Below are 85,244 nucleotides of genomic sequence, written 5' to 3'. Positions count from 1 at the left end.
ATATGGCGCCAGATTACTTACGTATACTGGAACGCCATATTTTTAATTTTTAAAAATCAATAAAATAAGCGTTTTTTTACTATCGCTAATGTTTTAAAACTTAAAAAAGGATATAATTTATATATTAATATTTTTTTAAAATTTACACATTATAAAGGAGAAAAAATGAAAACAAAAATTGCAATAAACGGGTTTGGAAGAATTGGACGTTTAATTTTTAGACAAATATGAAATGATAATGAATTAGAAGTAGTTGGTATTAATGATTTAACCGATGCTAAAACATTAGCTCATTTACTAAAATATGATACAGCCCATGGAACTTTTAATCATGAAGTCAAAAGTACCGATAAATCAATCATTGTTGATGGAAAAGAATTTTTAATCTTTGGTGAAAAAGATCCTGCTCAATTACCTTGAAAAAATTTAAATGTAGACATCGTCATCGAAGGTACTGGAAGATTTTTAACAACTGAAGCAGCACAATTACATATTGATACAGGGGCTAAAAAAGTTTTAATTACTGCTCCTTCAAAAAGCTCAGAAGTTAAAACAATCGTATACTCAGTTAATGAAGACATTTTAACAAAAGATGACGTGATTGTTTCGGGTGCGTCATGTACAACCAACTGTTTAGCACCAGTTTTAAATGTTTTAGAAAATGAATTTGGTGTTGAAAAAGGATTCATGACAACTGTTCACTCATTTACAGCAGACCAAAGATTACAAGATGCTCCACATAGTGATTTAAGAAGAGCAAGAGCAGCTTCTTCAAATATGATTCCTACAACAACAGGTGCAGCTAAATCTATTGGTAAAGTTATTCCTACTTTAAGGGGGAAAATGAACGGGATTGCTTTAAGAGTTCCAACAATTACTGGTTCAATTGTTGATTTAACAGTAGAACTTAAAAAAGATACTAATGTAGAAGAAATTAATGCAGCTATGAAAAAAGCAGCATCAGAATCTTTATTCTACACAGAAGATCCTATTGTATCAAGTGATATTATTGGTTCAACCGCAGGTTCAATTTTTGATGCACAATTAACTCAAGTATTAGAAGTTGATGGCAAAAAACTATACAAAGTTTATGCTTGATATGATAACGAATCATCATTTGTAAATCAATATATTAGAACTTTAAAACACTTAGCAAAATTAGGATAATAAGGTCTTAATATGATTACAGCAATTTTAATTATTATGGGCTTTGTAGTTTTTATGTCATTGATACTTAATGCAAAATATTTTTCACATAAAGGAAAAGCGTTTTATTTATTTTCTAAATTTAATGCTATTGGACAATTTAAAAGATATAGGATTCACGCTAGTGACAAAGTAATGAATTACTTAAGAAATTTATTGAATAAAGAAGAAATGGGAAATGCTGGTTATATTGTGGCTTTTGCGTTTTTTATCCTTATTACACTTGTGTCATTAGTTCTTATTCTTGTTAATTTTAAGGATAATGCAGTGGGTATAACTCTAATATTTGTTGAATTCTTTACATTTGGACCTTTATTTTCTATGGGTAAAATTAGTGAAGCAAGAGATGCGGCTTACCAAAAATTTACCGATTTTGAAAAGAAAAATAAAGAATATACAAAGACTTGACTAAGAATAAATGATCAAGAAGATTATCAAAAATTTAAAAAGTTATTTTTTCAAGATAAAGCAAATTTTAAATTTGTATATTTTGCAAAAGAAAGAGATAAGTATTACGAATCTTTTAATTTTGAAGAAAACATAAGACCATTTGTTTCAAATAAAGTAATTGACAAAAAGAAAATTCTTGACTTTTTAATTTGCGACTATAGATTTTCTGAAATTAATAACCAAAGTTTTCCTTTTGCATATTATCTTGGCATTATGAAAGAACTTAATATTTAAAATTAAAAACACGCGACATTAAAGGGCGTGTTTTTTTAATTATTTTTTATTTGCTTTCCTTTATTTGAAAAATTTCATCATAAATTTCATCATAGTATTTAACAGGAATAAATTCAACTTCTTTCTTTACTTCTTCAGGAACATCAATTAAGTTTTTCTTATTATCATAAGAGATAAATATTTTCTTAATTCCAAATTGCGAAGCTGCTAATGATTTTTCCTTTAATCCGCCAATTGGTAAAACTTTTCCTCTTAAGGTTATTTCACCAGTCATTCCAATATTTGCTGGGACCGGTTTTTTAGATAATGCACTAATAATTGAAGTTGTGAATGTTACACCAGCTGATGGGCCATCTTTAGGTATAGCTCCAGCAGGTACGTGAATATGAATTGATTTATTTTCAAAATCAAAATCAATCCCAAATTTTTCAGCATTTGCTCTAACATATGCTAATGCAATTTGTGCCGATTCTTTCATAACGTCTTTTAAATGACCTGTTAATCTTAATCCTTCTTTACCAGGGAAAGTAGTTACTTCAATTGCTAAGGTAGAACCACCAAAACTTGTATAAGCTAAACCATTTACAACACCAACTTGATCTTTATTTTCATTTTCATCTTCGTCAAATCTTATTGGACCTAAAAAGTCAACAACAACTTCTTTTGTTACTACAAATTCATCTTTAACTTCTTTGTCTAAGATTTTAACAACAATTTTACGTGCAATGCTATCTAATAAACGTTTTAGTTCACGAACTCCGCTTTCTCGTGTGTATGAGCGAATTATAAATTCTAACACTTCATCTGAAATTTGAATTTGTGAAGCTAATAAAGCATTTTGAGATAACACTTTTGGAATTAAATGGCTTTTGGCAATTTCCATTTTTTCGATTGTTGTATAAGTTGACAATTCCAATAATTCCACACGGTCGATTAAGGCAGCAGGGATAGAATCATAGTAGTTAGCAGTAGCAATGAATAATACTTTTGATAAATCATATTCTAGATCTAAATAATGATCTTGGAAGTTAGCATTTTGTTCTGGGTCTAAAACTTCCAGCATAGCACTTGTCGGATCACCTCTAAAGTCAGAAGACATTTTATCAATTTCATCTAATAAAATAACTGGGTTAGAAACTCCGGCTTTCTTAATTGCTGAAATAATTTTTCCCGGCATAGCTCCAACATAGGTTTTTCTATGTCCTCTAATTTCACTTTCATCTTTAACCCCACCTAATGAAACTTTAATAAATTTTCTTTGTAAAGCTTCAGCAATAGATTTAGCTAGTGTGGTTTTACCAGTTCCTGGAGGTCCAATTAAAGTTAAAATAGGAATATTGTTAACTGGGTTGTTTAATGTGTCTCCTGTTTGATGAACAAATAGATTTGAATCAATAAAATGATCAGGATCATTTTTTATTGGAGTATATTCTTTTTCGCTCTTATTGCTTTTTGTATGTGTTAAAACTGATATAAATTCTAAAATTCTTTCCTTAGGTTTTTTTAGACCAAAATGATGTTTGTCAAGTACTTCTCTAACATGATTAATATCAATTAATTCTTTACTTACTTTTCTTCATGGTAAAGCTAAAATTAAATCGATATATGTTTTTGAAATATTTGCTTCCGGACTTGATGCCATCATTGATGCTAATCTTGCTTGTTCTGCTTTAAGTACATTTAAAACATAGGTTGGATATTTTTTACTTGCTTCAGGATCTTTTTCAATGTTTTCAGCATTATCGGTTGATCCCTCATTTAACATTTGTCTCAATTGCTTCATTTTTTCACGAAGCAAGAAATCTCTTTGTGAGTTTTCCATTTCCTCGTTCATTTTAGCAGTTAATTCCATTTCGACATTACTTGACTCTATTTTTCAAATAAATCTGTCTGTTAATGCTTTAATTAACGAGTCATTAGATAATGGTAATAAATTTAATAACTCATCTCTACTAAAACTTTTTTTAATAGAAGAAACACCATTTCAAATACTTTTATTTAATTTGTTTTCTTCTATATCTTTTTTATCTACAAATAGAATATTAATTCTACTAATAAAGTTTTTTAATGCTGTTTGATCTACAAAATCTTTATTAAATATTTTAGGAATTCGAGGTGAAACATCTAATTTAGAAGCAAAGGAATTTAAATAATCGATTGCTGGCGAAATCTTTTCGAATTTTACTTTTGAAGATTTTGCCTTTTTTTCTTCTTCAAATGAAGCAAAAACATAAGGGCTTTCTTGATTGTTTTCTTCTTGATTATAAATGTTTTCTATTTTTACTGCTTTGCCACATTCTAAAAGTAATTTATAAACTCCTGAATTTTCAATTATGTCTTTAATTGTAACAACAACACCATACTCTTCTAGCATCGAAGCGCTTGCGATACTTTCAGCTGCTACATATTGTTCTTTAATAAAAGCAATTAAAATTTTATTCTTATTTTCTACGCTATCTAGTGAAAGATTCATTGCTAAAATTGAATTAGCTTTTCCAACTCTAATTTCGTCATTATCGTAAGGTAAAAGAATTTGTTTTTTAACTGGTATAAATGGTAATTTCATTTTTTCCTCTTTTCTTTTGTTATTTTATTCTAGTTATTTTGTTTATTAATTAATTTGCGAAAAAATAGCGAATTATTTAGCAACAACAACTAATGCTGGTTTTATTGTACGATCATGTAATTTATAACCAATGTTCTTTACTTCTAAAATTGTGTCTTTTTCTAGATCTGAACTTGCTAATTCATATACTTGATGAATATTTGGATCAAATACTTCTCCCACCTTAGGAATAATTTTTGTTAATCCAAAATCTAATAAAACGTTTTCCACTTGTTTATATAGCATATTAAAACCGATAATAAAGTTCTTTAATACATCATTATCAATTTTTTCAGCTACAATAATTGCTTTTTCAAAATTATTTAAAGGCTGAATTAAATTTTCAATAAATGATTGAAGGGCATATTTTCTTGCTTCAGCAATTTGAATCTCTTGATGATCATTATTTTTTTGTTTATGTTCATTTATTGCATCTTGTGCTTTCTTTTGAATTGCAATTACTTCTTCCTTAAATTTATTAGTTTCAATAAGAGATTTGACTTTAAAATCTTCTAGTTCGTTTTGATATTTTTTTATCAATTCATTTTGTTCTTGATTTTTTAAGTTAGTTTTTTCTAATTCTGATTTTAAAAACTCATTTTTTTCAATTAACTCCTTTGTTTTATTATCTATTTTTTTAACAGATAAAAGTTTCAATGTGTAAAGAGTTTTTTTAACTTTCAAAGTCTTTTCATTATCATTCAGGTCTTTACCGTCTTTTAAAATTTCTAAAACTTTTTGATCCACTTCATCATAATCTCAAATGTAGTGATATTTAGTTTTCTTTACATCATGATTGTTTTTTTCAACAACCTCAAATGATACTTTGTCAAATTTATTAAAATCAATCATTATTTATCTCCTTTTTGAACAATTTTTTCAAGCATTTCTAAAGCTTCTAATGTTTCATCTATGTCAATATTTTTAGGGCCCATTATTGAAATTTCTTTAATATTTTTATCATTTTCAAAGTCTATTTTTTTACTAATAATATTTAAATTTTCACGTGAAAAATCCAATTTTATTTTATTATCTTCATCTAAATTGTTTTCAATTGTAGACCATACTGAATGTTTTTCAATTAAATCTAATAAGTCAACTAATTCTTCCCGAGAAATATTTTTAGAAAGAATCATAGCGTTTTTATTATATGTTTTGTTTTGAATTTTTTCTTCAAACACAAATACTGTTTTAATAAATTTTTCTAATACTTTTTCATAGTTTCCAATTTTTTCTTTAAAAAGTGGAAGCAAAGCAGAAGCCTTAGCTGATAATTCAATTAATGGTGTGTCAATTAGTCTTTCCTTAAATAATCTAACAGCTATTCTTAAATCGTTTAACAAAATTCCTTCATCAAAATCAAAAAGTTTGTTTTGTACATTACCACTACTTGTTACGATAACTATAACTGCTGAAGTTGAATCTAAAGGGGTTAGTTGAATACTCTTTAATTTTTCATCCTTATTATTAGAGGTTGCAACAACAGTAAAATGAGCCATTTTACTAATTAAGCTTGCTGCCTCATCTAATGTAGAATCAATGCTTAATCTTTTTTTAATTAAAATGTCATTTAAATTTTTATTAAAAAACTTCTTAGGATTATAAGCGATATTTTTTGTATAGTATTCAAGACCTGCTGTTGAGGGAATTCTTCCTCCAGAAACGTGAGGTTTTTCTAAATAACCAATTTTTTCCAAATCAGACATTATATTTCTTATTGTTGCTGAAGAAAATGATAAATGTTTAGCTTCGACTAATTTTTTTGATCCTACTGGTTCACCGGTGTCAAAGAAAATTTCAACTATCATCTTAAAAATTTCAATGTGACGGTTTTTTAATTCCATAAATAAAAAACATCTCCTTAATAAATTTAATAATATAATTTTAGCACTAATTTAGCACTTTGAGATGTTAATTGCTAATTTTATTATTTAATGTAGTTTTTAAAATTTATCTTTTTTTCTTCTTTGTTTGCTAATCTTACGTAATTTGGTATATGTTTTAATAAGATTAAAATAGAACCAAACACTAAAATATAACTATGTGATCATAAGGGAATATTTGCATTAATAAAAGATAAAATTCAAGTTGAATAATAAAGAGGTATAAATGATATAAAAGCAAAAATAATTGCTGTAATTACTGAAGATATAGAAATATATTTAATTGTTAAAACAAAGATTATATATAATAAGGCTAATAAAATAAATGTTGTAAAATCAAAAGCTAAAATAAGACCAAAGAATGAAGCAACCCCTTTTCCGCCTTTAAACTTAAAGAAACATGGAAAAATGTGACCAATTAAAGCCCCTAATACTGCAAATAAAGGTATTATAAATTGATTATTTAAAAATGATTTAATAATAAATGTTATTAATGTTGGGATGCAAGCCTTTAGTAAATCAAAGGTAAAAACCATTGCGGCAAATTTAAAACCGAAAACTCTAAGAGCGTTTGTAGCTCCCGCATTATTTGAACCTTGTGTTCTAATATCTTTGTTTCTTTTTTTAGAAATAATAATACTAATATTAATTGATCCAATTAAATAACCAATTAATAAGACAATTAAATTTATTCATACATATTCTCAGTTAAACATAATAGATAAATAATACATTATTTTTCTATTAATGTATTTTTTTAATAAAGTATTTAAAATCAAAACAAAAACATTGTGATTATTATTTTCACAATGTTTTTGTTTAAACATAAAAATTAATTTGTTTTGTTAAATTGTTGGTATGTTATTGTGTTTTCTGTTTTTGTGTACATTTTTTCTAAGAATCTTGTTAGTGTATTGAATACTGTTTCTAATTGTTTATAGAATCTTCTTCCAATGTTTTCATTGATTCATTGTAATGTATCTAAATCACTATGTCAGATATCTCCTAAAACAGCGAAGTCATCGGCTGTCATACCCTCTGGTCAGTCGTAAACAACTTGACCATTTTTCAATGTTCTTTTTAGTAAGGTTTTGCCTTGATCTGCTAAAGTTGTTTTACCATCTTTTAAAACTCATGCTTTAGGATTTGTTGTTTGAGCATATCCGTCGTAGATTTCGAATTTAGATTTAACACCAAAGTTTGTTGATTCTACATAAGCTACTGGTAAATTAGCAATTTGATAGAATGGAGCGTGATCAGATCAGTCCCCGGTTTCACCTGGTCTAAATTCATCTTCAACAAATTGTGGATGAATTTTTAGTTCTTGTGAATCATCTTTTAATTCATTAACTCTTTCTTTTGAAATTTTATTAATAAAATCTCTTAATAAAGGTGATGTGTTGTATGTTTCTTTAGCCTTACGTGTATCAGGTGAGTGGATGTACATGTAATCCCCACCAGCTACAGTATCCATATTAATCATACCTAAAGAGTTTTTTAGAAGTTCATTTGCTTCACCAGTTAAGAATTGTTTAACAAATGCAATAGAACCTAATTTTCCAACTTCTTCAGCATCAACAAAAATTAAATGTAATCTTACTCCTAGTTTTTCTCTATTTTTTGGATCTGAGAAATGTTTTAGTAATGATAGGTTAACGGTAACACCTGAACCATTATCTGTTCCACCTCATGAAGTACCATTTGGACCAACATTATTTGTTGAATCATAGTGAGAAACAATGTAGAAGTCTTTAACTTTGATTGCGCCATTATCTGTAACTGTATTACTTGGGTTAATTGTTACAACAATGTTATTTCCAATATTGTTTGCTGAGTTTTTTAATGAGTATAAAAATCCTTGTGTAAAGAAACCATCTTTTTCTAAATTTTCTTTCATTTTATCAACAATGTCTTTATCTGTTGTTTCATTATATACTTCAACAGTTCTAGGTTGTGGATCTTCTGAATATTTAGGATATGCAATTTCTCCGGCAGTATTATATGTATAACCCATATCTTGAATTTGTTTTTTTAAATATTGGTATGCATAATAACTTCCATAGATTGAGTGTTCAGGATTTACATGGTCACCAAATTTATTTATTAGGCTATTTTCAACAAGTGTAGTTGTTGCTTTTTTTGTGTCGCCAACATTTTTTAAACCATTTGAAATTTTTCCAGTTTCATCAAAGTTTAATGCTTCTTTCTTAAAATTATTTTGATCCCCTGCTTTTCTTCCGTGTGTAGAATTTAATAATTCTGAGAATGTTTTAGTTACATAAAATTCTGTTTCGGTTACTGGTTTCTCAGGTATTGGTTGAGGTTCGGGTTTTTCATCATTACATGCAATAGCTGTAATTGGTAATATTCCTGTACTTAAACCACCTAAAGTAAATAATATTTTGTTTAAACGTGTCATAAATAATTCCTTTTTTGTGTATATATCTTTTTTAATATATACCGCTAATATTATAATAAATTTTAGCCATTAAATAAATAACTTTCAATCAATAGCCCCTAATTTTAAGGTCTTTTTTATTCATTTAATTTTAAAAATAATTGTAAATTTATTGATTTTTTTAAATTTTATTGTTAACAATAATATAAAAATAATTATAATTTGTATATATAACAATGAAAAGAGGGGACAAATGAAAAACATCAACAAAAAAAGAAGAATTAATAAATTTTTGTTTTCATTAATGCCTTTAGCAGCTGGCAGTATTTTATTAAGTGCTAGTTGTCAACAACAAAAATCCACTAATGAAGAAACTAAAGCGGATGAGTTTATTGACCCATCAGTTAATCGTGACAATTCATTAATAGGCGAAGAATTAGCAAGAAGAGTTTCTGAAGTTCTTCAAAATGTTTCTTTTACATTTACAGATTTTGCAAAAAATGAATATAATCAAAAAGCTAATGATATTGAAAAAGATAACTATATTCGTGACTTATGAGAAAAAATGACTGAATGATTTAGTGAACACGAAGAAATAGATAACCGTTATAATTTCTTCCCAGAAGATTTAAAAAATGAAGAATTTAATAAATATCTTAATGTATATATTCCTAACTTGGAATATTTTGCTGGTAATCATGAAGTACATTGTTATTTTGCCTATGATAGCGAAACAAGAAATATTTATTACTACTTTAAGATTAAGTGTTTAGATGGTAAACAAACTGAAGGGTCTGGTACAGTTTATTTAGCTTTACCAAATAAATAATATGAAAAAAAATAAATTACTATTTTTAAGTATGGTTGGAAGTTTTGGTCTTCCAATTATTTCTATTTCTTGTCAAAATGAAAACACTTTAAAAATTGATGACTCTAAAATAAATACTAAATACTTATCTAAACTTAATTTGCAACAACTAGCTACCTTGCATAATTTTGAACCTATTTTTTTAAATCCAGAAAACAATAAAGATCAAAAGTATTTAGGTAAAATAACTAATATCTCAGTAGATAATGAATTAGTTTTTGAATCATCATTAAAATACAAAACTAATTTAAAGCTTCAACCTTTTTGAAAACAAGTTGAAACAAAATATGACAATTATAAAATTGAGAAAACTGAACACTCAAATAATAATGTGTTAAATAATTTGTTTAAAGAATATGACTTTGAAAATATAAAAAGCGCTGGCGGATATTCAAATCAATGGTTTTACTTTTTAGCTAAAAATAATAAAAAAACTGATTATTACCGTGTTTTAGATCCTTATTTCTTTGATTTTCAAACGATTATATTTCGTTTAGTGCATGACATTAAAACCAATAATGGTTTAATGAATGTTAATTCACTTTTGAATAAAAGTGGTCTTGCATATATAACAAGAAATATATTTAATAATAATTTTATTCAAGCTAGTTCTTGACTAAATAATGAAAGTAAAAAATTTAGAGAAAGTTTTTTAAATTTCTTAGTTTTATATCTAAATAAATTTGATTTAAAAATTAAAGATATTATTGTTGATTGAAGTAAGTCTAAAATCAAAGAAAATGATTTTTCAAACCAAAGTTTTATTAGTTTTAAAATAAAAGATATTATTGGTTTTGACAATAAGAGTATTATAAATGATGAAATAAGAGAAAAAACTTTTTACATAAATGGTTTTAGAAACTACGCAACTGAAGATAAGTTTGGTGTTGGCGAAAACGGTTTAGATGAAAAATTACCACTATTTAATGATTATGTTCAAAATCCTTACTTAAAAATTAAGAAAGATAAAAATTTAGATATTGGATTTGATATTAATTCATTCATTAAAGGATACAATAGCATCGACTATTGGAATTCACGCGGTCTAGTTTACTTATTTTCAAAATTTAAAAATAGATTAGAACTAGAAGTTCCACATTTTTATAAGGAAGTTGATGAAAATTATCAAATAATTGATGTTCAATTTACCAATTACTATCAAACTAGCCAAATTATTAAATTGATTATTAAAGTGTATAAAAAAAATGGCGAAACCAAAGATTATGTTTTATTAAGTTCAAACTTTGATGATCATGGACACTTTTTAAAAGCCTTAGCTACAAAACTAAAACCTGTTGAAAGTCTTGAAAGCATTGATTACGCAATTTATCGAAAAGATTCTCCATTAGACTTTGCAAAAATAAGTTTAAATGATTTTTCTAATACTGATTTATTTAGCTCATTAATTCAAAAGGCCATAGATAAAACCAAAAGTTATATTAAAAGCAACGAAATTAATGAGGAATATAAAGTTGCATTACTAGATATTTTAAGCGCTCACTTAAATAACTATCTTTTAGCGTATGCTTTAGAAACCAAAGAATCAAATTTAAATTCTGGTATTAAGAAAATTGAATTGAATAGTTACATTCCAAATGGTAATAGTGCTGAGTTTAATTTTGGTTTTTATAAATTTATTTCACCAAATGATTTTAACTTTATTAATGAAGAAGAAAAGCCTTATTTTGAATTAAAAATTAATATTGATAATTTATTCTCTGATCAAGAATCTACATTTCAAATATTATCAAAGGGGGTAAAAAATGAGTAAGTTAAAACTGCTTCCTTCAATTTTAGTTCCTATTATTCCCTTAACTATAATTTCTTGTCAAGATCATTCTAAAAATCAAAGTATAATTAAAGAAAAAGAAACAATTTTTAATAACAAAATAGTGAAAGAAGCTCTTAATCTTAAAAAAATGTTAAGAGAGTTCAATTACGCTTATTATATTTTTCATGAAAATTATAATTTTATTAGAATTGCAATTAAAGACCTTATTGAAGAACAAAGTCTACAAGAGAATAAGACTAATTTAACTAATTATTATCAAAGTTTTTGAAATAGTAAGACCTCACAAGATTTAAATAGTTTTGCTAAATTGATTTTAGAATTTAATAATTTGTTTAAAGCAACTATTGATGCTTTATCAAATTTAAACTTTTATTTAGAACAGTTTAAATTTGACGACAAAAACATCATTAATATGACAAATGAAGAATTTTCATTGAAATTAGATCAAGATTTTCAAACGTATATTTTTAAAGAAGATTTAACACTAGATTTAAATAAAATAAAAAGAACTCCAATTAAAAATTTAATGGTCGCATTAAAAACAAAACTAAGTGAAATATCTGAGAGTATTGATCAAAATACTCTTGTCCAATTTAAGAATGAATATCAAAAAGCCAAAGTTTTTATTTATGATAATATTAATCATATAAATTTAGATAAATATATTAATGAAATTATTGAAACATTAAAAAATAATAATAAAAAAGATTTCTTTAGTTTTTAGCTAGAGAAATCTTTTTTTTAATCAAGTTCAATTGGTATTCTTACATTAACTCTTTCATTAACGTTAAGATCAAAGCAAATAACATCATAAAATAAGACTACTTGTTTTGTAACATTATCACCTTTAAAACGAATATCTATTCGGTGAGATTTACTTACTTTAGTTATATCTGGTTTGTTTAGAAAGAAATACTTTTTAAACTCAGGGTCATTTGCTATTTTATCCCCATCATCATAATGGTTAGTATTATATTTTGAGTTTAACTTATCAATTAATTGAATAAAAAAGTTAAGAGATGATTCCCCTTCGTTAATAAATTTTTCTTTTCCTTGTTCTGATAATTGAAATACAAAGTCATTATGAATCGTTGATAATTGTGAATCATTTAGCAATTGTGGTTTAGGTTTTTGAGTTTCATCCTTATCGTTGCAAGAAACAAAAACAGGTGCTAATAACACTGGTGTTGAAATCAAACTATATAAGAAAGTTTTATTCAATAAACTTTTTTTGTTTTTTCTTTTCATAAACAATATTTTAATTTAAATAACCAATTTTTTTATTTTATTTTTTTAGAAAATAAAAAATCCCAAAGTTTTTTTGGGATTTAATCATTCTTAAATAATAATGTTGCTGTGTTTCTAACAATAATGTTTTTATTTTGTAATAAATCATATGTGAAAGAAATTTTATCTTTATTGATAATAACTTTTATTAAATATGTATCAAGTGAAATAAAATCAGTTTCTGATATTTTTAATTTATTTTCAATGAACTCATTTTTTTTCATATGCAAAAACTGGTTTGCATATGTTATTTTAACTTCATCATTGCAAATATCAATGATACAATTCATTACTTTTTCATCTGTAAATTCAATATGTGTAAATTTATCATTATTCGTTTCTAAAAAATCAATATATTCTGTTTCAACTACTTTGTCTTCTTGATTGTCTAAAGTTGTTGTTAAAACATATTTTAATTTCATTTTGTTAATCTTTCAAATACAATTTTTTCTCCAAATAAATAAATTGCTTTAGCTAGTTCTGGACCGTGCTCTTCATATGTTGTAGCAATTCTAATTGGCATAAATAAATCTTTACCTTTAACACCTAATTCCCTTTTAGTTAATTCAATAGCATTTTGAATATTTTCGATTGTAAAAGTGTTGTTTTTTAATGCTTTTTCAAATGTTTTAACTACTTCTAAATTAGAAATTGTTAAATCTGTGTGTTGTTTAGGGCTAGTATATATTTCCAGATTTTGTTTAATTTCGTTAATTGTAGCTGCTGATTGTTTATAAGTTTCAACAAATAAATTGTTTCATTCTTCTGAAAAAGGTGAGTTAATTTTCTGAATAATTACATTATTATCAACTTTTTTCATATATTGTTTTGAGAATCATTCCATTTTTACAATATCAAATTTTGATGGTGATTTTGATAATCTTTCGGGATCAAATTTCTCAATCAATTCTTCATGACTCATAATTTCTTGACTATCTTTTGATGTTCAACCTAATAAAGATAAAAAGTTAAAAATTGCGTGCGGATGATAGCCTTCATTTTTATAATCTTCAATAAATTGTTTTAAGGTTTTATCTCTTTTTGAAAGTTTTTTTCCTTCCATGTTGGTAATAATTGTTAAATGACCAAAGGCAGGTGGCGTTCAATTTAAAGCTTCGTATATTGCTAATTGCTTTGGAGTATTAGTAATATGTTCTTCGCCTCTTAAAACATGAGTAATTTCCATTTGGTGATCATCAACTACAACAGCGAAGTTATAAGTTGGATATCCATCACTTTTTACAATAACAAAATCTCCAATATCATCACTATTGACTTCAATTCTTCCTCTAACTAAATCTTCTCAACCATAAATTGTATTTTTCTTTAGTTTTAATCTGATTGAATATTCTTTATTTTGATCTCTTCTTTGTTTTTCTTCATCACTAATTTTCAATCAATTTGGATCATATCTAAATGATACTACTTTTGCTTCTTCTTGTTCTTTATGTTGTAATTCTAACTCTTCCGAATTATCATAAGCCTTATAAGCAAAACCTTTGCTAATTAATTTATCTGCTATTTCTTGGTAAATCTTTAATTTTTCTGATTGACGGTAATTACCATACTTTTTATTCGGTTTAAGCGGACTTTCATCAGGAATAATTCCTAATCAAGCTAAATTATTTAGTTGACTTTCTTCACCACCAACAACATTTCTAGCAACGTCGGTATCTTCAAGTCTAAAGATAAAAGTTCCATTGAAATGTTTAGCAAATAAATAATTAAATAAAGCCGTTCTAGCTCCCCCAATATGTAAATAACCAGTTGGGCTTGGGGCATATCTTGTTCTTATTGTTTTCATAATTATTCCTTATCAAAAATTAAAACTAGTGGTTCGATAACATCTTGTCAAAAACCTTTTAAACTATTTGAAATATTTCTCACAAATGGTCATGGTGCCTCTTCAATTGAAGGTCCTGCATAAGGAAATCTTGATCTTGAAGGAGAAATAATATCATTTTCAAAGTTAGGGGCTGCCTCTGCTGTTTTTTTAATTCAATAAAGCATTACAAAAACTGCTTTTGGATTATATTGGTATTGTGAATATTTAGCTCTCTTTGCTACACCTGGTAGGTTTGTAACTAACTCATCATATCTAAAAGAAAATAAACGATAATCGTGGGGGCCAGTTAAGTTTTTAAATACTAAAAAGTCAAAGTTAGGTTTGATTTTATATACATGTTCAGGATCGTGGGCGTTATTTAATTTTCCGTCTGGTGTATAAAGTTTGTATTTAGAATCATGAATACTAATTGGATTAAAAACATTTTGAGAATTTAGTTTATAAAAAGCTTTTGCGCTTCCTTTGATAATTCTTTCACCATCTTCATTGACATAAGTTAATTTTGGATCTTCTGAAATTGAAAGTTCTGGTAGTTCATGAGAACATGAAGCAGCAACCAACATTGGCGCCACTATTCCAGTCATTGCTCCAATCGAAGATAAAAATAATATTGATTTTTTACTTTTTTTGTTTTTCATAATTATTAATTTTACTAAAAATTAAATTTTAAAACTCTATTTTATGTTTATAAAGTTTTCGCTATTTTTTCCTTATTTTAAAAAATTAATTTCAAAAACTTCAAAAATATAATTATGCAAATAAAAATACAAGACGACATTAAAGATTGCGGACTATACGTTTTGCAATCATTACATAAATTATTTTGAAAAAAATGAATAGATATAAACCAATTAAAGTATCGGGCAATTTATTCAAAAAATGGAATTAGTATTTCTAACTTAACTTTGTTAGCAAAAGATATAAATTTAGAACTTGAAGCCTATAAAATAGATTGAGAAGAGTTTTTAAATCTAAAAAGTAAAGCTCCTGTAATTTCAATAATAAAGATTGATACTTTTTTTCACTATATCATAATTAAGAAAATAAAAAATGGTTTAGTGGAAATATTGGATTCTGTAAATGGAAAAAGAAAAATAGAACTTCAAAACTTTCAAAAACTTTTTACCGGTTTTATTTTAATTGTTAATAAATCTGCAACTCAAAATAAGATAGAAATGTATTCTAAGAATTCTTTTTTTAGAACAGAAATTAGTTTTAAACTTTTATTTGCAACTGTCTATTTAAGTGTCCTCCTTGTTTTATTTAATTATTTTCTTTCTTTTGTGAGTAAATATATTTTTTCTTATATTCAACAACAAGACAAAGACTTTGCACTCAAAAATATTTTGCTTTTTGCTTGAGTTTCTTTTCTTTCAATACTTGTTTCATTTTTAATAACTTTAATTCAAAATTTAATCAAAAACAAAATATCAAAAGTAATTAAACTAAATTATGTAGACAAAGTAAAAAGAGCTAATTATAATCAAATAAATAAAATTAGTAAAATGAAATTATTCTAAGGTACCTTGCAATAGATTCAATCGCTTATTACTATTCATCTATAACAACTTTTTTACCGACAATAATCATGTCTTTGTTTTTGTTTTTTCCTTTATTAATATTTGTACAAGTAAAATTTTTAATTTTAATTATATTTTTGAATATATTAAAAATATTTGTTGGCTTTTTAATTAATACTAAAATCTACAATTTGTCAAAACAAAACACAATAAAAACAGTAGAAGAAATTAACGAAATTAGTTTTCTAATTAATCGAGATAATTCATATTACAACCTAATCTGAAATAATGTTGAGAAATTTAATTATTTAGATAATATGCAAATAATTCAAATTAATGATAATAGGCTTAATAAATTAAATAATTTAAAAAATTTAATTTTTGGCTTTTTAAATTTAATTTCTAATTTAATAATTTACATTGTCTTTGTTCTAAATAGTTCAAATAATGTTTCCAATCTTTTATTTATACTACAAATACAAACAATAATTAATAACCCAGCTAATGATTTTCAAAACTTTTTAATTGCAAATAAGATATTTAAACTTAACTACCATAGAATCGCTTTTATTTTAGATATACCTGCCTTCTCAAATATCTCTTTATTTAAAGTTGAAAATCCTATTAGGTCAATCTACTTAAACAATTTATCTTTTAAATATGATAAAAAACTTATCTTTAATAATTTAAATTTAACTATAAATAAAGGTCTTATCATAACTGGACAAAATGGCAGTGGAAAATCAACCTTAATAAAAATTATCTCTGGATTGATAAAAGAATATCAAGGGAGTGTTGTTTTCAATAACACAGATATCTCTGAATTTAGTCAAAACTGGTTTGATGATCATGTATTTTTTTCCGATAAAGAAAAAGATTTGCCTAATTTAGATTTATACACATATATATTTTGAAATATAAACGAAAATGAAAGAGACAAAATATTAAATAATAAGGATTTTCAGTTTGTTTTAAAAATATTAAATTTAGATATTTTTTCAAATATTTTAATTAATAAAAATAAGTTATCCCTAGGACAGTTACAATTAATAAAGTTATTGCCATTATTAATAAAAAAATATCAAATTATTTTACTGGATGAGTGCTTTGATTATCTTTCTAAAAAAACATTTAAAATAGTTAAAAAAATTATCAAAGAAAAACAAGAGAATTCGTTGATCATTGAAACCTCACATAACAACAGGTTTTTAAATGAAAAAACGCAGTTTTTGAATATAAAAAAATAATAATAAATTTTTGCATTTTTTTACAGTTAATTTATAATTATTTTTATGAATAAATTAACCATTAAAAATAAGAGCCTTTTTTGCTTTAAATTTGAACAAGATTTTTTAAATATTTTAAAAGAAGCAAAAGAAGAATTTGGAAGCAAAAAAAACTTATCAGTTGACCTTCTTTTTGTTAACAAATTTAAAATGAAAAAACTAAATAATTTGTATAGAAATAAAAACTACACTACAGATATTTTAAGTTTTCCTTTAGAGGCAGCTAATGAATTAGATTTTTTAGATTTTTTAGAACTTGGACAAATTATTATTTCTCCTTGAAAAATTAAAAAACAAGCTAGAGAATTTAATCACAGTTTAAGAAGGGAATTTTGTTATATTTTTGCTCATGGTGTTGCACACCTTTTTGGTTTTGATCATCAATCTGAGGAAGAAGCAAAAATTATGAATGGCCATGTTGATAATATTATGGCAAAACTAGGAATTAACAGATATTAATACTTATTTTTGAGAGGTTTATGAATGAAAAAAATTTGCTATGTAGGTTTAATTGGTAGACCAAACGTTGGAAAAAGCACATTAATTAATAATATTTTAGATTTTGATTTAGCAATAGTGTCTAACTTAGCGCAAACTACTCGAGATAATATCAAAGGAATTTATAATGATAAAGAAAGTCAAATAATTTTTATTGACACTCCCGGCATTCATAAGGCTGAATTTTTATTGTCAGAAAAATTAAATGAAAAAAGTTATGAAACAATACAAAGCATTGATGTTGTTTTATTTATAACTCCAGCAAACGAAAAATTAGGAACAGGAGATAAATTTATAATAAACAAAATAAAAGAAACAACCGATGCTGACTTAATTGCTGTAATTACTAAAGTTGACTTAGTTGAAGATAAAAATTCTTTAGATAATAAAGCTCAAGAATTAAAATCGTTAGGATTTAAAACGGTTTTAGGCGTTGGAAAAGGATTTAAAAACACTTATAATGATTTAATTGACGAAATTAAAAAATACTCATATGAATCAGAAGTTCCATATGAAGAAGATCAATTAAGCGATGTCTCTTTAAGATTTATAGCCAAAGAAATCATTAGAGAATCCGCAATAAATAATTTATATCAAGAGGTTCCTCACTCAATAGCAGTTCAAATAGACGAATTTAAAGAAAGCGAAGATGAAACCTTACATTATACTATTTTTGCTACAATATTTGTTAAAAGCGAATCACAAAAAGGAATAGTTATTGGTCAAGGCGGAAACAAAATTAAGAGCATTTCAATGTCAGCAAGAACAAAAATGTCAAAAGTTTTTGAACACCCAGTAAATTTATTTTTAAAAGTAAAAGTAGATAATAATTGGGTAGACAAGGAAGACAGAATCAAAAAGGCGGGCTACTAATGAAAATTCGTAGAATGACTCATAGGCTCAAGCTTATTTTGCTATCTATATTCACAAGTTTATTATTTTTATTTTTTGTAATTATTCTATTTTTAAAGTTATCAAATCCTTACAAAGTAAGTATTTATAACTATGAATCTTATTTAAATAAAGATATTATAAACAAAGTAAAAAAAGATTATTCATATCATGTTTTTACTAACCTTGATGAATTTACAAGAGCAATTAAAAATAAAAAAGCCGTTGCTGGGGTTAGTTCTGATTATCAAATAGCACAATTAATTTTAGAAAACAAATTGAAGAAAATAAATTTTCAAAAAGCTTTTAACGCTACATATAATGAAAATAATAAAAAAGAAATTATTATGAATTTATACACAAAAGACGTTAAAAAACAGTTTGATTTTTACAATAATTGAATAATTGAAAAGATAAAAAAAATAAATCCTGAAAACATAATTTATAAAAATAAATTTAAACCTTATATTTATTATAATGACAAAAACGAAATATTAGGCTTTGAAGTAGATGGAGAGAAAGGGATTGATAGTTTTTATGAGTTCTTAATACCATATTTCACACTTGATAAAATGGTAGTTTACAATACTGAAAACTTTGAGATTTTCAAGAACAAAAGAAATAATGTTGTTTCAAGTGCTAATTTTGATGAAATTAAGAATGGAATGGAATGATATGACATTATGAAATCACTTGTTCAAAAATATAAAAATCCAAGAATTTATTGAACTAATTGATTTTTAGACAACGCAATGATTGGCCAGTTTTATAAATACTATTTAAATGACAACACCCAAAGAGATTTAAAAGGAAATTGAAAACTTTTAGATAAAACAAATTATGAAGATATATTTGATCATTTTAATAAATTTGTTTTAGATACAACAGGTGCTTCAATAAAGGACATAAACAGAAATAAATTAGTTACTGATGGTCAAGAATTAGTTTCAAGTATTATTGAACCAATTAGTGGAAAAGCAGATATCGCAATTATGTATAATGGAGATGCATTAGATGCTTATTATGGCCAAGATAATTTTGCTTCACTTGAAGAAAGTAATAACATTTCGTTTGTAAGACCTAAATATAGTTACACAAATATTGATGCATGAATAATTTCTAAAGATATTAATGATTTTAAGTCTGATAAATTACTTTCCCGGTTAAATGAATATATTTTCTCTGATGTTATAAAAAGTGGAAATGACTTAACTAGAGAATATATTCAAAATGTTTACCAAGAAATAAAAGAAAATTCAGACCTTAATCAAAATACTATTAAACACAATTTGTTTAGAAACGAGAATGAAGCTAAAAGTTTAAACGAAATTGATGCTAATTTTTATAAAGAAAATTATGACTTTTTCAAAAATGCTTTTGCTTACGAAAATTTACCTAACATTAATAACTTTGACGTAATTAATTACACCCCAAGTTATAAAAATATTAAAAACTTTTTAAAAGATTGATACTTTTTAGATAAAAATAAAAACCCTGACTTAAAAGCAATATCAATCTTTGACTTAGAAACGGTGTCTAATGTAGAATTTAGACCCTATCAACCACTTGATTTAGAATTAAAAACTAAAATGATTGATTATTACTACCAAAAGACTAAATCGTAATAAAGAAAGGAAATATATGGAAAAAAAGAAAATTAAAAAAGAATCTTCTTCAATTATTGAACTTGTTGATGTTGTTAAAGAGTTTGAAGATAAAACTGTTCTAGATAACGTTAACCTTAATATTGAAAAAGGTGAATTTATTACCCTTTTAGGACCCTCTGGTTCTGGTAAGACTACCATTTTAAGAATTATTGGTGGCTTTGAATGAGTTACTCGTGGTGAAGTTAAACTTCATGGTAAAGATATTAAAGATTTATCGCCTCACAAAAGAGATGTTTCTACAATTTTTCAAGACTATGCTTTATTTCCACATTTAAATGTTGAAAACAATATTAAATATGGTTTAAGACTAAAACGTATTTGAAAGGAAAATGTTCCTAAATCATTCGAAAGCAAATTAACAGTTCAAAAAAGAAAATGAAAAAAATACGCTGAGCAAAAAATGAAAAGCTTAGATAAAGAATTTGAACTTTACGAAAAAGAATTAAACACAAACAACTCTCTTTCACAAAGAAAAAGAAATAAATATCAACAATGAATCGATGATATGGATTTCAAATATTCATATTGAGAAAATTATGTTGATTTAAAAACCGAAGCATACGAAAAAAGATACTTGACAAGAAAAATTACTAACGAAGAAATGGATAAAGAAGTTAAACAGATGATGGAACTTGTTGGTTTAACGGGAAATGAGAAAAAGAACGTTAACTTCTTATCTGGTGGTATGAAACAGAGAGTGGCTTTAGCTAGATCTCTAGTTATTGAACCAGAAATTCTTTTATTAGATGAACCCCTAAGTGCTCTTGATGCTAAAATTCGTGAAAAAATGCAAAGTTTATTGAGAGATATTCAACAAAAATTGAAATTAACATTTATTTTTGTTACTCACGATCGTAATGAGGCATTACAATTAAGCGATAGAATTGCCGTAATTCGTGATGGCAAGGTAGAACAATTTACAACACCTAAAGAACTATATGACTACCCTGTAAATAAATGAGTAGCAAACTTTATTGGTGATTCAAACTTTTTTGATGCAACATTTGTAAAAGCAAATAAAGTCAAATTTATGTCGAAAACTTTTGACACAATTCATGAAGAATTTGAACCTGGTGAAAAATTAGATGCCTTAATTAGACCAGAAGATATATTAATTACTAGAGTAAAATCTAAGGCAAAACTTATTGGTGAAATTGTAAAATCAACATACGGTGGAAGCTACTACAATTATGACATTGATTGCAAGGGCAAAATTGTTCATGTTGAAACATCTTCAAAACATGCTGTTGGAAAAGAAGTATTTTTAGACTGGGACGTTGATTCAATTCATTTAATGAAAAAAGACAAAAAGCTTGAAGCATTAGAAAAAGAATTGGAACAAACAAATGAAATTTAAAGATTTAAAAAAGAAAAAAACAAAACACTTTTCTTCGCCAATGTCTAAACTACAATTCTCCTTTTTAATCCCTTATATTATTTTTGCTATTTTATTCATTATTTTACCTATGGTTTTTGTATGCATTTATGCATTCAAACCTTTAGAAGGACAAACAAAATTAGAAAACTGAGAAATTGCCATAAAACCTTCTACATGAATAATTATTGGAAGATCTTTACTAACTGGTATTTTAGCTGCTTTTGTAGCCTTAATTATAGGCTTCCCTTATGCTTATATTGTTTCAAGATCAAAATATAAAATAATTAAAATTTTAGGTTTAACTTTAATCTTAAGTCCTTTAGCTATATTTACAATTTCAAAGGCTTTAGCTGTTAGAGGTTTATTTTCAGCAATTTTTGATGAAAATCAACTTAACAATAACTTCTTTATTATTTTTGGAATGGTTTATTTATATTTACCATTTATGGTTTTACCTTTATACCAAGTTTTAAAAGATATGCCAAACAATATCTTAGAAGCTTCTGAAGATTTGGGATACTCAAAATTTCAAACCGTATTTAAGGTCATTATTCCTTACTCAACTAAGGCAATACTAAGTGGTTTTGGTATTGTCTTAATGATGTCAGCAACATCAATTATTATTTCGGACAAATTATTACCAAATGGTAGTCAAAAGCAGTTAATTGGTAACTTAATTAATCAATTTGCAAATACAGCTAATCCATTTGACTTAGCAAACGCTTCCACTTTGGTTATTATTACCTTATCTGTATTGTTATCTATCTACGCAATTATTTATGGAATTCCATACTTAATTAGAAAAAGAAGACAAGGAGGAAACTATGAGTAAGATTAAAAACTTTTTAAAATATTCTTATGTTTTTATTATTTTAGGTTTTTTATATGTTCCTATTATTTTTGGAACCATTTATAGTTTTAACTCCCCATCAGACAAAGGTATATTTTCTGTAACAACATGAAATAGAACATCTTTTGAAGCGTACAGTGAACTATTTTCAAAATCACATACTCTAGCCTTTGTTAACTCATTTCTTTTAGGTATTGCAACTTCAGTTTTAGTTATAACAATTTCTTTACTAACTGTTTTTGCACTTTGAAGAAACAAAAATAAAGGTGCAAGATCATATGTACAAACAACATCTAACGTCCCAATGATTAACCCTGATGTTATTACGGGTTTAACTTTAGCTATTGTTTTAAACTTTTTATTTTTTGGAACACTAAAAGCAACTAGCGAAGGTTTTTTTAGATCAATCATTGGCCACACAGTTATGTGTTTACCATATGGAATCTTAATAATGCTTCCTAAAAGTGATAAGTTTTCAAAGAATATTTTTGAAGCAAGCCAAGATTTGGGATATTCTAAATTTAAAACATGATTTAAAACATATTTTGTTTACATGTTAGGTTCAATTGGCTTTACTTTTGTGATGACAATGACGCTTTCATTTGATGACTTTATTATTACAAGAATAGTTTCTAATACCGAAACTCTTGGCACACAATTATATGAAGGTCAATTCCAAGCATGATCCTTAGCAATTGGGGCAATATCATTATTAGTGGTTATTTTTGGAAATACCTTATATATAGTATTCAAAGGTACTCAAAACTCAAAAGCAAAAAAAGCGATTTTATTATCAAAAAAACAAGCACAAAAAGACTTCTATAAGGAGGCTTTATAAATTGCAAAAAAAGATTTTTAAGGTTATACTTTTTTATTTATCGCTTTTTATAATATTTAGTTTATTTTTAGGCGGACTAATATTTAAATTAACTAACCATTATCGCCCAAGCGTTTATAATTACGAATCATATTTACATCCTCAGATTGTAAATAATCTTAAAAAGAATTACAATTACAAAGAATTTAAAGAAATTAATGAATTTACCCAAGCATTAACACAAGATAAAGCTATCGCTGGTGTTGGAAGCGATTTTCAAACAGCACAACTTATATTAGACAAAAAAATCAAAAAAATCAATTTTGAAAGAATTTTTGGATCGGAAACTAACAAGTGAAATATCCGAAAAAACTTTTTTACAGAAAATGTTCAAAATCATTTAGAAAACTTTGACAAGCTTATTTATAATAAACTAAGTTTAATGAACCAAGATGAATTAAATAAAATAGGTTTTGAGATTGATACAATCAATCAAAAATGAAGATCTTTTGAAACTAAGAACGAAGGCTTAGACAATTGAGATCATTTTTCAGATTTTATTATTCCTTATTACATTCAAGACAAAGGTGTTGCTTACAATATAAATGAAAATTCAAGACCCAATCTCGAAATAGAAAAGGCATTAAATGTCCTAGAAAACATTGAAAACCCTATCAATTGAAACGAAATTTTTTCGATTTTAAAAGATAGTAAATATCAAAGAGTTGCATGAACTAATGCTTTCATTGATAATCTAATGATAGGAGCACTTAATTACAAAGGTAAAAATCCTGATGAATGAAAAACTCTTTTTACTCATAATGGAGAGGGAAAACTATTTAACTTTAATGATTCTAATTACAAAATTGCAATAGATTCGTTTATTAAGTTTGTTGAAGATTCGTCTGGTTTTTCAATTAAAAACACAGGATATAACTATTTAAGTGGTGATGGACTTGAATTGTTAAACCATTTAATTGAACCTAAAGAAGGAAGATCTGATTCAGCAGTTATTTATAATGGCGATGCTTTAGATGCCTATTATTCACAAGATAACTTTGCAAGTGTTGAAGATGGATTAATTCGTTTTATAAGACCAAAATATAATTATTTATTAATGGATGGATGAATTATTTCACACAAGCTTAGTGAAGAAGATACTAATAACTTTTTGGATATTTTAAAAGAGAATATTTATCACAATAATTTTCTTTTAAAAGACAATATAAAAAATAGTTCTGATTCAAATCTTTTAGATAGTCTTCTTTTGGAAAAAGTTAAGGATTTAATAGATGATGAAATGAAAGAAAACGCTTCTAAAATTTTAAAACAAATTTTTGATGAAGAAAAAGATGCTGTAAAAGAGGCTTTATTAGCAAGTAAAGAATTTAGCAGTATTGAATCATCACATTGAGATGACTTTACTAACTGAGAAAAAGAATTAAATAGTTTTGTAGATAATAATGAAGGCCAATATTGAAACTGATTGTTAATCGTTAGAAATAATTCTGACAATGGTTATAGTTTATTTGAAGATGCATTTACTGAAGCGTTCGGTGATGAAGAATTATCAGAAATAGCTAATTTTGATTATATTTCATACACCCCCGCTGATAAATTAAGCTATGAATTTATTGAAAAATGATATTTTGGAAATGATGAAATTGCAAAAGATATTTTCGCACAACCAAGTTCAAATGAAAATTATTTCCTATTTACATACCCAATTATTGACAACAGTTTAAGAACAAAAATTGCTTCTTATTATTTCGAAACAACAAAATCGTAGAAATAGGCTTTGCCTATTTTTCTTTTTATTTTAAGTTTTATTTTCAAAATTTTCTCATTAATATAATTTAAAATAAACATTCAAAAATAATTTAAGTATAATTTTAATTATAATTAAATTACACTTTATAACTAGGAGTCAATTATGACATTAAAAAAATTATTACAAAAAGTTGAAAACATCAAAGAAAACCAAGAGTTTGAAATTAAAGGTTGGTTAGTTTCAAATAGAGGAAATGAAAAAATAAGATTCTTAACAATTAACGATGGAAGTACTGTATCTAATTTACAAGTTGTTGCTAAAGGTGAGATCATTCAAAACGAAAACTTATCACAACTTTCATTAGGAACATCAGTAATCGCTAAAGGTTTAATTCACTTAACACCTCAAGCACAACAACCACTCGAATTAGCCTTGGATTCAATAACAATTTTAAATGGTGTAGATGAAGACTTCCCAATTCAAAAGAAAGAAACTTCTTTAGAATTTTTAAGAGAAATTCCGCACTTAAGAAACAGAACAAATCTATTCAAAAGTGTTATGTTAATTAGAAATTCACTAGCTTATGAAATTCATAAATATTTCCAAGAACATGACTTTTTATATATGGCTTCACCAATTATTACTTCTAATGACGGAGAAGGAGCAGGAGAAACATTGTTGGTAGATGATGAATCAAAAGATTTCTTTTTTAAACAAAAAGCTTTTTTAGGTGTTACCGGACAATTACATGCCGAATCATACGCTGCCGGATTTAAACAAGTCTACACATTTGGGCCAACATTTAGAGCAGAAAATTCTCACACATCAAGACACCTTGCTGAGTTTTGAATGGTAGAACCAGAAGTTGCTTTTTATGAATTAAAAGATATTATTTTATTAGCAGATGATCTACTAAAAACTGTTATCAAAAATACTATTAAAAATTATCCAGATGAAATGGTTTATTTAAATTCAATCAATCCTAATTTAATTGAAACTTTAAATAAGTTTTTAGATAATAAATTGACAGTTATTGAATATAGAGATGTTGTTAAACAATTAGCTAACTATAAAGATTCCTTTGAAGAACAAAATATCTTCTTTGGAATGGATTTAGCTTCTGAACATGAAAAATTCCTGTCAGAGAAAATTGTTCAAGGGCCTGTTGCTGTAATTAATTACCCTAAGGATATTAAAGCGTTTTATATGCACCAAAACGATGATAAAGAAACAGTTGGGGCGTTTGATTTATTGGTTCCTGGCATTGGTGAATTAATCGGTGGAAGCCAAAGGGAAGCAAGATACGAAAAATTACTTGAAAGAATGAATGATTTAAAAATATCAACCGAACCTTTACGGTGATACTTAGATTTAAGACGTTTTGGCTACGCTCCATCTAGTGGTTTTGGAATTGGTTTTGAAAGACTAGTTATGTATGTAACTGGTGTTGCTAATATTAGAGATGTTATTCCTTTCCCTCGTGTAGCAGGACAAATTAAAATGTAGGTATTTATGAGTAGCAAAAATTTAACTATTATTGTTCCAATATATAACCCCGCTATTTCTATTGAAGACATTTTTAATAACCTATACAAACAAAAAAGCCAAAATTTTGACGTTATAGTTACAATTGATCGACCAAAAGAAGAACACTTTATTGCTATTGATGAATTACACAATAAGTTAAAAGATCGTTTGAAGGTTGTTTTCAATACAACACACCAACATATTGATATTGTTATTAATGATGCTTTAAAAAACGTGGAAACACCTTATGTATTTATTCTTTATTCATACTGTAAATTAAAAAATGAGTTTATTAAAAGAATTGATAAATTTTTAGAAGGCTTTCAAGATAAACCTGATTTTGTGGAAATGCCTGGATTTAGCAAATCTATTTCACATTCTCTAATTAAATCGGAATTGCTCCCTGGTTTAGGTTTAGTGGACTTAGAAAAAAATGTGTTGCCTTTTGCCTTAGTTACTCCTTTTGTTTTTAATACTTTTGTAAAAACAGAAATAGCTAAGAAGGTTATGGACACACCTAAAACTAGAGACTTAAATTTGGAATATTCACCCAACTTAGTTTTCCGTGCGCTTTTAAATTCTAAAACTTTTGCTTACTTTCCTGATACATGAATTGAAAATTGAAATTATAGTTTTTTAATGTTCAACCCAAAATCATTAACACGTAGTTGAAATAATATTTTTAAGGAAGTTTCTTTAGACAACGATTCTGTAAGAAAAGCTTTATCGTTTGCAAAATGTATTAACTATTGTTATTATGTTGCTGGTATTTTAGGTACATTTAAAACAAGAAAAAATAGTTTAGAATCTAAATCACTAGATAATATTAAAAAAGCTTTAATTCAAGAAATAGAAAATTTAAAACCTGCTTGATTAGAAGAAATGAAGAATAATAATTTTTTCTTAACTTTTGATGTAAAAAAATTATTTGAACTTACTGACGGTTTTGTGAAAAAGTGAGATTTAATTTTTAAAAAATTTATATGATAAAAAAACAGAACATAAAAGCAAATTTTTGAATAAGGTTGCTTAGTACATTCATTGATTTATTTATTTTTGTAATTTTTTCTGTTGGTACTTCTTTCTTAATATTCAATTACAAAAAAGCTGATTTTCTCTTAAATAATATTGTATATAAAGAAGTTGTTTATAGAATATGATTATTAGGTTTAATTGTTTTTAATATTTTTGAATTTATTGTGATTCCAATAATTACAGGCGGGCAAACGGTTGGAATGCTTATCTGTAAGATTAAAATTATAGCTAATGATAATGGTAGAAAATTATCAAGATTTATTTTTGATAGACAAAGATTATTTTCGTTTTTATGAGTTTTTGTCTTTTTAAGTTTTATGTTAATGTCAACAGATGCTTTTTTAAAGGCAGCAAGAGGACAAAAAATGAATACTGTGGAAAAACTTGTTGTAAGTTTACCAACAGTTTTAGCAACAATAGCAATTAATTTACAAATTTTTATGATTTTAACAGGCGTTGTAGCTACAAGATTAAATTGAAATGATAAATTTTCTCGAACAAAGACTGTTTGAAAAAATAAATTTGAAGAAATGTTTGAAGATGAGGATTATAAATTAAAAATTTATCCAAAGAAAAGAGAATTACCAAAAATAGAAATCTTAAATTAATAAAACAAAAAGACAGGTTTTTTTATTCTCCTGTCTTTTTGTTATAACTAAATATTTTATCTCTGTTTTGATAAATGTAAGAATAATCTTCAATCTTGAAAATTGTGTTATCTATAGCCACGTCTTCATAATTGAATATTAAAAAATAATAAAATTCCTCATCTCGTTTAGTTTCATTATATTTATAAAAATAGTTTTTTCAATTTTGATTTTTAATTTTGTATTGTTTACTAAAAAAAGGCCACACGTTAGTAATGTAAGTCATATTTAAATCATTTGAGAACTTAAATATGCTGAAAATCTCTTTTGATTCTATAGTTTCAATTTCTTCAAATAAAACTCCATTTAATTTATTGTTTTTAATTTCTCAATTTTTAAACTTTCTCTTTATTATGCATATCTGAATTATTAATGTTAAAGAAAAAATGAAAATAAAAAGTAATAATGCCGTAGTAAAAAATGGAAACAATACAACTGTATTAATTTGTGATTTTCATTTAGATAAATTAATCAACACATCTAGTCATGGATAAAAAATAGATAAACTCATTAGTATTGATATCGCCAAAAATATGCTTAAAAAAATAAAACTAATTTTTATTTTTTGATTGATTGTTTTAAAAAAAATCTCATTTATTTTTATTTTTTTAGATAAAAAAATTTTTTTAGCACCCCTTTTTAACAATATTCTTTTTAGTATAGGAAGAAAAAACAACAATAATAAGGTAAAAAAAGATGAAAATAGTATTAAAGAAAAAACAAAAAGAATTATTAAAAGTGTTTTAAATGTTATTATATTCATTTTCTAAGATTTCCTTTATAAAATATAAATAATTTTCTTTGGTATAAGAAATCTTATTAATTTGAGCAGAAGTATAATCAAATAATATAAAGTATAATAATTCATTATTATCTATTACGCCATCATTAATAAATTTTTTTCTTTTGTTTAATATTTTCATTCCATAAAAATGCGACTCTGAATTTTTGAATATTGGAATTCTAATTTCTAAGTCTTCGTTTAAAATAATATTCCTAAAATCGTCATAATTTACTGGCTTTTCAATATTTAAATGACTTTTTTCTATTTTTTCATTTTCTATTATTCAATCTCTTATATTTTTTTTAGTTTTGTTTATCTTAATAAGACCTTTTATTAAAAAATATAAAGGTTCGAGTATAACACCAAAAATAATGACTAATAAAATAGAATCATAAAAATCAATTTTTTTTGAAACTGTAAAATAGAACACTAAATATGTAATTAGCGTAAAAACAAAAATAAATATTAATATAAATAACCACGAGATATAAAAAGTTTTAGATTTTTTAAAAAACTCAAAAAATTTATCAAATGTTGATTGGGGTAATTTTATTGATTCTGCTAAAATTTGTTTTTTTGCTCCTGTTTTAAAGTCGCAAGTAAAAATTGTTTTTTTGTTATATTTTCAAATAAAATAAAACCCAACAACAAAATAAATCATAACCAATGGCGAAAGTATCGCACAATAAATAATTAATAGTGTCATTGTCTTATCCTAAATTATCTCATTTTACTTTATTTGGAAATGTTCTTAAGTATTCTCCTTTATTTGGGTCTTTAACCCTTAAAAAGCCGTTTATACTTAATTCAAAATTATTTAACTTTAAAAGTTCTTCTAATGTCTTTATCTCTCCGGTCTTAAGATTTTTAAAATGTGTGTTAGTACCACCAACACCGCCTTGTGTATATGGCTTATTAATTATTGTTTCGTTTATAACAGTTCATTTAATTGTTTCTAATCTAGAAATTGTTTTTAATAGTTCTAAGGAACTTTCTTTTATTTCATTATTAAATTTTTTAAATTCGTCTAATTCATTTATATCCTCTAATAAATTTTTTGTAGAGATTAATGGAGCAATGAATGTACTAACTTTTGACAAAGAGTTTGGATTAATTAAAGAATCAAATTTCACAATATTGTATTTTAATTTAAAAAGGGAAAGAGAAAAAGAAGTTGTTTTTAATGCCATTTCAGTTACAGTCATAAAAGAATACTTAGATAAGGTATCTTCAATTTCTTTAAATGACTCAATTGTTTTTAAAACATCATAATAAGCCATTTTTAGTGCAGAAGCAATAGATCCCAAAATTCCAGTTGCAAGACTAAGGGCTGCAGCCGGAACAGATGTGGCACCAAAAGTAAACGGTATAAGTGTATATAAAGATGCAGCCAGTAGACCTGTTCCGATCGAAATTCCGGTTATTACAGTAGACCCAGTAAGCAATCTATTAGCTAAATTTGTTTTTTGCAATATAGAGTTTTGAATTTTATCCAACAATTCTTTTAAATTTAAAATCTTGTTTTCAACATTTTTAGATGATTCAACTCCATCATCATTAATTTCAAACATTTTTTTAATATCGGTTTTAATTCTTTTATAATAACTTTTTGCATTATTGTTTATTTCTTTCTTTTCTAATTTTATTTGTTTTAAAGATTCAACTAAAATAGAATGAAATTTTTTATTCAATTTTGATTTTACTTCATCATTTAATTCTAAAAGATTTTGTTCTTCAGAATTTATAATTCCGTTTTTTTTCATTTTAATAAAAAACTTTTTTAGAATTTCATCTTTCTTATTACCAAACATTCTTTCAATATTTTTTTTCGCTGAAAATTTTATATCAAATTGTTTTGCTATACTTTCTAATTCCTTACTATCTTCGGTTAAAAATTCTTCAACAAAAGTTAGAATTCTTTTCTCTTCTTCTGATATGTTAATATCAGAGGAAACAATAGCAACATTGTTTGCTAGGGGCAGAACAGAAGCCGAAAAAGAATTTATTAACTTTAAAATTTGCATATTTTTCCTCTTTTTTTATCATTATTTTGTTTTTAAATACATTATATAACTTATTAAATATGTGTTAAATATTTTGAGTGAATTAGTATCAAAATTAATCTTTGTTTTAATTTTATAGTTACAAAACACTTTCTTTTCTTTATTACTCATTATTTATAATGTGTAATAAGGTATAATTTTAAAAGAACAATCTAAATTTAAGAGGTAAAAACATGGTAGACTTACATAAATTAAATAAACAACAAAGAGAAGCAGTAGAACACAACGAAGGTCCTCTTCGGATAATTGCTGGTGCTGGCTCAGGAAAAACAAGGGTTTTAACTTATAAGATTTCTTACCTAGTAGATGAATTAGGAATTAATCCTTCACATATATTAGCTTTGACTTTTTCTAATAAAGCAGCTAATGAAATGAAACAGAGAGTCGTAACCATGATTGACAACCCAAATAAATTACCAATAATAAGTACGTTTCATGCTATTTGTGCAAAGATATTGAGAAAAGAAATTCATCTTTTAGGTTATGACAATGATTTTCAAATTCTCGACGAGATATATCAAAGGGCAATTTTAAAATCTGTTTATGCTGAATTAGAAATTACCAATACTCAATTTAGCTACAACTCTATTATTTCATACATTCAAAATAAAAAAAATTCTTTATTTGATTTTTTAAATATTGAAAACGAACAAGAAGATAGCTCAATGTCTCCAGAAGAAAGAAAAGCAATAGAAACTAAAGAATTAATTTACAAACACTATCAAGAAAGACTCCAAAGATCTAAGGCTTTGGATTTTGATGATTTATTAGTGTTTGTATATACGTTATTTTATGATCCAAAATATGAAAATATTGCTAATAAGTGAGCAAAAAGATTCGATTATTTATTAATTGACGAATTTCAAGACACAAGTGTTATCCAATACAAGATTTTACAAAAATTATGTTCAACTAATAATTTGACAATTGTTGGTGATCCGGATCAAACAATTTATAGCTGAAGAAATGCAGATATTAATATCATTATAAATTTCCATAAAGATTATCCTGATGCACTTACAGTAAAACTTGAAGAAAATTATCGTTCAACCAAAAAAATTCTATATCACGCTAATAAACTAATTCAAAAAAACAAACTTAGATTAGAAAAAAATTTATTTACTGAAAATGAAGAAGGTGAAGACGTTGAATTTTATTGTGGTCATAGTGAAGAAGCTGAAGCAATTTGAATAGCTCAAAAAATTTCTGAACTAAAAAGATCTCGTGTTCAATTAAAAAATATTGCGATTTTGTTTAGAACTAACAGCTACTCAAGAGCAATTGAAGAAGCTTTAATTAGAGAAAATACAATTTATAAGTTATTTGGTTCTATCAAGTTTTATCAAAGAGAAGAAATTAAAGACGCTTTAGCTTATTTAAGGGTAATTCACGATGGTAGTGAAATTACTTTATTAAGAATTATTAATAAACCATCACGTAAAATTGGAGAAGTTACAATTGATAAACTCTTAGAATTTGCAAGAAGTAAAAACTTAGATTTATATTCTGCTATCGAAAAGCATTTTGATGAATTACAAGAAACATTGAGTATTTCTACATCAACCTTACAAAGATTGGCTTATTTAATTAACGATATACGTTGAGCAAGAGCAGCTTTAAAATCAAATAATATTAGTAGCACTTTAAAAGAATTTATGTTTAAAAAGATTAACTACTTTGAAACTTTTAAAGGTTCAGAAGAGGAATATGAAGCTAAACAAGAAAACTTTTTAAGTTTAATTGCAGCAATTGAACAATGAGAAAAAATTAACACTCACGGTACTATTGATGAATACTTGCAAGAAATTACTCTAATTACAGACCGTGATGTCGAAGATGATGCAACAAGTTTTGTATCATTAATGACAGTACATAACGCAAAGGGTCTTGAGTTTGATTATGTATTTATTTGTGGTTTAGCTGAAGGTATTTTTCCTCTCAAGAGAGCAATAACAATTGCCCCTAATAAAGATTTTACTTTCTTAAGTAGTTCTAATACAAGTGAAGAAAATATTGAAGGATTAGAGGAAGAAAGAAGACTTGCTTATGTAGCAATTACTCGTGCAAAGAGAAAACTATTTTTATCTTTTGCAATTAATAGATCAGGCTTTGCTAAAAGAAGTAGATTTATAACCGAAGCAGGTATTTACGAACAGAATGGAAGCGTTAGTTTAGCAAATGATTTTTCAATAGCTGAAGAAAACCATTTAAACAATAGTGACTTAGTTGTTGGAGATTACATTATGCATAAATTTTTTGGTCGCGGTGAAATAATTGATATGGTAGGCTCAATTATTACTGTTAAATTTGCTAATCAAAAAACAACAAAACAATTTGAAAAATCACATCACTCAATTAAGAAATGAGATGGTAGTCTAGATGATTAAAAAAATTGATTCGCTACTCTTTATTTGAGTATTGATTTTTGCTATTTTACTTTCAGCAATTTCTTTATGATTCATTTTTTGATTAGAGAGAAAAGAAAAACTTGTTAAAAATCAAAACGGTTTTATTTGTCTTGAATTAGACTTACAACAAGAAAGAATTAAATATTTAAATGGAATTTCTAATATTTATAATGAGCCTTTTTTTCTTAAAAAGATTAATTTTTTAAATAATAGATGAAAAAAATTACAAGACTTTCAATCTTTACTTGATAAGAAATCTAATTTTGTTTTCTCTAATGCCATTAAGAATAAGGAAAACGTTTTAATTAGTTTTGAAAAACAATTAACTAAGTTTTCATGACATAAAACAAAGGTTAATCTTGAAATGAATTTTGTTGATGAAAATAACGCTGTGGTTACTATCAATTGAAATGAAATTAATTCTCGCGAAGAAGCTGTTTTTGAGGCTATTAATACAAACGTATCTTACTTGCTTGATACAAATAGTAAATATTTAGCCTGCGGGTTTGTTTTAAACATAAAAAACATTAACAACATTAATAACTTTGTTAAATTATTTAAGGAAGTTTTTTACAAAAACAAACTAAAAAACATTAAAGTTTTTTTAGATTGAAACAAAATATTTTTTGTTTTTCCTCTTTCTAAATTCAAAACAAAACAAGCTAATAAGGGAATCAAAATAATTGAAAACAATTCACACTTATATAAAAATTTATTTAGTAGTTTTTTTGCTTTTGAAAGTAATTTATTGGTTGGAAAAGATTTTTACAATTATGAAGTAATTTTTGATTATTTAAAAGTGATACCTTTTTTAGAAGATTTTTGATTACCTAATGATTTTAGTGAAATAGAATATTTTAAAAAATTTAAAGAAAATTATGATTACGTTTTAAATGAAATTAATGAAACTAACAAAATTGATTTTAAAACAATTTCATTTAATAATTTTGGTGATGAGAATAGTAAACTAAACTTTTTATTAACAGAGAAAAAATTTGAGGCATTGAATATTTCTGATCCAAAAATTCTTTCATCATTAGATATTTATAAAAACTTTTTTATTAAAATTTACGAAAATATTAATGCTATTGAGCCCCATGGTAAGGTTTTAAATGTTAATGATTTTATTTTTAACCTAATTGATAATAAGAATATTGAAAACGCTATTTTTAAAGATCATTCTTTTGTTCAATTAATTTCTTTAAACTCAAAGAAAAGTATGTTAAAGGCAAAGAAAAAGGTTGAACAAATTCAAGAAATTAAACCAAAGGCTTCGATAGCAATAAAGTTAGACGATATAAATGATGATATTATTTCTGCAATAGATAAATGAGTAAAAATTATTTGATTTGATAAAAACATTACATCAAGATTAAATAACCCAAAAATAATGTTATATGTTGGTCTTTTACTTAACAAAGCTGAACAGTTAAACATATCTGTTGTTTTTGAGAAATTAGATTACAAAAATTACAAAAAAATACTATACAATAATAATTTAAATATGTTTTATACTTTAAATAAAAAAACATTAAAGGAAAAATAAAAGGAGAAATATGAATAAAAAATTAATAAAAGAAAACTTTTTTGAAGCTGTTAATGGTGAATGATTAGCAAAACACAAAATCCCCGACAACAAATCAACTATTGGTTCATTTGAAAGACTAGATGAAGGTTTAACAAAATTAAAAACAAGTTTATTATCAAAATGATCTGTAGATACTAGAGAAATTGAAGACAATAAAGAATTATTAGAAATGGTAAAACTTTATCAATTAGCAAACAATTGAAATGACAGAAAGAAAAATGGTATTAAACCTGTTTTATCAATTTTAAAAGAAATTGAAGAATTAAATTCATGGGCAGATGTTGAAAAAAATTACAAAAACTTAGCTCTTAGAGGTTTTGAAGTTCCAATTCCTTTTATGATTGAAACTGATTTTAAAAACTATGAAAGACAAACATTATTTGTTTCTTGTCCTTCTGTTATTCTTCCAGAAAAAAGTTATTATGCGAATGAAGAAAGAAAGAACGACTTTTATAAAATTTGAATCGCAATGGCTAAAAAACTTTTATCAAAAGTAAATAAAGACGAAAAATGAGTAGAAAACTTAATTAACAAGGCATTAATTTGAGACACAGAAGCTGCTAAATATATTTTATCTGCTGAAGAATGAGCTATTATCACTAATATTTATAACCCTAAAAAAGTTAGCGAATTTGATAATAAAATTAAAGAATTAAAACTTTCTAAGATTTTAAATTCAATTTTTAACGAAAAAATTGAAGAGGTTGTTTGTGTATCAAATGATTTAATTGATAATTTTGCAAAATTAATAAATAAAGAAAATTTCGAAAATTATAAAGCATTTTTATATGTAAACACTTTATTAGATTTAGCAAAATATTTAGATTACAACAGTTTAGTCATTTCCGGTGAGTTTAAGCGTAATCTAAGCGGACAAATTAAACCTTTAGATAAAAAGAAAACTGCAGTTAAGTTAGTTGTTGATGGAATTTACTCAATGGTTTTTGGTAAATACTACGGTGAAGAATACTTTGGAAGAATCAATAAAGAAAATGTTGAAAAAATGATCTACAAAATGATTAAAATCTATGAAAATAGATTAAGTCAAAATGATTGATTATCACAAAAAACTAAAGAAAAAGCGATTTTAAAACTTTCTAAAATTGGTGTTTATGTTGGTTATCCAGAAATAATTGAAGATTATTATTCAGAATTGGTTGTAAAACAATACAATGGTTTTGATGATTTCTTAATGAATATTTTAGACTTTATTACAATTGAACGTAAAGCAAATTTTGCAGAATACAACAAAAAGAAAAATAAAGATTTATGATCAATGACTCCAGCAATGGTAAATGCATATTACAACCCGACAAACAATAAAATTGTTTTCCCGGCGGGTATTTTACAAGCACCTTTTTATAGTTCAAAACAGTCATCTTCTTCAAATTATGGTGGTATTGGTGCTGTTATTGCTCATGAAATTTCCCATGCTTTTGACAATAATGGTGCAAATTTTGATGAAGTTGGTAACATGGTTAACTGATGAACAGAAGAAGACAAAATTGAATTCGATAAAAGAGCAGAAAAAATGATTAAGTTATTTGACGGTAGAAAAACCGAAGCTGGTAAATGTAATGGTAAATTAACTGTATCTGAAAATATTGCTGATGCCGGTGGTGTTTCTTGTGCTTTAGAAGCTGCTAAAAGTGAAAAAGATTTCAATGCAAAGCATTTTTATATAAATTACACAATAAACTGAAGATCAAAATATAGAAAAGAATTACAAAAATTATTACTTAACACTGATGTTCACGCTCCCACAATTTTAAGAGCTAATGTTCAAGTGCAAAACTCGGATGATTTTTATACTGCTTTTGATATTAAAAAAGGTGATCCAATGTTTTTAGACCCTAAAAAACGGGTAAAAATTTGATAATTTATTTTTAAAAAGTTAGATTTATATAGTCTAACTTTTTTTATAATGCATTTTTTGTTTTTTGCTAAAAAATATAATGTAGAAAAGTACTTATTTAATATTAGAATAATTTACATTTTAATAAAATTATTTTGAACTTAATTTAAGCAGTAAAATTAAGTTATTAACTTTTTGACACACGTTATTATATTTATTAATTTAACAAATTTAAAAACTTAACTTTTTTAACTTATTTTTTAATTTTTTAATTATAATTAAAATTTATATGAATAACTATTATAATGATACTATTGTTGCTATTTCTTCAGGAAATATCAATCAAGCTATTTCTATTATTAGAATCTCTGGTCCAGAAGCTATTAAAATAATTAAAAAAATATATACAGGAAAAATTGGTAAAGACAAAACAATAACATATGGTTATATAAAAGATCCTAATAATTCTAAAATAATTGATGAAGTGTTAGTAAATTTCTTTATTGGTAATAAAAATTATGTAGGTGAAGATACAATAGAAATTAATGCACACGGTGGAATTATAGTAACTAATAAAATTTTAAATTTAATAATTGCAAATGGTGCGAGATTAGCTTCTAGAGGTGAATTTTCCCGAAGAGCTTTTTTAAATGGGAAAATCACTTTAGAAAAAGCTGAAGCTATAAATTCATTAATTCATGCAAAAACTAATATTCAAGCAGAAATTGCTATTAAACAATTTGATAATAAAGATAATGAAATAATTGAACAATTAGAACAACAATTATTAACAATTATCTCAATTATTGAAATTAATATTGATTATTCAGATTATAATGATATTGAGCAAATGGATAAAACCAAATTAATTAAATTAGTTTTGAATTTAAAAAACAATATTGATTTGATAATCAAAAAATCTGAAAATGCTAGTGATGTTTATAATGGGATTAAAGTTGCATTAGTTGGTCAACCCAATACAGGAAAATCATCAATTTTAAACTTACTTCTAAACAAAGAAAAAGCAATAGTTACAGATATAGCAGGAACAACAAGAGATATTGTTGAAGGCGAGTACGAAATTAACGGAATACCTTTTAAAATAATAGATACAGCAGGGATTAGAAAAACAGAAGATAAAGTTGAGTCAATTGGTATCGATCGTTCTATTAATGCTATCAAAGAAGCAAAAATAGTTGTTCATTTATTTAATCCTAATCAAATTCAAACTGAGGAAGATAATTTAATAAAAGAGTTATCCAAGGATAAAATATATATTCCTGTTTTAAATAAATCCGATTTAATAAAAGATAAAAAAAATATAAACTATGTTTTAACATCCGCAAAAGAAAAAAATGTTTGAGAATTAAAAAATATTTTAATTAAGAATTATTTAAATTTAGATTATGAAGACCCTGAATTAATTTATAACACAAGACGTTTAGGCCTTTTAAAACAATGTAATAATGAATTAAATACTGCTTTAGAGAGTTTGAATAATGGTTTTGGACCAGAAGTTGTAATATTGGATATAAACAAAGCTTGAACCATTTTAAGAGAAATTTTAAATAAAGAACATGATAATGAAGCTTTATTAGATAATATGTTTAATAAATTTTGTTTAGGAAAATAGGTGATGTAAAATGGCTGTTAATAAAAAGAAATTAGAATTAAAAGAAGGTTTAATTATAAAACGCGTCAAAAATGAAGCATCTGTGTTTTATTTAGGTTTATCATACGAAGGTTTATGTGTTTTAAGAGATTTTAATATCCCTGTTTTTGTTTATAATTTACTACCTAATGAAGAAGCAGATATTCAAATAACATATTACTCAAAGAAATGCTGTTTTGCAAAAGTAATAAAGTATCGTAATTTTTCTCCGCTAAGAGAATATTTAGATAATAACAAAAAATTATTATATGAAACAGGTTCTGCACCTCTTATGAGTTTGAGTTACGATAACCAACTAAAATTTAAACAATTTATTATTAACAGTTTGTTTGAAAGAAATTTATCTTATTCAAATGTTTTACCAATTATTAAATCAGTTTGTCAATGAGGATATCGTAACAAAATTACATTGCAAGTTAAATATGAAAACGAAAAACCCATTTTAGGCTTTTTTAAAAAATATAGCCATGATTTGGTGGAACAAGAAGAATTATTTTTTGGAGCTGTTTCAATTCGTAATTTTTATAAATCATTTTTATTAAATCCGGAAAGTGATTTTGAGAAAAAAATAAATGAAGCAATTTTTAAATTCAGACCACATAAAATAACATTAAGATCGCCAAAAAGTACATTTTGTAATATCGAAATTATTTTACAAATCGAAAACGATCCAAGAGAAGAGTTTGTAAAGGAATTGGAAAAATTAAATCTTCAAGAAACAAAGTATAAGTTTTCTATTTTTAATAAAAATAGTAAAACGTGAACAAATCTTTTAAATCATAAAGGTAATAAACATGAAATAGGTAAATTAACTTTTAATGTTAAAAATGATACTTTTTATCAAATTAATGAAAACGTTATGAATTTAATTTATAAACAAATATATGATTGAATTCCAACTTGTAAATTAATTAATATTTTGGATTCTTTTGGTGGTGTTGGGACCATAGGATTATTTGTTGCTTCCAAAGCAAATACGGTTTATACAATTGAAATAAATGAAATTTCAACACAAATGGCTAAACAAAATATCAAAGAAAACAAAATTGATAATGTTATAGCTATTAATGCTGATGCAAACAAATGATTAGTAGATAATTACAAAATTGTTGATATGGTAATTTTTGATCCACCACGTGAAGGTTTGGGTAAAGAAACAATTTCTTCAATTATAAAATCAAAAATAAAAAGAGTTATTTATTTAAGTTGTGAACCAAAAACCTTAGTACGCGACTTAAAAGAATTAATAAATAACGGTTATGAAATTAAAGAAGTTCAACCCTACGATATGTTTCCACAAACACACCATATCGAAACACTAGTCTTACTTCAAAAGAATGAAATTTAATATTTAAACTTAGCAACACAAAAAATAATTGCTAAGTTTTTTTATTTAAAAAACAATAAAGGAAACAAAAAAATATAAAATTCAACTAAAAAAAAGGTTTTTTTGACAATTTTATTCAATATATATATATATATATATAATTAAATTACTAAAAAGAAAAAAAAGAATGAAAATAAACGACAATTTCTTTGTTAATTAGAAGTAAATTTTGATTAGTAAAATTAAAAAACACAACTCTGTTGAACTTTCGATATTATGTTTATAAAGAAATTGTTAAAAAACAAATTAAATATATTACAAAATAAATACCTATTTATGTTTGTTTTACACTTTTTAAAATTAGTCAAATTGTTTTTGTTTTTTAAAAATAACATTACTTTATAAGCTTTAAAGCAAACTCTAAAAATATTAAATACATTTATAGAAAGGAACTCTTAAATAATGTCGGTATTAAAGAAAAATTTTACATTTGTTGATTTATTTGCTGGTATAGGTGGTTTTAGAATAGCTATGGAGCAGTTTTCTCCAGAAAGTATATGTTTATATGCTTCAGAAATTGATAAATCCGCAATTGAAACATACACTAAAAATTTTAAACATGACCCAGACAAAGATATTGAAATAAAAGATATACAAGAAATAGACCCTATTAAGCAAAACTTAAGATCACCAGATGTTGTTTGTGGTGGATTTCCTTGCCAAACATTTTCTAAAAGTGGAAAACAAGCAGGATTAAAAGATGAACGCGGTGTGCTTTTTAGAGAAATAACAAGAATAATTAATTCTTACAAAACGAATGCTAAACCTAAAATTTTAATCTTAGAAAATGTTCAAAACTTAGTTTCTCACAATGAACAAAAAACTTGAAAAATAATAAGGAAAGAACTATCTGAAAGCGGTTACAATGTTATTAAAAAACCATTAATTCTTTCGCCAAAGGACGTCGGGGTTCCTCAAACAAGAAAAAGAGCAATAATTCTTGCCGTAAGACAAGATATATGTAATGAGGAAATAATCATAAAAAAAGAGGATATAACAAAAGAGAACAAAAATTCAATAAAAGATATATTGATTAAAGAGTTATCTAAAGATGATGTTGAAAGAACTAAAATAGATGAGGATAAAATTTTTATCCTTAATTGTTGAAATGAGTTGATTAAAGATCTTCTATTAAAAAACGAAAAGTTGGGGTTTCCGATTTGAATAGAAGAATTTGGCCAAACCTACGACCTATCTAATATGCCGATATGAAAACAAAAGATAGTTAATAAGAATAGAGTTTTTTATTTTAAAAATAAAACTTTAATTGATAATTGGATGAAAAAATGACATATAAGAGAGAATAAAATTTTTACTAAAACATTAAAGAAATTTGAATGACAGGCCGGAAATGAATTTAGTGATATTTTCGAGTGTTTGATTCAGTTTCGCCCTAGTGGGATTCGAGTTAAAAGATTGAGTGAATCACCGACTCTTGTTGCTATAAATCATAGATTAATATACGGGCCGGAAAAAAGATATATAACAGTAAGAGAAGCAGCAAGGTTACAGAGTTTTCCTGATACTTATAAATTTTATGGAACCGAAAATAAAACATTAAAACATCTTGGGAATGCAGTTAATGTAGAAGTTATAAAAACAGCATTTAAAGCATTTATTGAATTTATTGATTTGAAAACAGGAGATAAACATGACAAAAGAAATTAAGAAATATGATATTAGTATTGGTACTGGTATTTATTTTACACTTAGAAACACAAATAGAAAAAATGAAAGACTTATAGCAGAATTTATTGATAATTCATTACAAAGTTTTTTAGATCATGAAGACGAATTAACAAATCGTCCAAATAGTGATAAATGTAAAGTTCAAATTACATGAGATAACAATGAAATAGTTATTTTAGATAATAGTTATGGCATGAATGACGAAGAGTTTGGTAGAGCATTAAAATTAAATGCAAAAAATCCCAGAGAAAATGAAGAAAATAGATTATCAAAATATGGAATGGGTTTAAAAGAAGCATGGATTCACCTTGGTGATATTTGTGAAATTGAATCAAATGCCTTAAATGAAACAACCCTCCGTTCAGTAAAAATAGATATAAATTGATTAAGAGAGATGAATCCGGATAAAATATCTGTCAATATAGATGATGATCCAGAAAATTTAAATAAACACTATACAAAAATAGTTATTAAAAAATTGTTAAATAAACTAACTGCACATAAAGCTGATTTACTTAAATACAAATTAGCGAAAATATATCAAAGATATATCGATAATGATAAACTTGAAATAATTTTTAATGGAGAAAAATTAAAATACATAAAACCTGATTTATTAAAAATAGAAACAGGTGGATCATATCGTTGAGAAATTAGTGATGAGTTTTCTATAGGGGATAAAAGAGTAAAGTTTAATGGATGGCTAGGTGTACTAGAAACCGGTAAGCAAGAAATAACAGGTTTATCAATATTTCAAGCCGAAAGAGTTGTTGCAATAAATTTTAAACCTACTGAATTATTCGGTCAAGGAAATACATTTCTAAGTTCTAGAGGTATTGGCGAAATTAATTTTAGTGACAAGGAGATCCCTCTATCATATAATAAAGAAAATTTTTCTGTGGATTTTAATTCGGAAGATTGTAACTTTTTTACAGTATTTATTAATAACCCAGCATTCAAAGAATGAAAAAAAATAGCAGAAAGTTATAGATCTAGAGATGATATAAATAAAAAACAAGATAAGCATAATAAAAAAGTAGAAAAAACTCTTATGAATAGTGGATGAATTTCTTCTGTTAAGAGTGAGTTAAAAGAAGTAAAAGTTTATAAAGATAATGAAAGAAATTATCAACCAGAAATTCAATATAAACCTCTTGAGATAATAAAAGAAAATAAAGTAGATAATAATATATCTTGAGAAGTAAAAAATGAAAACGGAGAAAAGATTGCTGATTTAGTTTTAGAAAATACGAGTTCTAAAACAGATCCTTGAATTAATTTAGAAAAAATTAGTGATAATGAATACAAATTAACAAACGGAAGAATTTCACCTAAACCTCTACAAAGTAAAGTGAATGAAAATCACTTTAATCTTATAACAGATTATATCGCTGCTGCATTAGCTGATAGCGCAATTAAAGTTCAAGAAATGGGCGTTAATCTAAGTGAAATGAAAGAATTTTTTAAAATTTTAAACAAAGCTTTTGAAAAAAAAGATAAGGACTAATTATTATGCAAAAAGAGTTTTATGAAGAAGAAATAATCAATAATTCTAATGAAATTAATTCAATTAATATCCAAGGCCCCAATTTTACAAACATTATCGAAAGGATGCACAAAAATTTTTTAGAAAAAGAAAACGAAACAGAAAGCGAAGTTGTGAATAAAATAAACAAAATTTCAGAAAACGCTTATAAAGCAGTGCTAAATTTTAAAAATCCATTTATAGACACCGGGGAAAATCAATTTAATACAATTTTATGTTTAGGCAAGGTTCAAAGCGGAAAAACAACTTTTTTTATTACAACAATAGCTTTAGCGTTTGATAACGGGTATAACATAGCCTATGTGGTATCTGGCACTAAAAAGAAATTATTAGAACAAACATTTAAAAGAATGAAATTATCTTTTATAGATAACGAAAAAATTAAAGTTTTAAAATTAAGTAAAGAGGAAGTTGACTTAGCAAAAGAATACATAAGAAGAGGTTATAAAGTTGTCTTTGTTGTTTTAAAAAATACAGGAACAAAAAATCTTGAATTACTTAGAAAAGTTACTCTAAATCTTTTTAATAATCAACCCTCAATAATAATAGACGATGAAGGTGATGAGGCTACTCCTGGCGCTGAGAAAACCAAAAAAACAACCCTAAAGCAGGCAAAACACACGATAAAATAGTTGAAATAATTAAGAATATTAGAATATGTTCTTTTCTATCTGTTACAGCCACACCTCAAGCTAACTTATTAATTTCTACAATTGATACTATTTCTCCTGATAAATTAGTTTTAGTAAAACCGGGCGAAGGGTATATTGGTGGGAAAGAATTTTTTGATACAGAAGATAACCCGAATATTAATATTATTTCTGACGTAGACGATTTTACTAGTTCTATACCTAATTCATTTAAGAAAGCAATGTATTATTTTTTAACAATATGTGCAATTAAACAAGCAGAAGGCGATATGAGTCATTATTCAATGCTTGTGCACCCGTCGTCTTTAAATAGTGTTCAAGAGGGTATCGCGGAAAGAATACAACGTTTTTTTGATGTCAAAATTTTTCAAATTAAAAACTATAAAAATTTAGATGAAATAGAACGCGATGATTTTGAGAAGGATTTAAATGGGGCATTAATTGAGTATAAAAAAACAACAGATTGCAGTATTGATTTGGAGGAAATAAAGAAAAACATTATTAAGGTTATAGATAATATTGATATAAAAACAATAAACGCAAGAACTAATATTAATAATGAAGACGATTTAGTAGATGAAAAACTATATACTATAAATATTGGTGGAAACATTCTAGGAAGAGGATTGACAATAAAAAAATTAGTTGTTTCATACATATATAGAGATTCAAAAGAATCACAAATAGATACAATGTATCAAAGATGCAGATGATTTGGTTATAAGAAAGAATACTTTAACATGTGTAGAGTTTATTTAACTAATGAATTACAAGAGAAGTTTATTGCAATTGTTCAACATGAAGAAGAAATGTGAAACGATTTAACAACTTTTTTAAATAGCATGAATGGAAACAACTTAAAAAAATATAAAAGACTTTTCCAAATTAGTCACCCCAATTTAAATCTAACAAGAAAAACTATTTCAAACACAATAAATTTAAAAGTTTTTACAACACATTCTTTTGACAGAAATATTGATTTAACCAGTGAAAAAAAAGCACAGAATAGGGAAATATATTTCGAATATTTAAAAAAATACGAAAGTGTTGCTCGTGCAATTGATTTTGATAACTCTAAAAATCATAAACAAAGACATTTATTAATCAAAACGACACTTGAAGAATTTTACGAAGAATTTTTATCTAGAATAAATTATGGTTATGGTTCGCAAAAGGACAAACTATACTATCAAAAGATAATTGAAGAAATTAAAAAACATAATTTAGATTCTTTTATTACTGTAATGCTTATGCGTTATGAATGAGGAGAATATCGTTCGCCTAGAAAAGATAAATATAATCAAATTAAAGCACTTTTACAAGGGCGTAACGATAATACTAATTTTAGTGGCGACGCTTATCCAAAGGATATATATGGTAAAGAATATTCAAACGAAAAATTTTTTCAAATTCATATGGTAGATACGAAAAATAACCCAGCAGATTTAAATAAATGCGTACCTATGCTTTCTCATAATTTCCCAATTACTGAGCACGATGTAAGAATTGTTACAGGAGATAATAAATATGAGTAATTATATAAAGTATATAGGTGAAATATCAAATGAGGAATTAGAAAATCAAAATGTATTTTATGTACAAAACGAGACAGGTGAACACTGCATTTTTATTAAAAACTCGGAATCTATAGTTGGTCTTGATAAATTAACTTATGGCGGGACGATAAAATACAAAACAAACGTAAAATTAAATTTTGAAGATAATAAAAAAAGTATTTTTTGCCACATAATTATTTGTTCGGATAAAACAAATGACACAACAGAAAAGTTTAAAGTAATGTATGAATACCTTTTTAAAAAGATAACTAAACCCTTAAATGATTTTGAAATACAAAAGTTAATGATTTCGTTAAGTGAATTGTTTGAAAAACCATATTTAGGCTCAATAGATTCTACTAGAAAAGGAATTTATGGTGAATTGTTATTTATATTGAAATCATTGGAATATAATTCTAATTTAATATCTAAATATCATTCAAATTTTTATTCAAAACACGATCTAGAAATTGATTATAAAAACCGAATAGAAATAAAAACATCAATTTCACAAAATAGAATTCACACATTTTCTCATGATCAAATTTTTAGAAAAGACGTAAAAGTGTTTGTGGTGTCAATACTGTTGGAAGAGTCTTCCGAGGGCGTCTCATTATATGATCTATTTAACATTATTAAAGAAAAAAATATCGATTATGAAGCACAATTTAAATTACAAAAAATATTAAATATCACATCTGTTTCTAAAGAAGATAAAGGACCAAAATTTTCTTTGGAAAAAGCACTGGACGAAATCAAAATTTTTGAATCTAATGACCTTCCAAAATTAGATATTATTAAAACTAACGGGGTTACAAATATTAGATATGATGTTAATTATTCGTTTGCAAAAGAAATTAAATTCGATGATTTTATAAAAATTTTAAAAAGTAAAAAATTATAAAAAAGTTGGTAAGCCCAACTTTTTTAACATTTTATAATTTCTTAGCAAATTTAACTCATTCATTTGAATTTCAACGCAATAAATAAAGAGTAGTTCTAAATAAAGGATCAATAAGAGCGATTCCGCTTAAACTAATTAAAAATAGTTCTTGGCTTAAATTTTCACCTCTAAATAAAATTAAAATGTAGACAAAACTTGTTTGTAAACCAATCATAGTAAATAGTGAAATAAGGTTAGGCATTCAAACATCATTTGCTCCTCATAACGATCTTAAAGTAGTCAAAGGGCCAACATCAGTTAACGTCTTAACCATAAATATTGCCATTAAAATATAACAATATTTATTAATTAAATCCGTTTCTATTGAATAAATTTTGAACATTGGGTAGGTTAAAACAACACCTAAAATTCCAAATAATAATTGTATTGTCAAACCAGTTTTAAAAGATAAATTTCCTATTTTTTTTGCTTTTGAAAACTCGTTTTTTCCAATCTCGGTAGCAACTACTGAAGATGTTACGTAACTAAGTGCAAAAAGAAAAGCAGCAAACAAATCATAAACATTATTAGCGGCTCTTCATAAGCCAATAAATTTATCATTCAATTTACCATCTGGTATTGCCTTAGATAATAAATATTGAGCTACAAATCAAATTCCTGTTTCTAAAGAGATTGGGAACCCAATTTTAATTACCTCTCTAATATATTTATTATTTCAAGTTTCTTTAAATTTAATTTTGTAATTTTTTATTACATACTTTTTAACGAGTATCAATGAAATTATTGCATTAATCAATGCTCCTAAAAGAATTTCAAATGTTGCCAGAAAAGCATGATTCAAAGCAAATAGGATAACAAAAATTCATATAGTTCTAACAATTGTTCCGGTTATAACACCAATAATAGCCAATTTATTTCTTTTAATCGATTGAAGTGCTGAATTTAATATAAAAGCAATAGAAGTTATAAAAATATCAATTGCACCAATTCTTAAAAATTTTATAGTGAATTGATGTTCATTTTGAATCTCAACAAAAGGATTTGTTTGAATAAAACTTTGCCCACCATAAAATCCACCAGCAAAAACATAATGATCTAATTTTAAATTATATACTTGCTGAAGACTTAATCCAGATTTTTCTAAATTGGATTTAAAAGCAATGTAATCTGATTCTGTTTTTCAACTTAAAATAAAGGAATTTTTAGCACCTGATAAAGCAAGAAGTTTTGGTGCACTAAAAAATACAATTAAATATGCACAGGAATTTAAAATTAAAGAAAGATAAAATGCTGATCAAAGCAATTTAGTTATTTCTTCTTGTTTATTTTGTCCATAAAGGTTAGAAGCAACAACCAAAACACCCAACTGGTACATTAATGGAAGAAATGTTATTATCTTATAAACAACAAAAACTTTTGCAAAAGTATAAAAATAATAACCATTAAAAGAACCATCAATATGATAAACACGATTGTAAAAACTGGTTGCTAGTGAACCAACAATAGTAACAATAGCAAAAAATAAAGTCTGAACAAATATAGGGAAACAAAGCTTAAGTAAATATTTAAGCTCTTTTTTTGTATTAAAATCAATGTTGTCATTAATAATTGCTGTGTTCATAATTTATTCAATAAATTTTACTAAAAAAATTTTATTATTATTTTTATATTAAAATATATAAATAAAATGTTAGAGCTATATTAGGAGTTAAAATGGGTTTTTGATCTAAATTAAAAGAAAAATTGTTTGGTTCAGAAGAAGAAAGAATTGAAAAAAAACAAGCCAAGATTGAAGCAAAAGAAAAGAAAATAATCGAAAAAGAATTAAAAAAGAAAAACAAATTGGACAACTACATTGCTGGATTATCTAAATCTAATTCTTCATTTGTTGAAAGTATAAAACAATTACAAAATAGACACAATAAAATAGATGAAGAATTTTTTGAAGAACTTGAAGAATTGTTAATTATGTCAGATATTTCAATGAAATTAGTTCAGGTAATCATTGAAGAATGTAAAAAAGAAGTAAAAAACGAAAATATAGAAGATCCAAAATTAATAAATGAGATTATTGCTGATAAATTATTTACAATATATGCATCAAATTCAATTATTGACACAAACTTAAATATTGAAGATAATAGAATAAATGTTATTTTAGTTGTTGGGGTTAATGGTTCTGGTAAAACAACATCAATTTCTAAAATTGCTCACAAATTAATAACAGAAGGCAAAAAAGTATTAATTGCGGCTGCTGATACATTTAGAGCAGCAGCGGTAGAACAATTAGAAATATGAGCCAATAAAGTTGGTGCCGATATTGTTAAGCCTTTACAAAATGAAACAGACCCGGCCGCTGTTGTTTATCGTGCTATTGATAAAGTTAAAGAAGAAAATTACGATGTTTTAATTATTGATACTGCCGGAAGATTACAAAACAAAATTAATTTAATGAATGAACTAGCAAAAATAAACAAGGTATTAGAATCTAAAATACCAGGAGCACCGCATGAAAGTTTATTGGTTCTTGATGCAACAACTGGTCAAAATGGAATTTCACAAGCAAAGGCATTTGGAGAAGCCACACAATTAACTGGTATAGTTTTAACTAAAATGGACGGTACTTCAAAAGGCGGGATTGTTTTAACTATAAAAGATGAAATTAATTTGGCTGTTAAATTTATTGGTCTTGGTGAAAAAATAGAAGATCTTGCAGAGTTTGATCTTGATTCATATATTTATGGTTTGATGAAAGGTATTAACGAATAATGGAAGATATTGAAGAAAGAGAAAGAATTATTGAACTATATGAAAAATATGGTCAATTACTTGCTCAATCACAAAAACAAGCACTGCATTTACATTTAATTGAAGATTTATCATTTGCTGAAATAGGCTCTGAACTAGCGATGTCTAGGGCAGGCGCTTTTGACGCAGTAAAAAAAGCAAAACAGAAACTTATTTTGCTAGATAAAAAACTTAATCAAGGGAATTAAGAATGATTTGTCTCTAAAATTGAGATATAAAAGTAAAAATTGTTATAATTTTTTAAAAATTAAAAAGAAACTTTGAGGAGTTATTTAATGGCTTATAAATATAAAAGAGTTTTAATCAAACTCTCTGGTGAAGGTTTGGCAAATAAAGACAAACATTTAGCAATTGATTACGAATTAGTTGATAAATTTGCTAAACAATTACAAATTATTATTTCTAACAATGTGGAAGTTGCAATTGTTGTGGGTGGCGGAAACTTTTGAAGAGGAACTAGTGCTGCTAAAAATGGTATTCAAAGAGTAAGAGCTGATTACATCGGTATGCTAGCAACAACAATGAATGCTTTAGCCTTACAATCTGGCTTTGAACACAACGGGTTACAATCAAGAGTTTTATCTTCATTAACAATGGATCCAAAAGTTTGTGAAGTTTATATTAATGAAAAAGCAAAAAAATATTTAAAAGACGGTGAAGTTGTGATTTTTGCTGGTGGTACTGGAAGACCTTTCTTTACTACTGACACAGCATCGACACTATATGCTTCTGAAATTGAAGCTGATGCAATTTTAATGGGAAAAAATAATATCGATGGTGTGTACGATAGCGACCCTAAATTTAATGATAAAGCAGTTAAATTTGATAAATTAACATATGATGAGTTATTAGAAAGAGACTTAAAAGTAATTGATCAAACAGCTGCATCAATGGCAAAAGATAATGACATTGATATAATTATTTTTGATATAAATGAAAATGATGCTTTACTAAGAGCTATTGAGAATAAAATACCAAATACAGTAATTACAAAAATAAAATAGGAGAGTTATGGAATTAAGTTTTTACATAGATGATTTAAAAGAAAGTATTGAGAAAGCAATTAATAATTTTGAAAATCAAGCTTTAAAAGTAGCTGTAGGAAAAGCAAATCCGGCTTTAATTAATAAAATAAAAATTAATTATTATGAATCTTGAATGAATCTAGATGAATTAGCATCAATTAGTTCAAATGGTCCATTAGAATTACTAGTAAAACCATATGATATGGCAATTTTAAAAACAGTAGAAAAAACTTTAATGGATCAAAAATTAAATATTACAATTGTTAATATGGGCCACCAATTAAGACTTATTTACCCTCAAATGACAACTGAAAAACGTGTTGAAATGACAAAACTTTTGAATCAAATAGCAGAACAAGCTAAAGTCGGAATTAGACAAGTTCGTCAAGATATAAATAAGCACATTAAAGCAGACAAAGAATTATCAGAAGACTTACAAAAAAATTATTTAGATCAAATTCAAAAAGAAATTGATAAGGCTATTAAAAAAGTAAGTAGTTTAGCAAAAGTAAAAGAAAAAGAATTAATGACAATATAGCATAAATAATAATGGCGAAAAAGCCATTATTATTTATTTATTAGAAATAAATAAAACAAAAAGATAAAAGTTATAATTATTAAATATGAAAAATATGAAACTAAGAATTAAATCAGCCTTAATTTTATTGGAAATATTATTACCATTTTTATTAATAACTTATTTCGGAAAATTATCAGGAAAAATAATTGGATTTTCCTTTTTTGCTGTAATTTCTTCGTGAGCTACATATGAAGTTTTATCACATAGTATCTTAAAAAGATGAGAAAACATTTTTATTGCAATTCTTGTTGTGCTTATTTGAGTTTTACCACTCGACTGATTTAATGCAACTTCAAGCGATGCTGGAGCCTTTATTCATTTAACTTCTAAAACAGGTTTGAATATAACAGAACTAACTGATCAAGTCAAGAAGGCAGTATTTTTCGGATATGATTCTTTAACTACATTTAGATTTTTACAAACTATCTTAATTGTGTTATTTATTTCAATAATATATTTAGTTAATTTATTTTTCCAAAAACAAAATTACAAACAATTTTTCATATCGTATTTAGTTGCTTTATTTGCAACATGATTTATTCCCCTATCTCTTAAGGCTTTATTTATTTATAATGCTTCAAGTTTATATTTTGTATTTGCTATTATTTCAATTCCTGTTATTACAGATACTACTGCTTATATTGGTGGATCATTGTTTGGAAGAAAAATCATTAAAAGAGGCATGGCCCCTAAAATTAGTCCTAAAAAATCATGAGAAGGCGGTTTTATCGGATTTATATTTGGGGCTTTATTCGTTTTTATTACAATGTATTTGGGAAAATTAACAAATAACGTAACTTTTACAATCTTTACTAATTGAAAACAACTTGTAGCTGGCATTTTCCTATTACCTTTTATTTCAATTATTGGAGATTTAGCTTTTTCATTAATTAAACGATTATATAACATTAAAGATTTTTCAAACTTAATACCAGGGCACGGAGGATATATGGATAGATTTGATTCTACATCCTTTGTTGTTGTTGCTACTTCAGCAATTCTATTTATTTAATTCATAATCAAGAAAGGAAAAAATATGGCGGACGAACATTTTAACCAGTTATGTAAAGAGATAAATTTTAAACCATCAACAGAATTTGACGGCGCAAAATTACTATTAGTTCAACCGCCCTTACAAGAAGGTTTCGAAAACTGAATTTTTGATATTCAATTAGATCAACATATTGATATTAAAGAATACAAAAAGTTTTTTAAAAGTGTTGAAGCAAGATTTCCTAAGTGTACAATAAATCTTATCATTCAAAACATAGTTTTAGATAAAAAGATAGTTGCTGATTATTTAAAATATTTAATTGATAATTCGTTTAAAAATTTAAAATCCATTTCAGGCTTTGTAACAATAGAAAACATTGAATTAAATGATAACGAAATTATTTTTTTAATACCAGTTAAAAGTGCTTATGATAAATTAAAGAATAACCAAGAAACAATAAAAGAAGCCTTAAGTAAAATAGGTTTTGAATTTTTAAACCCAGTTGTGAAATTAATTGATAATTCTAAAAATACTAAAAAAGATACAATTGCAAATTTGGTTAATTCTTATATCCAACAACAAGAAGAAGAAGCTAAACTAAAAAAAGAAGTTAAAAATACAAATTCTAAATATAGTTTTCATAACAAAAATAGAGAAAAACCAATCGAAATGGACATTGCCACTGCTTTAACTACTTTTGAAGAGTTAAAAGTAATGCTAAAAGGTGAAATTTATTTTTTAGAATGAAAACCTTTAAAAAATAATAAGAGAATTTTAACACTAAGAATTTCAGACTATAATGAAGCTATTACAGTTAAATATATCCAAGATGAAAATGAGGAAAAACCTCAAATTAAAGAAGGTGATACAATTTACGTAATTGGAACATTAAGTGATGATAAGTTCACACAAGGGAAATATATAATGGCTTACGGCAAACAATGTTTTACTGTGACATTACCAATTGTAAATTTACCCGAAGATAATGAAGAAGAAAAAAGAATTGACTTGGCGATAAGAACAAATATGAGTGCTCAAGACGGTATTTCTGCTCCTGAAGATTATATAAAAGCAGCAAAAAAATACGGCCACAAAGCAATAGCTATTACTGATCTTGACAATGTTCAAAGTTTTCCAACATTTTATAACATCTTAAAAAAAGATAAGACTATCAAACCTATTTATGGTGCAACAATTTCTACTATTTCTAAAAAAAATACCATGTTCATCGGATTTAAAGAATTTAATTTAAAAGATGCTGAATATGTTGTATTTGACTTAGAAACGACTGGTTTATCAAACAGATTTGATGACATTATTGAGTTTGGTGGATCTATAATTAAGAACGGAATTCAAGTCGAAAAAATTCAGTTTTTTATAAAGACTGACAAAAAAATTAGTGACAAGATTAAAAACCTAACACATATTGATGAAGAACTTTTAGAGAACGGATTATCGCAAGAAGAAGGGATAAGAAAAATTCATTCAATCTTAAACGGTAGAATTGCAGTTGCGCACAACGCTTCATTTGATATGGGAATGTGTTTTCAAAAATGTAAAAAATTAGGTTTAGACACAAGTAATTTTGTTTGCATCGACTCACTAAGGGTATCGCATTTTCTTGACACTAATGAATCAAAACATAGAATGGAACATGTAGCAAAAAGACACAACGTTGTTTATGTTTCATCTGATGCCCATAGAGCTGATTATGATGCTAATGTTTTAGCACAAGTTTGACTTAAAATGATATCTAGGTTAACACTTGAGAAAGAAATTACAACTTCAATCGAACTACTTAACACAGACACGTATTCTTGGGCAAAAAGAAGAATGGCTAATGAAATAAGAGTTATTGCCAAAAATCAAAAAGGTTTAAAAGAGCTTTTTGAGATTCTTTCTAACTCTTTAACTGATGATTATAATAATGGACCAAAGTTTTTTATTGAAGATAAATCAAAATATAATAATTTATTTTTTGGATCTGGATCAAACCAATCACGTTTGTGAGATAAAGTAATTTTTGGCACAGATGAAGATATTCTAGAAGAAATGCAAAAGTTTGATTATATTGAGTTTCCACCAATTTCATCTTTTGTTTATCTTGTGGAATTAGATGAAAAAATTACTTGAGGTGATTTACAGTTTGCTTATAAAGATTTATTAGAAAAATGCAAAAAGTTAAATAAACTATTCGTTGCTACCTCTGATGCAAGATATGTTTATGATTACCAAAAATTAATACATGCTATTTATATTAATGCACCTTCGCTAGGCGGTGGTCTTCACTGACTTAAAAATAAATCACAGCCTTTATTTCAATATTTAACTACAAGGCAAATGTTAGATGAGTTTACTTTTATTGGTGATGAAAAAACCATCAAAGAACTAGTTATTTATAATCCTAAAAAAATTGCTGACGAAATCGATGATATTCAAGTTATAAAAGATCAATTATATGTTCCTACTTTTGATGATTCTCCTGTTAAATTAAGAAATTTAGTTTATGAAAATTTATATAAAAGATATGGTAACAACCCTGACCCGATTATTATAGAAAGAATTGAAAAAGAATTAAATCCAATCATTAAATATGGTTATTCAGTAATTTATTGAATTAGTCATAAACTTGTTAAGCGCTCAAACGAAGACGGTTATCAAGTAGGAAGCCGGGGATCTGTTGGTTCATCAATTGTAGCTAATTTATCAGAAATTTCCGAAGTAAATCCATTGCCACCACATTATTTATGTGATAAATGTAAGTATTTTGAATGAAATAAGGACACAAATATTTTTTCTGGATGAGATTTACCAGATAAAAAATGTCCTGAATGTGGAAATATTTTAAGTAAAGATGGACATAACATACCATTCGAAACTTTTTTAGGTTTTGAAGCTAATAAAGTTCCTGATATTGATCTTAACTTTAGTGGTGATTATCAACCTACAATTCATAATTTAGTGAAGGAACTTTTTGGTGAAGACCACTCCTTTAGAGCTGGTACTATTTCTAAAATAGCTCTAAAAACAGCATATGGTTTTTGTAAAAAATACATGGAAGAAGTTAGAACAAATGAAACTCCTTGATCTAAAACATTTTTAGATTTTTTAGCCACTAAATCAGCAGGTGTAAAAAGAACAACCGGGCAACACCCTGGCGGAATTATAATTATTCCAAAACAGTTTGATGTTGAAGATTTTACTCCAGTTAATTATCCAGCTAATGATACAACCAGTTCTTGAAAAACTACTCATTTTAACTTTGAGTCAATCCATGATAATGTTTTAAAACTTGACTTACTAGGGCATGATGATCCAACCACCATTAAAATGCTCGAAGATTTAACAAAAACAAAGGTTAAAGATATACCAAAGTTTGATGCTGAAGTTATGAAATTATTCTATACAACTGAATCTTTAAAAATAGACCCAGAAAAAATTGATGGTGAAACTACGGGGGCTTATGGCCTACCTGAATTTGGTACAAACTTTGTTAGAAACATGTTAAAGGAAGCACAGCCACGAACATTTAATGATTTAATATTATTAAGTGGATTGAGCCATGGTACAAATGTTTGGGCAGGTAATGCTGAAGAACTTGTAAAAAAAGGTTTTAAATTAAAGGATTGCGTCTGCTGTCGTGATGACATTATGCAAGAGTTAATAAAGAAAAATATTGAACCTTTAAAAGCTTTTGAAATTATGGAAAAAGTTCGTAAAGGTAAAGGTTTATCTGCTGAACAAGAAGAATTATTAGTAAAAAATGATATACCTGATTGATATATTAATTCACTTAAAAAAATAGAATATATGTTCCCCAAAGCTCACGCTACAGCTTACGTTATTATGGCTTGAAGAATAGCCTGATATAAACTATATTATCCATTGCAATTTTATGCTTCTTATTTTTCAATTAGACCTGATGCTATTGATATAGAAAGTATGTCTTCTGGTTATGATATGATAAGTAAAAAACTTGCTGAGTATAAATGAAGAAAGAACGACACATTAAATCCATTATCTACAAAAGAAAGTGCATTAATTACAACCTTTGAAATAACAAAAGAAATGTATGCACGTGGATACAAGATTCAAAATGTTTCACTTAAAAAATCGCAATCAAAGGATTGAATTATTGACGAAAAAAGTAAATCATTGATACCACCATTTATAGTTGTAGATGGCTTAGGTGATACTGTTGCTGAAGCAATTGTAAAAGCAAGAAGTGAACAAGACTTCTTATCAATTGAAGACTTAGTTGAAAGAGGAAAAGTTAATAGTAAAATCTGTGGTGAACTTAGAAAACTAAAAGTACTTGACGGACTAAGCGAAACAAACCAAGTAGAATTATTTTAAAAAAATTCACACACTTAACCGTGCGTGAATTTTAATTTGCTATTTTATTTAAAACAAGTTGACCAATTACCAACCATAAAGGAATAAATAAGAAACTTGTCATTGTTGATAAACTACTTGCTTGTGAAGTGTAATTTTCGTTATTTTTGAAATGTTGTGAATAAATAACAATAGTAGTTCCTGGAGGTACTGAACCAACCATAACTAAAACAGCACCAACGTTAACTGAAATAAGTTTTTCATAAACAAAGAAACTTACTAATAATAAAATAACAGTTGGCATTAAACCTGATTTGTAAAATAAAAATAATCAGTTTTGTTTATTTTTAAACATTTCTTTAATATTTGTTTTTGCTAAACTTGTTCCAATAACGATTCAAATTAATGGACTAATTAAACTAGCGAGAATTGAAATAGGTTTTGCTAAATATGGCATAGTTACATTTCAATCAAATCAACCGGTGGGACTACCATTATATAAAACCCAAACATTCTTAATTTTATTAAATTCATATCAATGAACTATGTTTGGATTTGTTTTACTGGTTATTCCATATAAACTACTAAAGTTAGGTCCGAATGTTGCCACCTTGTCAAAGGTTTGTAATCCATTATCATTTGTCAATAATTGTGTATTTGTTTCTTTAATTGTTGCCCCTCACTTAGGAATGTATTGTGTTGCTCATAAAGAAATAGCAATTAAAACAACAATAAAAGCAGGATTTAAAACAGCTTTTTTAAGCGTATATTTAAATTCTTTTTTAGTAAATTTAACCCCAGAAATTAATGAAAATGAAAGACCAAAGCCCCCAATGTAATATAAGATATTTCAAATATTTAGTGAACCAAGTTCAACGCCTTGACCATAAACACCTAAAACAATTGGAGTAGCAAATAAAATATTAGATCCATAAATGCACATTAATCATGTCACTAAATGCTTCTTTTGCAATTTTTCTAAATATAGATCTTTATTTCATATTTGTTTTATTTCAAACTCAACATTGTTTTCATATTCTTTGTATTCTTTTTCTGCTCTTCTTAAAACAGACTTAGGTACTAATTTAGGTAAGAATTTAATTCATAAAATAGCAATTGTAGTTAAAACAATATAGTAAATTGCACTAAGACCAAAAACAATTGCGTATGTTTTAATGTCATAGTTATCAGCGTTTTTCATAAAAGAAAAAAATGAAAGAAAAGGAATAATAATATTAATAATTAATTTTTGAATTGCTCCGGAAGCACCATCATTTAATACTTTTGTTTTATATAAAATAAAACCTAATAATGTTATTACTAAAGTAGAAATGATAGCCCCTCATAAGCCAGTATTTGTAATAATACTAATAAATAAATCTTTTGAAGAAGTCATATTATTTTTGTAGCCTTGATAAAGCATCAATAGCTGCGTTAGTTTCGGCTTCCTTTTTTGATTTTCCTATTCCTTCGCCGTACTTCTCACCTTCAAAGAATACTACTGACCCAAAATTATTGCTTGGTAGTAACTTTTCAGTAATATACTCTAATTTACTATTACTTGATTGTTGGAAATATTCTTGCAAGACATTTTTGGGATGTGAATGCGTGTTTTGACTTTGTGTTCTAAATGATGTTAATAAGGTTTGGTTAGCAAATTCAAAAGCCCCATTTATTCCAAAAACCAAATAAGCAGCACCTAAAAACGCCTCATATAAATTAGAAATTGTTTTTTCATTAATTCCATTATTAAATGCAGTTTTTGAATAACGCAAATGTTCAAAAAGTTTGATTTTTTTAGCAATGTTAGCTAAATTCTTTTTATCAACAACACTACTTCTTAATTTAGTGGCTGATCCTCGCCTCCCATTGAGAATGATTTTCTAAAATTCAATCGGTAACTATAAATTGTAAAACACCATCACCAATAAATTCTAAATAATCATTATGAGGGCAGTTATTGTTTTCATTAGAAAAAGATTTATGTGTAAACGCTGTTACAAAAACAAATTTATCTTCATCTTGCAATTTCCTTAAATCAAAAAACTGACTTAAAAAACTTGATAATTGATTTCAAAACAATAAATCTTTCTTATTTAATTTCATTATTTAGATCCTCCAAGTTTTTAGATATGTTTTCAATAAAGTTTTCTTTTTCTAATAAAAATTTAATTTGATTTAAAGCGTTTTCAAAGGCTATCTCATCTGAGCCCCCATGAGCTTTTACTACTATTTTTTCTAAACCAATAATGTATGCTCCACCAACATTTCGATAATCAAATTTGTCTTTAAATTTCTTTAATTCTTTCTTTAGTAATAAACCACCAATTTTGGTTTTCAGGCTTTTATGAATAATGTTTTTCAATAATTTACCAAAGCCTAAAAATGATGATTCTAAAGTTTTTAAGAAAATATTTCCACTTTGGCCTTCAGCTAAAACAATATCAACTTTACCGGCAATAGCATCCTTTGGTTCAATAAAGCCATAAAAATTAATAAATTTATTTTCTTTCAGTAAATTAAATGCTTCTCTAATATTAGGACTTCCCTTATATTCTTCAACCCCAACATTCAATAAACCAACAGAAGGATTTTCTTTGTTAAAAATTAATTTGTAATATTGACTTGCAACTATTGATCAGTTGTTTAAATATTCAAACGGAGTGTCAATATTAGCGCCAGCATCTAATAGTAAGGCGTGGTGATTATCTAATAAAGTCGGCAAGACAGGCATAAATGCTGAGCGTGAAACATTAGGTAGCCGTTTAACTTTGAATGTGGCTAAAGATATTAAAGAACCACTATCCCCGCTACTTAAAATTGCATCATAATTTTCACTATTTAAAAAATTAAAAGCATCTAACATAGAAGAAGGATTTTTTAAAACTTCTCGAGGAGAGTTTTCAATATGAGCTAATTCATTTGAATCTACTATTACAAAATCATTTTTTGTCAGGTTAAATGAATTGTTATTTAATTCATTTTCAATTAAATCTTTATTTCCTACTAATGCTATTTGATAATCTTTATTTTTTGATTTAAAAGCAAGAGCACCTAAAATGGCTAGTTTGGCACCATTATCATTATTTAAAACATCAAATACAATTTTTTTCATTTAATAATTCTCCTATTCAGCAGAAATTAGATAGGGATAAATATTTTGTCCACCATTGTAAATTTCAACGGAAACATTAAAGTTAATTTCAATATAATTTTGAAGCTCATTAACATCGGCCTCAGTCACATCTTGACCGTAAAAAATAGTAACAATTTGAGTTTCACTATTAATAAGGTTGTGAAGTAATTTGATTGCGGCCCCATTAAATGTTGAATCTGTATCTTTTAATTTACCTTCTTGAATAGCCATAAAATCACCGGCTTTAACTTTAATTCCATCTAATTTAGTTGTCTTGATTGAAGGAGATACTTCTCCATAATGAATATTTAGTAAAGCATCATTCATTAATTGTTGGTTATCTGTAACAGTATTTTCTTCACTATAGTTATATAAGACACTTAATGTTTGTGCTTGTGACTTGGTAGGAACTACAATAATCTTTTTGTCTTGAACGATAGTTGAAGCTTGTTGTGCTGATAAAATAATATTTTTATTATTTGGAAAAATAAATATTGTTTCAGCTTTAACGGAATTAATTGCAGATACAATATCATTAATTGAAGGATTATTTGTTTGTCCACCTTCAACAATGTAAGCAACGCCATTTTCTTTTAACAAGTCAATAATTCCTGAACCTGAATTACATGAAATAATTGCTGATTTTTTCATTGGTGTACATTCTGAATTATTATCGCAACATTCTTCTTCTTTTTTGTGATTATCGCTATTTTTCTTACTGTCATTTGCTTGAAGAGTCATGTTTTCAATTTTTACTTTAATAAATTGTCCTAAATTATTTACAGTATTTAAAACATCGCCAGGTCTAACAGCATGAATATGAACTTTTAAGAAAGATTCATCTTGTACAACTACCATTGAACTACCATGTCTTTCGAGTTTAGCAATTAAAGTTTCTTTATTAAATTTCTTTTTATTTTTTAATTCAACAATAAACTCTGTGCAATATCCAAATTCGCCATCAAAAACCTCGGTATCAGATATAAATTTATTAACTTCAACTTGTTTGTCTAATAAAGTAACAGGTTGTCCTTCGAAATAAGCAAGAATTCCTTCTAATACTGCATAAAGCCCTTCACCACCTGAATCTGTTACTTCAACTTCTTTTAAAACAGGTAATAAGTTAGGTGTATTATCGCAACTTCTTCTTGCTAGTTCAACAGCAACTTTAGCAACTTCAGTAATATCACTATCAATTAAAATGTTTTCTTTTAAACCTTCAGCAGTTTGTCTAATAACTGTTAGTATTGTTCCTTCAATTGGTTTTAAAACAGCCTTGTATGCAAATTTTGCAGCTTCTTCAAAACCTTTAACTAAATCATAAGAATTGATTTCATTCTTATTTTGAAAAGCAACAGAAAAACCTTTAAAAATTTGACTTAAAATAACTCCTGAATTTCCACGAGCTGAAAATAATAAACCTTGTGCTATTTTGCTTGAAACATTAGCAATACTATAATCATTATTTAGTTCTACTTTTTCAGCCGATAAAATGGTAGAGGCCATATTTGAGCCTGTATCTCCATCTGGAACCGGGAAAACGTTTAAAGCATTAATAAGATTTTGTTTGTTACTCAAATTATAAGCACCGGATAGCACAGCCTCCAGTCATTGTTTACCATTTACTTTTCTCATTATTTAATTCCTTTAATATAAATACATAGTTTTGATAATTTTAGGTTTTCTTTTTTTAATTGATAATTGACAATTTGATATATTTCTTCGACAATAATTTTTGCATTTAGGTTAACGATAATAATTAAACCAATAGTTAAATTAACACCGTTTTTATGTTTTTCATTTTTTTCAACAATAAGACCTGAATTAGGAAAATTAATTCCATTTTTCGAATCTAGTTCCTTAAAATCCACAACTCCAGCAATTGTTGCAATTCAGTTTTTAATTTTTGTTTCTAATGTTTCAATTGACATAACACCTCCAATTATTTTTTTATGTAATTTCTCTTAATTGGAAACATACTTGTTAATTTAGATACTTCTTTTTTAATGATTATTTTTAATGAATCATTATAAGGGTCTCTTAATAACTTATCAATTAAATTAGCTAAGATAATAAATTCATCTTCACCAAAACCACGAGAAGTCATCGCTGCTGATCCAAGACGAATCCCACTTGACACTAATGGGCTTTCTGTGTCATTAGGTATTGAGTTTTTATTTACAGTAATGTTGCATTCTTGTAAAATAGCCGAAGCTTCTTTTCCTGTTAAACCATAAGTAGTCTTAACATCAATCATGAATAAATGATTTGCAGTTAGTCCTGATATAACTTTTGCACCTTTGTTAATAAAAGTTTGACAAAAAACTTTTGAATTTATTAATAGTTGTTTTTGATAATCAATAAATTCAGGTTGTAAGGCTTCGAAAAATGAAACCGCTTTTCCGGCAATTTGGTGGAATAAAGCCCCTCCTTGGCAACCAGGGAAAACAGCTTTATCTATTTTTTTAGCTAACTCTTCATTGTTAGTTAAAATAATAGCTCCTCTTGTTCCTCTTAATGTTTTATGAGTTGTAGTCATAATAACATCAGCATAACCAACAGGTGAAGGATGTAAACCAGCAATAATCAAACCTGAGATATGTGAAATATCAGCAAATAAATAAGCCCCAACTTTATCTGCGATTTCTTTAAACTTATCAAAATGAACAATTTGTGAATAAGCAGAGTAGCCACAAATTAACATTTTAGGTTTTACTTTTTTAGCAATTTTTAATAATTCATCAAAATCAATAACTCCGTCTTTATTAACCGAATAAGAATATGAATCATAAAAAATACCGCTAAAAGAAATTTTATAACCGTGTGTTAAGTGACCGCCAGAATCTAATGAAAGGCCAAGAACTCTATCACCAGGTTTTAAAAGTGCCATATATACTGCAGCATTAGCAACTGAACCAGAATAAGGTTGAACATTTGCAAAATTAACTTTAAAAAGTTTTTTTGCTCTTTCTTGTGCTAAAAGTTCGACTTGGTCAATAAATTCACAACCACCGTAATATCTTTTTCCAGGATATCCTTCACCATATTTATTTGTTAAACATGAACCAACAGCGTTAATTACGTCTTCTGATACATAATTTTCTGAAGCAATTAATTCAATATGATCACTTTGTCTTTTTGCTTCATTATTAATCATTTCACTTATTTCTTTGTCTACTAAAGATATTTTTTTATACATATACTTTCTCCTATTCCCCATTTTTTTACGTTATATATAAAAATTTATAGATAATAAAAAAACTAAACTAAATTAGTCTAGTAATGATTTTTTTGTTCTTTCTTCTTCTTCAAAAAGTTTTCTTTGTTTTTCTTTTCTCTTTTTATCAATATGTTTAACTAATAATAGTAATGGCAATGCTAAAAAGGCAAGACCAACAGCAGGCATAACTCTATATGGTCAATCCTCGATACCTGATGATACTAAAAATGAAGCCATAGCTATTGCAAAAGGAACTAAAAAGATGAATGAGTTAGGTCCAAAAACTTTAAATTTAAATACTAATAGTGATACTACTGCTGTTTGTAAAACTACGATTAAAAATGCTATTGGTAATAAAGTATCTCATCTTCCTAAATTTTTTGTGTTGCTAAATGCTCAGCCATCTCTGCCAAGTAAAATGAATAATACAAAAGAAGGAATGGCAATTAGAAATAAACCCGTAAGAGCAACTCTTCATGAATTAGAAAGTGTTTTTCTCTCTTTTTTAATTTCTAAAGTTTGGTAATTATTAATGTTGATTTTCTTATTTTTTCACTTTTTATTATTTGACATTTTAATACCTCTTAAAATAAGTTTATTTTTAAATTTTACCAAAATTAAAATTTTATTTTAAACTAAAAAAGGTTATTTAAAACCCGTTCTAAAAAAATAAACAAATAAAAATTTTAAATTTACTTTTTAAATTTATCATTATAATGTTAATAACACTTTATTTAAGGTTAAAAAAAGAAAGGACAATAATGAAATTAATTCAAGTCGAAGCACATGGTTTTAAATCATTTGCTGATAAGGTGACTTTAAAGTTTGATGGTGGTGTTGTTGCTATTATCGGACCTAATGGGTCTGGAAAGTCTAACATAAATGATGCTATTCGTTGAGTTTTAGGTGAAACTAGTTCAAAAGTATTACGTGGAGATAACATGGAAGATGTTATTTTTGCCGGTTCTAAAACCGAAAAGGAAATGAATAGAGCAGAAGTTATTTTAACATTTGATAACCGTGACAGAGCAGCAAATATACCTCATGATTTTTTTACAATTTCACGTGTTTTAAATCGTGGTAAGGGCTCAAACGAATATTACATTAATGGTGAAATAGCAAGACAAAAAGATATTAAAGAAATTGCTATGCAAAGCGGTATTTCAAAATCATCACTAGCTATTATTGGTCAAGGAACTATTTCAGATATTGCTGAAGCAACACCTGAAAGACGTAGAGAAATTTTTGAAGAAGCTTCGGGAACTTCAATGTATCGTTCAAAAAAACAAGAAGCAATGCGAAAATTAGAAAGAACCCAAGAAGCCCTAGAACAAATTGCTATTGTGGTTTCTGAATTAGAAAAACAAATTAAACCATTACAAAAACAAGCAGAAAAAGCAAAAGCTTACAAATTAATGAGCGAACAACTAAAGGAAGTAGAAGTTTCTTTATTAGTTCATGACTTTATGGCTTATTCTGAAAGATTAGAAGTGTTAAATTCTGACTCTTTAATTTATAAGCAAAAGAAAGAAGACCTAGAAATTAAGATTAAATTATATTCTGAAATTGTTAAACAAAAGAATGATTTAATGTTTAATTTGGATAATACAATAAGTACTTTATCAACACGTATTGATGAAATAACAAAAGAAATTTCTGACTTAGAAATTAGATCAGCAAGAGAATCTAAACAAAGAGAAATGTTGATAAATGGAACTTTAGAATCTAATAGTAAACAAAAACAAGAAGCTTTAAAAGAGGAATTAAATAATTTAAATACTAAAATTCTTTTAGCTAAAAACTTTGTTAAAGAACAAAAAGAAAAAATTAGTGAAATTAATCAAAAAATGACTGATTTATCTGCTTTAAAAAATGATTACAAAAGAAATCTTGATTCAGAAAAAGAAAAACTACAAAAAATCAACTCAAAATTAGACTATATTGAAGAAATTAAATACAGTAAAAATAACCTACAAAAAGGAACTAAAAACATTGTAGAAAATGCTGGCTTATTTAAGGGTTATAAAGCACTAGTTTCGGAAATTATTAGTGTAGAAGAAAAATATGGTTTAGCAATTGAAACAGTTCTTTCAAACGCTTTACAACATATTGTAGTAGATAATTCAGATACAGCTGTTAAAGCCATTGAATTTTTAAAAAGTAATAGAGGCGGGAGAGCAACATTTATTCCTCTTGCATCAATCAACCCTAAATATGTTCTAGAACAACATATCGTTGTTGCTCAAACTCAAAAAGGTTTTTTAGGAGTTGCTTCGGAATTAGTTTCAACAGCTCGTGAGTTTGATATTTTAAAAAGATTTTTATTAGGAAATATTTTGGTTACTGACACGATTGAAAATGCAAACAGATTATCTTTATTATTGGAAAAAAGATATATGGTTGTTACCCTAGAAGGAGACATAATTAGAGTTGGTGGAGTGTTAAGTGGTGGTCAAAAAAATGATCATACTTCAACATTTGGTCTTGATGAACAAATTAAACAGTTAGAATCAATAAAACCAGCAATCCTAAGCAGTATTTCTGACAAACAAAACAAAGTTAATGAATTAGATCAAGAAATTCAAAAACTAGGTAGTCTATTTTCAAACCTAAGTTTAGACTTAACAAAACAAGAATTATCTTTAGGTGAAAATTTAACTAAATTTGATGAATTAAGAATCCAATATGAGAATATTTCAAAAGAAAAATTAGATTCATTAGAAACAATTGACATAGCTTATGAAATTCAAAAACTAGTGTTAGAAAGAAGTGAACTTTTAACAAATAGAACTTCACAAAATGAGTTATTACAAGTTGCTAAAAAAGAATTTGCTGATGCTAATTCTAAACAAAGTAGTGCAAACAACGAGTTAAATATTTTAATTACTGAAAATTCAAAACAAATAGCCGACAAAGCAAAAGCAGAAGCAGCTATTAGTTATGCAAAACAAAGATTGTCAGAACAATATAATATGCTTTTTGAAACAGCAAAAGAACTTTACAATCCTGAAATTAATTTTGATGTTGCAAGAAAACTAGTAAATGATTTAAAAAGTGATATTAAAGAATTAGGTCATGTTAACCTTGACTCAATTAATCAATTAAAAGAAACTGAAGATAGATATAACGAAGTTAAAAAACAAGAGAAAGATATTATCGATGCAAAAGTAACAATTGAAGAAGTTATTAGTGAAATGGATAAAATCATTATTGAAAGAATTACCAATACCGTAACCTTAGCTAACCAAGAATTCAAATTTGTCTTTTCAAAAATGTTTGGTGGTGGTATGGCAGAAATAAGATATACCGAGCCAGATAATTTATTAGAAAGTGGTATTGATGTTATGGCCCAACCTCCTGGAAAATCAATTAAGAACCTCAAACTATTTTCAGGTGGTGAAAAAGCTTTAATTGCTATTTCATTGTTATTTTCTCTATTAAAAGCAAAACCATTACCATTATGTATTTTAGACGAAGTGGAAGCCGCTTTAGATGAAGCAAATGTTATTCGTTTTGCTGAGTTTCTACAAAGTCTTAAAGAAAATACTCAATTTATCGTCATCACCCACCGTCAAGGAACAATGGAAAGAGTTGATAAACTTTATGGTGCAACAATGCAAAAACGTGGTGTAACAACATTCTTTAGTGTTAACTTAACTGAAGCTAAAAAATTAATTGATTAAAATAAAAAAATTATTGAGGCAAAACTCAATAATTTTTTAATACTTACTTTTTCTTAGAATCTTTGTATTCTTGAACAAGTTTATTTAAATCTTTTGCTTTAATTGTTCCAGTTTTTTCAAAATCTTTAGTAATTTTTTCTCTTAAAGCAACGCCAGCTTTTTTAGTTTTTGTTGTTTTTGTAGTTTTTTCAGCCATATAAATCCTTTGATTTTTTGTAGTATATAGTTATTATTTTAAATTAAAATAATTTAAAATGATCAATTTAGTTTAATTCGCTAAGAAGGTCTTATTTTATGGCTAAAGGTCTTTAAATATAATTATGGTATAATATAAAAAGCAAATTAATTATATAAAAGGAGAATGATATGTATGGTTTAGTTTTTTATCTAAAAAAAGAAATCTTAATCAGAGAATATGGCAAAGGCGAAGCAAATTACAAGCAAGCCTATGAAGATGTTAGAGACATCTTAAGACATTATGGATTTCATTGATTATCAAACAGTTTTTACTTTTCGCGTTCAATTAATAATTTATTACAAATTACAAAAGCACTTCAACATATCAAAACAATTCCTTGATTTAAAAAATCTTTAGTATCACTTCACGTTTTTAAAATGGAAGATTTATCAAATTTTACAGAGTACATTATTGATGAAAAATAAGCAAACAACCAGTGCTTATTTTTTTTAAAATAAAAAACCAACAAAAGTTGGTTAATCATTAATTGTATAATATAACTTTTCGTTTTTTGTTAAGGCTTCTTTTAGTAATGTTTTTAATTCTGCGTTTTGAACAGTTAAAGCAACTACATTAACTCCTTCAATTTCTCCAACAAATCAAAATAGTCTTTCTGACACTCTCGATAAATCTTGGTGTAATCGTAATGAAGCAAATTTATTTAATGCTAAAGCTGATTGATCAATAGTATTAATATTTACTAGGTTAATATTTGTTAATTGATTTTTAGCTAATACACCGCTGCTTAATCTCTTTAGATTTGTTGCCACTTCAAGGTTTATTGAAGTAATTTGGTTGTTATAAAAAGCCCTTTCTTTTATTTCAGTTACTGAACTAGGTAAAACAATTGTTTTTAATTTATTATCTTTAAATGCATCTTCTTCAATTTTAGTTAAATTACTTGAAGAAATATCAAATTCAATTTCTTTTAGACCCAAACCTTCAAAAGCACCGTTTTCAATTACTTTCAATGTTCCGGGAAGAATAATTTTATCAATGTTAATTTTGTTTTCTTTTACATTAAAAATACCAGGAGCATAAGCAAATTCGGGAGCAACATTTGCTTGCTCACTTGTGTTTAAAAATAAACCATGTAGGGCTTGTGCTGAAAAAGCACCTGCTGGAATAATTTCTAGATTTGTTTTACTTAAATCAAGTGTTTTTGTATCTTTATTATAGTTATCACGACCTGCAGCACCTAAAACGAAATCCTTAGCAAATTCATTTAAAGTTTCCTTTGAACCGCAAGAAACTACTAATGATGCTGAAATAACTGGTAAAGCAAAACCTGTTAATGTTAATAATAATTTTTTAGTTGTTTTCATAATTGCCTAATATTTTACCATAAAAACATGTTTTTATGTTTTTAAACCCAATGGTATATAATTAAATAATGAAGAATTTTAAGTTAGTTTCAAAGTATAAACCTTCAGGCGACCAGCCTAAAGCGATACAGGAATTAGTTGAAGGATTAAAGGAAAATAAACAGCATCAAGTTCTTTTAGGTGTTACTGGTTCTGGTAAAACATTCACTTTAGCTAATGTTATAAATGAAACAAATAGACCTGCTTTAGTTATCAGTCATAATAAAACATTAGCAGCACAAATCTATCAAGAATTAAAAGAATTATTCCCTGAAAATAAGGTGGAATATTTTATTTCATACTTTGATTATTATCGTCCTGAATCATATATTCCTAGACAAGATTTATATATAGAAAAATCGTCGACTACTAATGATGAAATAGAAGCTATGCGTATTTCAACTCTCAACTCTTTATTGAATCACCATGACACAATTGTTGTTGCTTCTGTTGCGGCAATATATGGAGCTTTTAACCCTAATGAATACAAAAAACATTTCTTAGAAATTTTTAAAGGCCAAAAAATTGATTTGAAAACCATTAAAACAAGTTTAGTCCAAATGTTATATTTAAATAAAGGGATTCAACCTGATATTAATTTTGGTGAATTTCAAAGTTTTGGAAGTGTAGTTACAATTTGCCCTGGTTATAAATTTAATGGTTTAATAAGAATTGAATTATTTGATGATCAAATTGAGTCAATCAAAATTATTGATAGAGTTACAAAGGATATTATTGAAACAATCGAGGAAATGACAATATATCCAAGTACAACTTTTATAATGGACAAAAATTTTGCTAGTTCAATTTGTAATGAAATTGAAGAGGATTTAAATAATCAACTTAAATTTTTTAAAGAGCAAGATAAACTATTGGAATATGAAAGATTAAAACAAAGAATTTTTAATGACATTGATTCAATAAAAGAATTTGGCTATACAAAAGGTATGGAAAATTATGCGCGTTATCTAGACCGGAGACAACCTGGAGAAAAACCATATACAATGCTTGACTATTTACCAAAAGACACAGTAATTTATATTGACGAAAGTCACTTAATGTTACCACAATTAGAAGCAATGTATAAAGGTGATTACTCAAGAAAGAAAACATTGGTAGATTACGGCTTTAGATTACCTTCTGCGTTAGATAATCGACCACTAAAATATGAGGAATTTTTTAATTATAATTTTCCTAAAATTTATTTATCAGCTACTCCAAATGAGGAAAGAGAAATAGAGTATGCTAATGGTGAAGTTATTACTCAAATTATTCGTCCAACTGGATTACTTGACCCAATAATTGAAATCTTGCCAAAACAAAATCAATCTGCAAGAATCTTCGATATGCTTCAAGAACAAATTAAAAAACAAGAAAGAACTCTTATTTTAACTACAACAAAGAATAGTGCTGAAGAATTTTCTAATTTTTTAAAAGAGAAAAAAATTAAATCAGCCTATATTCATCATGAACTAGAAGTTTTTGAGCGAAATGCAATTTTAACAGGATTAAGGGCAGGCAAATTTGATGTTGTTATTGGAATTAACTTATTAAAAGAAGGGATTGACCTTCCCGAAGTTAGTTTGATTATTATTTTAGATGCTGATCTAGGTGGAATGAATCGTGATAAAACATCATTAATTCAAATAGTCGGCCGAGGGGCAAGAAATGACCATAGCAAAGTAGTTTTCTTTGCAGATAGTTATTCAGAAGCTATGAAGCAAACTATAGAAGATAATTTAACAAAAAGAAAAATTCAAATTAAATATAATCAAGATAATAATATTATTCCGCAAACTATTATTAAGCCTATTCCAAAAATAGACTTGGATTTGATATTAAATTCTAAAATTACTAAAGACAATAAATTTAAAACAGATAAAAGTTACATTAATAAATTAATTAAAAAAATGGATGAAGCCGCTAAAAATTGAAGGTTTGAAGAGGCTGCTGAAATAAAAAATTTACTATTTGAGCTTGGTCATAAGTTTTAATTATAAAAATTTATAATTTAGTAATTTTCCCTTTTCTTCTTAAATTAAAAACAAATAAAAATGGGGTTATTTTTGGTGAAAAAATAGCCAAATTTTTTATTTTTTTGGTGTAAGATATAGAGTATGAACAAAGCAAAAAAAATTATACTTATATTATCGGGAATAGGCCTTTCTACCTTACCGCTTATATCATCAAGCTGTAAATCAGAAAAGGCTCAACCTTCTGAATACAAAGTTAAATATGAAAATAGAATGTTGGAAATTTATAATAATTTACATAAGTTTGAAAATAATTCAAATTCCATAATTAATGCTGAAGTTCAAAAATTTCAAAATACTATGAATTCTACGTCACAAGACTTAGAAAATTTATTAAGAACTCATTCAGAAAATGAATCATATAAACTTTTATTAGATAAATTAAATATAGAATACGATAACTTTATTAAAACAATAGAAAAAATTAAAAACCAAAATGAACAACCTGAAAATCCAGGTAACGGAACTGAAACTCCGAATCCAGAACAACCCGAAAATCCAGGATCTGAAAATAAAAACCCTGGTAATGGATCCGGAAATGAAAACTCTGGTAATGGAACTGAAACTCCAAATCCAGAACAACCTGAAAATCCAGGATCCGGAAATGAAAATCCAGGTAACGGATCCGGAAATGAAAACCCTGGTAGCGGAACTGAAACTCCGAATCCAGAACAACCTGAAAATCCAGGCAATAGTCCTGAACAACCAAATCCTCAACCAAATGAAGATACAAAAATTAAATGAGGACATTGAAATATATTAAACTTTACTGGAGACCGTAGCAAACAAGAAAAGAAAACAAAGAGAATTGCTTTATTAGCAAATGAAGAAAAATTTGATGTTTTAGGTTTAACTGAAGTAAATAATGAAGAAGGCATTAAGACGCTTGTTGATGAGTTGAATCAATTGAATAACTCTAACTTTTATTCTTATGTAATTTCAAAGAAATTAAAAGGCGAACAATTTGGTAAATCAGCTGCAGAACATGTTGCTGTAATTTACAATAATCAAAAAATGGAAGCCGAAGCTTTTGATAATAATAATATCGGTTATAGTTACACTGAAAAATTTACTGACGAATTTGGTGATATTAACGCACAATACTCAAGACCTCCATATGGTGTTAAATTTAAGTATAAGTTAAAACCTGAAACAAAACTAACTTTTGTGTTTGCTCATTTTGATGGACCAGGTGTATCAAAAAGTAATAAAGCAATAGGTGAAAAATCTTATAATGGTTTAGGGTCATTTGAATATCGTGAAGCTAAACAACTAGCCACTGTTTTAGATTATTTTGATTCAATTGATGGTGAACAAAGCAACATATTTTTTGGTGGTGACACAAACATAATTTTAAATAAACAAAATTTAGCATTTAGTACATTGGAAAATAAATATAAATCTGTTTTTTCAGATATTGAAGAGCACAAAACATCACTTGGCAGAAAAGATAATTATTCAGAACCATATGACAAAATGTTTTATAAAACTAATTATCAACTTGTATCATTTGAAAAATTTGATTTATATAAAGTAAGAACTGATGAAAAAGTAAAAGCATTACTTGAAAAACATAATGTTGGGTTAGAAGATTCAGAAAAAATTCATACCACACTTTCGCTAAGTGACCATACTTATATAAGTGCAGAATTTTTAATCAAATAAAGCGGTTTAACTGCTTTATTTTTTTAATTTCTTTTAGAAATAAAAAAAGTTGTTAAAATATTTTTAATTAAAATCTTAAATTTTCAAAAATAATAAAATCGGAGGAACAATGAATAAAGTAAACTTTTTTGCATTAGGTGGTTTGGATGAGAATGGAAAAAACGCTTATGTTTTAGAAATTAATGAAAAACTTTATGTAATTAACTCAGGAACCAAGGTGCCAATTAATTCTCATAACGGGATTGATACTTTAATTTGCAATTATGATTTTTTACAAAGAAGAGCAAAAGATATTGTTGGTGTTTTCGTTACAGATGTTAAAAACAAATCTTTTTCAGCCATACCATGATTATTAATGATGATTCCAGGTCTTAAAATTTATACAAGTCCATTCAATCGTATCGTTTTATTAGATAGAATTTCAAAGTATAATATTGACAACAAAAACTATGAAGTTAAAACTTTAAGAATGCCAATAACACTAAATGGAGTTACAGTTACACCATTTGATTTAGCAGGAGGTCTTCCTGGACAAATTGGTCTTAATTTTGAATATCAAGAAGGTAATATTCTTTTTATGACAAACTTTGTTGATGGAGATTTAGGTCCTTATGGAAAAACTGACGTAAATCAAATTAAACAAATTATTAATAACAATAAACCCTTACAACTTTTATTATTAGATTCAGGTCGTTCTAATTATCCTGGAAGAAGTATTGACAAGTTATGAATTTCTAAAAAAATTGAATATAAATTTAAAGAAACACCAAATAATAAAAGAATTATTGTTGGTCTTTATGATGAAGATATGATTACTGCACATGAAGTATTAGTTTTAGCAAAAAGATACAACCGTCCAGTAGTAACATATGGAAGAAACTATTCACAATTAATTAATTTGGTAGCTAAAATTAGTCCTGATTTACAATTGCCTGAATTTATAGATTACCGGATTGCTAATGAAACAACAAATGCTGTAATTTTAGTTACAGGAGCTATAGAAAGGCTTTATCTAAGATTTATAAGAATTGCCTCAAATAATGATGTTTACTTGAAGTTAAGACCAGATGACGCCGTTATAGTTATCGCTCCACCAGTTAACGGTCTTGAAGTAAATTATGCTTTAACATTGGATGAAATAGCAAGAAATACAGCAAATCTTATTGAATTAGGTTCAGATCAATATTATTCATGTAATCCATCTAAAGAAGATATTTTTAATATTATAAAAACTTTAAAACCAAAATATTTTATTCCAATTCAGGGACTATATAGATATTTAGTTGTTGCTTCATATATTGCTCGTGATGCTGGTATGAATTTTAATAAATGTATTGTTTTACAAAATGGAAAGGTTGCAGAGTTTGTTAATAATGAATTAGTTTCTCAAAAACACTCAATTAAAAATGTGGGGGATACAATTATTGATGGTTTTGGAATTGGTGATATTTCTCAAGAAGTTATTAATGAAAGAGAAAATTTATCAAGAGATGGTGTTATTGCTTTAAGTACACTAATTGATTTTAAAACTAAAAAACCAATAGGCCAGCTTCATATTTCATCATACGGAATTATTACAAAAGATAATAAAGAAATAATTACCAATATTGCTAATGATTTATTTGCTAAAGAATTTAATCAAAAAGAAGCAAAAGATATTGATTTAAAAGATATTCAAGAAAGACTAAGAAAAAGCATCAAGAGAAAAATTTACAAAATATTAAGTAAAGAACCAATGATTGTTATCACTTTATACGAAGTTTAAGAAGGTAAAAAAATGGCTGAGGCAATAGAAAAAACAAAAGAGGAAATAATAAACACACCTAAAAAAACAAAAAACAAAAAAGCATATTTTTTTTGAAAGGATAAACCTTTTATTTGAACTATAATAAGTTTTATAGTTGTTTTTTTCTTTGTAATCTCTTTTTTAAATATCAAAGGATTAACCACTCTTTATTCTTACTCATTTGGTTTATTTTTTGGAATGTTTTCAATAGCCATATTTGTTTTTATCTTGTTAATAGGCATCAAACAAATTTTTAAATTAAAAAGTTCTTATTCAATTGGAGTATTTCATTTCAGTTTTTGGAGGCTCGCGCTACTTCTGGTTGCTCTTTCTCTACTTGGTACAGCAATTTATTATGCTAAATTTAAACCTGAAGAATATAGTTATAAAAATGCATTTCAGGCTATTTTTGGTAAGTGATATTTAGATTATAAAAACGAGTCAACATTATGATTGCCAAATAAATGAACGCCCGGAATTATTTTTTCTTTCATTTATGTTCTTAATGCTTTTCCCGGTGGTAAGTTTGGTGTTATTTTATCTTTTATTATTTCTATTGTTTTTATTGTTATTATTTTATGTTTATTCTTTATTAGCGATAATAAATTTAAATCAATATTTAATAGAAAAAATAAGAATAAAAAAGAAATAAAAAACGAGAATTTAAATGCTAATTTAGATAAGAAAGATTTCTTTGCACAAGAAAATGCAACAAAAGAAACAATAACTATTGATGACTCTAAAATAGTTGAAACTCAAGAAAACTATATTATTGATTTAAGTAAAACAAATGAAACACCACAGAAAGAAGAAGTTATTAAAACATCGATCAATATCATTCCTGATGAGCCAGATTTTAGTACACAAGAAATAGAACTAAATTCGATAGATTCAAAAGAAGAAATGATAATTAAAAAAGAAATTTTAAATGATGTGGATTTTGCTGAAATAGAAACACAAGAAATTAAAAATATTTCTAATTCTGATGTTAAGAATGAAGAAATACTTACAAATAATGATAATAATGTTTTCTTAGAACAAAGTGATTTAATAACAAATAATCAAAAACAAAATCAAACCATTTTTGACAAAGAAATTTCTAATAAAAACTTAAGTGAAAATAAAATTGCCAAAGAAGATTCGAAAGAAAAAACAAAATTTACTTTAGTTAAGGATAAAGAAGACTTATTTTAGGAGATTAAAATGAGTGAAACACAAAACCAAGATAAAAGAAGAGAATTTAAACAAATTAATTGAAATAGAATTTTTACAAATCAAACCCAAAATATTTATGAACCATTAGTGAACAATATTCAACCAGCTGTTGATAATATTTTTAAAAAATATATTTATTCTGGAAATGAAGATTCATTAAAATCTATCGATAAAAATATAGAAGAAATAAAAACAATAGAAACAGAAATTGAAGAACGCAAAAAAACAGACAAAATTATAGGAAGAAAATTTGCAAACGGATTAATTTTCTTTTTATTCTTTTTGATTATTGGGTTGTTCTTTTTATCGTTCTTTTTAAAGAATAAAAAAGTAATTAAATCATTTCTAATATTTGAATCAGAAAAAAGACAAATAATTAAAGAAAAAATTGCAGAAAATAACGTTACCTTAATAACACTATTTAATCAATATTCATTAATTGATTGAAAAAACAAAGTTTTAAACAAAATGAATATTAAGAATGTTTATGGAATTGACCCGAAAGATTTTGATTTTTTTTATGAAGCCCCTGGCTTTTATGGATTTAATTCAATAGAGAAATACAATATTAGAAACTCATTTTATTATGATGTAATTTATACAAAAGAATATTGAAAAGATATTGTTACCCAAGGAACAGGATATATTACCGTTAAAACAAAAGATGGTTGAACTACAGAACCAGTTTATGCATATCATACCGAACCTACACCATTTATGGATGTCAAGCATGCGATTAATGTTCCCACAAATTATCGTCCAGATTTAATTTTAAATGAAACAGCTGATTACTTAACTTTAAAACAATATAATAAAATAATTAAGAAAGGTGAATTCCTACTTGAAAACCCTGAGTTTTATCAACACTATAATTTTAGTTATAATGACAAAATAGGATTTATTGATTATTTTAAACTAAAAACGCAAGAAAATTTCGTTGAATATTCCAAGTACTTTTCGGGTAAAAAATATATTTTCGGTAAATATGAAAATAATATTTATGTATCTAGAAATTTTAAAGAAAACTTTATGGCTTATTCAATTTCACATAACTGAATAAATTCAGCCTTTGATTTATCTAAAATTGTAACAATAGATGATGTTTACTCATATATGGTACAAACAATTTTTAGTGTATTACAACCCACTTTTAAAGCTTTGACTCAAATATATCTAAATACTAATATTGCTTCAGAAAATTATCAAAAAAGAGATAGATATTTATCTGATTATGTTTTTGATGAACACAAATCAATGGAACAAGCAAATAAAAAATATGAATTTAACGTATATGAAATAATGAATAAGGCAAGTTCTTCATTTAAATTTAGTATGAAAACGCAAAAGCCTGCTAAAAATATTGGTATTACATATTCAGAGTTAGTAAAGGACGTTAACGATGATTCAGGCCCAATAGCTATTAAATCTAAAATGTTTTCATATTGAAAAGAAAATTTGATAGACCATGTTTATACAAGGGGTATAGTAGTTGACGTTCCTTTTGAAAGATTTTATCCTTTCTCAGAAGATAAGTGAATTATTTTTATACCTGGTTGAGCAACACAAGAAGATCGAAACTTTTTATCTTATAAAGATAATGAGTCTGAATCTTCAATACACTATAAATTAAAATTTATAGAAGAAGCAGGAGATGGTTTATACGACTATAATATTAATTTCTTAAAGAATAATAGAAATGATTTACTATACTTAATACATTTAATTAAAGCCTCTAAAAATACATTTTTAAAATCGGTAGATCATAAAATATTAATCGATAAAGATGGACTTTTTGTTTTTGTTAATGATAATATAGACAAGAACAAAATTCAACAAATTTTCAACATTTTCAGAAAAAATTAAACTTTATTTATTAATTAAACTAAAATATAAGTATATTTTATTTTTTAAAAATACAAAAAAATATACAAGGAGAACAAAATGTTATTTGATTCAAGAACACCTCAACAATCAGAAGGTTTTAAACCAAATGTTGATAACACAATTAAACACCCTGAACCAACAGGTGGAGAAAAATTTTTATATATTCTATTTTTTATATTAACATTAGGAATTTTTTGATTTGTAACTATTTCTAGAAAAAATTACTTATTAGCTAAAATGAACAGAATTCAAGAAGCTTCTTCTTTAATTCAAGCAGCTGAAAAGAAAAGAGGGTCAACTCTTTTAAAACAATTAGATGTTGTTAAAGGATATGCTAACTTTGAAAATAAGACTCAAACTGAGATTGCAAAATTGCGTTCACAACTAGTTGATTTAGATAAAGAAACTGATACTAAAAAACTTAACGAAAAACTTAACACAATTCAAGCAGGTTTAAATTTCCAATTTGAACAATATCCAAACCTAAAAGCTGATAGAACATTCTTACAATTCCAAACTGAAATTGCTATTCAAGAAGATGAAATTTATGCAACAATTAGAAACTACAATGCAATTGTTAGAAACTTTAATTCAGAAATTTACCAATTCTGAACAAATATTGTAGCTAAGAAAATAAATGCATATAACCAACCCTTATTCCAAGCTTCAGAATCAGAAAGAAAAGATATTGATACATCAAGTCTAGCAAATATGTTTTAAATCTAAAAAGCACTTGAATTAGTGCTTTTTATTTTTTATACTTAAAATAAAAAGAAAAACTTAAATTAGGTACAATAAAAGTTCCCTTTTTAAATATCAAAAAGTTTGATTTAAAAATAAAAATTTGTATTGGCTTATTTATAAGCCAATTTTAATGCTTTTTTTGATATAATTGTTAATTATAATTGCTATGCAATTATATTACTAGTTAAGGAGAAAATAATGTCAGAAGAAAAGAAATATGTTGCTAGTGATATTCAAGTTTTGGAAGGATTAGACCCAGTTCGTGTTAGACCAGGGATGTATATTGGTTCAACGGGATATAAAGGAATTCACCATTTAATTTGAGAAATTCTTGATAACTCAGTCGATGAAGCCATGGCTGGTTATGCTACCGAAATTAGTGTCACCTTATACCCAGATAACTTTATTGAAATAGAGGACAATGGTAGAGGAATGCCTGTTGATATTCACCCATCAACTCAAAAGTCTGCTGTTGAAACCATTCTAACTGTTTTACATGCTGGTGGTAAATTTGATTCAAGTAATTATAAGGTGAGTGGTGGTCTTCACGGTGTCGGAGCATCCGTTGTTAATGCGTTAAGTGACTCTTTTGAAGTTTGAGTTAAAAGAAATGGAAAATTACATTATCAAAAATATGAAAACGGTGGTAAGCCGCAAGAACCTTTAAAAGTTATTAGTGAAGTTCCTGAAAATGAAACTGGTACAAGAATTAAATTTCACCCAGATTATACTGTTATGGACAAAATTGCATTTGATTTTGGAACTATTAGTGATCATATAAAACAAGTAGCCTACTTAAATAAAGGTTTAAAATTTAACATAACTGATTTAACAAAAAACACTAAAAAAACATATTGTTTTGATGGTGGAATTATTGATTATGTTAAAGAACTAAATAAAGGTAAAAAGACTATTAATGCTGATGTTATTTATGCATTAGGTTCTTTTACAGATTTTGATAAACCAAATGAAGATGATATAAATAACAAACCAGCCAAAAGAGTAGATATTTTAGTAGAAGTAGCATTTCAATATAATGAAGCTTATCAATCAACAGTTATTTCTTATGCAAATAATATTCAAACAACAGAGGGTGGAACCCATGAGAGTGGTTTTTATGATTCGATTGTTAGAATTTTTAACAAATATGCAGAAGAAAACAAATTATTAAAAGGTAATGAAAAAATTAGTAAAGAAGACTCTAAAGAAGGTTTAATTGCAGTTATATCAATTAAACATAGCGATCCTGTTTTTGATGGTCAAACTAAATCTAAATTTGGTTCTGTTAATGCTCGTTATGCAACAAATAAAGTCGTTTCAGAAGTATTGGAAAGATATTTAGCGGAAAATCCCAATATAGCAAAAAATATCATAAATAAATGTTTACAATCACAAAGAGCAAGATTAGCTGCTAATGCTGCTAAAGAAGCATCAAGAAAAAAAGATGGAATGGAGTTTAGTGGACTTCCTGGAAAATTGGCAGATTGTTCTTCAAAAAACGCCGAGCTACGTGAATTATTTATTGTCGAAGGTAATTCTGCTGGCGGTTCAGCAAAAGGTGGTAGAAATAGATCAATTCAAGCAATTTTACCATTAAGAGGTAAAGTTATTAATGCTGAAAAAAATGATAGAGTTAAGTTTTTATCAAACCAAGAAATTCAAACAATTATTCATGCCTTAGGAACTGGAATTGGTGAAGACTTCAATATTAATAAATTAAAATATCACAAAATTATTATTATGACGGATGCCGATGTCGATGGTGCACATATTTCAACGTTATTATTAACATTCTTTTACCGTTACTTAAAACCTTTAATTGAATATGGTTTTGTATATATTGCTATGCCCCCTTTATATAAAATAGTTTCTGGAAAAGTAACTGAATATGCTTATAATGATTTACAAAAAGAAGAAATTTTAGCTAAGTTAGAAGATAAAAAAAATATTTCAATCCAACGTTACAAAGGGCTTGGAGAAATGGATGCTGAACAACTATGAGAAACAACAATGAACCCAGAAACAAGAAAAATGTTACAAGTTCAAATTAATGACATGGCAGTTTGTGATCGTGTGTTTACTACATTAATGGGTGAAGAAGTTGATCCAAGACATGACTTTATTGAAGAAAACGCTAAGTATGTTTCAAACATTGATTTTTAGTTAAGGATTTATAATGGAATTAGTAAAAAATCAAGGTTTTACAAATAAAACATACTATGATCCTCAAAGTAAACAGTTTATTAAAATAAAAAATCATGATTCATTTAATCATAAAACACCAAATGAAATTTTAAATTGTTTTATTTTTGTTCCTAAAACTATTTATGAGGACGAAGAAAAAGTTGTTAATGAATGAATTGATGGAGATATTTTAAGCCCAGAAACATTAACCAACGATCAATTAAGAGAAATTGGAAAAAAATTAATTGCTTTACATAATTCAAAATTAAAGTTTTATAAAGAAAACCAAGTAGCTAGAAGATTTAAAGTTTACCGTGAAAAAATTTCAAAACTAGGCCGTAAAATCCCGGTTTTAGATAAACATTATAAAAAGATAAATTTATTTTTGAAAAATATTGATAACTCAGCCCCAGTACACAATGATCTTTGATTATTTAATTTTATAAATAATCAGAAAGAAATCTTTATTACTGATTGAGAATATGCAACAATGGGTGATGTTCATTTTGATTTAGCTTATTTTATTGAATCATCTAATTTAAATAAAGAACAAGAAAGAATATTTTTAGAAGCTTATGGAGATGATTTTGAACCTAAATATTTATTAGCACATAAAGTTATAGTAAATGCTTTAATTGCTTTATGAATTAATAAACATGAAGTAATTCCTTTTGACGATTCTTTATATTTAAAAAGAGTTGATAAACTTATTTCTGAATATGATAAAGAATATAAAATTTAACAATTAGAGAATATGCTATGTATTTAAAAGAAAACAAAATTTATAATAATGATCAAAATAGTGAACAAATTGAGTTAATGTATCAAATGATTACATCTACTTTTGGTAAAGAATTAGCTAATAAAATAACTCACGCCCGTTTTGATTTTAAAGAGTTTAATAATGTTTATTTTATTGCTAAATATGAAGAAACATGGGTACAAATTAGAATTCCTAAAAGCAAGTTTGTTTGAGAATTTGAAAACGAATATATTGTAATAAAAAATTTTAAGGATTATTTATTTGTTAAAGATGGAATATTTATTAAAAAATGATTTCCTGGAGTAGATTTATTTCAATTAAAGTTAACAAATGAAATTATTTATTCAATTTTAAATTGTGTGAAAAATTTTCAATTTTTTAATATTGACATTAAAAAATTCAACTGAAATAAGTTTAAAATATCTGATAAAAAATATCATGAATTATTACACAAGTATAAAGATGAAGAACTTGTTTTAAGTCATAACAACATTCAAAAACATAACATTATAGTGAATAAATATGGTTTTGTTAAATTAGTTGATTTTGACAACGTTAGTTTAAATTCCCCTTATTTTGATTTAGTCTTATTACATATTAATATTGGAATTAGCAAAAAAATAATTATTGATTTTTTTAATTTAAGTGAAGAGAAGTTTGATGACTATATGTATTTAGTTAATACTTTTAGAGAAGCTGAATACAAAAAGGATTATCGTAACTTAACTATTAATAAAGATAAAGCACACGAATTACTAAATGTGTACAAAACTAAAACATCAACAAAACATAATAAATTTATTGTTCACAAACAACACAACCAGTTTGATAACCGCTTAAAAATTAATAAAATTGAACATTTTTATTTTGTACCAACTTTTATTTATGAAGATGAAAATAAAATTATTTGAAGATGATTAACAAGGAAAGATAATTTTGAATTAAATACAAGAACCATTAAGATTCTTGCAAAAATAATGCGAACGTATCACGATTCCGATGTAGCATTTCCTGATTATATTCTAGATGAAAAAGTTTTTTGGTATTTAAATAATATTAATAAAAAAGATTTATTCCTTGAAATTGGAGATAATGATTTTATTGAACAAATTCTTGAGTGAATTAAAAATATAAAAATTGATGCCAATTGCCATAATAACCTAAATTTGGATAGCATTTTATGAGGGGATAACCAAAACATTTATTTAATTGATTGATCTGTTGCTTATAGAAGTTCGAGATTTTTAGATATAGCATTAATGTTTGAAAACTTTCACGTTGCAAATTTTACTGAAGATTTATTTTGGAAAACATATGGTATGAATAAGCCACAGGATTTTTATAAATATAAGTTAATAGCGTTATTTGCAGACTATTTATATAACAAGGTTTTAAATAATGATAATGATCGAGCTAAAAAATTAGCTAAGAGAATGAAACAAATATTAGTTGAACAATATAATAGTAAAAAATAAGTAAAAGAGTATTTATGAAAAAAGACAAAAAAAGAAAAGAAGAATTATTAAATGAAGGCGAAGAAATAAGACATAAAAAGAATCGTAAGCGAATTTTTACATCAATATTGATGTATTCAGGTCTTATTGCTTCAATTGCTACAATTTCGGGAATATCAATTTTTTATTCAACTAATCAAACCAGAAATATTAAATATATTTACGATGACAAAAAAAATATTAATATCACAAAACAAACTACAACAGATAATAAAACTAAAACTATTTTTACTTTAGAAAAAGAAATATTAGCAAAAGACTTTTTTGATTTAGAAAAGCAAGTAAAAATAAAAAAACAAGAAAGTAATTTTGGAATTCATTTGCTAGCGAATTATTCTTTTTATAAAACAGGTTATAATCTAGATAATTTTTTCAATAAAAATAATTCTTATGCAATGGATTTAGATTTAAATAGTACAGATAAGGAAATTGTACAACTTCAACTTTATAATAGTATTGATAAGTTTAATGAGCAAACAAAACATGGTATTACTTTTAAATATTTTATTCAGCAATTAACTAGTTTAAAAATAGCTCTTTCTTATTTCTTCACTAAAGAAGATCAAACTTATTTTATTGAATCTAAAAAAGATGTTACCGGATTTGAAATTAAAGAATTTTTCTTTCAAGTTCATAAGTATTTTAAAGACGAAGTACAAAATCAAGAAATTGTTGGACAAAATTTCATTTTCAAGGCTTTTGCGACAACGAAAGATGGAATAATTGAAAAAATAAAATTTGTATTAGATCTATCATTTGAAATGTAATATAAAAAAACAAGACAATTTAAGCGATTGCCTTGTTTTTATTTAATTCTTCAGTTATGTTTCTTTGTCAATTAACTTTTGCAGCAACAATTTCAAAAATTCCTCATCTAATAAAATCTATTGAAAAGAATAAAAAGTAAGCTAATTCTAAACTTATTGATGATTGACCATCTTGTCTTGAAGGGATAATAATTGCAAAAGTTAATATATTTAATCATATAAAAGATAATGAATGAGCAGCTAGCATAGTAATAGATCCAACTAAATTTCTTCCTCCAGCACCCGGTAATGCCGCAGCAGTATAGAATCAACACCATATTGGATTTATCATTAAAAATGTTAAGCAAGAAAGTAAAAATGTTCTTGTAAATGTTGCTCCAACTTGTGTCTTCATTGCATTTAATCAAATTTGAACATCTTTGTTTTCAAAAAACATTTTGATTTGATGTGAACTAAAGTTTGAATTTCCACCATTTATTGAATTAAATACATTTCTTGCATTATTAATTATTTCCTGGTTAATTACTTTGCTTTTACTTTGTATCATAAATACAGAATTTATTAATTCGGAATTTTCTGAATATAAATAAAATTCAATATTATTTTTAACTGCTTCTTGTGTTCCTTTTGAAGTAGCGGGAGAATACGCTATTCCGAAAATAACACCTACCATTAATAACGACATTCCAAAACCTGCAATTGCATGGAATCCCCTTAAAGCGTAACCATGTTTTTTAGCTTCATCAAAATTGTTCTTACCTAAATTTCCGGCTACAAAATATGAAACGTTAGATGAACAAGCAGAAGTAATTGCAGAAGTAATTGAAGCTAAACTTTCAACTAATCCTAATATTGTTACAGCATTAATTCCCATTCATTTTTCATCGATTCCTGATCCATTTATTAAATCATCTGGGAAGGCTCTAGCTCAAATAATCATTCTAATTGGTAATGTTATCATTGCTGCTATTGTAATAAGCATTGCTGGGAATCTTCTAACAATTTGAATTGCTATTGGTCTTGTAATATAATAAATCTTAAAAATATTAATGAAAATAGGGCGATCCTTATAATATGTTAATAATGAGTCTGATGCTAAACAAACTAAAGCACTTACTATTGACCCAAAAGCAGCATAATATGCATTTCCTCTAAAACCATAAAGTAAAATAGCATTAATTGTTGCATTGCTTAATAATGTTAAACAAGCTGAAACAAAAGCTAAATTTGAATGCCCGGTTTCGTTTAATTGCATATTTGTATTAAAGTTAAATGAGGTTATAATTCATGAAACACAAATTAACATCAAATACATTCTTGCTTCATTAATTGCTGATCCATTTATTTTTGCTCCACCTATTAATCTAATCATAGCATCGGGTTGACTTCCACAGACTATAGAAAATAGAATTGTTATAGCTAAATACATTCAAATTCTAAAGTTCATAATTTGTTTTACTTTGTAAAAATCTTTTTTACCATAATATTGCCCAACAAACATTCCAGCCACGCCTTGAATTGCGAAGAAAATAGTATATATAATACCAGTATATGTATTTGCATATGTTAAAGCATCAATTCCTGAAGGAATATGGCTAACCATAAAATTATCAAGAAAACCATTTAGGCAAAATAAAATTTCACCAATAATAATTGGCCAAGTTTTAGAAAAATATAATTTTCAATCAAATTTAGATTGTGGAAGCAGACGTTTAAAGTAATGTTTTTTTTCTTTTTGTGAAATACTTACTGACATACTTGTCTCCTTTCATTAATTAAAAAATAATTAAAGTGTTCATATTTTCTCTTTAATTTCTTTAATAGTTAAATTTTCATCAAAATCGATATTTTTAATTAATTTTAATAAATCTTTTTTGTAAAGATATTTTTTAATTAAAGCATTTGTTTGATCGGGATCAGATGCTAAAAAAAGCATTTTGTTAACATCGTCACCAGAATATCTGCGCAATTCTTTAATTACTAAATTTTTATTAAGTTTTAAAATAAATTTTTTTCTTTTATCATTAGCTCTTAAACGTGGTATTGCATTAACATATAATCAAAAACCAGTAAAGGCTGCAATAGAACCATTACGTCCATCTGTTCATTTTTTTAATGTTGTAACATTTGATTTTTCAATAGCTTTCTTAATATTTGGAAAGTATTCTTCAGTAAATTTAGGGCCTGTTAATTTTGATAAAGATAAAACAGGACAAGATGGATCAAGTAAAGATTGAACAGCATTTTTAGGGAATAATTTAATTAAAATTTGTTTTTCTAAAGTGGGATTATGACCAATAAAAACTACTTCTTCTATATTAAGTTTGGAATTGATTTCGTATATATGTTTTATTATTTTTTGTTTTAATGTTGACCATATAGACTTAATTGAATTAGTTTTTAGAAAGTCAATAATAAAAGTTCTAGTTTCGAATTTATTATTCTGATTGAGAGCGCCTACCGTATATGCAAAAGGAGTATTAACAGGAATAGCTAATACTCTTGCAAACGGGTCAGATATTGCTTCAAAATCAATATATACGTAATTTTTATTCATAATTAAAAATTATAGCACTTTTGTATTTAAAGACTTTAAGGAGATAATAAACTGATAAAAACAATGTTTTTTATTTAAAATAAGGTATTTTTTCTACAAAAATTTTAATCATTGTTATTTTTTAAAGTTTTAAACGTTTTAAAAATTAAAAATATGGCGTTCCAGTATACGTAAGTAATCTGGCGCCATAT

At 26.1% G+C, this 85,244-nt stretch carries 70 protein-coding genes; 45 read left to right on the top strand and 25 right to left on the bottom strand.

Annotated elements, in window-relative coordinates:
- Positions 1–165: 165 nt before the first annotated feature.
- Both gap and ACQW0Y_RS02120 read left to right on the top strand, forming a co-directional pair.
- On the top strand, positions 166–1,167 hold the full coding sequence (gene gap, locus ACQW0Y_RS02125; RefSeq protein ID WP_427867532.1) for a type I glyceraldehyde-3-phosphate dehydrogenase: 1,002 nt from the start codon (positions 166–168) through the stop codon (positions 1,165–1,167).
- A gap of 12 nt (positions 1,168–1,179) precedes the next feature.
- Complete coding sequence (locus ACQW0Y_RS02120) at positions 1,180–1,890, top strand: hypothetical protein (protein WP_427867531.1); 711 nt, start codon at positions 1,180–1,182, stop codon at positions 1,888–1,890.
- Positions 1,891–1,936: 46 nt separating this feature from the next.
- On the opposite strand, the gene lon is transcribed toward ACQW0Y_RS02120, so the two are convergent.
- The 5 genes from lon to ACQW0Y_RS02095 form a co-directional block, all read right to left on the bottom strand.
- Positions 1,937–4,456 (bottom strand): endopeptidase La, encoded by a 2,520-nt coding sequence (gene lon / locus ACQW0Y_RS02115; protein WP_427867530.1) that lies wholly within the window; start codon positions 4,454–4,456, stop codon positions 1,937–1,939.
- Positions 4,457–4,528: 72 nt separating this feature from the next.
- Positions 4,529–5,347 (bottom strand): nucleotide exchange factor GrpE, encoded by an 819-nt coding sequence (locus tag ACQW0Y_RS02110; RefSeq protein WP_427867529.1) that lies wholly within the window; start codon positions 5,345–5,347, stop codon positions 4,529–4,531.
- Positions 5,347–6,339: a heat-inducible transcriptional repressor HrcA gene (hrcA, locus tag ACQW0Y_RS02105; RefSeq protein WP_004416495.1), complete on the bottom strand. Its 993-nt coding sequence runs from the start codon at positions 6,337–6,339 to the stop codon at positions 5,347–5,349. Before hrcA ends, ACQW0Y_RS02110 begins: the two co-directional genes overlap by 1 nt.
- An 83-nt stretch (positions 6,340–6,422) precedes the next feature.
- Positions 6,423–7,205 (bottom strand): glycerol-3-phosphate 1-O-acyltransferase PlsY, encoded by a 783-nt coding sequence (plsY, locus tag ACQW0Y_RS02100; protein WP_427867528.1) that lies wholly within the window; start codon positions 7,203–7,205, stop codon positions 6,423–6,425.
- A 5-nt stretch (positions 7,206–7,210) separates the two neighbouring features.
- Positions 7,211–8,797, bottom strand: coding sequence for a M28 family metallopeptidase (locus ACQW0Y_RS02095; protein WP_427867527.1), 1,587 nt, complete (start codon positions 8,795–8,797; stop codon positions 7,211–7,213).
- 232 nt (positions 8,798–9,029) lie between these two features.
- Here ACQW0Y_RS02095 and ACQW0Y_RS02090 point away from each other — a divergent pair, with 232 nt between their 5' ends.
- The 3 genes from ACQW0Y_RS02090 to ACQW0Y_RS02080 are packed head-to-tail and all read left to right on the top strand — an operon-like array spanning position 9,030 to position 12,160.
- Positions 9,030–9,605 carry a hypothetical protein gene (locus tag ACQW0Y_RS02090; protein WP_427867526.1) on the top strand — a complete coding sequence of 192 codons (576 nt, stop codon included), beginning with the start codon at positions 9,030–9,032 and terminating at the stop codon, positions 9,603–9,605.
- 1 nt (position 9,606) lies between these two features.
- Entirely contained in the window at positions 9,607–11,415 is a 1,809-nt protein-coding gene (locus tag ACQW0Y_RS02085; protein WP_427867525.1) for an MAG3240 family lipoprotein, read from the top strand.
- Positions 11,408–12,160 (top strand): hypothetical protein, encoded by a 753-nt coding sequence (locus ACQW0Y_RS02080; RefSeq protein WP_427867524.1) that lies wholly within the window; start codon positions 11,408–11,410, stop codon positions 12,158–12,160. The genes ACQW0Y_RS02085 and ACQW0Y_RS02080 overlap by 8 nt, the downstream gene beginning before the upstream one ends.
- A 17-nt stretch (positions 12,161–12,177) precedes the next feature.
- Here ACQW0Y_RS02080 and ACQW0Y_RS02075 read toward each other — a convergent pair whose 3' ends face one another.
- From ACQW0Y_RS02075 to ACQW0Y_RS02060, 4 genes are all read right to left on the bottom strand, one after another.
- On the bottom strand, positions 12,178–12,684 hold the full coding sequence (locus ACQW0Y_RS02075) for a hypothetical protein (protein ID WP_427867523.1): 507 nt from the start codon (positions 12,682–12,684) through the stop codon (positions 12,178–12,180).
- An 80-nt stretch (positions 12,685–12,764) separates the two neighbouring features.
- Positions 12,765–13,145 (bottom strand): hypothetical protein, encoded by a 381-nt coding sequence (locus ACQW0Y_RS02070; RefSeq protein WP_427867522.1) that lies wholly within the window; start codon positions 13,143–13,145, stop codon positions 12,765–12,767.
- Positions 13,136–14,527: a glutamate--tRNA ligase gene (gene gltX, locus ACQW0Y_RS02065; protein ID WP_427867521.1), complete on the bottom strand. Its 1,392-nt coding sequence runs from the start codon at positions 14,525–14,527 to the stop codon at positions 13,136–13,138. Before gltX ends, ACQW0Y_RS02070 begins: the two co-directional genes overlap by 10 nt.
- 2 nt (positions 14,528–14,529) lie before the next feature.
- A complete protein-coding gene (locus tag ACQW0Y_RS02060; RefSeq protein WP_427867520.1) occupies positions 14,530–15,207 on the bottom strand; it encodes a hypothetical protein in 678 nt (225 codons plus the stop codon).
- A 114-nt stretch (positions 15,208–15,321) separates the two neighbouring features.
- On the opposite strand from ACQW0Y_RS02060, the gene ACQW0Y_RS02055 reads away from it, so the two are divergent.
- From ACQW0Y_RS02055 to ACQW0Y_RS02000, 12 genes are all read left to right on the top strand, one after another.
- Positions 15,322–16,089 carry a cysteine peptidase family C39 domain-containing protein gene (locus ACQW0Y_RS02055; protein WP_427867519.1) on the top strand — a complete coding sequence of 256 codons (768 nt, stop codon included), beginning with the start codon at positions 15,322–15,324 and terminating at the stop codon, positions 16,087–16,089.
- A 191-nt stretch (positions 16,090–16,280) separates the two neighbouring features.
- The gene (locus tag ACQW0Y_RS02050) at positions 16,281–17,336 is read left to right on the top strand and encodes an ATP-binding cassette domain-containing protein (RefSeq protein ID WP_427867518.1); all 1,056 of its coding nucleotides are present in this window, start codon (positions 16,281–16,283) and stop codon (positions 17,334–17,336) included.
- Positions 17,337–17,381: 45 nt separating this feature from the next.
- A complete protein-coding gene (gene ybeY, locus ACQW0Y_RS02045; RefSeq protein WP_427867517.1) occupies positions 17,382–17,834 on the top strand; it encodes an rRNA maturation RNase YbeY in 453 nt (150 codons plus the stop codon).
- A 24-nt stretch (positions 17,835–17,858) separates the two neighbouring features.
- Positions 17,859–18,746, top strand: a complete 888-nt coding sequence (gene era / locus ACQW0Y_RS02040) for a GTPase Era (RefSeq protein ID WP_427867516.1) — start codon at positions 17,859–17,861, stop codon at positions 18,744–18,746.
- On the top strand, positions 18,746–20,389 hold the full coding sequence (locus ACQW0Y_RS02035) for a hypothetical protein (protein WP_427867515.1): 1,644 nt from the start codon (positions 18,746–18,748) through the stop codon (positions 20,387–20,389). Before era ends, ACQW0Y_RS02035 begins: the two co-directional genes overlap by 1 nt.
- A gap of 16 nt (positions 20,390–20,405) precedes the next feature.
- Positions 20,406–21,788, top strand: coding sequence for an ABC transporter ATP-binding protein (locus ACQW0Y_RS02030; protein ID WP_427867514.1), 1,383 nt, complete (start codon positions 20,406–20,408; stop codon positions 21,786–21,788).
- Entirely contained in the window at positions 21,778–22,641 is an 864-nt protein-coding gene (locus ACQW0Y_RS02025) for an ABC transporter permease (RefSeq protein WP_427867513.1), read from the top strand. The genes ACQW0Y_RS02030 and ACQW0Y_RS02025 overlap by 11 nt, the downstream gene beginning before the upstream one ends.
- Positions 22,634–23,497 (top strand): ABC transporter permease, encoded by an 864-nt coding sequence (locus ACQW0Y_RS02020; RefSeq protein ID WP_427867512.1) that lies wholly within the window; start codon positions 22,634–22,636, stop codon positions 23,495–23,497. Before ACQW0Y_RS02025 ends, ACQW0Y_RS02020 begins: the two co-directional genes overlap by 8 nt.
- Before the next feature lies 1 nt (position 23,498).
- Positions 23,499–25,265 (top strand): hypothetical protein, encoded by a 1,767-nt coding sequence (locus tag ACQW0Y_RS02015; RefSeq protein ID WP_427867511.1) that lies wholly within the window; start codon positions 23,499–23,501, stop codon positions 25,263–25,265.
- Positions 25,266–25,409: 144 nt separating this feature from the next.
- The gene (gene asnS, locus ACQW0Y_RS02010) at positions 25,410–26,753 is read left to right on the top strand and encodes an asparagine--tRNA ligase (RefSeq protein ID WP_427867510.1); all 1,344 of its coding nucleotides are present in this window, start codon (positions 25,410–25,412) and stop codon (positions 26,751–26,753) included.
- A gap of 6 nt (positions 26,754–26,759) precedes the next feature.
- Positions 26,760–27,764: a glycosyltransferase family A protein gene (locus tag ACQW0Y_RS02005; protein WP_427867509.1), complete on the top strand. Its 1,005-nt coding sequence runs from the start codon at positions 26,760–26,762 to the stop codon at positions 27,762–27,764.
- A complete protein-coding gene (locus ACQW0Y_RS02000; RefSeq protein WP_427867508.1) occupies positions 27,758–28,417 on the top strand; it encodes an RDD family protein in 660 nt (219 codons plus the stop codon). The genes ACQW0Y_RS02005 and ACQW0Y_RS02000 overlap by 7 nt, the downstream gene beginning before the upstream one ends.
- Positions 28,418–28,439: 22 nt before the next feature.
- On the opposite strand, the gene ACQW0Y_RS01995 is transcribed toward ACQW0Y_RS02000, so the two are convergent.
- The 3 genes from ACQW0Y_RS01995 to ACQW0Y_RS01985 are packed head-to-tail and all read right to left on the bottom strand — an operon-like array spanning position 28,440 to position 31,264.
- Positions 28,440–29,219, bottom strand: coding sequence for an MAG0920 family protein (locus ACQW0Y_RS01995; RefSeq protein ID WP_427867507.1), 780 nt, complete (start codon positions 29,217–29,219; stop codon positions 28,440–28,442).
- Entirely contained in the window at positions 29,200–29,946 is a 747-nt protein-coding gene (locus tag ACQW0Y_RS01990) for an MAG0920 family protein (protein WP_427867506.1), read from the bottom strand. Before ACQW0Y_RS01990 ends, ACQW0Y_RS01995 begins: the two co-directional genes overlap by 20 nt.
- Positions 29,947–29,950: 4 nt before the next feature.
- A complete protein-coding gene (locus ACQW0Y_RS01985) occupies positions 29,951–31,264 on the bottom strand; it encodes a hypothetical protein (protein WP_427867505.1) in 1,314 nt (437 codons plus the stop codon).
- 212 nt (positions 31,265–31,476) lie between these two features.
- Here ACQW0Y_RS01985 and ACQW0Y_RS01980 point away from each other — a divergent pair, with 212 nt between their 5' ends.
- The 10 genes from ACQW0Y_RS01980 to ACQW0Y_RS01935 all read left to right on the top strand — a co-directional run bounded on the left by ACQW0Y_RS01980 (position 31,477) and on the right by ACQW0Y_RS01935 (position 46,558).
- Positions 31,477–33,690 carry an ATP-dependent helicase gene (locus tag ACQW0Y_RS01980; RefSeq protein WP_427867504.1) on the top strand — a complete coding sequence of 738 codons (2,214 nt, stop codon included), beginning with the start codon at positions 31,477–31,479 and terminating at the stop codon, positions 33,688–33,690.
- The gene (locus ACQW0Y_RS01975) at positions 33,683–35,257 is read left to right on the top strand and encodes an MHO_4530 family protein (RefSeq protein ID WP_427867503.1); all 1,575 of its coding nucleotides are present in this window, start codon (positions 33,683–33,685) and stop codon (positions 35,255–35,257) included. The genes ACQW0Y_RS01980 and ACQW0Y_RS01975 overlap by 8 nt, the downstream gene beginning before the upstream one ends.
- A gap of 10 nt (positions 35,258–35,267) precedes the next feature.
- On the top strand, positions 35,268–37,178 hold the full coding sequence (locus ACQW0Y_RS01970) for a M13 family metallopeptidase (RefSeq protein ID WP_427867502.1): 1,911 nt from the start codon (positions 35,268–35,270) through the stop codon (positions 37,176–37,178).
- Between the two features lie 265 nt (positions 37,179–37,443).
- Complete coding sequence (mnmE, locus tag ACQW0Y_RS01965; protein WP_427867501.1) at positions 37,444–38,787, top strand: tRNA uridine-5-carboxymethylaminomethyl(34) synthesis GTPase MnmE; 1,344 nt, start codon at positions 37,444–37,446, stop codon at positions 38,785–38,787.
- A gap of 10 nt (positions 38,788–38,797) precedes the next feature.
- Positions 38,798–40,174 (top strand): 23S rRNA (uracil(1939)-C(5))-methyltransferase RlmD, encoded by a 1,377-nt coding sequence (rlmD, locus tag ACQW0Y_RS01960; RefSeq protein ID WP_427867500.1) that lies wholly within the window; start codon positions 38,798–38,800, stop codon positions 40,172–40,174.
- Positions 40,175–40,615: 441 nt separating this feature from the next.
- Positions 40,616–41,881 carry a DNA cytosine methyltransferase gene (locus tag ACQW0Y_RS01955; RefSeq protein ID WP_427867499.1) on the top strand — a complete coding sequence of 422 codons (1,266 nt, stop codon included), beginning with the start codon at positions 40,616–40,618 and terminating at the stop codon, positions 41,879–41,881.
- The gene (locus ACQW0Y_RS01950; RefSeq protein ID WP_427867498.1) at positions 41,865–43,409 is read left to right on the top strand and encodes an ATP-binding protein; all 1,545 of its coding nucleotides are present in this window, start codon (positions 41,865–41,867) and stop codon (positions 43,407–43,409) included. The genes ACQW0Y_RS01955 and ACQW0Y_RS01950 overlap by 17 nt, the downstream gene beginning before the upstream one ends.
- Before the next feature lie 5 nt (positions 43,410–43,414).
- Positions 43,415–44,080 (top strand): hypothetical protein, encoded by a 666-nt coding sequence (locus ACQW0Y_RS01945; RefSeq protein ID WP_427867497.1) that lies wholly within the window; start codon positions 43,415–43,417, stop codon positions 44,078–44,080.
- A complete protein-coding gene (locus tag ACQW0Y_RS01940) occupies positions 44,077–45,633 on the top strand; it encodes a Z1 domain-containing protein (RefSeq protein ID WP_427867535.1) in 1,557 nt (518 codons plus the stop codon). Before ACQW0Y_RS01945 ends, ACQW0Y_RS01940 begins: the two co-directional genes overlap by 4 nt.
- Entirely contained in the window at positions 45,626–46,558 is a 933-nt protein-coding gene (locus ACQW0Y_RS01935; RefSeq protein ID WP_427867496.1) for a hypothetical protein, read from the top strand. The genes ACQW0Y_RS01940 and ACQW0Y_RS01935 overlap by 8 nt, the downstream gene beginning before the upstream one ends.
- A 31-nt stretch (positions 46,559–46,589) precedes the next feature.
- Here ACQW0Y_RS01935 and ACQW0Y_RS01930 read toward each other — a convergent pair whose 3' ends face one another.
- Positions 46,590–48,179, bottom strand: coding sequence for an MATE family efflux transporter (locus ACQW0Y_RS01930; protein ID WP_427867495.1), 1,590 nt, complete (start codon positions 48,177–48,179; stop codon positions 46,590–46,592).
- 92 nt (positions 48,180–48,271) lie between these two features.
- Between ACQW0Y_RS01930 and ftsY the strand changes: the two genes are divergently transcribed.
- The 6 genes from ftsY to ACQW0Y_RS01900 all read left to right on the top strand — a co-directional run bounded on the left by ftsY (position 48,272) and on the right by ACQW0Y_RS01900 (position 56,321).
- On the top strand, positions 48,272–49,327 hold the full coding sequence (ftsY, locus tag ACQW0Y_RS01925; protein ID WP_427867494.1) for a signal recognition particle-docking protein FtsY: 1,056 nt from the start codon (positions 48,272–48,274) through the stop codon (positions 49,325–49,327).
- Entirely contained in the window at positions 49,327–49,554 is a 228-nt protein-coding gene (locus ACQW0Y_RS01920; protein WP_427867493.1) for a hypothetical protein, read from the top strand. The genes ftsY and ACQW0Y_RS01920 overlap by 1 nt, the downstream gene beginning before the upstream one ends.
- 87 nt (positions 49,555–49,641) lie before the next feature.
- Entirely contained in the window at positions 49,642–50,370 is a 729-nt protein-coding gene (gene pyrH, locus ACQW0Y_RS01915) for a UMP kinase (RefSeq protein WP_427867492.1), read from the top strand.
- Between the two features lie 7 nt (positions 50,371–50,377).
- Positions 50,378–50,929: a ribosome-recycling factor gene (locus ACQW0Y_RS01910; RefSeq protein WP_427867491.1), complete on the top strand. Its 552-nt coding sequence runs from the start codon at positions 50,378–50,380 to the stop codon at positions 50,927–50,929.
- A gap of 94 nt (positions 50,930–51,023) precedes the next feature.
- Entirely contained in the window at positions 51,024–51,983 is a 960-nt protein-coding gene (locus tag ACQW0Y_RS01905) for a phosphatidate cytidylyltransferase (RefSeq protein ID WP_427867490.1), read from the top strand.
- 24 nt (positions 51,984–52,007) lie between these two features.
- Positions 52,008–56,321 carry a PolC-type DNA polymerase III gene (locus tag ACQW0Y_RS01900; RefSeq protein ID WP_427867489.1) on the top strand — a complete coding sequence of 1,438 codons (4,314 nt, stop codon included), beginning with the start codon at positions 52,008–52,010 and terminating at the stop codon, positions 56,319–56,321.
- Between the two features lie 31 nt (positions 56,322–56,352).
- Here ACQW0Y_RS01900 and ACQW0Y_RS01895 read toward each other — a convergent pair whose 3' ends face one another.
- The 8 genes from ACQW0Y_RS01895 to ACQW0Y_RS01860 form a co-directional block, all read right to left on the bottom strand.
- Positions 56,353–57,696, bottom strand: a complete 1,344-nt coding sequence (locus ACQW0Y_RS01895) for an AEC family transporter (RefSeq protein ID WP_427867488.1) — start codon at positions 57,694–57,696, stop codon at positions 56,353–56,355.
- A 1-nt stretch (position 57,697) separates the two neighbouring features.
- Complete coding sequence (locus tag ACQW0Y_RS01890; protein ID WP_427867534.1) at positions 57,698–58,105, bottom strand: putative dsRNA-binding protein; 408 nt, start codon at positions 58,103–58,105, stop codon at positions 57,698–57,700.
- Between the two features lie 40 nt (positions 58,106–58,145).
- The gene (locus ACQW0Y_RS01885; RefSeq protein ID WP_427867487.1) at positions 58,146–58,406 is read right to left on the bottom strand and encodes a hypothetical protein; all 261 of its coding nucleotides are present in this window, start codon (positions 58,404–58,406) and stop codon (positions 58,146–58,148) included.
- A complete protein-coding gene (gene plsX, locus ACQW0Y_RS01880; RefSeq protein WP_427867486.1) occupies positions 58,393–59,415 on the bottom strand; it encodes a phosphate acyltransferase PlsX in 1,023 nt (340 codons plus the stop codon). The genes ACQW0Y_RS01885 and plsX overlap by 14 nt, the downstream gene beginning before the upstream one ends.
- A gap of 12 nt (positions 59,416–59,427) precedes the next feature.
- On the bottom strand, positions 59,428–61,071 hold the full coding sequence (locus tag ACQW0Y_RS01875) for a DAK2 domain-containing protein (protein ID WP_427867485.1): 1,644 nt from the start codon (positions 61,069–61,071) through the stop codon (positions 59,428–59,430).
- Positions 61,071–61,367, bottom strand: a complete 297-nt coding sequence (locus ACQW0Y_RS01870; RefSeq protein WP_427867484.1) for a hypothetical protein — start codon at positions 61,365–61,367, stop codon at positions 61,071–61,073. The genes ACQW0Y_RS01875 and ACQW0Y_RS01870 overlap by 1 nt, the downstream gene beginning before the upstream one ends.
- Positions 61,368–61,378: 11 nt before the next feature.
- A complete protein-coding gene (gene glyA / locus ACQW0Y_RS01865) occupies positions 61,379–62,635 on the bottom strand; it encodes a serine hydroxymethyltransferase (RefSeq protein WP_427867483.1) in 1,257 nt (418 codons plus the stop codon).
- Positions 62,636–62,707: 72 nt separating this feature from the next.
- Complete coding sequence (locus ACQW0Y_RS01860) at positions 62,708–63,229, bottom strand: hypothetical protein (RefSeq protein WP_427867482.1); 522 nt, start codon at positions 63,227–63,229, stop codon at positions 62,708–62,710.
- Positions 63,230–63,417: 188 nt separating this feature from the next.
- Here ACQW0Y_RS01860 and ACQW0Y_RS01855 point away from each other — a divergent pair, with 188 nt between their 5' ends.
- On the top strand, positions 63,418–66,339 hold the full coding sequence (locus ACQW0Y_RS01855; RefSeq protein ID WP_427867481.1) for an AAA family ATPase: 2,922 nt from the start codon (positions 63,418–63,420) through the stop codon (positions 66,337–66,339).
- A 43-nt stretch (positions 66,340–66,382) separates the two neighbouring features.
- Here ACQW0Y_RS01855 and ACQW0Y_RS01850 read toward each other — a convergent pair whose 3' ends face one another.
- On the bottom strand, positions 66,383–66,535 hold the full coding sequence (locus ACQW0Y_RS01850) for a hypothetical protein (RefSeq protein WP_427867480.1): 153 nt from the start codon (positions 66,533–66,535) through the stop codon (positions 66,383–66,385).
- Between the two features lie 170 nt (positions 66,536–66,705).
- Here ACQW0Y_RS01850 and ACQW0Y_RS01845 point away from each other — a divergent pair, with 170 nt between their 5' ends.
- Complete coding sequence (locus tag ACQW0Y_RS01845) at positions 66,706–67,002, top strand: hypothetical protein (protein WP_060823397.1); 297 nt, start codon at positions 66,706–66,708, stop codon at positions 67,000–67,002.
- Between the two features lie 51 nt (positions 67,003–67,053).
- Here ACQW0Y_RS01845 and ACQW0Y_RS01840 read toward each other — a convergent pair whose 3' ends face one another.
- Entirely contained in the window at positions 67,054–67,902 is an 849-nt protein-coding gene (locus ACQW0Y_RS01840) for a leucine-rich repeat domain-containing protein (protein ID WP_427867479.1), read from the bottom strand.
- Positions 67,903–67,970: 68 nt separating this feature from the next.
- On the opposite strand from ACQW0Y_RS01840, the gene uvrB reads away from it, so the two are divergent.
- From uvrB to ACQW0Y_RS01790, 10 genes are all read left to right on the top strand, one after another.
- On the top strand, positions 67,971–69,935 hold the full coding sequence (gene uvrB, locus ACQW0Y_RS01835; protein ID WP_427867478.1) for an excinuclease ABC subunit UvrB: 1,965 nt from the start codon (positions 67,971–67,973) through the stop codon (positions 69,933–69,935).
- A 123-nt stretch (positions 69,936–70,058) separates the two neighbouring features.
- On the top strand, positions 70,059–71,639 hold the full coding sequence (locus ACQW0Y_RS01830) for an MnuA family membrane nuclease (RefSeq protein WP_427867477.1): 1,581 nt from the start codon (positions 70,059–70,061) through the stop codon (positions 71,637–71,639).
- Between the two features lie 109 nt (positions 71,640–71,748).
- The gene (locus tag ACQW0Y_RS01825) at positions 71,749–73,404 is read left to right on the top strand and encodes a ribonuclease J (protein ID WP_427867476.1); all 1,656 of its coding nucleotides are present in this window, start codon (positions 71,749–71,751) and stop codon (positions 73,402–73,404) included.
- 12 nt (positions 73,405–73,416) lie between these two features.
- Positions 73,417–74,619 carry a hypothetical protein gene (locus ACQW0Y_RS01820; RefSeq protein ID WP_427867475.1) on the top strand — a complete coding sequence of 401 codons (1,203 nt, stop codon included), beginning with the start codon at positions 73,417–73,419 and terminating at the stop codon, positions 74,617–74,619.
- Between the two features lie 9 nt (positions 74,620–74,628).
- Positions 74,629–76,503: a hypothetical protein gene (locus ACQW0Y_RS01815; RefSeq protein WP_427867474.1), complete on the top strand. Its 1,875-nt coding sequence runs from the start codon at positions 74,629–74,631 to the stop codon at positions 76,501–76,503.
- A gap of 78 nt (positions 76,504–76,581) precedes the next feature.
- Positions 76,582–77,244: a LemA family protein gene (locus ACQW0Y_RS01810; RefSeq protein ID WP_427867473.1), complete on the top strand. Its 663-nt coding sequence runs from the start codon at positions 76,582–76,584 to the stop codon at positions 77,242–77,244.
- 222 nt (positions 77,245–77,466) lie between these two features.
- Positions 77,467–79,431 (top strand): DNA topoisomerase (ATP-hydrolyzing) subunit B, encoded by a 1,965-nt coding sequence (gene gyrB / locus ACQW0Y_RS01805; RefSeq protein ID WP_427867472.1) that lies wholly within the window; start codon positions 77,467–77,469, stop codon positions 79,429–79,431.
- A 10-nt stretch (positions 79,432–79,441) separates the two neighbouring features.
- Entirely contained in the window at positions 79,442–80,194 is a 753-nt protein-coding gene (locus tag ACQW0Y_RS01800; RefSeq protein WP_427867533.1) for a phosphotransferase, read from the top strand.
- A 17-nt stretch (positions 80,195–80,211) separates the two neighbouring features.
- On the top strand, positions 80,212–81,690 hold the full coding sequence (locus ACQW0Y_RS01795; protein ID WP_427867471.1) for a phosphotransferase family protein: 1,479 nt from the start codon (positions 80,212–80,214) through the stop codon (positions 81,688–81,690).
- A 14-nt stretch (positions 81,691–81,704) separates the two neighbouring features.
- Positions 81,705–82,496, top strand: a complete 792-nt coding sequence (locus tag ACQW0Y_RS01790; RefSeq protein WP_427867470.1) for a hypothetical protein — start codon at positions 81,705–81,707, stop codon at positions 82,494–82,496.
- A 19-nt stretch (positions 82,497–82,515) separates the two neighbouring features.
- On the opposite strand, the gene ACQW0Y_RS01785 is transcribed toward ACQW0Y_RS01790, so the two are convergent.
- Positions 82,516–84,252 (bottom strand): MATE family efflux transporter, encoded by a 1,737-nt coding sequence (locus tag ACQW0Y_RS01785; RefSeq protein WP_427867469.1) that lies wholly within the window; start codon positions 84,250–84,252, stop codon positions 82,516–82,518.
- Positions 84,253–84,282: 30 nt separating this feature from the next.
- Positions 84,283–85,053, bottom strand: coding sequence for a DUF2779 domain-containing protein (locus ACQW0Y_RS01780; protein ID WP_427867468.1), 771 nt, complete (start codon positions 85,051–85,053; stop codon positions 84,283–84,285).
- Between the last annotated feature and the right edge of the window lie 191 nt (positions 85,054–85,244).

This window comes from Mycoplasmopsis arginini, from assembly GCF_965278885.1.
GTDB classification, from domain to species: domain Bacteria; phylum Bacillota_I; class Bacilli_A; order Mycoplasmatales; family Metamycoplasmataceae; genus Metamycoplasma; species Metamycoplasma arginini_B.
Note: the sequence above shows the minus strand (reverse complement) of the source record. Positions and strands in the feature narration are given on the sequence as shown.